Below are 112510 nucleotides of genomic sequence, written 5' to 3' on the forward strand. Positions count from 1 at the left end.
TCTGGCGAGGCGTGCGTCTCCGGCTGTCCGGTGGACGGTTGGTATAAGTTTATTATTCCGATGAGATTAGTATCCTTTATGGATGGAATCATATCACCCTGTGCTCCCGCCCGTCAATCCCTTCCTTAAGATTGGGCGCCCGCCTAGTTTTCCATTGGGAGTCCGCCTATTCTCTCCGCTCGCATTTTAGAAGAAACAACCTAAACGCGCGAAAAAGCACGAAATAAGAAGATCCACTTCGAATGGGATGGGAAATTTGCCCAAAATGGGCGAATACGATTACTATTTGAATTTTTAGAATATTTACAATTTTTTAATATCGGTCTATGATAGAGACATCAAAAGAAACACAACACAAGCCACACCAGCCAGCTACACCGAATCAAAGGCAACGCAAGCGATAGCAAACGCAACTTGGCATACCACCTTCTTCTTCAGTCCGTATATTTATCGGATCAGGAAAGAACCGGGTGACCACTGAACTCCCATGGAGCAGCTCACCGACAGTATTCTTTTTCCTCATCCGACTAAATATAAATATTCTGAAACGAGAAAGGGGATAGACCATTGGAGTAGCGTAAGCGAAGCATACCGGAATCAGGTTGCCCCAAGGAGGAAGATTGTGACAGCTTGCTCCGCAGCTTGTGGGTATGTGGGAACTCGCGGATAGGACATGCAAGGCATGTTCGCCGGTAATCAGTCACCGGTTGCAAGTTAAGAACTACCGAACATGCGATGCATGTGTAGGATGGCAGGAGGTTCCGTAAAACAAGTGAATAAAGGGATTCCAAGATAGACCCCGTTTATTTTGACACAAAATAGACGGGGTCTTGTTGTGCGCTCGGAATCCTCTGAAGCGTCGACTTCGCCTGGCGGCTGCGGCCCGCCCGCCTCTCCTTCCGCCTTTTTTCGGCGGTTCAGGCGGACGTCCGGTTCCCCTTGGATGGCTGCTGCATTGGATGCAGCATCGACATCTGGAGGTGATTCTGCATGCCCGCTCTTGTTCCTTCCCGCAAAGGAGGCGCGGTCCGCAAGATCAAGCTGACACCGAAGCTGAATTCCGTCGTCCGGAAGCGGTTCTCCCGTTTGACGGTCGTCTGGTGCAACACAGCCGGCGTTCCTTTCAACACTACCGGCTTCTTCGCTATCCTCTTCACGGCGAATGGCCGCCGCGTCTCGACCGCTGCGTTCGACAGCTTCGGCGTCGTCCGGTTCCCTAACATCGTGACACCGACCCGGCAACGGTTCGTCATCCGCACGTTTAACCGCAACGGTGTCCTGTTCCGGACCCGGACCATTCCCGCCGGGGTCGCCGCGTTCGTCATTATAGGCTAAAGTGCCCCGAGAAGTGAAGAAGCGCCTTCGAAGCAAACTCCTAGTACTTCTCGGGGACCCCGAAAGACACCCAAAAAAGTGACGATATCCGCTCTGAAGCTTAGTCCGATTACTTTTTCGGGGCCCGCACAGAATCCCCAGAAACGCCGAAGAGGTCCGGTTGTCTCCTAGAGACAACCGGACCTCCTATGTTGTACCGCCCGATCAAGACCCATTGGCCGTCCGCTCCCGGCGCGTCTTGCCGATGATCTTGCGGATGCTGTCCTCCGACAGGTGGAACATCTGGATCAGCTCCACCATCTTGCATCCATTGTTGTATTGGCGGTAAATTTCTCTATTTCTCCGTTCGATCAAGAGCCTGGTGCCGTTGTTTTCTCCCCAACCCGCGCGTTTCTTTTCCTTCTTGGGGATGTACACGATTTCACCTTGGATGTAATCCTGCAATTGCTTCAGCAAATTAGGGGGAAGAACATCCTTTCCGTTTTTGTAGCTCATTGATGAAAACCTCCTCTTGGTTTTTCCTTCCGCTGTTAAGGGCTGTCAAAATCAGGGATCCTGCTTTCATCGCTCACACCTCCTTGGTTTAGTTTGGTCTTCCTTATTCCGAAAAAAGAGAACAAAAAAAACACGATTAACCGCATCGTGCCTGTCGAGTCTGCTATCGCTTGTTGCTTCAGGTGACGGTTAGGATAGGTGAAGCTATTCAGTTCTAACTCCCGTAAGTGTATGGCTCTGAACAAAAATCATGCCTATCGACTCCTTTCACCTTTGTTATGTATTTCAAGGATAATTCCCATTATATCCCTAGTGAATGAATTCTGACAAGACCCAATTGGCCGCTGGCCAACAGGGAGGGCCGCGTCCGCCCTTCTGGGGAAGCCCGCTCTGCTTCCGTTCTGTAAAACAGGGGGTCCGGGAGGACCCCCTGCCGTTCCAAGCCTCCGATTAAACGGAGACCACCTCAACGATTGTAATCACACTGATCACGCTCCTTTCCTTGCGTTTTTGCCGGCACTGTTATTGTATACCAGTCATTCGGCGGGCAACAACCGAAAGAATGGTTATAAGGGTTCTTTCCGGAGCTCGGGAGCTTCCCTGCCGGCATCTCTCCGCTCGCGAATTTCCCGGACGCCCGCTTTTTTGCGACTTAGGACCGATAGACGATGCCCGTTTACCTGCTATAATGACGACAACTTGTTACAGGGGGCATGTCTACCTATGTGGAAAGAATTCAAAGCGTTCGCCTTCAAAGGCAACGTGCTGGACCTAGCTGTCGGCGTCATTATCGGAGCGGCGTTCGGCAAGATTGTCAGCTCGGTCGTGGGTGACCTCATCACGCCGCTCCTCGGCATCCTGATCGGCGGGATCGATTTCCCCGCGCTCGACATCACAGTCGGCAGCGCCTCGATCGCCTACGGCAAGTTCATCCAGACGGTCATTGATTTTCTACTTACGGCGTTCTCGATCTTTTTGTTCATCAAGCTGCTCAGCCAGTTGAAGCGCAAACGCCAAGAGCCCGAGAAGCCGGCCGAACCCCCGGTACCGAGCAGGGAAGAGCTGCTGCTGACCGAAATCCGCGATTTGCTGAAGGCCAAATCCTGAAGCGGCCGCCTCCCCCGGAGGCGGTTTTTTTTGTTCTTTAGGAGGGGATTTCGCCAAAAAATCTTTTTGGTAGCACCTCCGGTTTGCTGCAACTTCCTCTTCGTCCGCTCCGTCAGAGGAATGGAATACATATCCAGTTTTATAATGAGGAGGAAATGCTTCATGAAGTTTGGCAAACAGGCAGCCGTTCTCGGTCTCACGACCGCCATGCTGCTGTCGGCCGTACCGCCGGTTCTGGCCGACAAGGCGGCCCCGGCAAGCGACAGCGTCTCGTCCGCCCCCGCAGCCAGCAATCCGGGAACTCCCGCGGCGGAAGCCCCGTCCGACGTCAAGATCAGCAAAGAGCGGGCCATTGAGCTGGCTCCCACTTTTGTCACGATCCCGTCCGACTACAAGCTCCAGGGAATCAGCTATAACTCGCGCCAATATCCGAATGGAAGCGGCGCCTGGAGCATCAACTACGAGAAGCGCCAGCAAGACCGGTATTTCGGCAACATCTCGATCACCATCGATGCGGAGACGGGCAGCCTCCTGTCGTATTACAGCTACGAGAACGACCCGTCGTCTCCCGAGGCTTTTCCGCCCAAGCTCGACTGGAGCGCCGCCAAAGCATCCGCCGAGCAGGTGCTCGGAAGACTCGCTCCCGATTTGAAGGGGCAGGTCGTCTACAGCGACGATTACGAAAAAACCAGCAAGCCGCCGCTGAACGGACAAATCCGCTATACGGTCAAATACGACCGTGAGGTCAACGACGTCCGGTACGCGCAGAATTTCATCCAGATCACGCTGGACGGCAACGGCAAGCTGGTCGGCTTTGAGCGCCGCTGGGATACGGCTCTGCTTTCCTTCGACGACCTGAGCGGCCTGTTGACTCAGGAGCAGGCGGAAGCAGCCATGAAGCAGAAGCTGTCCTCTGAGCTCTCCTATCTGTACCTCAATCCGATGGGCGGGGGATCCGCCAAGCCGATGCTCGGCTACCTGCTCAAGACGCCGATGCTTGATGCCAAAACCGGCAAGCTGATCAATGAGGCCGGGAAGGAAGTCACCTCGCCGACTACGTATGAGACGTTGACCGACAAACCGCTCGCGGCTATGCCGGCCGGCGGACGCAACCTCACCAAGGAGCAGGCCGTTGCGGCGGCCGCCGCCATCATCCAACTGCCCAAGGGCGCGGAGCTGACGGACGCTTCCTATTATGAGGACCATTCGGACATGGGGATCTCTTCCTGGAACCTGTCCTGGAAGCTGCCGGGAAGCACCGAGCGTGACTCCGATTATTACCGGGCCAGTATTCACAGCCAAACCGGGGAGCTGCTGAACTTCAGCCATGACGGCACCATGATGCTGGCGAAGCTGGCCATGGCTTCGGGTGAAGCGGGCAAGTCCCCCGCATCCATCGATCCCAAGGATGCGACAGCCAAGGCGGTGGACTACGTCAAGACCATCCTGCCGCATTACAGTGATCAGCTGGCGATCGATCCGGAGTGGCTCGCCTCGCAAGCTTCCGCAGATCCCGGAGGGATGTTGTCCATCCCGTTCAAGCGTCTCGTGAACGGCATTCCGTCGGACAGCGAATCGATTCAGGTCACGGTTGCCGCTTCCGGTGAAATCGCCGGCTATTGGGGCAATCTGCGAAGAATCGACGTACCGAAGCCAGGCAAGACCATCGATGCGAAACAAGCGACCGAGCTGCTGCTCGCACAGTATACGCTTGAGCTGCGCTATTACGTGCCGGTGGACTATCGCTTCTATTATGAAGACAATTCGAAGAAGGCGCGGCAGGCGAAGCCGTACTATGTGCTGGTGCCGAAACAGCCGGACCAGTTCGTGTTCGTCGACGCCGCGACCGGCGAATTCCGCAAGCGCGACACCGGTGCGATCACGGTTCCCGGCCGGCCGGCGGCTACGGATCTGGCCGGCCACTGGGCGCAGCAGGAGCTGCAGCTCATGATCGACTACGGCGCCATTGACGTCAAAGACGGCAAGGTCTCGCCGGATCAGGCGATTACCCGCGGCGAGATGATCAAGATGCTCGTCATTGCCCGCAACGGCGGCGATTACATGCCGTTCCTGGGAGACCGGATGGCGAGCTTTAAGGACGTAGCGGCTTCCTCTCCTTACTTCAGCTATGTCGAGCAGGCGGTGGACGCCAACCTGATCGACAAATCGGAGAACACCTTCCGCCCCGAAGATCATATGACCCGGGACGACCTCGCCGTCCTGCTCGTCCGGGCCCTCGGCTACAACAAGCTGGCAGAGCATGACAGCCTCTTCAACCTGAAGGCTGCGGACGCCGCAGCCATCAAGAACAAAGGCCAGGCCGCCATTCTGCTCGAGCTCGGGATCATGACCACCTCCGACGGGCGCTTCCAGCCCGCCCAGGAAGTGAGCCGGGCCCAAGCGGCCACGACCTTCTACCGCTATCTGGAGCAGCGGGCCATGCTGCGCGACGTTCCGATCGGCATGTAAACCTGCCTAGCGATCGGCTGTTCCTACGCGGGAGACGCCCGTCGAACACCGCGCTGGGTGGGAGCTTCGCACCATGCCCAAGCGGCCGGCTTCCGTGCCGCCCCGGCAGCGTCCTCCTCATCGGCGGCACGCCGCCGATGAAGCTCGATCCGGTTTAGCTGCAAGACAAACAGCCCGTACCCGGGAATTCCCGGGTACGGGCTGTTTGGCCTGGCTCCTAAGAAGCGGCTCTCCCGGCACGGCGGCCGCGCCTCAAGAGCGGGCGGCCGTCAATTGAAGCATCCGTCGCGCCGCTGCCAGGTCGTACGCCAGCCGCTCGCGTGGATCGAACGGCGCATGCGTCTCAAGCGTGATCCATCCGGCGTAGCCGGTCTCGGCCAGTGCGTCGAACAGCGGCTGGTGATCCGCCTCTCCCTCGCCGAGACGGCAGCCGAGGAAATATTCCTCGCCCCGGTGCGTCCGGTTCGCGAAGGAGCCGGGAGCACCCAGCTCCATCAGACGGCGTTCGTCCTTGACATGTACGTGGAGCAAACTGCCGCCCAATCTGAGTACGGAGGACCGGCCGTAATCCGTATCGGTTATGTACATATTGCCTGCATCGTGAATGAAGCCCAGGTTGGCGGCGGGAATCATGCCGCGCAGCCGCATGCAGCTGTCCACCGTCTCCACAAGCGAGTTGTTGTGGATCTCGAGCACGATGCGGATCCCGTGCGCCTCTGCCTCCTCTGCGCAGCGGTTGAGCCAGAAGGCCGCCTTGGCAAAATGGTAGTCCTCTGCGAGAAAAGCGTTGGGGCCTCCAGGCTGGACGCGGACCATCGTCGCGCCGAGCTCTCCTGCATGGTCGAACAAGCGCCGGATGTCCTCCAGCGCACGCTCGCAATCCGCGTCGGAGGCCGCTGAGAAACCTCCCGCGTACCCCGCCAGCACAGGCAGCGCGAGTCCTGCATCGTCGGCCAGCCGGCGAATCTCGCGGACGCGCGGCAGGCTGGTGCCGGGGGACAGATGAGGCTCCCGGCAGGCGATCTCGAGCCCGTCGAAGCCGAGCTCCCGCGTGATCCGAATCGCCTCATGGATGCTGTAATCGATCAAAACTCCGCTGAATGCGGCAAGTTGGACGGTACGTGGTTCCTTGGTTGGCAGCATGAGCGTTTCCTCCTCTAGGTCAGCACGCTTCCTGCTGTTCCCATCTGGCTGCCGTGCCGATAGTTGGTCTGGTTGGAGCGGACTAAGCTTGACTGGCACCGGATATCGGCGGACGGAGCCTCCCTCAACCGAGTCGCAGTCATAGAACTACACGCTTCTAATCACGAGCTATTCCGGATTGCCCGGCGGCAGCGAATCCGGCTTCTCTCCCGGACGCCCGCACGCTGGGCACGTATCGATTCCCACAGGCCGCTGGGCGCCGCATGCCGGGCACGCCTCGGCCGGCGTCTCTTCTGGTTCAACGACCACTTCCTCCGGCTTGACGCCGCCCTCGAACCGGTGGCCGCAGTCCGGACAAAATTTCTTGTCCGCCGGCACCTCCCGCCCGCAGACGCAGGGCTTCGTCTGCCGGACCTCCTGGATCCGGTTCTCCACATCGACGATCTCCTGCCGGAGCCGGAGAATCTGCGCGCTTGCCTCGCCGATGAACGGCTCCGACTCTGCGAGATTGCCGTCCATGTAAGCCTGGAAGACACGCTCGCCGATCGCTCCAAAATACCGGTCGATCTCTTTTTCCTTGCTCGATATCTGCGCCCTCAGCCGGGTCACCTCAACGGTCTGCTGGGCATATTTGGCCGCCTCTGCGGCCCCTTCTTTCATGCGGTCGAAGAACCCTTTCAAACCGGCATGCCTCCTCCTTGTTCTTTTGTTTTCAGTATACCACGCTTCCTCCGCCCCGGCTTCTTTCAATTGAAGAAGGGAATTGACAAACCTGCCGGCGGATAGGACAATTTGGGTGATTCGCTTTACCAAAGCACACCGATAGAGTGTGCAAACCCAAGGAGGATTCCCCGTTATGAGCGAGCAACCGACATTCATGGCCCGTACAGGCCAGGAATCGGAAGGCATCCTGAAAGAGACCGACACCGAGGCGCTAATGTGGCTGTCTCCGTTCGACCCGCCGATCCAGATTGCCGGCTTCGGCTGGCTGAAGCAGGAGGGCCGTTACCGCCGGCTTCCGGCTGCCCCGACCCATCCACTGCCGCCCGCCGTGGATGCGCTGGCCGATAATACGGCCGGCGGACAGCTGCGCTTCCGCACGGACGCGCTCCAGCTGTCGGTGCGCGTCAAGCTGGCTGCGCCGGGCGACATGTACCATATGCCCTCGACCGGCCAATGCGGCTTCGACCTGTATATCGGCGAGCCCGGAGAACAGCGCTACTATGGAACGACCCGTCTGGGCTTCGGCGTCAAGGAGTACGAGTCGCTGCTGTTCAGCCAGCCGACGCCGCAAATGCGCAGCGTGACGATCAACTTCCCGCTCTATCAAGGCGTGGAGGAAGTACTGGTCGGCTTTAGCCCGGACGCCGTGGTGGAAGCCCCGCCCGCATATGAGAGCGACAAGCGCGTCATCGTGTATGGCACGTCCATCACCCAAGGAGGGTGCGCCACCCGTCCCGGCATGGCTTGGTCCAATATCATCAGCCGCCGCATTCCGTACGAGTTCCTCAACCTCGGCTTCTCCGGCAACGGAAAAGGCGAGCCGGAGCTCGCCCATATCATTAGCCAGATCGAACGCCCCGGCCTGTTCGTGCTCGATTACGAGTCGAACGCCGGCTTGACGTTCAAGGATACGCTGCCTGGCTTTGTCCGCATTCTGCGCGACGCTCACCCGGAGGTGCCGATTCTGGTCGTCTCCAAGATCCGCTATGCCAAGGAATCCTTCGACGATACGTTCATTCGCAACCGTCTCGCCAACAGCACCTTCGCCCGGCAATTCATCGATGAGCATCGCCGGCAGGGCGACCGTCACCTCCATTTCCTGGACGGCTCCACCTTCCTCGGAGACGACTTCGACGAATGCACGGTAGACGGCGTCCACCCGACGGACCTCGGCTTCCTGCGGATGGCCGACGCTCTGACACCGGTTATCCGACAGCTGCTGCAACAGGCAGACTGACCGCTACGGTGGTGCCATAACCCGGGGCACTGGAGATCGTCAGGCGGCCGCCGTGCTGCTCAACGATCTCCTGGCAGATCGACAGCCCCAGGCCGCTGCCCGGATGCCGGGAGGACGCCTTGTAGAACCGGCTGGTCACATGCCGCAGCTCGTCGACTGGAATGCCCTCTCCGTTATCGGACACGACGAGCAGCGCTTCGTCCTCCTCTACCGTCAGCTGCAGACGGATCTGCCCGCCTTCGCCCGTGAATTTCATCGCATTGTCCAGCAAATTAATCAGCACCTGCTTCAGACGGTCCCGGTCTCCGATCAGCGAGACGGGGCCGTCTTGCCATTCCACCGCCAGCTCCAGATGCTTCCGTGCCGCACTGGGAGCGAACTGCTGACCGACTTCCTCCACCAGCCCGCTCAGCTCGAGCGGTTCCTTCCGCATATGAATCCCGCCGGATTGCAGCTTGGAAAAATCGAGCAGGTCTTCCACCAGACCGACCAGCCGGTCCGTCTCGCTGGAGATGACCTTAAGCCCGAGCTCCGTCTCTTCCCGCTCCTCCAGCCCTCCCGATAGCAGCGTCTCGCTCCACCCTTTGATGGAGGTGAGCGGCGTCCGCAGCTCATGCGAGACTGACGAGATGAACTCGTTCTTCAGCTTCTCGTTCTTCACGAGCTCGTCGGAGAGGAAATTCAGCGTGTCGGCCAGCTGCCCGACCTCATCGTCGTACTGCTTGACTGCCTTCAGCGAGAAGTCGTCACGCGCCATCCGGTTGGCTGTGATCTTGAGCTCCTCGATCGGGCGGACGATGCGATGCGCGAGGAGCCGGATGACGAGCAGCGAAATGCCGAGAACGGTCAGCGCGATGGCGATGGTAAACCAGAGAATCGTCCGCACGACGCCGTCAACTTTCTCAAGCGAGGTTGTATACCGGATCAGCCCGCTTTGCGGCTCCCCCTCCAGCAGGGGACGCGTGATCGCCAGAATGTGCTCTCCCGTCTCCGGACTCGTGCCCGACCAGGAGCCCTTCTGCCCCTTGAGCGCGTCCCGGACATCCGGCGCGGACCGGTGCGAGGCCGATTCCACGCCGTAAAGCGTCGAAACCGGCTCCCCATTGCCGTCCAGCACCTCGATCTTCGCAAAGTCCTCGGTCTTGGCGTTGTCGTAGATATACTTCGCCTTCTCCGATAAGGCCATATCGCCCAGATATTCGCCGTAGAACCGAGCGGACACCTGAACCCGCTCGCTGAGCGCCTGGTAGGCCGATTCGTAGTAATACTGCCGAACCGCAAACAGGAACAGGCCGCCCAGCAAAAGGACGACCAGAAGAATAACCGATCCGTAAGAGACGAGCATCCGGCTCCTAATGGACTTCACGGTCAGGTTCCTCTTTCCATAGATAACCGTAGCCCCAGACAGTCTCGATATAGACAGGCTGGGAAGGGCGTTCCTCGAGCTTTTGCCGGATCCGGCGGATGTTGACGTCCACGATCTTCAGATCGCCGAAGTAATGCTTGCCCCACACTTGATCGAGAATCTCGTCGCGGCTCACGCTCTTGTTCCCGTTCTCCATCAGCAGCTTGATGATGGAGAACTCCGTCGGGGTCAGCTCGATCTCCTGCCCGTGCTTGTACATCCGGCGCTCGGTCAAGGATAAGCAGAACGGGCCGGACTCCAGACGGTCGGCCGGCTGGTCTGCATGCAGCCGCATGCGCCGGGACAGCGCCTTGATCCTCGCCATCAGCTCCGACGGGCTGAACGGCTTGACGACGTAATCGTCCGCGCCGAGCTCCAGTCCCATCACCTTGTCCGCGTCCTGGGACTTGGCGGTGAGCATGATGATGCCCGTACCCGGATACCGGCTGCGGATTTCCCGGCATACGTCGTAGCCGCTGATCGTCGGCAGCATGACGTCCAGGATGGCGATATCGGGCGCCGCTCCCGAATCCATAACCGCCAATGCTTCCTCACCGGTCGTCGCCTCGATGACCTCTAGACCTTCCCGCTTCAGGTTGATGCGGACAAAGCCGCGGATAGCATCCTCATCTTCGAGCACTAATACCTTCATTTGTCCGTCTCCTTTCCCGGGGTTTGCTTCGCGGGAAGGAACTGGAACCAGCTGGCCGGATTTTTCGTCTCTTCCCTCATTTCCTTGTACCCGGCCTTGATCGTCTCCGGCAGGTCCGGGGTGGGCGGCAGCAGCGCCGCGAACTTCTTGTCGGCCCGTTCGCCGAGTGCCACCACCTGGCGCTTCTGCTTGGACCAGGCCATCTGACGGTCTTCCCACTTGTCCTTCGGCACCCAGGCAATGGTCATCAGCTCGGGCGTCAGGCGGGTCGCGTCTGTCCAGTAGGCGAGCTCAAGGGAGCCCTCTTTCTCGTCTCCAAGCTTGCGCAGCGTATACTTGCCCTTCCACGTGGCTGGCAGCTGGATGCCAAAGCCGCTGCCGTAGTCGTAGTAGTTCTCCTGCACGGGAGTTAATCCCTTGCCAGGATTCCACTTGCTCCATTCGTGAATCCAAGGGATCGCCGCCAAGGACAGATGATCCGTACCCGGAGCAGGCTTCAACAGATCGATCTCGATAATCCCGTCTCCGTCCACGTCCCGCGATGTCGCCGTGTAGGCGTTCAGAAGGATCGGGCTCGACTGGTCGCCGGTCAGCGAAGCCAGCCTCAGCCGGCCGTTGTCGAGCAGCAGCAGCATCGTGCTGCCCGAATGGGCCCCTACCTGAGCGTCGACGAAGACTCCTCTGACCGTGTCGCTTGCTTTGCCAGCCTGCACCTGGACCAGGATGTTCGCCAGCCCGTCCAGCGGCATGCTGTCGACCGCGATGAGCCGGTTGTCCTGGAGGCGGTACAAGCTGACGGTCGGCAGGTCCTTCGTCCGGTCCGCCCGGAAGAGGACGATGTCCGGAATGGCATCCGCATCCAGTTGGTCGACCGCAAGCTCGGTATACGCCTGGCTATCCAGCAGCTTAAGCTGGCCTTGCTGAAGCCGATAGACGGACAGGCTCTTGGTGATCTGCTTGCCTCCGCTCCAGCCGACCAGAATATCCCGGGTTCCCGTCCCGGTCAGATCCAGAATGTCCATATAATCGAATTCGCTTCCCAGCTCCACCTGCTCGGCCATCCGCGTCCAGCGGCCGTCCGGCTGCTTCTTGAGAATGAGAAGGCCGAGCTGGAACTGATTCGTTTCCTGCTTATATAACGCTATTGCTTCCTTCACGCCGTCTCCGTCCAGATCCGCCTGTGAGATTGCCCCGATCTTCTCTCCGTGCTTCAGCGGCACCGTCAGCTTGGCGCCATTCGGGAGCAGCTCGGATACCGCCCGCAGGATCGCCTCCTGCTCGGAGCCTGCGGCTGGCGCCTTGAGCAGCTCGACGGGGGACGAGAGGATGCTGCAGCCGGACAATCCTGCGGCAAAAACGACGGCGGACAGGGCGGCGGCGATGACTCTTCTCATGCGAACATTTCTCCTCGGTCAGACAATGAACGGTCCGGGCTCCCCGTTAAGGCAGCATCTCCGGAACCGTGACGAATGTATAGCCGTTCTTCTTCAGATAGGCGATGATCTGGGGCAGCGCCTCCACCGTGTTGCTCAGGTCGCCCTTCTTGCCTCCGAAACTGTGCTGCAGAACGATGGCGCCCGGCTTCACCTGGTGGTTCACGATGGCCATCATATCGGCCACCGGCGTGCCCGCCCAGTCCTTCGTATCGACGGACCAGTTGACCACATGCGTGTTCATACTGGCCAGGGTAGACAGCACTTCGTCCGACACCGCACCGTACGGAGGACGGAAGATCGCGCTGTGTTTTCCGGTTACGGAAGCGATCAGCTCGTCGGTTTTGGTCACCTGCTCCCGCATCTCCTCGGGCTTCAGCGAGGTCATATTGGAATGGTTCCAGGAATGATTGCCGATCGCATGGCCTTCCTCCGCGATTCTCTTAAGCACGTCTGGATGAGCGGCTGCCTGCTGGCCGACGACGAAAAAGGTCGCCTTCACGCCGGCTTTATTCAGCAAATCCAAGATTAGGGGAGTCCATTTGGGATCGGGTCCATCATCGAAGGTCAGTGCTACGAGCTTGCGCTCGTCCGCCGGCCCGCTGCGAATCACTTTCCCCGAAGCCTTGCCGCTGCCGTTTGCCGGTTTGGCCGTCGGCTGGGGACTTGGAGTGGGGGATGTCTCACCCCGCCCCGCCTGCGGTGCTGTTGTCCCGGCCGGCTTGGCCGGCTGGCCGGAGGGCGACGCCGAAGGAGACGGTGATACCGAAGGACGAGGCGTCGGCGAAGGCGTCGGGGAGGCGAGCCCCGGACTGCCTGACGGCTTGGCGCTCTCCTGCGTTTCCGCCGGACTTGGCTCTTGTCTCTCTTCATTCAGAACGGTCGGCGCCGGCTGGCCGGCAACCGACCCGCCGCCTGTCAAAAACGCCTCTACTTTATTATATCCTGCGAATGCTACTCCCACGATTAACGTGGCGACCATGATGCCGCGGCGAGCCTTCCTGCTCCCCGCACTGTTCTTCCTTCTCCCCATTGGTACTCCTGCTCCCCGATCCTAGATTTCTGTCTGCTAGACTAGTCTCCAAACAATAGACAAGAGACTCCCAGACCGCCCGGCCCGGAGCCTCTTCTGTCTCTATATAATAAACGACAAAGAAGGCAAAGAAGTTACGGCAAGATTACAAAAGCTATCAAATTTCTTCCCCTACTCGTCCTATCTTTCTTTCCATTCCGACAGTCCTTCCCGCTCCCCCTTCTCTTCGTTCGTCCTGAGCGGCAAACGAAGTCTCCCGCGCTGCAGGGCCGGCCGCTTCCGTCAATCGCTTTCCCGCATAAATAAAGGGAGCCACACGGTGATGACCGTCCCCTCGTCCTTCCGGCTCTCGATCTCCAGCCGGCCCCCATGGTCGGCGATGATGCGGCGGCTTGTCATCAGACCGAGTCCGGTACCGGTCTCCTTGGTCGTGAAGAAAGGCTCGCCGAGCTTGGGCAGCAGCGTCTCCGGGATGCCTGTCCCCTGGTCGGCGAAGCTCACGATAATGCCGTCCTCCTCATCCCGCTCCGCCGAGATGTGGATGTCTCCCCCGTCAGGCATTGCCTCTATGGCGTTCTTGAGCAGATTGAGAATGACCTGCTTCAGCTGGTTCTCGTCCCCCCGGACCGGAGGCAGCTGATTCTCGTAATGGCGGATCAGCTCGATCCGGCTGGACACCGCCTGCACATGGAGTAGCGAGATAATTCCCTCGATCGCTTCGTCTATGTACACCATGCCGTAGCTGACCGTCTGCGGCTTGGCCAGCATCATGAATTCGCTCACGATAAAGTGAATCCGCTGCAACTCAGATTGCATAATATCCAGGTACCGGGAATGCTCGGTTCCCTTCATCTTCAGCAGCTGGGTGAAGCCCATCAGCGAAGCCAGCGGATTGCGGATCTCGTGGGCCACGCCGGCGGCCAGCTGTCCGGCGACGGACAGCTTCTCGGATTGCAGGAACAACTCTTCCTTTCGCTTGCGGTGCGACAAGTCGCGGCATACGCTCTGGATGACGTCTCCCTCCATGAAGTCGGGGATACGGGCAGAGGCAGATTCCACCTCCAGTTCGGTCCCGTCCAGCGCCAAGATGCGATGCTCATGGAATTCAAGCGGATCGCGATGGTCGATCATCTTCAGATGCTGCTCTACCGCCGCAGCGGATTCCGGATGAATGAACGCCATGAGCGGCCGCCCGATCAAGTCCTCCGGGCAGGAGCCGCCGAGCATGCGAACCGCAGCGGTGTTGACATACACGAATATGCCGTCCCGGTGAACAAAGACCGCCTCCGGCAGATTCTGGATCAGTTTCTGGTAGCGCAGGTCGGCCTCGCGGCGGGCATCCAGCTTCTCCGTATCCAGGCCCTTCTCGCGTCTCGCGATCGTCGTGCCGAACAAGATCAGAACGAACAAAACAAGGCTATCCACCATATATCGGTAGAGCTCGCCTGTTCCGGTAGAGCGGGCGTCTCCAAAATAGAAAAAAGTATAGAGGCTGAGCACGCAGATGGACATCGAGACCGTTCCCCATACACGCCAATAGATCGCCGCGTGAATCACCAGCATAAAGGTGAAGGGAAGAAACGGGCTGTCCAGCCCGCCCGTGCTGCCGATGAGCCAAAAGCAGTTGCCGTAGCTGACCCAGACCGCCAGGCGAATGATCGTCTGATACGTAACACTTCCGGGAGAAAAAGCGTGAACCCCCAGAAAAAGAAGAAGGGACGACCCTGTGCCGAAGATCGCAAGTCCCTTCAGATCTTCCCATGAGAATCCAAGTCTCTCGAGAAGCGGAGTAGATTGAAATAGGAGAGAGAAGAACAGCCATAGCAGCACCCGTACTCCGCTGCTAAACCGTTCGTAGCTGTGGACATTGCCCTCCCCGAATAGGTTCCTCATCTTCATCCCATCCAGACTCTAGTAGTCAAAGAAATAACGACAAACGACCCAGGATACCGTCTCAAAAAGTAAAAATATGTAAGTTACAATCTATTATATAGTACTTTTGTCAGAGAACAAGAGATCGGGGGGAGGAAAGTAAAAAAATTACATGAAATTCGAGAAGAAAGCAAACAAAACGACAGCATTCGCCGGGATCCGGCAAACGTGGATCGGCCTCGCGTCGGGGTTCTCTATCGTTCTCGCTAACTGCCGCAAATAAGCAAGCAGGTTCTTTCCAGCACTTGCTTTTTGTTCATTCTCATGGTATTATACAATGATTGCCGGAAAATGCCGGCATGTTCCACAGAAGTTAACCCTCGAATGATTCCCTTTGCAGGCAGGAAATTTACCTCACGACGAATTTTCCGAGCAACAACTCCTTTCAATTGATTTCCCGGGCACCCCAACGTTCTTGTATCGCTGATTCACACTGGCGCGGTCATCGGAGCCGCAAGGATGGAAGAGAGGCAGGGCTTTCATTGTTTTAGGATGCAAAGGTAAGACAAGCAAGAGATCACTAGGCAATCAAAAGCTAAGGAATAGAGTAGGGAACTGGATGCGTCGCTCCGCCGCCGTACGAACGTGTACCGTTCGGCTGCGCAGGACCGCAGAAGGGTTAACCAGGTCGTCCCCGAGATCGGCGCCCATGCGCAGCCGGGCCGGACGAGCAAGACCGGACCGGTTCTTCTTGAGCGGGACAAATGAACGCCCGGGCAAGCATAGCTTGCCCGGGCGTTGCTGTATTCGGAGGCGGCAAAAGAGAACGAGCGCTCCGCTTCTTCCCTACTCCGACTCCCGCTTGCAAAGACTGGCGAAAATGCCCCTTTGCCTGACCAGCTCGGCAACAACCTTCCGAGAATCCGGTCAACGATCGAAAAACATACGTTCGCGCGAATACTCTTTCTCCCCCCGGCCTGTCCTACGGGCTCTCCCACCCTTTTCAGAAAACCGATTCGCGTATTCTCTCCGCCTTCCTCACTTTTTGCCCGCTTGCCAGCTCGTCGGTCTCATGCATGTCCGGCAAAACCCAGGCATATCAAGGGACTTCGCCTAATACCTATGTAACGACAGCAACAGCCTACACGGGGAAAAACGGGGGATTGCCTATGGGACAGAAGCTTGCGGTAGCGGTGATCCACGGCATCGGCAGGCAGCAGCCGAATTTTGCCGAGGATATCGAAGCCATTCTTGTCAAACAGTATAAAAAAAAATGATCGCCTTGACGGGCGAGCCATGCGAAGACGAGCTGGTCGTCCAGCCCGTCTATTGGGCGCCGATTCTCGACCATCTGGAGGATGAGCTCGAGGAGCGCCTTGCCCCCTACCGGCTCGCTTGGCAGAACACCCGCTCCTTCATCATCAGCTATCTGGGCGACGCCATCGCCTACCAGCCTATCCCCGGAGAGCGCGGCCCCGAGGAGACGCTCATCTACAAGCAGATTCACGAGCAATTCGAGCACTGCCTCACCCGCCTTGCCCGCATGGCCGGCGACAAGGCCCCCTTATGCGTCATCTCGCACAGTCTCGGCTCGGTTATCGCCAGCAACTTTTTTCACGATAAGCAGATCTTCCGCACCTCCTCGTTCCGCAGCCCGATGGAGAGAGGAGAAACCCTCGCCTTCTTCTACACGCTCGGCAGTCCGATCGCCATCTGGGGACTCCGCTACAAAAACTTCGGCGATCCGCTGGCCGTCCCCGCCCCTCAGCTGAAGAAGCACCACCCGTTCATTCAGGGCGAGTGGCTGAACTTCTTCAACAAATTCGATGTGCTCAGCTATCCCATTCAATCCATCAACGACCGGTACTGCCGCGCGGTGACCGGCGATGTGCAGGTGAACGTCGGCCACGGCCTGTTCGGCCTCACTCCCGCCGCCCATCTGTACTATTGGACGAATCGCCGCGTGCTAGGACGGATTGCGGAAGCTCTGGCACGAGCGACCATTGCGCTCCGGGAGGAGGAGGGACTCCCGCCGGTCAAGAAAAAAAAGACCTGGTACAGTTTCTATAAACGCTGGTTCTGACATTCACGAGCAGGCCATGACCCATTTTGCCCGGATCTAGACGAATGCCAAGTCCGCCCTCTCTAGACACTCATACTATACATTGTGTTAAACACCCACTAGGGAAAAAACCAAATGAGGGAGTGCATATCATGTCAAGTATGGGCAGCCTGGGAAGCAATATGGGATTGGGACCTAACACGGATCTCCATCTGAACATCAATGCCGCGGCCAATGCGGGCGTTAACTTCCCGCCGCCCGTCCCCTATCCGATGCCGACGTATGTCGCTCCGGTGCAGATGGCACCGATGTATCATCATCACGGGCATTATCACCATCACCACCACGGCTGCGGCTGCGGCTGCGGCGGCGGCGGATACGGCTACGCCAGAGGCTACGATGCCGGCGCGATTCTCGTCCTGTTCATCCTCCTCGTCATCATCTCCCGGACTGTTGTCGTGTAGCCGAATTCCTTCCGGAAGAACCGAACGGACATTGGGATTGTCCCAAGCGCACCAAAAACGCCGCCGGCATATACCGGCGGCGTTTGGCGTTTGCAGCTTCGCTTTCGTTCAAGCGTGAGGCGAGGCAGGAAAAGACGGCTGCGCCAGGCAGTTGAGACCGCCCTCTCTTCCTCCCGACCCGCTCACGCTCGCTCTCTCATAGGCTTACTTCAGCTTGAGAGCTTTCTTGTAGAGTGGATACAGCCACTTGACTCCGCTCGGCGTCACCGTGTCGGCAAGAAGATGGGAGACATAGCCGGCTGTAGCGACGAGGGCCAAGCCTTCGACATACAGCTCGCTCTCCATCCCTCTGCCGATGAAGCCCCATAGCAGCAAAGCCCAGAGCGTATGCGTCATCCCTCTGTGCTTGAGCCAGGGGGCCACCGCCACGAACGCTCCGAGCCCGAGCAGCCAGGACATGCCCGTCTGCACGCCGGCGTAGAGCGTGCCGGCCCCGACCGCGCTCACCAGCGCGTTGCGCAGCACGCCTTCCTTGGTCACGAAGCCGAGGAGCAGGAGAAGCAGAGCGGCGGCAGCCAGCCTCGGGTCAAACGGACGTCCGTCGGCATAAAGAAAGACAAGCCAGCAGCCGAGCAGGACGCCTCCCCACAGCATGCCCTCTCTCAGCAGCTTGGCGAGGCTGCCCAGCTTGCCGCTCAGCATGCTGGGGCCGTCCAGGTCGGCGCTGAGTGCCGAGAAGGCCGCCACCGCCATATACAGGGCCGCGTTTTTGAGCGAGAACGGATAATAGCTCACGGCTGCCGCACCAATGGCGACACCGATCGCAAGATGTGTCGTACCTTTCATGGTCCCTCCGATGTCTGGATCGTCATGCGATTCACGCACAAACATACGTTTGCTTCCTAATTATACCGGCAGCCTGACGCTTAGGCAATGGAGCTTCCGGCATAGAGGACCCGCCATGAGCGAAGGAAATATCGTGCCGCCTCTTTACAGGAAAACCCATTTCCAGTTAAAATCGTTTTGTCGCTAAAAAATATTTTAACGATAAAGAATATTTTAGAAATGAGGCTTCCTATGTTCTCTCTCCTGACGATTCCCGACTTCCGCCGCTTCTGGATAGCGCAGGTCATTTCCCAGCTCGGCGACGGCATGGCGCGAACGACCATTACTTACCTGGTTTCGGTTCTATCCGGAGACCCACTCGCCATCGGTCTCGTGATTGTCCTCCAGCTGCTTCCCGGCGCCCTGTTCAGCATCTGGACCGGCCCGCTCGCGGACCGGTATTCGCGCAGGAGGCTCATGGCCGGAGCGGAGCTGTACAGCATGCTCTGCGTGCTCGCCATGCTTCCCTTCCTCCACTCGCTTCCTCTGCTGCTCGTGCTGATCGGGCTGCAGGGCATCGGCTCCGCCGTGTTCGACCCCTCGCGCACCGCATCCGTCCCGGATTTGGTGGGCAGCGAGCGGGTGACGCAGGCGGTCTCGTTCTCCCAGAGCACGTCCACCGTGCTCTCGATCGCCGGACCGTCGGCCGGCGCCCTGCTGCTGGCGCTTGATCATCTGCCGCTCGTCTTCTGGATCAACGGAGCGACCTTTCTGCTCTCGGCGCTGCTGCTTCTGACCCTGCCTCCGCTCCACCCGGCCAAGGGCGGCGGGTCCGGAACCGCTCCCGGCGAATCCTACCTCGCCTCGCTGCGAAGCGGTATCCGCTCCGTGCTGGCTCTGCCCGTCCTCCGCTTCCTGCTGCTGCTCGTGCTGCCCGTCTGCCTCACCGTCGGCGTCATCAACACGCTGCTCGTCGCCGTGATGACCCAAAGCTTCTCCGTCACGGCTTCCCTGTTCGGCTTGCTGCAGGCGTCCGTCGGCGCCGGAGCGGTCGCGGGGGCGGCCTTCCTCGGTCCGTGGCTGCTAAGGCGCTCGCGGGCGAATTGGCTGCTCGTGCTCGGCGCTGCGGGCATCGGCTTCTGGATGATTCTGGTCCTTCCGCTCGCCGCCATTCGGCCGCTCTGGGGAATGGCTCCGGTGTTCGTTTGGTGTATAATGGGAGGAGTTCTGAATGCGCTGATCAACGTCCCGCTGAACAGTCTGTTCCTCTGCGCGACGCCGGCTTCCTATAGGGGAAGAAGCGCTTCCCTGTTCAAAGCTTTGACCAATACGTCTATTCTTGCGGGCGTGCTGGGAGGCGGCCTGGCCGCTTCGTACGCCGGCCCTCTGTCCACCATGGCGGCCGCCGGCTGCCTGCTCGTCCTGTCAATATGCGTCTTCCCCGCGCTGGCCGGCTGGCGGGCGCTTGGAGCCGCCGGCGGGCGCGGGAGAGCGGCCTATCCGGAGACGGAGCCTGCCAGCGCCCCATCCTGAGAGAAGGGATGCTTCGTGAAAAAAATCAATTCGCTCGCCCTGACCAAGCTTCTGCTCGACCCAAGGAGACGCACCATCCTGGACCTGGCGAAGGAACGGCCCGTCACCGTGGCGGAGCTGGCCGCGGCCATGGAAGAAAAGCCATCCCGCCTCTATTACCATGTCAAGCTGCTGGAGGAGGCAGAGCTGCTCGAGCTCGTGGAAACCCGGCAGCAGGGCAATCTGGTTGAGAAGCTGTACCGGGCCAAGAAACGGCAATCTTCTTTCCGCCTGGATCCCGAGCTGCTATCCCAGCATTCCGACGAGATTCTCGGGGAGGTTCGGAACGTGCTGGAGCCGGGCCTGCGGCTGCTTGCCAATGAGATGAAGGAAGGCAAGTCCCGGCCGGACAAGCATGTCGACCTGTCCATCTCCATTCGGCAGCTCACCGGCGCCGAATGGCGCGAGGCGCACCGCCACGCCTTCTCGTCCATTGGCAGCCAGCCCTCCGGCGAGAAGGACGAGGAGGAGGTCCTAACTCCTGAGGAGGCGGACAGGAAGAGCAAGTACGCTTTCGTGCTGCTCAGCTACCGGATCGAGGACGCGGAGCCCCCGGACGAATAAGCCGGCCTGCTCTGGCCGGCCGGAGCGAGTGCAAAAGGGGAAGCCAAGAACTTTTGTTCCTGGCCTCCCCTTTTGCTTGTACCGTTATAATTCTTTTATTTTTGTCAGATCCCCGCTGCATAGCGTTTCCAGATGATCGAAAATTTTGCCAGCAGGCCAATCCCACCATTTTAGGGCCAGAAGATACTCGATAAGGTCGTCATCGAATCGTTTCTTAATCACTTTACAGGGATTCCCCCCGGCAATATGGTAAGCGGGAACATCTTTTACAACGACAGAATTGGCTGCAATGATGGCTCCATCCCCAATATGTACACCGGGCATTACCGTGACATTTTGACCGATCCATACATCGTTTCCAATGACTGTATCCCCTTTAAGGGGCAAATCCGACAGTGCCGGAGTCGATTTCTCCCACCCATGGCCCATAATGTTAAATGGGTAGGTCGTGACACTGCACATTCTATGGTTTGCGCCATTCATGACAAACTCAATGCCCTTCGCTATTGCGCAAAACTTCCCGATAATCAGTTTATCTCCGATAAATTCATAATGATGGGTGACATGTTCTTCAAACTTCTCAGCACCGTTGCTGTCGTCATAATAGGTATAGTCACCGATCATGATGTTGGGGCGTGTGACGACGTTTTTAATGTAACAAATGCTTTTAATGGCCTCATTCGGGTAGATGGCATTCGGATCCGGTCCATATGGCATTTCAAATTCCCTCCCTCGTGTTCTATTCCTAACGGGTTCGGCTTAATAGGAGCTTCTATTGACTACCACAAGTTTAGCATTTTTTGGTACATCTGCAGGAATTGCTTTCTACGAATATGCCTATCTTGCATAAAAACGACTTTGCCCGCCGCCTGCAGGCAAAGTCGTTTTTGGTTGCATCCCACGCCCGTGTCGGCGCCTTACAGGCAGCCGGGCAGCTCCGTCAAGCTGCCGATGGCGTAGGCCGGCACGTAGGCCGCCGGCAGCGGAGACGCCGCGAGCGGCGGGCATTCCGCCTTAAGCTTGGCTTCGCACAACGCGAGGAAGCGCGGGTCCCTGGGCCGCTCCGCCGGCGCCAGCGCCAGCACGTCGTCCGGCAGGCTGCGGTGGATGAACACCGCCGGGACGCCCGCCCGGTTCGCGAGGCCGACGTCATGATCGAGCCGGTCCCCGACGTGGGCGACGATCTCGCCGGACTGCCGCAGCCCATCCAGGATCGCTTCGTCCGGCTTGCCGCAGCCCGCTCTCTCGGGGGTGACGATTTCCTCAAAGCAGTCGTACAGCCCGAGCGCTTCCATCACCGGAGACTGGTACTTGAAAAAGCCGTTCGTCACCGTAGCAAGCGAGTAGCCCTGCTCGCGGAGCCGCCGCAGCACCGGCAGCACGGCTTCCTCAAGCAAGAAGATCTTCGGCGACACGCAGTGCTTGCGGACAAGCTCCTCCACATCGACCGTTCCCGCGATTCCGAGCTCCCGAAGCTGGCACTGCACCATATCGTCCCAGTCGTAAGCTGCGACGGTCTGGTTCTCCTGCATCCGCTTCTCGTGCTCCGCATAGAGCAGCCGGGACACTCCCCGGTCTTCCTGGAGCTGCTCGGTGAAGAACGCATCCAGATCGGGGAAGACCCATTTCCCGAACGGGTTCTGCATCAGCGTCCCGTCGAGATCGAACGTAATCCACTTCTTCATTACTTAACCGCTCCTGTCGTCATGCCTTCGATAAACTGCCGCGAGGCGAAGAGGAAGGCAAGGATCATCGGGAGAGAAGACAGCGTGAGACCGCAGAACAGCAGGTTCCAGTCTGTATCATGTTCCCCAAATAAGGTTAACATTCCCAGCGGGATTGTGCCAAGCTCTGTGCTCTTAATGAAGATAAGCGGATAGAAAAAGTCGTTCCAGATGCCGATCAAATCGACGATACTGACTGTCGCAAGCGCCGGACGCATGAGCGGCAGGACGATTTTGTAATACACCTGAAACCCGTTGCAGCCGTCCATCCGGGCGCTCTGGTCGAGCTCCTTGGGGAGTGTCCGGAAGAAGCCATAGAACACGAACACCGCAAACGAGATGTGCCCGGCCACATAGACGATGATGAGAGACGTCAGCGTATCGAGCAGGTTCAGCTTCAGCATCATCATGTACAGCGGTGAGATCGCCAGCTTCATCGGGAGCATGAGCCCCAGCATGAAGAAGAACAGCAGCATGCCGTTCCACTTGAACGTATACCGCGACAGATAGAATGCCGCCATCGACGAGACAAGCAGGATCAGGAAAACCGACACGCTGCTCACCAGCAGACTGTTCAAAAAGTAATCGGAGAAGTGCACCTGCTTCCACACCTCGATATAGTTGTCGAGGGTGAAGCTCTTGGGCAGGCCGAGCGGCGAGGTCATAATCTCCATATTCGTCTTGAACGACGACATGATCATTAGAAAGATTGGATAAATCGACAAAAAGGTAAACAGGGCCAGGATCAGGTATTTGAGGCCCTGCTGCATGCGAAGCGCCAACTCGCTCCCCTCCTGTTCCTCTAATCTGTAGACGCTGCCGTCAGCTGTCGACTTCCTTGCCCCGGAAGAAATACATGGACACGAATGTCGCACCGGCGATCAGGATGAGCAGAATGACCGCAAGCGCGGAGCCGAGCCCGATCGAATCGCCGCCGCTGACCGAGCCGAAGGCGAGCCGGTAGAAGTAAAGCGCCAGCACGTCCGTCGAATAATAGGGACCGCCCGACGACCCCTGCATCGCAAAGATCAGCTCGAACGCCTCGAACGCGCCGATGAACGTCAGAATGGTCATGATCATGATCGACGACATCGCGAGCGGGATGGTGATCTTGAACACCATCCGGAGGCCTGAGGCCCCGTCGATCCGGGCCGCCTCGTAGATCTCCGGCGAGATCGCCTGCAGGCCGACAAGGAAGATGAGCATCGCGAAGCCGAAGCCGTACCAGCTGTTGATGAGCACGATCGTATACAGCGCCGTATCGGGGCTGCCGAGCCAAGGCCGGGCGAGCGACTCAAGGCCGATCTTGCCGAGGAAGGTGTTCAGAGCGCCATACGTCGGATTGAGAATCAGGCTGAACAGGAACCCGACGACAATGACCGACAGCAGCTTGGGCAGGAAAAACACGGTCTTGAAAAATTCCTTGCCCTTGATCTTGCTGTTAATGAAGAGCGCCAGGATGAAGGCGACGATCATCTTCGCCAGCATGGTGCCGACGAAGTAGATGACGTTGTGCCCAAGCGCCCGGGTGAACGTCTCCTTGAAGGGAGATTCGGTGAACAGCCGCACAAAATTGTTCAGGCCGATGAATTCGCCCCGCGTCAGCCCCTTCCACGAGAAGAAGCTGTTGAGAAGCGCCTGGAGAATTGGATAGATCATGAAGCCGACGTAAAAGATAAGCGCCGGGAGCAGGAACAGGTGCACCAGGTGGCGCGACAGCGGCTTCTTCTTGACAGCCGCACGCACGACCGGGGCTTCGTTCAAGTCGTTGATGGCCCGCATGGGACGCTCCTTTCCCCTTCCGCAATCTGCCGGACCGCCCCTCGGAAGGAACGGCGGCGGCCCGGAGAGCGCCGGCTTACTTCGCCGGCTTGAACCATTTGTCAGCCGACGCTTGGGTGTCCTCGGCTACCTTCTCCGGCGTCAGCTTGCCGATGTACATACCTTGCAGCGAATCCTCGAACGTCGTCTTAGTCGTCGGCGTGCCCTGGCTGAAGTTGGTCAGCATCAGATAAGGGGTGCTGCTCTTCTCGCTCTGCTCCGCCATCCGCTTGAGCAGCTCGTTCTTGGGCGCCACTCCCTTGATCGGGCTGACTCGCGTCAGCTGGTCGCTGAACGCCTGCCCGAACTTGTTCGAGGCGATGAACTCGATGAACTTCATAGCCTGGTCCTTATGCTTCGTGCTCTTAGCTACGCCGTAGGAGCCGTCAACCCAGGTCGCGATCTGCGCAGGCTGGCCCTTCTGGGCGGACAATCCCGGGAAGTAGTCGACCTCGAACGCGAGCTTATTGGCTTCGAACGTCTCGAGCCGGTGGCTGCCGTTGATGTACATCGCCGCCTTGCCGGTATAGAACAGCGCCTGCGCGTCCTTGTCCTCGAGCGCGACGAAGTCTTTGGGGAAGAACGTCTCCATCTGCTTCATCCGCTTGATCGAGTCGACGAATTTGGCGTCCTTGAAATTGGTCGCGCCCTTGAGCACCGACGAGACGAATTCGTTGCCCCCGTATGCGCTCGGGCCGAGCACGGCGTGCGTCATCGACAGCAGATAAGCGGCCTTGCCGGATTGAGCGACCGGAATGATGTTTTTGGATTTGAGCGTCTCACAGACCTTGACGAATTCCTCCCAAGTCTCGGGCACTTGGATGTTGTTGTCCTGGAACAGCTTCTTGTTATAAAACACGACGGCGTTGTTCAGCATGAACGGAATGCCGTATACCTTGTTGTCGGTTCCGCGCGCCGCGTCCTGATAGGCGGCCGGAATATTCTCGATTCCTTTGACGCCGTCAACGGGCAGCAGGTAGCCCGCGTCCGCGATCGCCTTGGCTCCGTCATACGGGCGCAGCTGGAAAATATCGACGCCGGTTCCGGACTGCAGCGTATTGCCGAGAATCGTGTTGTATTCGGTTGATTTGAACGGCTTGAATTCCACATCAATGTCGGGATTCTCTTTCTTGAATTCGGCAATGATCTTCTCGTAGCCTTCCTTGTCCTCGGGCCGCCAGCTGTACATCGTCAGCTTGACCTTTTCTCCCTTGGCCCCTGTTACGGCCGGGCTCGTTCCCGGACTGGCGGTCGAAGCGTCGCCAGTTTTGGTACCGCTTTCACCGCAGCCCGCGAGAATACCGCCTGCAAGAATTGCGACAGAACCAAGCACTGCTACTTGCTTTTTCATTCCTAATCCTCCCCCACACCAGGTTAATAATGGAATAATATTTTATTATAGTGTACGTGTTATGTAATAATATGACAACATCTTTTTTGTTTCTACACCATTTTCCTTTCTCGGGATGCGAAGCTCGAAAAAAGGGGACAGCTCCCGATGACGGGAGCCGTTCCCGCTACGGAGAGGCGCCTAGACGCCGAGCTCCGTTCTGAGCTTCTCGCGCGCCGGGGTCCCGGAAGCCGCGAGCGCTGCCGCTTCCTTCATTTGCTCCGGATAGCCGTAGCTGCCGTGCTCGCTCAAGTCGAGCCCGATGACCTCCTCCTCTTCCGTGACGCGAATGCCGATCGTCGCCTTCATGATGGACAGAATCGCGTAGGAGACCAGGAATGCGAAGGCGCCGCAGGCGACGATGCCGAGCGCTTGAACGCCGAGCTGGCTGAAGCCGCCGCCGTAGAATAGACCCGCCTGGCCGACGCCCACCTTCTCCGCAAGCTCCGGCGTGGCGAACAGACCGTTCGAGAGCGTGCCCCAGACGCCGGCTGTCCCGTGAGCCGAGAGCGCGTAGATCGGGTCGTCGATCCGCAGCTTTTCGAAGAACGCCATGCTGGCTACGACGACCACGCCGGCGATGAGGCCGACGACCATCGCCGCCCACGGTGCGACGAAGGCGCAGGAGGCGGTAATGGCGACAAGTCCCGCAAGCGCTCCGTTCAGCATTGACGAAACATCCGCCTTGCCCATCGCCATCCAGGAGACGATCAGCGCCGCCACGGCGCCGCCCGCCGCGCCGAGCTGGGTATTGACCGCGACATAGCCGAAAAAGCCGCCGTCCCCCGCCGTAATGGTGCTCCCGGCGTTGAATCCGAACCAGCCGACCCACAAAATCATGACGCCGAGCGTCGTGAACACCTGGTTATGTCCCGGAATCTGGTTCGGCTTGCCGTCCTTCGTATATTTGCCGATCCGCGGCTTCAGGAGCAGCGTCGCCGCCAAAGCGGCCATAGCCCCCGTCAGATGGACAACGGTGGAGCCTGCGAAATCCTGCTTGCCGTGCTCGGCCAGCCAGCCGCCTCCCCAGATCCAGTGGGCGATGACCGGATAGACGATTGCCGAGAACGCGACCGCAAAGATCAGATAGGCCGACAGCTTGGCGCGCTCCGCGAATCCTCCCCATGCGACCGACATCGAGATGGCTGCGAACGCCAGCTGGAAGAGAAACATAACCGTCGGCGCCACGATGCTGCCCTCCGGAACCCCCATCGTGTTGAAGCCGAAGTAGTCGCCCCAGCCGAGCAGCACTCCTCCCTGGGAGCCGAATATAAAGGCGTATCCGACCGCCCAAAACACTAGCGTCACGATCCCGACCGTAAAAACGGTCTTGCCCGCAATATGCCCCGCGTTCTTCATTCTCGTGGAACCGGACTCCAGCAGAATGAAGCCGCATTGCATGAACAGCACCAGAATTGCTCCCAGCATCGTCCATATCCCGTTTACGCCTACTTCCATCTCCCCAACCTCACTTCGTGTAAGATTTCATTCCACACTTCCTGCCACCTTGGGCAAAACCGCCCCATTTACCGCCTCTACCCCTCCTTTTTCGGAAGAAACATCCCCTTTTTCATCCTCCGGAAAAGAGATGATGCGAGTATTTTACTGAAGAATTAACATTTGTGTCAATATACTTTACACAAAATCGATTGATTTTTTTCATATATAACTTGTAATGTTAGGTATTGGCGGTAAAGAGGCTCTCTCTATGAAAACCTAACATGAATTGACAAGAAGCACTTTATAATTTATACTTAATCTAAATACAAGGTGAGGGTGAAGGCGATGAATAAGCTGAATCTGACCAAACAGCGCAAGGTGATCCTGGACCTTCTCCAGCACAGCGACGATCATCCGACTGCGTCGGAGATCATCGAACGGCTGCGGGACCAGGGGCATCATTTTGCTTACGGGACCGTATACAATTCGCTCAAATATTTGACTGAGATGGAGCTGATCCGGGAGCTGAAGCTCGGTGAGACGGCAAGCCGCTACGACGCGCGGACCGACGATCACCACCATATCGTGTGCAAGCGGTGCGGGAAGGTGGACGAAGTGCTGACCGAGGTGCCCGCGGAATGGCTCAAGGCTGTGGAGCAAGAGACGGCATACCGGGTGGACCATGCCCATGTCGTCCTGGAAGGAGTGTGTCCGGCATGCCGTATCCCGCAAGCGTAAGCGAAGGAACCGTGGTCTCGGCGGGCGTGCGGGGCGCCTATACGGCGGAGCGGTCTCTCCCGCTCCCGCTCGCTGGCCCTACATGCGCCGAAACAAAGCGGGTATCGGTCATCAGCCCATACCCCGACCGGGTTCACGAGCTGGTGCGCCGCTTGTCCGTGCTATGCTACGACGTGCTCCTGTTCCACCGCTACGAGCCGGCCGTCGCGGGCGGCCTTCCGCTCGATCTGATCTTGCTCGACGCGGCCGCGCTCGCGGCGGACGGAGGAGCGGAGACGCTGCCCCCGTCCCCCGGCGAAGAGGCGGGCGGCCCCCAGTTCGTATGGCTGCTGGAGGAAGCGAACGAGGGGCTGCTCCCTGCCGTCCGGCCCTCCCAGGCGGAGACGATCCTATGCCGGGGCGGTCTGGAGGAGGCGGTGCCCGCCATCCTCGAGCTGCTGCTGGAGACGCCGGCATCGTCCTCGCTTCCCGGCTCGGCCCCCGCGGGCCAGCTCGTCTTTAAGGAAGTCGTGGTCCTGCCGCACAAGCGGGCGGTCACCGTCAAGGGTCGCCCGGTCAATCTAACGAAGACGGAGTACGAGCTGCTCGTTCTACTGATGGAGGCCAAAGGCGCGGTGCTGACCCGCGAGGAGCTGCTCGAGAAAATTTGGGGCAGTCAGCTGTACGGGAGCAGCAACGTGGTGGACGTCCATGTGAGGAGCCTGCGCAAGAAGCTGGGCGATTCGGCATCCGCGCCGGGCATTATCGGCACGGTGCGCGGAGTCGGGTACCGGCTGGCGGACGATTGACGTCCGCCTTTTTTTTGTTGGGGCGGTTGACGGGGGCTGCCTTGTCACGGGGTCCAAGCGGCACGGGAGCCTTCACGCAATCTTAATCAAACCATCATGAGACCCTCATGTACGGGGAACTCTCGGGTGATACACTCTAATTAGAAATTGGATTAAGTCTAAAACTAATTAGGAGGCCATCACCTATGAACGACTATACACGCTTAACGACTAACCAAGGAGCTCCGGTGGGGGATAACCAGAATTCCAGGACCGCCGGCCGGAGAGGGCCGGCGCTGCTGGAGGACTATCATCTGCTGGAGAAGCTCGGTCACTTCGACCGGGAGCGGATCCCCGAGCGCGTTGTGCATGCCAGAGGCGCCGGAGCGCACGGTGAATTCGTGCTCGAGAACAGCATGAGGGCCTACACCAAAGCGTGTCTGTTCCAGGAGCCGGGTCAGTCGGTGCCCGTCTTCGTCCGCTTCTCGACGGTCATCCACGGCACCGGCTCTCCCGAAACCGCCCGCGATCCGAGGGGCTTCGCCGTCAAATTCTATACGGAAGAGGGCAACTACGATATCATCGGCAACCATCTGCCCGTCTTCTTCATCCGCGACGCGATCAAGTTCCCGGACATGGTGCATTCGCTTAAGCCCGCTCCGGATACGAACATCCAGGACCCTGCCCGCTATTGGGATTTCATGACGCTGTCGACGGAGTCGACACATATGATGACCTGGCTGTTCTCGGACCACGGCACGCCGGCGAACTACCGGCAGATGGACGGCTTCGGCGTCCACGCGTTCAAATGGATCAACGCCTCCGGCCAGATCACCTACGTGAAGTATCACTGGAAATCGAAGCAGGGCATCGCCAACCTGACGGCCGATACGATCAAGGAGGTACAGGGAGCGGACTTCAACCATGCCACGCGGGATCTGCATGAGAGCATCGCACGCGGGGAGCATCCGGAATGGGAGCTCCACGTCCAGCTGATGCCGACGGCCGACCTGGACCTGCATGCGTTCGATCCCCTCGATCCGACCAAGGTATGGCCTGAGGACCGCTATCCGCTGATCAAGGTAGGCACGATGACGCTGAACCGGAACCCCCGCAACTTTTTCGCTGAAGTGGAGCAGTCCGCCTTCTCGCCGAGCGCGCTCATCCCCGGGATCGAGCCGTCCGAGGATCGTCTGCTGCAGGGTCGCCTGTTCTCGTATCCCGACACCCAGCGGTACCGGCTCGGCGCCAACTATATGCAGCTGCCGATCAACTGCCCTTACGCGCCGGTGCAGAATCATCAAAGAGACGGAGCGATGACGTTCCATCAGGATCCGTCGCCGGTCAATTACGAGCCGAACAGCCTGGTGGACAGCCCGCGGGAGGACGCTTCCTATCTCGACTCTTCGATTCCGCTGGAAGGAAGCGCCGCCCGGCAGCCAATCGAGAAGACGGATGACTTCACCCAGGCGGGCGAGCGTTACCGCAGCTATACGGACGAAGAGCGCGATCATCTCATCCGCAATCTCGTGAATGATCTGGGCAGCGTCCCTAGCATGATCCAGCTGCGGGCGATCTGCAATTTCTTCCGGGCCGACGCCGAGTATGGCATGCTCCTCGCCGAAGGACTCGGCGTGGATCTTGCCCGGCACATGCCCGCCATCCGCGGGTAAGACGCCGCAGCCATTCACTAGAGCTTCCTCGGGAGACGGGAGGCCGGCTCTAAACACGGCCGGTTCCCCCAAACCGTCAGCGGTCTCCCCAAAGCTGGCAGTCTCGCGGCCCGGCGGAGAACATCCCCCTGCTCATCCGCGCGCCTGAGCTTGGTTTTCCACCGCCTGCAATAACAACGGGACGCATGGGGCACGCTATCCGTGACAAGCCTGCCGCGCCCGTCCCCAGCGTCCCGCAAACGGAGTTTCGCAAGCTCGAGGCGATAGAGCCATTCCCTCGCCAGCGGGCAGAATTCCGATTCTATTCTTACAAACAGAGAGGAGACTATACGATGAGCATCCGAAAACAACAAGACAACCAATCGCAACTGTTCGAGCAGCTGAACAAGCAGCTCGCCAACTGGACTTTGCTGTACACCAAGCTGCATCACCATCACTGGTATATCAAAGGCCCCCATTTCTTCACGCTTCACGCCAAATTCGAGGAGCTGTACAACGAAGCAGCCTCCCATATCGACACGATCGCCGAGCGTCTTCTTGCGATCGGCGGCAAGCCGGCAGCGACCATGGCAGAGGCTCTCCGGCTCACCTCGTTGAAGGAGGCGTCCGGCCAAGAGAACGCCAAACTGATGGTGATGGCGGTGCTGAACGATTTCCGTCTGCTGACGGACGAATCGAACACACTGATCGAGCTGGCCGACGCAGCCGGCGACGAAGGCACAAGCGATCTCTTCACCGGCATCGTCACTTCGCTGGAGAAGCACGCCTGGATGCTGAATGCTTATTTGCACGAATAATCTAGTCCCTACGGTCACTTGCCCCGAACCCCGCCAGCCGGGTTCGGGGCTTTTTGAGCTTCACCCGTGCCGCCACGGCACCGAATGAGCGGGCGCGGGACACTGCCCTTTTCTTTTGGGTCCCCGTTCTGGTACGATTTTTGGGGAAAGGAGGGCCGATTATGAGAACGGAACAACAGATCAAGCGCAAGCTCAACGAGCTTCTCGTGCAAAAGCAGGCGGTGGAAGCCCGGCTGGCCGGCGGCTCGTCCGAGCGGGACGAGCGGGAACTTGCCCGGCTCGAGGAGAGCATTCAGCTGCTGGGCTGGGTACTGAACGAGCCGACGGGAAGCTATCATATGTAGCCCATTCCCGGCCTATCGGATAACGGATCCGTCCGCGACGGGCCCGTTGTCCGGAATTTGCTTGCTTTTCGGACAATTCACACCCGGCTGCGACATTTTATGATAAAATGTGGTTAAATCGACTAGAAAAAGGTTGGCTGTACCTTGCGCAAAACGATATCCTTTCGGTTCGATGCCGCCGATCCCTCTCTTTTTGACGAGTCGCACAACCGGCGCATCCTGTCCCGTATCCGTCTCATTTCCATCCTTCTGCTGCTCGTCTTTCCCTTCTATCTCTACGCCGACTTCTTCATGCTGGGCTCCGTCGGCGACCCGACCTACCGCCACGCCTCCTGGGCAATCCATGCCGCAGGCCCTTTCCTGTCGCTTCTGTTCCTCTTGTTCTACAGGCGGATGAATCGGACTGGCCTGTCCGCCCGTTCCGCTGCGGTCTCCTTCGTCATCGGCCTCTACGTCACGCTGTATCTCCTACTGGGCATGACCGGCTCCTTAAACAGCCAGCTGCTGACCGGCAACGTGGACGCTTACATTATCATCCTGCTGGCCGTTGCCGTTAGTCTGCCTATCTCTCCACTGCGCTTTCTGTTCATTCTGCTCGGCACCCACACCCTATTCCTGATCGGGCTGTCGGCCGTGAGCGGCGACCCGTTCACGCTCGCCACCAAGCAGATCAACACAACGGCCACTGTCCTGATCGCGTTCTTCATCTCCTGGACGTTCTATACGTTATTAAAAAGGGACTTCTTCCATACCCGGCGGCTCAAGCAGCAGGAGAGCGACTTCCGCAAGCTGTTCGCCGTCAATCCGTATCCGCTCGTGCTTTCCCGGCTGGCGGACGACCGGATCGTGCTCACCAACGAGAAGGCTTCCCGGTTCTTCGGGCAGCCCGACGACGAGAACCGCGCTTTCTTCCTCTACCCGAGCGAGGAGGAAAAGGAACGGATCGTCGGGGAGCTGCTTGAGCGGGGCCGGGTCCCGAACCGGATTTGCGAGCTCGCCGTCTCCCCCTCTCTCAGCCGCTGGGTCATGATTCAGTATGAGCGGATCGACTACCGAGGAGAGCCGTGCGTGCTCGCCGGCTTCACCGATATTACGGAGCTCAAGGAGGCGGAAGCGGAGCTTGCCCTGCATGCGTCCACCGATGCGATGACCGGCGTCATGAACCGGGGACACGGAATGGCTCTCCTGCAGAAGGATCTGGAAGAGGCGCGTGAAGCGGCCCGCGAGCTGATCGTCTGCTTCGTGGACATTAACGACCTGAAGGAAGTGAACGACCGGTACGGTCACGCCGAGGGCGACGCACTTATCCATATGGCCAGCCAGGTGCTCCAGCGGAATTTGGACGAGGGAGATTATCTGTTCCGCTACGGCGGCGACGAATTCATCCTCGTCTTCCACAAAGGGATGCCCGAGGCGGCACGGCTGTGGGAGAGCATCCGGGACGATCTCCAGAGACTCAACCAGTCGCGGAGCAAGCCGTTCGCCGTCACGGTGAGCCATGGCCTGTTCCGCTTCCAGTCCGGCATGAAGGCATCCGCCGAGGAGCTGGTTGCCTACGCCGATCAGGAAATGTATAAGAACAAGACCCGTTACAAGCGCAAGGCTTCCACCGGCGAGGACAGCCGGAGGGCGGCCGGCTCGTAAGCCGGGTTCTCTCACTCAAGCTTCCGGCGGCAGCCCGCACGGAAGTTTTTTTGTGCCGTTCGGCATGGCGGCTGTCCCTTTTTTGAGGGGCGGAGCGTCTATTAGAAGAGAACCACCCGCCATAGAACGGCGGGCATTCAAGAGGGGAGTTTCAAGCCATGTCTGCTGCCTATTTGAAAGGAACGAACATCTATCTGCGGCCTCCTGCCGCGAGCGACGCCGAGGCGTATCACCGGCTGATCAACGATCCCGAGGCGCGACGGCTGACCGGCAGTCACAAGCTCTATTCCACCAGCCAGCTGGCCGATTATCTGAGCGCCAAGGCCGGCGACGCCTCGAGCGTGCTGCTCTTGATCGCCTCGCGCGAAACCGGCGCCGTGGTCGGAGACGTCGCGCTGCAGCAGATCGACCGCTTCAACCGGAGCGCGAGCATCCGCGTCGCCGTCCACGCCGAAGAGCGCGGCAAAGGCTACGGCACCGAAGCGATGAAACTTATGCTGGAATACGGCTTCGGGATCGCAAATTTGCACCGGATCGAGCTGAATGTGTACACCTTCAACGAGCAGGCGATCCGCCTCTACGAGAAGCTCGGCTTCCACCGGGAGGGCGTCCAGAGAGACTATCTGTACTACGACCACGCCTATCACGATTCCATTCTGATGAGTCTGCTGGAGGACGAGTACCGGGCTCTTCACCGGAGCCGGCTGTAGACAATGGCTGCGCTTTCTTAATCTTGTCCACAGACCCGCTTGCTGTGTATAACCAATCTTGTGGATATGTTGATGAATAGGGCAGAACTGTACACAGTATAAGCATTTTGGCTGTTCATAATGTGGACAAGACTGTGGATGGGCATCGCGTCCGATCCACAAAAAGCAAAAGGACCGTTCGCCGGCGTTCGAGCCGTGCGAATGGTCCTTTTTTTGCCGATGAGGGAGGCCGGCCTACTCTCGTCCCGCCAGCTCCAGCTCCTCTAGAAGTCCGGCCGGGATGAACGTCCGCTCGTCCACCAGCTCCGCCGCCTCCTCAAGCTCTACCGTTTGCCCGTTCAGCCGAACGGCCGTCTGTCCGATCGTGACGACCAGCGTCCTGCCGCCGAGCGTAACTGTGGCGCTCTGCTCCTCCTGGTTCCACTCAACCCGGGCGCCGAGCGCTTCCGCAGCATCTCTCAGGGGGATGTTGCGTTTGCCTGGCGCGTTCTCTCCTCCCGCTCCCGCCTCGCCCTTAATCCGGGAGACGGACGGCAGTCCGCTGATGTAGCCGACCGAGCCGGCCTTCTTGTTGTCCCAAATCTGATCGATATAGCCTTCCACCTGCTGCTTCAGTCCGTCGGGCAGAATCATCTCGTCGCCCGGGTGCTGCAGGTTGCTCATGATGTAGCTGAATCCGTTCAGATCGTCGACCATCTGCAGGCCGGTCGCCTCGGCTCCTGCCGGCACGGACAGAATGCGGGACAGTTTGCCCGTATCTACCTGGTACGCCCACAGGAAGTTGTTCGCGTGCATGCCGCTGTCTTCCCCGATGAACAGCGTGCGGAGGCTCTCCGAGTAAGCCAGGTTGTCCGGATTGGCGACCTTGTCCACCGCAGCCGTATTGCCCTTGTCGTCCGGCTGCGCCAAGTCCTCCCCGACGACCAGCGCCTTCATCGCGCCCGGGACGTATTCGCTGGCGATGGCTTTGCCTTCGACATCCTCCTGACCGCCGTGCATAGCCAGCTCGTAGGTCGCTCCCGCCTTGAGCTTGTCCAGTCGGATATCGTCCGCGGGATCCTCTCCTTTGGCGTCCTTCTCCATGCCCTTCTCCAGATAGGAAATCGCCACGTAGGCTTTCTTGTCCTTCTGGTTGACCGCCAGGCCCTCCATCTTGTTGAACTCAGAGGTGGCGCCGAGAATAGCTCCGTAACGGCGGGCTTCCAGGAAGGCGGCCGCCTGCTCCATGCCCGGCTTCACCTTGAGCCATTCGGACTTGCCGGACGGATAGGTTTTGATCCGCGTGAAGCCCGGCGTATCCTTATCCGCCGTTTCGAACAGATCGCTGAAGGTCAGACCTTGGTCGATGTACGTCTTAATCTCGCTGTCCGATGCATGGCCGAGCCGGATCCACTGCAGGTCGGCGGCGCCTCCGTTCTTGGCTTCGGTCTGGATCCACTTGGCGGCGTACAACGTCCCCTCGGACAGATCCTCGGCCCGGTCGGCGACATAGAGGAACATCATCGTATTGCCTCCGTCGTCTCCGAACAGCACCGTCCGGCGGTCGGGCGCCACCACGCCGAGCTCATGCGAGAAGCGGCCCATGCTGTAATGCTTCACGACCGAGGTCGTATTGTCCGCGTGAACCGTGACCTCGGGAATGTAGCCGTACGCATACGGATTGCCTGTCTTCTTGTCGTCCTGATCGTAGGCTTTGGCAAACGCGCCGACATATGTCTGGCTCGGGTCCTTCTCGAACGCTCGGGCGTCCGGGTCGTACTCTTCGCTGCCGAGATGCGTATTCCACGGGGTCAGCGAGCCGTTGCACGGGATCCATAGGCCGTCGACCTCCGAGAAGTCGATCTTGTTCACGTCCGTCACGCTCAGCTCTCCGGTCTTCTTGTTCTGGTCGATCGTGCTCAAGCTCATGGAGGCCGGGACGAGGCCGTAGGCCGATTTGCCTGCGTTGTCGCTCGTAATATATTCGTAATGCGTCACGAGCGACAAAGGATTGCCGCCATGACCGGTCGGTGCCGCTCCTTTTATGCTCATCAGGCTGTTCGCGTCCGGGCCGTCCGACACGAACGGGACCGGATGGTCCGGCACGCTGTAGTCCATGATCGGCTGCCCGCTGCGGTCGACGGCAAGTCCGGCCGGGGTTCCGTTGATGACGTCCGTCGACTTGAACAGCGTCTTGTAAGTGAGCGGGAAGGTCTGCACGGCGCCGTTTCGGTACGTCACCTTCAGTGAGGCCTCTGTATAGGCTCGCGCCATATCCTCCGGGGTAGCGGGTGCAGGCATGCCGATGAACTCCGCGGAAGCGATCGCCCGGTTATCCTCCTTGGCCAGCGCCTTCGCTGGCAGTACGCCGGAGGCCGCCAGAACAGCCGTCCCCAGCAGCGGGGCAAGCCACTTCAATCGTTTGCTCGTCTTCATTTCTTCGCATCCTTTCTCCGTTTGCTCTGTTCCTTCTTCAGGATAGCGGGCAACTGTTAACAGACGATGCACATTTTGTTGATTTTTTGCAAAGGGGTTTCCCGCGCGGACAAAGAAAAAGACCGGAAGAACAGCTTCCGGTCTTTCTGGCTTCCTATGACGAAAAAGAGGATGTGCGTCGGGGCAAAAGTCGGGTGTGCTGCGGATTCCCATGCGCCGTGGGACGGCGGCAGAAGGAATCCGCCAGCTCCAATCGGATTTCGGACGAGCGTTCTGTTCCGTCCTGCGGGAACCGTGCGTCTATCAAGCGCTTCGGCTCGGGCGCCGGTCGATCCGGCCCTCGCAGCCGCTAGCTCCGCTTGCGGTCGATGACCCGAAACGAAGCGGTTGCCAGCGACAGGAGCGTGGAGCGCTCGTCCGTGAGCCTCCCCTGGGCGGTGATCATTTTGCCGGACCGGTGGAGCAGCTCGGCCGTTGCAAGCACCTTGCCTTTGCCGACCGGTGCCGTGAAGTGCATGTTCAGATTGGAGGTGACGACGTCGGCATCCGGCCGGGCCTCCATGGCGAGCAGCCCCATGGCAGAGTCCAGCAGGCTCGTATGCACGCCTCCGTGAAGAATGCCGATCAGGTTAAGATGATGCTCCTGGATGTCCAGTGCGACGACCGCCCGGTGTTCGTCCAGGCTGACGAGCTCGCATCCGAGATAGCCCCAGAAGGTAGGCCGCGCCTGTTCCTCCATGCGCCGGAGCGCTTCCTGTCGGTTGTCTGGTTCCATATGCGCGTTCTCCTTTCGTCGGCCGCCGGCTTATTTGGTTACCTTCTCCGGCTCGGAGTCTCCGATATCGGACTCTTCCTCCAGCAGCTTGCGGCGGAGCACCTTGCCGGCAAGCGTCTTGGGCAGCGTCTCCCGGAACTGGTAGAGGTGCGGCACCTTGTAGGCGGCGAGCCGCTCCCGGCACCACACCTCCAGCTCCTTGGCGTCGAGCTGGTGCCCTTCCTTCCGCACAACGTAGACCTTCACCGTCTCGCCCCGGTATTTGTCCGGCACGCCGACGACGACGGCCTCCTCAATCGCGGGGTGGCTGAAGAGCACTTCTTCGATCTCCCGCGGGTAAATATTGAACCCTCCCGCAATAATGATGTCCTTCATCCGGTCCATGATGTAGAAGAAGCCGTCCTCGTCCATGCGCGCCATGTCGCCGGTGCGCAGCCAGCCGCCGCGCAGCACCCGGGCGGTCTCCTCGGGCGCATTCCAGTAGCCCTGCATCACCTGGGGGCCGAAGACCGCCAGCTCCCCCATCTCGCCGGGAGGCAGGTCCTCGCCCGTCTCCGGATGGACGATCTTGGCGGCCGTGTCGGGAAACGGAATGCCGATGGAGCCGCTCCTGCGCGTCTCCCAGATGTTGTTGGCATGAGTGACCGGAGACGCCTCGGTCAGCCCGTAGCCCTCAATCAGGCGGCCGCCCGTTATCTCCTCGAACCGTACCTGCACCTCATGGGGGAGCGGAGCCGCCCCGCTGATGCACATATTGATCGAGGACAGGTCGTACTTGCCGATCTCCGGGTGGTTCGTCAGCGCGATGTACATCGTCGGCGCACCCGGGAAGATCGTCGGCTTCAGCCGCTGGATGATCGACAGAATCTGGCCGGCCTCGAACTTGGGCACGAGAATCAGGCAGCCCCCGAGCAGAATCGCCTGGTTCATCAGCACCGTCAGGCCGAAGACGTGGAAGAACGGGAGCGCGGCGAGATACCGCTCCTTGCCCGGCACGCTCTTGTAAGCCCACAGGCGAGTCTGCACCGTGTTGGCGATTACGTTCGAGTGGGTCAGCATAACCCCTTTGGATAGACCGGTCGTGCCGCCGGTATACTGCAGCATCGCGAGGTCCCGGTCGGCGTCGACGTCGGTGCGGCACGGGGTCCCGGAGGCGGCGTGCATCAGCTTGAGGAAGGCGTGCACGCCTTCCTCATAGGCGACCTCGGGCAGCGGCGTGCCGTCCTTCTTCGCCTTGAGCGGATACAGCAGGTTTTTGGGAAAAGGCAGGTAGTCCTTGACGGACGTCACGACGATATGCCGCACCGCCGTCCGGGAGACAACCTCCCGCACCCGCTTGACCAGCAGGTCGAGCGTCAGAATGACGGCGGCGCCCGAGTCCGCCAGCTGGTGCTCCAGCTCGCGCGGCATGTAGAGCGGATTAGTCATGACGACAATCCCGCCGGCGAGCAGCGTCCCGTAGTAAGCGATGACGAGCTGGGGACAGTTGGGCAGCATGATCGCCACCCGGTCCCCCTGCTGGACGCCCAGCCCCCGGACGGCGTGTGCGAAGCGGTAGGCGCCCTCCAGAAGCTCGGCGTATTTCATCTCCTTGCCCATGAAGTGCAAGGCGGTATGGGTCGGATAATTGGCCGCCGCTTGAATGAGAAAATCGGCGAGATTCGTCTTCGGATAGGGGTACGTCGGCGGTACTTCCTTCGGATAATGAAGCAACCATGGCTTTGGTGTCATGCCCCTTCACCTCAATTTGAATGGAACTAGGGTTAACACACGTACGTTTCCGACTGAATGACGCGGGCGGCGATCTGTCGTCTAAGCTCAACGGTATTGACCGGTGTCCGGCGGGTCAGCTTCTTCAGTACGGACAGCTGCGTCCGGAGCATGTCGCCGGTATCGACGGCCGCCAGCGTCTCCCGGGCGAGCGATTCGATCTTCTCGAACGCCTCCTGGGCGAACACGCGCGTCATCGCGACCGCCAGCCCCGCCTTCTCCTCTCCCAGCTTGTCGATCCGCTTCTTGGTGCGCAGCAGCGCGCTTTCCAGAGCGTAGATCTGGATCATCATATCGGCCAGATGGCTGAGCACCTCCTGCTCCTGCTCGAGCTTCAACTGGAACTTCTGGACGGCGGCTCCGCCGGCCATGAGGAAAATCTTTTTGGCCATCGCGAGCAGATGGGTCTCCTCCTCGAGCGTCCCCTCGAACGTCTGGCCGGGCACGAGCTGCAGCAGCTCGGCCTGCAGCGCCTGGGCCTTCTGCATAAGCGGAAGCTCGCCCTTCATGGCCCGCTTGATGAGCGTGCCCGGAATGAGCAGCCGGTTGATTTCGTTGGTGCCCTCGAAGATCCGGTTGATCCGCGAATCCCGGTAGATCCGCTCGATTTTATACTCCTGGATGAAGCCATAGCCGCCGTGGATCTGCACGCCCTCGTCCGCCACGAAGTCGAGCGTCTCGGAGCCGAACACCTTGTTGATCGAGCATTCCAGCGCGTATTCGGCGATCGCCTTGGCGGACTGCTTGCCGGCCTCGGGGCTGTCATGGTCGATGCCGCCGAGACCGGTGTCCATCAGCCCGGCCGTCCGGTAGACCATGCTCTCGAGCACATAGGTGCGCACATTCATCTCGGCCAGCTTGGCGCCGATCAGCGGGAACGAGGCGATCGGCTTGCCGAACTGGGTCCGCTCGTTTGCGTAGCGGCTGCTCAGCTGGATCGCTTCCTTGGCGCCGCCGAGACAGCCGACGGCGAGCTTGAAACGGCCGATGTTCAGAATGTTGAAGGCGATAAGGTGGCCTTTGCCGACTTCCCACAGCAGGTTCTCGACCGGCACCTTGACGTCCTCGAGAATAAGCGGCCGCGTGGACGAGCCCTTGATGCCCATCTTCTTTTCCTCCGGTCCGACGCTGACCCCTTCCATTGTCCGTTCGACGATGAATGTGCTGAACTCCTTCCCGTCAACCTTGGCATAGACGATGAACACATCGGCGAAGCCCGCGTTCGTGATGAACTGCTTCGTCCCGTTCAGCACGTAGTGCTTGCCGTCCTCGCTCAGCCGGGCGGTCGCCTTGGCGCCGAGCGCATCGGAGCCGGACGAAGGCTCCGTCAGGCAGTAGGCCGCGATCTTGGCCCCTGTCGCGAGGCTCGGCAGGTACTTCTTCTTTTGCTCCGCCGAGCCGAAGTAGACGATCGGCAGCGTGCCGATGCCGACATGGGCGCCGATGGACAGCGCGAACGACGACGCCTTGGCGAGCCGCTCGCTGATCAGCGTGGAGCTGACCTTGTCGAGGCCGAGCCCGTCGTACGCCTCCGGCACGTCGGCGCCGAGGAGGCCGAGCTCTCCGGCCTGCTTCATCAGCTTCACGGTCAGCTCGTAGTCGAGCTTCTCGAGCTCCTCGTCGACCGGGAGGACGTCGCCTTCCACGAAGTCCGCGGTCGTCTCGGCGATCATCCGCTGCTCCTCGGTCAGCTCGTCGGGCGTCACGATCGTCCGGTAATCGGGGTCCGCGATGACAAAGCTGCCGCCGAGCACTTTCTCCGTCATTTGTTCCGCCATTCTCATCTCTCCTTTAATGGGATTTAAGATTAGCCGGGATAAACTTCGAACACGCTGGCCGCCCCCATGCCGCCCCCGATGCACATGGAGACGACGCCGTAGCCGCCGCCGCGGCGGCGCAGCTCGTGAATAAGGCTGGCCGACAGCTTCGCGCCCGTGCACCCGAGCGGGTGGCCGAGGGCAATGGCGCCGCCGTTCACGTTCACCTTGTCCTCGTCCAGCTGCAGCGCCCGGATGATGTGCAGGCATTGAGACGCGAACGCCTCGTTGATCTCGAACAGGCCGATGTCGGCCAGCTGCAGGCCCGCCCGCTCAACCGCCTTCGGGATCGCCTCCACCGGCCCGACGCCCATGATGTCCGGGTCGACGCCGGCCAGTGCGAACGAGCGGAACGCCGCCAGCGGCTTGAGGCCGAGCGCCTCGGCCCGCTCCCGGCTCATGACGAGCGCGGCGGCCGCCCCGTCGCTCATCTGCGACGCGTTGCCCGCCGTCACGGTGCCGCCCGCCTGGAAGGCCGGCTTCAGCTTGGCGAGCGCCTCCACCGTCGTGTCCGGCCGGATGCCCTCGTCGGTGTCGACGACGAGCTTCTTCTCCCACGGCCGGCCGTCGTCGCCGAAGCCCCGCAGGGAGGTCGCCACCGGGACGATCTCCTCGCGGAAGACTCCTCCGGCGATCGCCTGCGCGGCCTTGCGGTGGCTTCCCGCGGCGAACCGGTCCTGATCCTCGCGGGAGACGCCGAACCGCTTCGCGACGTTCTCGGCCGTATGGCCCATCGCGATGTAGATGTCCGGCCGTTCATCGACGATGGCCGGATGAGGCGACGGCTTGAAGCCGGTCATCGGAACATGGCTCATGCTCTCGACTCCTCCGGCGACGATCATGTCGGCGCCGCCCGTCATGATCCGCTCCGCGGCAAAGGCGATCGCCTGAAGGCCCGAGGAGCAGAACCGGTTGATCGTGAGCGCCGGCACCGTCGACGGATAGCCTGCGTAAAGCGACATGATCCGGGCGAAGTTCAGCCCCTGCTCTCCCTCCGGCATGGCGCAGCCGATGATGATGTCCTCGACGTCTTCCTTCTTCACGCCCGGCGCGCGGTCCAGGACCGTTTCGAGCACCGCTTTGCCCAGATCCTCCGCCCGGGTATGGACGAAGCTGCCCTTCTTCGCCCGGCCGACCGGTGTCCGGACGGCGGAGACGATCACTGCTTCTCTCATGCTCCTTCCCCTCTTTCGGATGGAATTAGTTGCGAAGCGGCTTGCCCTTGGTCAGCATGTGCTGCATCCGCTGCTGGGTCTTCGGCTCACCGCACAGGCTCAGGAACGCTTCCCGCTCCAGATCCAGCATGTACTGCTCCGTCACGAGCGTGCCGGCCGGGACGTCTCCGCCGGCCAGTACATGGGCCAGCTTCCCGGCGATCAGGAGGTCGTGGTCGCTGATGTAGCCGCTCTGATGCATGCCGAGCGCGCCGAGCTTCAGCACCGCCTTGCCGTCTCGGCCGGCCACCCGGATGCGGCCCGGCCGCGGCGGTGCGATGCCTTCGCGGGCAAGCCGCAGCGCCGTCTGCTTCGCTTCGTAGATCCGGTAGTCGGAGTTCGCGATGACCCGGTCGGCGCTTCTCATGTAGCCAAGAGCTTTGGCGTCTTCCCCGCTCGTCGATACCTTGGCCGTCCCGATGCCCAGAAAGAGCTTATTCAGATGCGGCTGCAGGTCGATCTCCGGGTCGGGATTCGCTTCGCTGAGGCGAAGCGTCATCTCCTTGCACCCTCCCCCCGCCGGGATAAGCCCGACGCCGACCTCGACGAGTCCCATATACGTCTCCGCATCCGCGCAGATGGCGTCCGCCGGCAGGCACACCTCCACGCCTCCTCCGAGCGCCATCCGGTGGGGAGCGGCAACGACCGGCTTTTCAAGCCCCTTCAGCTTCATCATCGTGTTCTGGAACAGCCGGATGATGCTGTCGACTTCGTCCCATTCCTCGTCCTGGGCTTCCATGAGGAGCAGCATCAGATTCGCGCCGACACAAAAGTGGCGGCCCTGGTTCGCGATCACCAAGCCTTCGTAACGGGCCCGCACCTCGTCCACGCTCTGCTGGATCATCGTCAGAATGTCGGCGCCGATCGCATTGTTCGGGGAGTGGAATTCCAGACAGGCGATGCCGTCTCCGAGATCGATCAGGCTGGCGCCGCTGTTCGAGCGGATGACCTTGTTCGCCTCCTTCAGCGCGCGCAGCGAGAGGATCTCCGCCGGCTCCTCCAGCTCCTTGTAAGCGCCGCTGTGCACATAGACGGTCCGGCCGGCTTCCTTGCGGTAGAAAGAAGCGTTGCCTGCGGCGATCCATTCCTTCACCCAGGCCGGTACCTCGGTGCCCTCCGCTTCCATCCGCTGCACGGACGGGACGAGCCCGATCGCGTCCCACAGCTCGAACGGGCCGAGCTCCCAGTTGAAGCCCCACTTCATCGCCTTGTCGATATCCGGGATCGTGTCCGCGATCTCGCCGACCTTGGCCGCCGTATAAACAAGCGTCTTCTTCACGATCTCCCAGGCGAGCTCCGCATACCGGTCCTTGCCGCTCAGCAGCGCCCGGGTCTTCTCCTTGGCGCCTTTGGCCGCCTTGGCCGCCTCGAGCGAAGCGGAGGACGGCTTGCGGCTCTTGGCGTAATCCATCGCCGCCAGATCGAGCGTCAGAATCTCGCTTCCCTGCTCGCCCTTGATCTTCTTGTAGAAGCCCTGGCCCGCCTTCTCGCCGATCCATCCGCGGGCAACCAGCTCCCGGAGCGCCTGCGGCGGCTCAAAGACGGCTTTCTCGGCCGGATCGTCCACATGGGCGGCAACATTGTTCGCCACGTGAAGGAACGTATCGAGGCCTACCAGGTCAAGCGTTCGGAACGTGGCGCTCTTCGGGCGTCCCATCGCAGGTCCGGTCACCGCGTCGACCTCGTCGACGGTGAACCCCTTCTCCGCCATCGTCTGCAGCGTGACAAGCAGCCCGTACGTGCCGATCCGGTTGGCGATGAAGTTCGGCGTGTCCTTGGCGACGACGACGCCCTTGCCAAGCGTCCGCTCGCTGAACGCCGCCATCCGCCGCACGATCTCCGGGTCGGTCGTCTCGCCCGGGATAATCTCCATCAGCTTCATATACCGCGGCGGGTTGAAGAAGTGCGTGCCGAGAAAATGCTTCCGGAACGCCTCCCCGCAGTCCCGGACCATCTCGTTAATCGAGATGCCGGACGTGTTGGAGCTGACGATCGTGCCGGGCCTCCATTGGCTCTCGATCCGGCGGAGCAGCCCCTGCTTCACCTCCAGGTTCTCGACGACGACCTCAATCACCCAATCGACGTCCCGGATCCGCACCAGATGGTCCTCCAGATTGCCCGGCGTGATCCGGGCCGCGAACGACGGATCGTAGAGAGGCGACGGGTTGATCTTGGGTAGCCGCGCGATGGCCGCCGCTGCCAGACGATTGCGCACGGCGGGATGCTCCAGTGTCAAGCCCTTGGCCTCCTCCTCCGGCGTCAGCTTATCGGGCACAATGTCCAGCAGCAGGCTGGGAATCCCGACATTCGCGAGATGAGCGGCGATGCTGGCGCCCATCACGCCGGAGCCGATCACGGCTGCTTGTTTGATAAATGCTGCCATGCCTATCCCTCCTATACGGTAACTGGTTCCTTCGAGGCGGCCGCGCCGAACACCGCTTGCTCGAGAAGCTCCGCGACGTCCCGCGCCTTCACCCGATCGTCCACTTCCTTCAGCTTGGTCCCGTCCTCCATCATCGTGAGGCAGTAAGGGCAAGCGCTGCTGATGACCGTCGGCTCTACGGCGAGCGCCTGCTCGGTGCGCGCGACGTTGACCCGTTTGCCTGCCGTCTCCTCCATCCACATCATCCCGCCGCCGGCGCCGCAGCACATGCCGTTCTCGCGGGACCGCTCCATCTCAATGAGCTGGACCCCGCCGATCGCCCGGAGAATGGCCCGGGGCTGGTCATAGACGTTGTTATAGCGGCCGAGATAACACGAATCGTGATAGACGATCCGCTCATGGACCGGATGGCTCGGCCGCAGCCGGCCCTCCCGGAGCAGCTCCTCCAGCAGCTGGGTATGATGAAGCACTTCCACCCCCTCCATCCCGAATTCGGGATATTCATTTTTGAGCGTATTGAATGTATGCGGACAAGCGGTCACGATCCGGCGGACGCCGTATTTGCGGAACGTCTCGATGTTCTCGGCGCACAGCTGCTGGAACACCAGCTCGTTGCCCATCCGCCGCGGCGTGTCGCCGGAATTCCTCTCCTCGTTGCCGAGGATGGCAAAGTTCACGCCCGCCTCGTTCATTAGCCGGACAAACGCGCGCGAGACTTTGCGGGACCGGTTGTCGTAGGAGCCCATCGAGCCGACGAAAAACAGGATAGCGAAGTCCGGATTCTCCTTGACCGTCGGCACGGGGATGCCACCGATCTCCTCGGTCCACTTGCTGCGGTCGCTGCGGCTGATGCCCCACGGGTTGCCTTGGCGCTCGATGTTCGTCATCGCACGCTGTCCCTCGGCCGGCACACTGCCCTCCATCAGCACTAGGTGGCGCCGGAGGTCGATGATCTTGTCGACGTGCTCGTTGCCGACCGGACATTGATCCTCGCAGTTGCGGCACGTCGTGCACGCCCAGATCTCCTCCTCGGTCATGACGTCGCCGATGAGAGCCAGCTCCTCCGGCGGCTTCTCCGCAGGCACCCAGGCAGCCTTCTGCCAGGCGAGCGTCGGGCCGATATCGGTGACGCCGTCCGGCAGCCCCTCCACCGAGCCCGCCTGCTCCGTCACGCTGTGCGCCCCGGGCGCGGAAAAGGCGAAGGCAGGCATCCAAGGCGATTTGGAGGTGACGGCGGCTCCCTTCTCCGTCAGGTGGTCGCGCAGCTTGACGATCAGATGCATCGGCGAGAGCGCCTTGCCCGTGCCGGAAGCGGGGCAGACATTGGTGCAGCGTCCGCATTCGACGCAGGCATAGAAGTCGAGCATCTGCTTGCGGGTGAAGTCTTCAATTTTGCCGGCGCCGAACGATTCAGCCTCCTCGTCCTCAAGGTCGAGCTTCTTGAGCCGGCCGACGGGCTCTCGGCGGCCCAGAAAGATGTTGACCGGCGCGGTCAACAGATGGAAGTGCTTGGATTGTGGAATGTAGACAAGGAAGGACAGCAGAATGACGAGATGCGCCCACCAGGCGGCGTAGAAGAGGATCTTGGCCGCTCCGGGAGACAGCCCGCCGAACAGGGCGGCGACGAGAGAGGAGACAGGCGCGTAGGTCGACGCTTCGTGCCCGCTCCACGCCCGGTGGAAGCCGAGCGACAGCAGGACGGACAGCATGAGGGTGAAGATGAAGAAGAGGACGATGCTCGGCTTCCAGCCTTTCTTGAGCCGCTTGAGCTTCTCGCCGTAGCGGCGGTAAGCGGCGTAGCCAGTTGCCAGCAGAACGAGCAGGACGGTGATCTCCTGCGTCAAGCCGAATACCGGGTAGCCCGGAATCGGCAGCGGACGGCCGCCGGACAGGCCGGTGTAGATGAGGTCGAGCGCGCCGAGCTGCAGAATGAGGAAGCCGTAAAAAATGACCAGATGCATGATGCCGCTCTTACGGTCCTTGAGCAGCTTCTTATGGCCGAACGCCTGGGCGGCCAGCTCCCCGGCACGGGCCTTCCAGTCGAACGGACGGTCCGCCGGCTGCCCGAGCTTGATGTACAGATACCGGTGCCAGACCGCCCGGTAGAACAGGGACAGGGCGTATCCCACCGTCAGGAGGAAGACGAGATAGAGAATCCACGACCAGAGCATGAGCATCCTTCCTTTCGCAGATTTCGCGTGCGATCGTCCGGGAAGGCTCGGGGCTTCCTTTTTGAAAGCCCTTACACCGGTTCTGTTTAAAAAATCTTATGACCCGGAACGTTGACAACGTTTAGTGGATTACATAAGATGGAATCAGAAAACTGAATGACCATTCATTCACTTTCACTTAGGATTCTAACACCGGGGTGACATGATGGCAAGTAAAAAAATGGAGAAATTTGAGCGCATTCTCGATGCCGCCGTGAAGGTTTTTGCCGAAACGGGGTATCACGGCTCGCAGGTGTCGAAGATCGCCCGGGAGGCGGGGGTAGCCGACGGAACAATCTATTTATATTTCAAGAGCAAGGAAGATATCCTCATCTCCTTGTTCCGCGAGCGGCTGGGGGAGCTGGTCGGCAAGTTCAAGGAGAGCGCGGAGGATTCCAAGACGGCGCCCGAAGCGCTGCGCCGGATCTGCACGATCCATTACACGGAGCTGGAGAGCAATCCCGAGCTCGCCTACGTGACCCAGATCGAGCTGCGCCAGAGCTCTCTCGAGCTGCGCAAGGCGATCGGGCAGACGGTCAAGCCGTATATCCAGCTGATCGAGGCTGTCCTCCTGCAGGGCATGGAGGAAGGCGCCTTCCGCGCCGATCTCGATCCGAAGCTGACCCGGCTCCTGATCTTCGGAGGCATGGACGAGACGGTCACCTCGTGGCTCATTTCGGGCCGCAAGTATTCGCTGACCTCCCAGGTCGATAAGACGGTCGAGTTTTTCCTCAGGGCCCTCCGGCCCTGAAACCATAATGCCATAATTACGATGGGGAAGGGAGCATGCCGTATGAATGTGTATGTGGTGTTGAAGCAGACGTTCGATACCGAGGAGAAGGTGGTGCTGCAGGATGGCCGCGTATCCGAGGAAGGCGTCAAGTTCGTCATCAATCCGTACGACGAGTATGCAGTCGAGGAGGCGATCCGGATCAAGGAAGCGGCGGGCGGCACCGTCACCGTCGTGTCCGTCGGCCCAGAGCGCACAGCGGAAGCGCTGCGGACCGCGCTCGCGATGGGCGCTGACGAGGCCGTGTTGATTGCCGACGACCGAATTCCCGCCGACGAATACGCGCTCTCCCGCGTACTGGCGGCATTCTTCGCCGATCAGGCGTACGATGTGGTGCTCGGCGGCAATTTCTCCGTCGACAACGGAGCCGGCCAGGTGGCGGTCCGGCTTGCGGAGCTGCTGGGCATTCCGCACGTCTCCTCCGTCACGAAGCTGGAGCTGAGCGGCGGCGAGGCCGCCGTCCAGCGCGACGCAGAGGGCGATCTCGAGACGCTGGCGGTCCGGCTGCCCGCTCTCTTCACGGCGCAGCAGGGGCTGAACGAGCCCCGCTATCCTTCCCTGCCGGGCATTATGAAGGCGAAGAAGAAGCCGTTCCGCCAGCTGACGCTGGACGACTTGTCCGTGACGCCCGAGCAGATTGCGGCGAGGACAGCGCGCGCCGAGCTGTTCCTGCCGGCTCCGCGCCAGGCGGGCCGCGTGCTCGAGGGCGAGCTGCCGGCCCAGGCCGCTCAATTGGTCCAGCTGCTGCGGACGCAGTCGAACGTACTCTAACCGAGACGAGTGAAGGAGGATACGGATATGAGCAAACTCTATCTTATCGTAGCGGAGCACCGGGACGGCAAGCTGCGTCAGGTCACGCCGGAGGCGATGCAGGCCGCCTCTCTCGCCTCCTCCGGCGGAGCCCGGCTCGAGGCGGTGCTGTTGGGCAGCGGGCTGGACGCCCTGATCGAGGAGCTGAAGGCTTACCCGGTGGAGAAGATTCACGTTCTCGAGGACGACAGTCTGGAGGCATACAATCCGGAAGCGTATGCGGCTGCGCTCGTCCCGCTTCTCTCCACCGTCAACCCGGATGCCGTCTTCCTCGGCCACACCGCGATGGGCCGCGATCTCGCGCCCGTGCTCGCCGCCCGGCTCGAGGCGGGCCAGCTGTCCGACGTCATAGCGGTCGAAGCATCGGGCGACCAAGCCGTCTTCACCCGCCCTCTCTACGCCGGCAAGGCGTTCGAGAAGAAAACATTCGCCGGCACGGATACGCCCTGGGTGGTCACCGTGCGGCCGAATAACTTTCCGGCGGCCGTGCCGGCGGGCGGCGGAGACGCCCAGGTGGAGCGCGCGACTTACACGCCGCCGGCCAATCTGCGGACAGTCGTCCGCGACGTCGTCCGCAAGACGTCCGGCAAGGTCGACCTGACGGAGGCGAAGATCATCGTCTCCGGCGGCCGGGGCGTGAAGAGTGCCGACGGCTTCCGGCCGCTGGAGGAGCTGGCGGGCGTGCTGAACGGCGCGGTCGGCGCCTCGCGGGGCGCCTGCGACGCGGGCTACTGCGACTATGCGCTGCAGATCGGGCAGACCGGCAAGGTCGTCACGCCCGAGATCTATATCGCCTGCGGCATCAGCGGGGCGATCCAGCATCTGGCGGGCATGAGCCAGTCCCGAATCATCATCGCGATCAACAAGGACCCGGAGGCCCCGATCTTCAAGGTGGCCGATTATGGGATCGTCGGGGACCTGTTCGAGGTCGTGCCTCTGCTCACGCAGGAGTTCCGCAAGGCTCTGGCTTAAGAGGCCGATGGCCGCTTATAAAATCGAAGCAGCCGCTCCACATGTTGATCATGTTGGAGCGGCTGCTTTTGTGGCTGAGGCTGTCCCCGCAAGAAGGGCCGCGCAGCGTTCTCCCCGTCCTTCCCCGCTTGTCGGCTTCCGGGAGTCCGACCGGCCTTCCCCCTGCGGCTAGCCCCGCACCAGCTTCTCCAGCAGGAAGTGGGTCGGCAGCGTCTGCTCCGCCCGGATCTGGCACGCCTCCGGCCGCTCCAGGCAGGCGAGGAAATGCTCCACCGCTCCCGCGAAGCCTCTGCGCTCGAGCACCGTCTCCCAGCTGCCGAACCGGCGGTTCGTCTCCCCGCCCGTCCGGTCGCGGAACACGCCGCTCTCGAGATTGACGACCTCCGCCGAACGGCCGCCGCCGTGCAGCTCGAGCCGCTCCAGGTCGCCTCCCGCCTGCCGGTTCATGCTGAAGTAGCCGGTAGATCCCCCCCACGACAGGCTCCCCGACGCCTGCAGCAGGCGTCCCAGCTCGTCGTCCTTTTGGAAGTACCCGCTCAGCCCGTGGCTGCCGCAGCCGAGCCAGAGCAGCAGATCGAGCATATGGATGAGGTCGTCGTACAGCGTCTCCCGCGCGGGGGAATGCTGTGTGCGTGTCCGGTGCTTCTGCGCGATGCACTGATCGAAGCCCCCCGCTTCCTCCAGCCAAGCTTTGGCCTCGACATAAAGGGGAGCGAACCGCCGGTTGAAGCCGACCGCGAGCAGCTTGCCCCGCTTGTCCGCCATCTCGGTCATCTGCAGCGACTCCTTGATCTCCAGAGAAAGCGGCTTGTCGACGTAGACATGCACGCCGTGCCGCAGACATTCCTTCACAATCTCCCCGTGCGTCTCGGTCGGGGTATGGACGAAGACGGCGTCAAGGCCTCTGCGCAGCAGACTGGACAGCTGGGTGTAGCGGTGCCCGATCCGGTACTGGCGGCCGATCCGCTCCACTGTTTCCTTCCGCCGGCTCATGATGCCGGCAATTTCGACACCCGGATGGGCGGCAAGCAGCGGCAGGTAGGCTTTCTCGGCAATGCTGCCGAGCCCGATTATCCCGATTCGTATGGTCATAATAGGATCGTTTCTCCTTTTCGTTGCGCGTTTCCGGATAAAAATTTTGCCTGCCGTTCCTCGGTTGATGCTGTACAAAGCTGCAAACGGATATGGTATATTGTTACTAATGGCCTATTTTCTGTAGCTATACGCTCCGTCTATCAACTTATCAACTATGGGGGAACCGATCCGGTGAGAAAAGCAAAACCTTGGTTATTCGCGGCTGGCATTCTATTCTTTATGGCTCTGATTGCCGCCGCCATTGTAGAGCAAGACGCCTACCTGCTGTATGCGGCGAGCGTGGTCCCTCTCCTCTTGGTCCCCGTCTTTCCCGATATTCGCTCCAATCAGTGGCTGAAGCCCGCCAGGCTGGGGGACAGGCTGCACGTCTTCCAGATCGAGAACGAGAGCGGATTTCCCGATAAGAAGCTGGTCATCATTCAGTTCAAACCGGGCACGATCCGGTGGGACAGCCGCGTGCTGTATGTGCCGATCGACAAGCTGCCGACGGAGAACGCTGAGCTTGCCAAGACCGAAGGCAAAGCCGTCCCCGTCATGAATTACGATCTCGTCCCGCATAAGCGGAAACGCCAATGGATCGGAATCCGGGCGTCCCAGCTGACCGAGCGCGCAGCGGGACTCGCTTACTCGCTCGAGGAGGTCGATCGTCTGATCCTCCAGTGGGAGGATCTGCAAGCTTACTTGACTGACATCCCGAGGAAGGAAGCTCCGCCAGCTTCGGATCCTAACGTCCCGGCCTAGCCGGGGCTAGACCCCGCGCCTGGAGCAAGCAAAGCGGACCGGCTCGTGCCGGTCCGCTTCTTGCTGTGCCGATTTTCTCAGCGATCCTTCGTCCCGGCGTCTCTGCCAGGCCCTGCCCGCCCGCTGTGCCGCTACCGCTCGCCGATGCGAACAGCGGCGGTCCGGCCCAGCGGGTTTGGCACGGCTCCGCCAGCGACAGCGGCATGACGTCCTCCTCCGTACGCCGGGGAAGAGAACGCTGTGCGGGAGAACCGCTAATCGTCCTCCCGCCCTTTCCCGGATTTGTCCTGACCGGGTTTGGCTTTGTCCTTCTCCTGGTACTTGGCCTCGTTCTGCTTGTCCCCGGAACCCGTGGACGGCTTGCCCGACTGCGGATTGCCGGCTGGCGGCTTGATCGCAGACGATCCGTTCCCCTTGGAGTCCTTATCGGCCTTTTTCTCCGCCTTCTCCCGTTCTTCCTTCTCTTTCTGTTCCTTTTTCTGTCGTTCCTCATCTGCCTTTCTTGCTGCTTCCCGCTTTTTTTCGGCTTCCCTCCAGTTCTCGGCCTGCTGAATAGCCATGCCGACCCCAGGGGGCCTTGTCAGAAAGTACGAAGCGGACGAGATGCCGAACCGGTCGCCGTACGCCTGCCGTCCCTCGTCCTCGTCCTGGTCATCGTCGTCCTCTTTGTGTCCCCCGCCCTTGGAGGCATTGCCGGCATTCTCGTCTTTAGCTTTGCTGTCCTTCTTGTCGTCCTTCTTGTCGTTCTTCTTTTCTTCCTTCTTGTTCTTCTTATCCTTCTCGTCGTCATCCTCATCCCGGTCCTTCTGCCCGTAACCGGTCTGCTGGTTATCCTTGGCCGGACTGAGAGCCGGACGAGACGAGGATTCCCCGTTCCCCTTGCCTCCGGAGCCCGCCGACTGCCCCGATGCAGGCTTGCCGGCGGACGGCTTGCCGAGCTGGCCGTTCTTCTCCGCCTTCAACAGGTCCTTGATCGCTTCCTTCGTCTGCTTGTCGGGCGCAATCAGGCTGCCGGCGCCTCCGCTCTTCTCGAGCAGCGAATGAATGGACTGCTCCTTCATCTGCTGAAGGTCGATGGGCATTCCGCTTCCTTTGGCGCTTAAATAGACGGAATATTTGCCGGTCGACAGACCTTCCGCCTGCGCAGCCTGGCGCACTTCCTCCGGAACCGCGAATGCCGTTACATGATAGGTTTCGGACTGGGCTGGAGCCGTCTTCTGGATATGGCTCGTGATAACGTCCTTCACATTCGTACTCAGCAGCCAGTCGTCAAGATCGGTCGTGCTGTTGACCAGCGTGATGGCGACGACGATATCCGCCTCGCCTTCCCGGTATCCTCCGGATTCCGCTCTCATCAATAGTTCCTCGGTCACCTCGGACAGCGGCCTGCCCACAAAGGACAAGCCCTCTATCAGATGGCTGCCTTCCTGGTTCAGACCCTTCAGCTCGCGTACCCTTTCCTTGGCATCGATGCCCAGCTCGACGCTCGGGTTCATGTCGATGGACACGTACGCCTCGACGCTGCTGCCGCCGAATAGTCCCGACAGACCTATCATAAGCACCAGCAGGATGGCGACTGAAGCCGCCGTCGAGGAGAGGAGCGGGATCGAGGCGAACCGGAGACGGCGGGAAGACCGGGGCATGTAGCCGATCTCTTCTCCGATTCCGCAGCTGCGTCCCCTTCTAGGGATCCGCTCGAATCTGCCGTCCGGCGTTAACACGACGAGCGTTCGGGTCTTGACCTCCACAACCAATCCTCTACTCATTCTTCTTCACACCTTTCCAACTTACGGGTTGCCGGAAGCAGATACTCTTTCAGGTGAGGGTAAGGCCCGCTGTGGATAAGGGCGATCGCAATTAAATATTTGCGGTTCCTTTCTAACGTCTTGCGGGATATTTCAACCTGGAGAAGCAATTCCTTAATCGGCAGCATCTTCTTGGTTATGAGCAGCCGCATCAGCTCCTGATCCTCCGACAGCTGCCGGCCGATAGCCAGAAGCATCTGCCGGGAATCGGCATGCTTGGGAGAAGCGTCGACCAGATCCGAAAACTGGATATCGAACTGTCTTAACGACTCGTTGAGCTCCATAATTTCTGCGCTTCGCTCCTGAACGCCCTGTTCCTTCTCATATTCCTCGATCGCCTGGTGGATCTCCACCGGATTGATCATATTGTCCTCGTCGTCCTCCACATCGAAGGAGCTGTACGGGATATGGCGAGTGAACTTCATCTCCTTTCGGACATGATCGATCAACCGGCGGCGGATAACCGTCTCGGCGAAGCCGAGGAACGATTTGCCCGCCGTCGGGGAGAACTGGGTGATTGCCTCATTGAAGGCGGCCAGCCCTACGCTGAACTCGTCGTCCCGCGACGGATCGATATATTTTTTGCAAAAGCGGCTCGTTACCTTGGCCACGAACGGCTGGTAATCGGCGATGAATTCGTTGCGAAGCCGCGTGTCGCCTGCCTGGATTCGAGCTACCGCCTCTTCGGGCGGAAGAGAAACATCTTTGGAGCGGTGCGACGTATTGCGGCCAAGAAATCTTTTGAGCAATACCAAAAGCAAATAATCCACCCCACACTCATAAATTTCGTTCTCCCCCACCGGCTTGGGGGGGTTATGCAGACGATGGCACAGGCAAATTTGCAGGGCCTGTCCCTATTAGGGACCAACCTCTGTCTCTATGTAAGCTGCAACGCCACGAGCGTGCGGAATCATGATAGAATTTGTAGAATTACGTAGAATAAAAAAGGCAATTCGCTATGATTATACCATAACTTGCCGGATGGCGCGGTAGTGCAGCCAGCACAGCCCCTGCCGCTCCGGTTCGTTAGCCGGCCTTCGAAAGCGAAGTGCTGGCCTAATTCCGGCAGGACGGCTTCGTCTCCTTCCTCCTTGCCGGGTCTTCGGGCCATAGTCGCTCCTTCGAAAGGCCCGCCGAGCAGCAAAAAAAGCGCCGCCTCTAGGGGCGACGCTTTTTTGCTACTTCCTTATCGAAAGCCGACGGACGGTTACCCCGCCCTCCGGACTTTATTCTTTTGCAGCAGGCGCGTCTGGCGCTGGCTCAACATCTGCAGTCGCTTCTTGAGCTGCGCCGTCCAATCCTCATCCTCCAGCTTACTTGCGACCATCAGAAGGTCAAGTGCCATATCGATCTGACTGCGCACTACGTCGAGCGGATCCTCGCTCTCGTCGTTGACGCAGTTCTCGAACAGCTCGTTCTCCGCCAGGCCGTCGACATAATCCTGGAAATCGACGTCCGACGCTCCGTCCGCATGCGCATACTCGGCCAGAATCTCATACTCGTTCTCGACCAGATGATGAACCTCCACGCGATGGCAGACCGGACAAAACAAGATGGGCACGTTGTGGATATGGGTCCGGATATGCTTCAACGTTCCTTTGGTTCCGATCATGCTGGCTCCGCAGCAAAAACTCATCGCCACCCCTCCTATCCCCTATGCAGGTGCTTCTTCTACTCCTATTCGTGCGGGTCGGCCGGCAGACCAATCCTGCCTTGCGGCCGACTGGATCCTAACCTATAGTGTACATGAGGTCAACGGATTCCGCTATGGACAAAAAGCGGGGAATACTTGGGCGCCTGCCCATAAGAGAGGAAACGATACTTATGTACAATAAGCTGCCGCTGGAAGAAAAGCGACTCATGCTGGAGGAGATCCACCGCTTCTTCGAGGAGGAACGCGGGGAGACGATCGGCGAGCTGGCCGCCGAGACGGTGCTCCTGTTTATGCTGCGCACGGTAGGCCCGTTCGCCTACAACCAAGCGCTCGCGGACGCGCGGGCTGCGGTGATGGAGAAGACGGCATCGCTCGAGGACGAGCTGTACGCGCTGGAGAAGCGTCCTTCCCTGCAAAAGCGTTCGTAGCGGCGGCCGGCCTTCGGGGCGGGCTGAGCCCGGGAGCCGGGGTGGAGCGTGCCAGTGCGCAGCGGGCTGAGGTCCGGCAGAAGCACCCCCATGCGCGGGGGGCGCCGGGAGCCAGGAAGAAGCCAGCGCCGAGGCTGATGCGGCGGGGACACGCCGGGAGGGGCCACGGCCGTTTGCCCGCTGCGAGCGGCGCGAGCCGGCGTGCCGCCCTGCGCACAAACAAAAGGAGCGCCGCGATAAGCGGCGCTCCTTTTGTTTGGCTGCTGCGGCAGACGGCCAGCCCCTACTCCTCCGGCTGCTCTTCCGCGTCTCCGAAAGCAGCGGCATACCGGTCCGCGTCCCAGAGCGCGTCCAGCTCGGACGGATCGGTTATCTCGATGACCGCCAGCCACTCGCCGTACGGCTCGAGGTTCAGCTTGCCCGGCATGTCCTTCAGGCCCGGGTTCGTGCGCGTCACGCGTCCGGAGACGGGAGCGTAGAGCTCCGTCACCGACTTGATGGACTCGACGCTGCCGAACGGCTCGCCCTTCTTCAGCGCTTCCCCTTGCGGGGGCAGCTCGACGAAGACAATGTCGCCCAGCTCCTCCTGGGCAAAATCCGTCATGCCGATCACGGCCTGCTTGCCCTCCAAGCGAACCCAGATGTGTTCTTCGCTGTATTTCAATTGTGCCGGTGCTTCCATCGGTTCTCCTCCTGTCGCTTCTACTCGGCCCCTACCCGGGGCCTCCCGCTGTAGGGCGGGTGCGGACGGGCACGGGCAGCCCGTCCACTTCGAGCGCCTGGCCCTTCTTCTTTCCCGATTCTACAGAAAAACCCTCCCGGCCGCAAGAGCGGCCCGGAGGGCTTGTCGGTCGGCAGGAGAGCGGTGAAGCTCCCCAGCCTGGCCGGGTGGAGCTGCCTGACAACGGCTGTTTAGCCTGCTACCAGGTGCTTGTCCCCAGGCTTCCAGTTCATCGGGCACAGGCCGCCGGACTGAAGCGCCTGCAGCACGCGCAGTGTCTCTTCCACGCTGCGGCCTACGTCGTTGTGGTTAACCACTTGGTACTTCACAACGCCTTCCGGATCGATGATGAACAGGCCGCGCAGAGCGACGCCTTCCTCTTCGATCAGGACGCCGTAGTCGCTAGCGACTTTCTTGGTGATGTCGGAAGCGAGCGGGAAGTTCAGCTGGCCAAGGCCGTTTTGCTCCTTGGACGTGTTGATCCAAGCGCGGTGCGAGTGGATGCTGTCCACGCTGACGCCGAGTACTTCGGTGTCGAGGTTTTGGAATTCCGAGTATGCGTCGCTCAATGCGGTAATTTCAGTCGGGCATACGAAGGTGAAGTCGAGCGGGTAGAAGAAGAACACCAGCCACTTTCCTTTGTAATCGGACAGCGAGACGGAACCGAATTCCTTGCCGTCGCCGCTTACAGTTTCCATCGAGAAGAACGGTGCTTCTTTACCAACCAAGCGTTCTGCCATTGCAAAATTCCTCCTTAATGATAGTGACAGGAATGATTCGGGCGTACAGCCGCTTCCGAGAATCATTCTCAATAACAGTACAATTAAAAATTTATCATTCGCCCAACTTATTGTCAAGTGATAACCGTTATTTATTTATAATTATTCTAAATAAGCGGATATCTCCTTATCATCCCTAGTATTGCCCACTTCGGCGGATGCAAAAAGCGGCCTTCGGTTATTCCCGAAAAGCCGCTTTGTCTCGTTCTTTCCTCTGGCGGGCCGGTCCGCCAGGTCCCGTGCCGCTCCCCAGCGGCGCGGCGACCTGTTCCCCCGAACCGGCGGCGCTTCCCCCTGCGCCGTCCCGCCTGCTTCCCTTCCCCGGCCGGCACTGGCCGGCCAAGACGAATTGCCCGGATTGGCTACTTGCGAATGGCGGCGATGATGAGATCGCCCATCTCTGTTGTTCCGATCGCCTTCGATTTGTCGACGGCGATGTCGCCCGTCCGGTGTCCCGCATCCAGCACTTCCTTGACCGCACGCTCGATCGCCTCGGCAGCGTCATGGTAGCCGAAGGTCAGGCGGAACATAAGCGCCACGGACAGAATCGTGGCGATTGGGTTCGCGATGCCTTGGCCGGCGATGTCCGGCGCGGAGCCGTGGACCGGCTCATAAAGGCCGAAGCTTCCTTCGCCGAGCGAAGCCGACGACAGCATGCCGATCGAGCCGGTGAGCATCGCCGCTTCGTCGCTCAGAATGTCGCCGAACATGTTCTCGGTGACGATGACGTCGAAGCTCGACGGACGGCGCAGCAGCTGCATCGCGCAGTTGTCGACCAGCACGTGCTCGAGCTCCACGTCCGGATAATCGGCGGCGACCCGGATGACCGTCTCGCGCCACAGCCGGGACGTCTCGAGGACGTTCGCCTTGTCGACCGACGCCAGCTTCTTGCGGCGCGTTCTGGCGATCTCGAACGCCTGGCGGGCTATCCGCTCAACCTCGCTTACATTATAGACGCACGTATCGACTGCCTCTTCACCATGCTCGCCCTGCCGGCGAAGCTTCTCGCCGAAGTAGATGCCCCCGGTCAATTCGCGAACGACGATCAGGTCGGTGCCATCGAGCACCTCCGGCTTGAGCGTCGAAGCGTCCTTCAGGCAGTCGAAGATAACAGCCGGACGAATGTTCGAGAACAGACCGAGCGCCTTGCGGATGCCGAGCAGACCGGTCTCCGGACGCAGCTCCTTGGGATTGCTGTCCCACTTCGGGCCGCCCACCGCTCCGAGAAGCACGGCGTCCGCTTTCTGGCACATCTCCAGCGTTTCCTGCGGAAGCGGCGTCCCCTTCTCGTCGATCGCGATGCCCCCGAACAGGCCGTGCTCGGTCGTGAACGAATAGCCGAACACTTCCTCCGTTTTCTTGAGCACCTTCTCCGCCTCGGCTACCACCTCCGGTCCGATGCCGTCGCCGGCGATGACCGCAATATGCTTCACTTCTGCCATGGGTTTCTCTCCTTTTTTGGGCAATGCTATACAGCATCCAGACTCGTAATCTTATTCCCTAGTTGTAACATACCCCCTGTCGGTTTGGGAAAGATATAAAATCTATCATCGCAATAGGACATACCTATAACGCTATCGGCATCAACTCTTGGACAGCACCCCGTGCCGAGGCGTACAATGAGAAGAAAATGAATGCAAAGGTGGCCGTAACATGGAATATCGTTTTTCCGAATCGATGAAGCTGTTTCAGTCCAGCGCCGTTCGCGACATTCTCAAGCTGACCCAGGGACGTTCGATCATTTCGTTCGCAGGCGGCCTGCCCGCGGAGGAGCTGTTCCCGATTGAAGCCGTCAAGAATGCCGCCGCCGCGGCCTTCGACCAAGGCAAAGGCGCCCTGCAATACGGCCTGACCGAAGGTTATACGCCTCTGCGCGAAGCGCTGGCCGAACGCATGGCCGCCAAAGGGATGAACGTAACGGCCAATGAGATGATCCTGACGACCGGCTCCCAGCAGGTAATCGACCTGTTGACCCGCGTCTATATCGATCCGGGCGACGTCATCCTTGTTCAGCAGCCTACCTATCTAGCGGCTCTTCAGGTATTCCAAGCGCGCGGCGCCAAGGTCGTCTCGGTGGCCGGGGACGAGAACGGCCCCGATCTCGAGGATACGGCACGCAAGATCGCGGAGTACAAGCCGAAGATGCTATACGCCGTGCCGACGTTCTCCAATCCGACCGGCTTCGTCTGGAGTCTGGATCGGCGCGAAGGCATCCTAAACCTCTGCACGGAGAACGACATTCTCCTGCTCGAGGACGACCCGTACGGCGAGCTCCAGTACGGCTCGGAGGAAACTTACCCGTCCATCTTCTCGCTTCGCGGTTCCGCACAAGGCTCTCCCGTTGTCTACACAAGCACGTTCTCGAAGACGGTCGCTCCTGCTCTCCGGACCGGCTGGGCCATCGGCGACCCGGCCGTCATCCGCATGATGGCGCAGGCCAAGCAGGCGGCCGACCTGCACTCCAGCACGCTCGACCAGCAGACGCTCTACCAATTGCTGGTCTCATTCGATCTCGACGCGCATATCCGGCTCATCCGCCGTCATTACGAGGACCGGATGCGCCTGATGACCAAGCTGCTCGGCGAGCTCGACGTGCCAGGCCTCAAGTGGAACGAGCCCAAGGGCGGCATGTTCCTGTGGCTGCAGCTGCCCGAGGGGCTGAAGGCCGAGACGCTGATGGTCAAAGCAGTCGAGGAAGGAGTCGCTTTCGTTCCCGGCTCTACGTTCTTCGCGGATAACCCGCAGTATAACACGATCCGGATGAACTTCACGCACAGCAATCCGGAAGAGATGAAGCTCGGCATGGAGCGGCTCGAGCGGGCGATGAAGGCCTGCCTGGCAAGCGCCGTCTAGCTTTGGAGGCGCGAAGGGATGCCAGCCTTTCGCCTCTTCCCTGCCTGGACGAAATCCGCCGTGAAGGTCTGCTGCTCGCCACGCCCAGCCCGTCGCGGCTTTGCCAGGGAGCGGCGTTCTTAAGCCGATGCCCACTCTAGTCGAAGCCTTGATCGGCGGGGATCCAACCTGCCCGACTTATTTCACTCTCACAAGAGAAACAGCTCCCCGTTCTGCCAGTCCGGCAGAACGGGGAGCTGTTTAACGTTTTGGGGGCATTCCCCGCTTCGGCTGCTCCCTCAGCGTCATGGGACGCGGCCGCTTCTTCCGCCCGCCCTATTGCCGCTCAACCCCCAACTTCCTTTCCGCTGTCCACCTGAAGCCGGTAGAGCTGCGCATAGCGGCCGCCCAGACGCAGCAGCTCGTCGTGCGTGCCTTCCTCGGCGATTCCCTGCTCGGTCAACACCACAATCCGGTCCGCGCGGCGGACGGTAGACAGCCGATGGGCGATGACGATCGTTGTGCGGTTCCGCGCCAGCCGCTCGAGGCTCCCCTGCACCGCTCGCTCGCTCTCATTGTCCAGCGCCGAGGTCGCCTCATCGAAGAGTAGAACCGCCGGATCCTTCAAAAACGCCCGGGCGATCCCGATCCGCTGCTTCTGTCCCCCCGACAGCCGGCTTCCCCTCTGCCCGACAGAGGCGCCGTAGCCTCCCGGCAGGCTCATGATAAAGTCATGCGCATCGGCCTGCTTGGCCGCGGCCGTAATTTCCTCGTCTGTGGCGTCCGGCTTGCCGTAAGCGATATTGTCGCGGATCGAGCCGGCGAACAAGTAAACCTCCTGCTGCACCAGCCCGATCTGGCGGCGCAGCGAGGCCAGCGTCGCGCACCGGATGTTCGTTCCGTCCAGCCGGATCTCTCCTTCCACCGGCTCATAAAAGCGGGGTAGCAGATGAACGAGCGTCGATTTGCCGACGCCGGACGCGCCGACGAGCGCGACATATTCACCAGGCTGAACGGTCAGATTCAGATTCCGGAATACCTCCTGGCGGTCGCCGGAATAGCGGAACCCGACGTTCCGGAATTCCACCTTGCCTCGGACCCGGTTCAACGGGGCCGCATCCTTCTCATCGGCTATATCCGGCTTTGTATCCAGAATGTCCAGAAACCGTTCGAATCCGGCGGCTCCGTTTTGCAGGTTTTGGGTGAAGTTAACCAGCCGTTTGACCGGGTCGGTGATCGCGCTCATGTACAGCAAGAACGGAATCAGCTCTGCGAGGAGCAGACGGTCGTAACTGATAAGGACGGCTCCTGTCCCGACCACCGCAAGAGTCAGGAAGGACAGGAACGACGTCAGGCCGTTGAAAAACAGCGCTTCCGCCCGGTAGCCCCTCTTCCTGCTCTCCAGAAAGAATCGGTTGCTGACGTCAAACTTGGCCGTTTCCAGTTCCTCGTTGGCGTATGCTTGGACCGAGCGGATGCCGGCCAGACTATCCTCGAGCTGCGCATTGAGGTCTCCGATCCGCTCGTTGTTCACCTTCAGCACTTCCTTCACCCGCACGCTGTAGCGGTAGGCGAATCCAAACAGAAACGGCAGAACAAGCACAATGACGAGCGCCAGCCACCCGTTGATGCTCCATAGGATCAAGACGGAACCGACAATCCGGATCGCGGAGATGACGAGATCCTCCGGCCCGTGGTGGGCGAGCTCCGAAATGTTGAACAAATCATGGGTGGCGCGGGACATCAGCTGTCCGGTCCTCGTCCGGTCGTGATAGGAGAACGAAAGCCGCTGCACATGCCGGAACAGGTCGCGGCGCATGTCCGCCTCCATCCGGGCGCCAAGCGCATGGCCGTAATAGTCTGTATAATAACCGCTGGCATACTCTACAAGCATGAGCAGCAAGAATAGGCCGGTCAACTGAAGCAGCCAGCCCGCAGCGATCCCTTCCTCGCCGATCGCGCTCGCGGTCATCTCCCGAACCAGCAGCGGATAGGCTAGAACAACCGCCGAGGCGAGCGTCGCAAAGAACAGATCGGCCAATAATCCTTTTTTATAGGGGCGGTAATACGCAAGAAATCGTCGTACCGTCGTCATCCGGGTCCCTCCACAAGGAATCGTATTGTTTGAACTTGACAGGGGTTCTAACCGATCCAGTGGTGATTGCTTTCATGGGTATCCCTCCCGGCGACTTTTCTTCATGGTAGCACGGGCTGCCGGCGCCTCCAACGGAATGCTTTCTTTGCAGTCGTTTTCTCCTGTCCTGGCCGGCGGGCAGCGCACAAAAAAGCACCCCTTTCCCGGATGGGAAAGAGGTGCTTCGTGCCGGCAGGCTGGTGCCGCCGGCACCGCCTCGCGGCAAACAATCAGATGAGCGAGACGTTGTCCCGGCGGCCGGCGCCCGACTTGCGCTTGTCGATCAGCCGGTTGACGGCATCGACGTAAGCGCGCGCGCTGGCCTCCAGAATGTCCGTGCTGACGCCACGGCCTGACACCGAGATGCCATCCTGCAGCAGGACGACGTGCACTTCGCCGAGCGCGTCCTTGCCGTGGGTGACCGACTTGATCGAGTAATCGTCGAGCTCGACCTTCTCGCCGGTCGCCTTGTCGATTGCGTTATAAATCGCGTCGACGGATCCGTTGCCGAGAGCGGCCTCCTCATGGAGCGTTCCCTCAAGCGACTGGAGACGGACGGTGGCGGTCGGTACGGACTGGTTGCCGTACGATACCTGGATCGTCTCGAGTGTGAACGCCTCGGGAATCGCGACGAGCTTCTCCTCGATCAGCGCGCGGATGTCCTCGTCCGAGACGTCCTTCTTCTTGTCCGCCAGCTCCTTGAACTTGGCGAACGCGAGGTTGACCTGCTCCTCGCTCAGCTCGTAACCGAGATCGATCAGCTTCTCGCGGAATGCGTGGCGGCCGGAGTGCTTGCCGAGCACCAGCTTGCTCTCCTTGAGACCGATCGTCTCCGGGGAGATGATCTCGTAGGTCGACTTTTCCTTCAGCATGCCGTCCTGGTGAATGCCCGATTCGTGTGCAAAAGCATTCGCCCCGACGATCGCCTTGTTGCCAGGTACGACCATGCCGGTCAGCCTGCTGACCAGCCGGCTCGTGCGCGCGATCTCGGTCAACACAAGTCCGGTCTTCGCCTGGAACAGGTGTTGCCGCGTCTCAAGCGCGAGCGCCACCTCTTCGAGCGACGTGTTGCCGGCCCGTTCGCCGATTCCGTTGATCGTTCCTTCGATCTGGTCCGCGCCGTTCATAATGGCGGCCAGCGCGTTGGCGGTCGCGAGTCCAAGATCGTCGTGGCAGTGGGCGCTCAGCTGAATCTTCTCGATGCCCGGAACGTTCTCCCGAAGCGTCTTGAAGATGTTGCCGAACTCCAGCGGCGTCATGTAGCCGACAGTATCGGGAATATTGACGACGGTCGCACCCGCCCGAATCGCCATCTCCGTTACCTCGCACAAGAAATCGAGCTCGGTCCGGCCGGCGTCCTCCGGCGAGAATTCAACTTTCGGGAAGTACTTCCGCGCATATTTGATCGCCGCTTCCGCGGTTTCGAGCACTTGCTGTTTGTCCATGCGCAGTTTGTGCTGGCGGTGGATAGGGGAAGTGGCGAGAAATAGATGAAGACACGGGTCCTGCGCATCCTTCAGCGCCTCCCGGGCCGCGTCAATATCCTGATGACGCGAACGCGCGAGACCGATGACGGTGGCATTCCGTACAGCCTTGGCTACTGCGTTGACAGCGGCCAGGTCGCCGGGCGATGCCGCCGGGAACCCGGCCTCAATCCGGTCTACCGCCAGCTTCTCGAGCTGTTGGGCGATCTCCACCTTTTCCTGGGTATTCAGATTGACGCCCGGCGATTGCTCGCCATCCCTGAGTGTCGTATCGAAGATATAGATCTTTCTCATTTCCCCATCACCTCCTGTAAACTTGATTCGGCGCTGCCGCCGAAGGACAGGGGAATCTGCCCGTAGGCGGGCCTTAGAGTCCGCCGGGGCACATTCCCCTGTCTGAGGCACGCTGCTGCTGCCTCCATGTATATGCGGCTGTCCGGTTGTCTTACTTCTTGATCCAGGCCATCATTTCGCGCAGCTGGGAGCCGACCTTCTCGATCTGATGCTCGTTCTCCTTGCGGCGGGTAGCGGTGAAGAACGCGCGGTTCGATTGGTTCTCGACGATGAAGTTGCGGGCGAAGACGCCAGTTTGGATCTCCTCGAGCACTTTCTTCATTTCTTTCTTCGTCTCTTCGGTTACGATGCGGGGGCCGGTTACATAGTCGCCGTACTCAGCCGTGTCGCTGATCGAGTAGCGCATGCGGGCCAGGCCGCCTTCGTACATCAGGTCAACGATCAGCTTCAGCTCGTGGAGACACTCGAAGTAAGCGACTTCCGGCTGGTAGCCGGCTTCGGTTAGCGTCTCGAAGCCTGCCTTGACGAGGGCGCTTACGCCGCCGCACAGAACGGCTTGCTCGCCAAACAGGTCGGTTTCGGTCTCTTCGCGGAACGTTGTTTCGATTACGCCTGCACGGGTGCAGCCGATGCCCTTGGCGTACGCAAGGCCGATTTCGTGCGCTTGGCCTGTTGCGTCCTGCTCAACAGCGATCAGAGCCGGAACGCCGAAGCCTTCCACATACGTGCGGCGCACGAGGTGGCCAGGGGATTTCGGAGCGATCATGAGGACGTCGGTATCCTTGTCCGGCACGATCTGGCCGAAGTTGATGTTGAAGCCGTGGGAGAACATGAGGGCTGCGCCCTTTTTCAGGTTCGGCTGAATTTGCTCTTTGTAAACCTTCGCCTGCAGCTCGTCGTTGATCAGCAGCTGCACGAGGTCGGCGCGGCGGGTTGCTTCGTCTACTTCGTATACTTCAAAGCCGTCGTTCTTGGCGGTTTCCCAGGACTTGCCGGGGCGAAGGCCGATGATGACGTTCAAGCCGCTGTCGCGCAGGTTTTGCGCTTGGGAATGGCCTTGGCTGCCGTAGCCGATTACCGCAATGGTCTTGCCTTGAAGAACGCCGAGGTTTGCATCTTGGTCATAGTACATTTTCACTGCCATAAGTATAATTGCCTCCTTTGATATGCCCCTATAAGCGGGTGTTTTAACGGGTCGTTCTTTATGACATTGCCTCTGCGGCCCGCTAAAACCCCCGCTTATAGAGGGGCTTGCCCAGCTTGGGCGCTTGCCTTGTATGTTGGTATGGGAAAGGGGCGCCGCCCCTTCCTCGGTGTCTGCCGGCCAGAGGAAGGCCGTCTTACTTCTGCGAGCCGCGGATCATGGCGGTGACGCCGGTCCGCGTCAGCTCACGGATGCCGTAAGGCTTGAGCAGCTCGGTGATGGCGTCGATTTTATCGGACGACCCCACCGCCTGCACGATCAGGCTGTGCGGCCCGATGTCAACGACAGCGGCGCGGAACGTATCGACGACGCCCAGAATCTCCGGCCGCATGGCGGGCTCGGCATTGACCTTGATCAACGCCAGCTCGCGGGCGACCATCGGGTTGGAGCTCAGGTCCACAACCTTGATGACGTCAATGATCTTGTATAGCTGCTTCTGCACCTGCTCGAGCGTATTCTCGTCGCCTGTCGTGACGATGACCATCCGGGAGAGTCCCTGCTCCTCCGACTCTCCGACCGTGATGCTGTCGATGTTGAAGCCGCGGCGGCCGAACAAGCCGGCCACCCGCTGCAGCACACCCGGTTGATTGTTTACCAGAACGGAGATGGTATGCTTCGTCATGTTCATTCCGAATCCCCCATTATCATCTCGTCGATCGTGTTCCCCTGTGTAACCATCGGGTACACATTCTCATACTTCTCGACTACGAACTCCACCAGCACCGGCCCCGGCGTATTCAGCGCTTCCTGCCATGCAGCCTGCGCCTCGGCCTTGTTCGCCGCGCGAAGCCCTTTGACGCCGTACGCCTCGGCCAGCTTGACGAAGTCCGGGCTGCCCGCCAGGTCGATGTGGCTGTACCGGTTGTCGTAGATGATCTCCTGCCATTGCCGGACCATGCCGAGCACCTGGTTGTTGATGACTACGATCTTGACCGGGATGTTGTTGATAGCGCAGATCGCGAGCTCCTGGGAGCACATCTGCATGCCCCCGTCGCCGTTGATCGAGACGACCAGCTTATCCGGGTTGCCCATCTGGGCGCCGATGGCGGACGGGAAGCCGAAGCCCATCGTGCCGAGGCCGCCGGAGGTAACCCACGAGCGGGGATTCTTGAACTTGTAATACTGAGCCACCCACATCTGATGCTGCCCGACGTCGGTCGTGACGATCGCCTCGCCCTTGGTCGTGTCGTTGATCAGCTCCACCACGTACTGCGGCTTGAGGGCGGTCTCGCTGTCCTTGTACCGGAGCGGGTGGGCCTCCTTCATCTGCTGGATGTGCTCGACCCATTCGTCCGATTGGGCCCGCTTGGCTTTCGGATTGGCTTGCTTTAGCACTTCCTTGACGCTGCCGACGACCGGAATGTCCGTCTTGACGTTCTTGCCGATCTCGGCCGGATCGATGTCAATGTGCACGATCTTGGCCTTGGGCGCGAAGCCGTCCAGCTTCATCGTCACCCGATCGTCGAAGCGGGCGCCGATGGAGATAAGCAGGTCCGCATTCTGGATCGCCTTGTTCGCCGTGTACGTGCCGTGCATCCCCGGCATCCCCATCCAGAGGGGATGTCCGCTAGGGAAGCCCCCGAGACCGAGGAGGGTCGTGGTGATCGGGATGTTCGTCTTGTTCACGAACTCGATCAGTTCCTCCGATGCGTCGGAGTAGACGACGCCGCCGCCGGCTAGAATGACCGGCCGCTCCGATTCTTCAATCGCCCGCAGCATCTTGTCGACCTGCAGTTTGTTCGGCTCGACCGTCGGATTGTAGCCCCGGATTGCAACCGGTCCCGGTGCCTGGAAGACGGCCATCTGCGCCGAAACGTCCTTCGGAATATCGATCAGAACCGGCCCCTTGCGGCCCGTGTTCGCGATATGGAACGCTTCGTGAATGATGCGAGGCAGATCCTCCGCCTTGCGCACCAGATAGCTCTGCTTGGTGATCGGCATCGTGATGCCGACGATATCTGCCTCCTGGAACGCGTCCGTGCCGATCGCCGCCGTCGCGACGTTGCCGGTAATGACTACCAGCGGCACCGAATCCATATAGGCGGTCGCGATGCCGGTGACGAGGTTCGTCGCTCCCGGCCCGGAGGTCGCGATGCAGACGCCGACCTTGCCGGTCGACCTCGCATAGCCGTCCGCCGCGTGGATTGCGCCCTGCTCGTGGCGGGTCAGCAGATGATGGAAATCCGGATTGCCGTGCATCGCGTCATAGATGTACAGCACCGCTCCGCCCGGGTACCCGAACACGCACTCCACTCCTTCGAGAAGCAGGCAGCGAAGCAGGCTCTCCGAACCGGAGATAACGTCCGGTCTCAGCAGTTTTTCTCTCAGCTCTTCTTTCAACACTTTGGTCGGATTTTGAATACTCATCCTTGGACCCTCCTTCCGGATCTACACATCAGTTGGCGGCGGCGATTGAAATAAAAAACCCCTTCCCTCCCGCATGCCTATTGCTAGACATTTGCGGGACGAAAGGGGATTGCTCTTCCGTGGTACCACCCAAGTTTGCCATGCGCTTCACAGCCCACAGCCTCAACGGGTATCAGACCAAAATTCTGGCCGGAAACCATCGGCACGGTAACGTGTGCCTCTCCGTTTCTCCCTACTGACCGCCGCGGCTTGCTGCGACGCTGTTCAGGAAAACAGCTCCGAGGTGAGCTCGTTGATAAGGGATTAAGGCGTAGGTTTCAGCTAATCCTAACGCTCTCTGGCGCTTAAGGGCCCTTATTACTTCGTCCTCTTCCTTGCTGTTCTTGGGATTCATCTGTCTCATTGTCTATGTTGCTCCGACTGATTAAAGCTTATTATAGGGATTGCCCGTTCATTCGTCAATACATTAAAAGCGTTCTCCGCTATAGAATTAACCTATAGGCTTATACGCTCCCCCAATAATCCTTTTTCGCCCGCCTGCCTCCTGGCTCGTCGATTGCGGAAGGCAGCCGGGCCCCCTCTTGAACATAAAAAAACCGGCCGGGGATATTCCCGGCCGGCAGGCGGTTGTTAGGCGTTGATTTTTTGCTTAGCGGCATTCGCCAGATCGGAGAATGCTTTGGAGTCGGAAACAGCCAGATCTGCGAGGATCTTGCGGTTTACGTCCACGCCGGCCAGCTTGAGGCCGTGCATCAGCTTGCTGTAAGACAGTCCGTTCAGGCGGGCAGCCGCGTTGATACGGGTTACCCACAGGCGACGGAAGTCCCGCTTCTTGCGGCGACGGTCGCGGTATGCGTACAGCAGGGATTTCATAACCTGCTGGTTAGCAGTTTTGAACAGTCTGTGTTTGGAACCGAAGTAACCTCTTGCGAGCTTAAGTACTTTTTTATGACGACGACGGGTTACGAAACCGCCTTTAACTCTTGCCATAGTTTCTACCTCCTAAAAATGTGGGCGCAAAGCCAATTATTTTACGTATACCAGCAGGCTCTTGATGCGTTTCACGTCTCCGGAAGCTACCAGAGCAGCTTTGCGCAGACCACGCTTACGTCCCGGGGACTTGCTTTCCAGGATGTGACGCTTGTACGCATGGTTTCTTTTGATCTTACCGGTTCCGGTTTTGGAAAAGCGCTTGGCTGCGCCGCGGTGCGTTTTCATTTTTGGCATGGGAAAAGATCCTCCTCAAAAAGTCTTAAGATTTCGGCGTCAGAATCATGATCATGCTGCGGCCTTCGAGCTTGGGCCGGCGCTCCACGTTGCAAATCGCTTCGCATTCGGTGGCGACGCGCTCCAGCACTTTCTGCCCGATCGACGCGTGCGTAATCTCCCGTCCTCTGAACCGAACGGAGCACTTCACCTTGTCTCCCTCGTTCAGGAACTTGACGACGTTACGCAGCTTCGTCTGAAAATCGTGCTCGTCGATAGTGGCGCTGAACCGCACTTCCTTCAAGTCGACGACCTTCTGATTCTTACGCGCTTCTTTTTCTTTCTTCTGCATCTCGTAGCGGTACTTGCCGTAGTCCATGATGCGGCAGACAGGCGGTTTGGCGGTGGGAGCGACATTGACCAGGTCAAGATTCGCGTCGACGGCAATCTGCATCGCTTCGCGGAATGGCGTAATCCCCAGCTGTTCCCCGTCCGCTCCGATCAAACGAACTTCTCTTGCGCGAATCTCGTCGTTGACTAAATGGTCTTTAGTAATAATGTTCACCTCCGTAAGAAATTAAGCAAAAAACTAAAAGATGCGGGCGCTCGGGCGCCCGCATCTCGAAAGAACGAAATCATCATTAGATCTCAGCCGTATCGATAACCCGCCAACAACCGGTCGGCTAGGTGAGAAGCAGGCGCTTCTACTTGTTTCCTATGACGTACTCACATACTATATCATCCAGCCTGAGTTCATGTCAAGCAAGGAATCACGTTCAGCTTGCCTGCTTGCTCTGCACTTCCTCGAGACGGATAACCCGGGTATGCTCGGTGTGGCTCCATGTCTTGTTGTTCTGGGTAAAGAACGCATAGACGGTGATCGGCCACCAGGAGACGAGATAGACGGGGAACGTGATGAGCGAAGCCCATACGCGAGCCGGTGCTTTCTCGATCAGAAGGGCGAGCGGGAACAACAGGAACGTCAGGAGCGCGACGGCGCCGAACAATGCAGGTGCCATATTGAACAGCGAACGGAAATGCGGCTCGCCCGGCATCAGGTTGTCGACCCAGACGATGCAGGTGACGATGGAGCTGATCAGCACGTTGTACACGTTGAAGGCGTACACGGCGGTATCGATCTTCGCCCATTTGGCTTCCTTGATGCCCTGCCACAGCAGCGGGAAGAAATACCGGCGGGCCACGTCGAAGTGCCCCTGCATCCATCTCAGACGCTGCTTGGCGGACGCTTTGAACGTCAGCGGCTTCTCGTCGTATACCTTGGCTTCGTAGTTAAACGTCGGATAGACGCCGCGCTGCACGCAGCGCATCGTGAATTCCAGGTCCTCGACAAGGCTCGTAGCGCCCCATCCCATTTCCTTCAGGAGCTGGTTGTCGAAGCACATGCCCGTCCCGCCGAGGTAGTTGGCGAGCTTCAGGTTATACCGCGGCAGCTGCCACAGCCGGTTGCAGTACCAATACGTAACCGCGTAAGCGGAAGTAATCCACGAATCGTTCGGGTTTTTCGTATCCAGGTAAGCCTGGATGACCTTGGACCCGTTGCATAAATCGTTGTTCATATGCGTCAGGTAATCCGGATTGACGAGGTTGTCGGCATCCAGCATGACGACGCCGTCGTAATGCTTTGGCAGCTTCCAAAGCTCCTTGAGCATCCATTCGATCGCGTAGCCCTTGCCCCGCAGGGACGGGTTATGGCGCTCGAACGCATACACCCCGTGCGAACGGACGATGTCAGCGGTACCGTCGGTACAGTTGTCGCAGATGACCATAACGTCGTACAGTTCTTTTGGATAATCAAGCTTTTTCAAATTCTCCAGCAAGGCCCCGATGACCTGCTCTTCGTTATGAGCGGCTACCAGGACGGCAAACGACTTTTGCGGTGCATGCTGCTTCTTGTTCTTGCGCCTGAACCAGCCGAAAAATGCCATCACAAGCTGATACGCTCCAATCGAGAACAGAACGATCTGAGCGGTAAAGAAGATCGTGTCCAGCATGATTGTGAATCCCCCTTTTGGTTTCCCCGTTCTCTCTTTGTCTATGACCGGGAAATGTTGATTCTACCTTTGGCCGTGTTTCTCTAGTCTCCGGCCTTCCTCCGCAAAGCGCCTTTTCGGCTGTCTCTAGTTTGCATCGGAAACCGGAATCCGACTCTGTCAAGGCATGCAACGATTATCATTATAATCAAGCGGGATACGCGAAACAACGTCCCAAACCTTAACAAATCCTTAAGAGTCCCGGGACGTTCGGGCTCGGTTCTCCCGCAGTGCGACCATAGTCCGGCGCCTGACCAGTTCTTTCTTCCTGTTCTCCCTTGGGAAATCCCTTCCTTTCCCGGAAAAGGCAGTGTTTTCTTACCAGTATGCCCAATTCGTGCGGGAAACCTTTCACCCGAAAAATAGGTCTGGCGGTCCGGTGTGGTTCCTGCAGTTTATCTTTACACCCAATGTCTGGAAGTGAATCAAGCAGGCGACGTCGGCCCGGGAAGGCGAGCTGTCTTTCTTTTTGATACTCCGATAACAGTTCTAGGGTAAGGTATTCTTAAGCAGCAGAAAGGAGGGGTTCCATGGCGAATTGGACCAATTGGCTGCTGGAGCGGGACCGGCGGGGCTTCCGCTGGGTGAACACGCGCCTGCGCGTCCCCGCTCTGCATCTGCTCTTGACCCTGGTAACCCATCTCGGCGGCGCCGTCTTCACGATCGTGCTCACGCTCGGGCTTGCCCTGCTGGCGCCGGAGCCGTGGCGCGGCATCGGACTGAAGAGCCTCACGGCGCTGGCTGCCAGTCATGTGCCCGTCGCCGTGCTAAAAAAACGATACCCCCGGCTGCGTCCTCATCAGGCGCTTCCGGAGGTTGTGACCGGGCGCAGGCCGCTTATCGACCCGTCCTTCCCGTCCGGCCACTCGACGGCCGTTTTTGCGATTGCGGTTACCTTCAGCCTGCATCTGCCCGGCTATGCGCCGCTGTTCCTGCTTGCCGCCGCAGCAGTCGCGCTATCCCGCATCTATCTAGGCTTACACTATCCGTCCGATACGCTCGCCGGCGCTTCCCTCGGGACGCTGGCCGCCTTAGCGGTCAGCCTGCTTTGGCCGGCTTGAGGAGGCTCCGCCACCGGCGAGGGCCTCTTCGTGCTCCTTCAGCGCGTCCTTGCCGATTACGACCTCGCACCGGTAGATCGGCATCCCCTGCTCATGGAATTTGAGCTCGTACTCCGTCGGCACAAGATCGTCCCGCAGGCCGTCCGCGTGCAGATCCAGCGAGATATTGCGCATGCGAAGCCCCATATCCGCGAACGAATTGAGCGAGAACTCGAACAGGATGCGGGAATCGGTCTTGAAGTGAACCTGCCCCCGGTCGTTCAGCACCTTCAAATACCGGCGGACAAAATCGGGATGCGTCAGCCGGCGGCGGTGATGCTTGGTCTTCGGCCACGGATCGCTGAAATTGAGGTAGATCCGCTCCAGCTCGTTCTCCGCGAACGCTTCCTCCAGCCGCTCGATGTTCATGAGCGCGAGCACGATATTGCGTTTGCCCGGGCTTCCTTCCGAAGCCGCCCCCTCCTGTTCGGAGCCTGCCGCACCATGCGCCTGGGCTACCTTGCCGCTTGCCTTGCGCAGCAGCTCATCGTACATATCAACGCCAATATAATTTATATGCGGGTTGGCCGCGCTGAGTTCGCTAATGAATTTGCCCTTGCCCATTCCGAGCTCGACATGAATCGGACGATCGTTGCCGAAAAACTCTGCCCATCTCCCCTTCCAGTCGGAAGGCTGCAGCACGACCAGATCGGGCTGCTGCTCCAATGTTTCACGAATTCCTTTTTTTCCTCTCAGGCGCATATGTATTCGTTCCCTCCAGCAAAGGTTTGCTTAGGCGAGCCCTGCTCCGCCTGCACCTACCAAAGAATAGACCAGAACCGGCGAAAAATCAAAAGGAAATCCCGAGCCGGGCAGCACCAAAAAAAAAGAGCACCTGCGCCCTCCGGGGCGGTGTGCTCCATTTCGTCTTTAATAGTTCCAGCCGCTCGGCTCCCGGTCGTCTCTCCGTTCCATCAGCTCGCGGTCGAGCCGATCCCGCAATTTGCGGCGCACTTCCGGGACCAGCCGTTTGTCGTTCGTGAATTTGGCGCCGCTAAGCGCCAGCAGCTCCTTCACGGTCAGCTCCACGGTGACCGTCTCTTCCCCTTTCGGTACAAACACCTGATTGCTCATCCTGCTCACCTCTTTGACTTAATGGTTGGTACAGCTTCCCTGCGGGCTGCCGGGCCGAATCCAGTCGTATGGGAGTAGCAAAAAGCGTTGCGGCTGCTCTCTTTTAATTTAACATATGATGTAAGGTTAGTGCAATAGAACAGAGGACGGCAGACGCTGGGTCCCTCTCTTTTTTTACCCGCGGGGGGGCTGACGCCAAACGGCAGGATAGACGACAAAACTCCCCGCTTGTGCGGGGAGTCTGTTTGGTGCGCTCCCGCTTAGCGGGTCGGATCCTCGGTCCGGTTCTGGTTCCGCATGCCGAACAGGCCGAGCAGACCGAGCAGACCGAGCCAGCCCCAATCCATCCGGTTGCCGTCCCGCGTAGCTGCGTTCGTCCGGTACGTGTTCATGTTGTAATTACCGTCGGTTCTGTTGCGGGTGTTGCCGTAAATGCCCGTCGTGTTGGTAGTCCCTCTAGGCGATACGGTAGCCCCGGGCACGGTAGTAGTGCCGGGCACGGTAGTAGTGCCAGGCGTCATGGTAGCGCCTGGAGCGGTAGTGGCCCCCGGCACCGTTGTGCCGAGCGGGGCGACGTGGCCGCCTACATTGTTGGGTACCGTGGTCCGGTCCTGCATCATGCCGGTGCCCGTGCCGGTTGCTGTCGTTCCGGTCGTCCCGACCAGATACGACTGGCTTGGAACCGCGGCTTGCGCGGACGGAACCGCGGCGCCGCCGACCGTAACGGCAAGAGCCACGGCAGCGGCCGCATAACGAACGGTTTTCATCAACTACTCCCCTACTTTCTTGGATTAAGGTTTGGTAAGCATCGTTAGTTTCCGCCGAGGGCCGCGGCCTTATGCTGGGGGTTGCTGGCTGCACACGGTCGATTGGATGCTTCCGAGCCCTTCCAGGAGGCGTCCGACACTGGCCCGCCGGTCGCAATTTTCGGGGGAATGGGCTACAATGAAGGGACGAATCCTTACCAGGATTCATTTTCGATTCCATTGAAGGAGACATGAAGAATGACTAACGTTACGCTGTCCGCCGACGAGCCCCGGCTCTGGGGAGACAAGCGGTTTCATACATGGAATACCGAGATGCGCCGGCAGTTCGGCACCAAAGTCTTCAAGGTAATGCTCGACGCCGGCTTTACCTGCCCGAACCGGGACGGGTCGATCGCCAAGGGCGGCTGCACGTTCTGCAGCGCGAGAGGATCGGGTGACTTCGCCGGCAGCCGGCGGGACGACCTCGTCACCCAGTTCAACAAGATTAGGGACCTGCAGCACCAGAAGTGGCCGGAGGCTAGCTACATCGGCTACTTCCAGGCGTATACGAACACGTACGCGCCGGTCTCCGTGCTAAAGGAGTATTACGAGGCGATCCTGCAGCAGCCCGGTGTCGTGGGCCTGTCCATCGCGACCCGGCCCGACTGCCTCCCGGACGACGTCATCGAGTATCTCGCGGAGCTGAACGAGAGAACGTATCTCTGGGTCGAGATGGGCCTGCAGACCGTTCACGAGGAGACGTCCCGGCTCATCAACCGGGCGCATGATACCCAGTGTTACCTCGATGCGGTAGCCAAACTGCGGAAGCACAACATCCGCACCTGCGCCCATATCATCTACGGCCTGCCGGGCGAGACGCACGAGATGATGCTCGAGACAGGCCGGCAGACGGCGCTGATGGACGTGCAGGGAATCAAAATCCATCTGCTGCATCTCATGCGCAAGACGCCGATGGTCAAGCAGTATGAGGCGGGGCTGCTCCGGTTCCTCGAGCAGGACGAGTACACCAAGCTGGTCGTCGATACGCTCGAGATGCTGCCGCCCGAGATGATCGTCCACCGGCTCACCGGGGACGCTCCCCGCGACCTCTTGATCGGCCCGATGTGGAGCCTCAAGAAGTGGGAAGTGCTGAACGGCATCGACGCGGAGCTCAAGGCCCGCCATACGTGGCAGGGCAAATACAATGTCCGCGAAGAGGTCGGCGGCGTGCGGGAATCCGTGTGCGAGAGGACGCTGACCTAGCCTCGATAGACGCGTGCCGGGAGCCGGCTTGCAAAGAAGCGACGCCCAGCTTGGACTGGCATATGCCGGGCTGCTAACAGGCCGGAAGCCTTGTCCGTTTATCGGGGAGCGCGTCCGATGGCCGGCATCGATCCGGCGAAGCGTCCCATCCGCTCCGGTCTTCTGTGGCGGGTGGGGCGCTTTTTCTTATGCTGCGGCCGCGCCCCTAGGGCGGAGCAGCTGCAGCGAACCTGAACGAAGCGGAGGAAGCGGGAATGGGATTTTTATCGGTATTAAGCTTTGCCCAGAAGCTGGTGGCGGAGAGGGCGCGGCCAGGGGAGCCGGTCATTGACGCCACTGTCGGCGGAGGCGTCGATACGCTGTTCCTCGCCGGACAGGCGGGAGCGGGCGGCGTGGTCTACTGCTTCGACATCCAGCGGGAAGCGCTGGAGCGGGCGCAGCAACGATTGGCCGGCGCCGACGCCGCCTCCCTCGCGGAGGTCCGGTGGACGGAAGGCTCTCATGCCGGGATGGAGGCGGCCGTCGATCCGCAGCATCGGGGCAGGATCGCCGCCGTCATGTTCAATCTCGGCTATCTGCCAGGCTCAGACCATGCCACCGTCACCGTGCCGGAGTCGACGCTGCCGGCGCTGGACGCCGCGCTTCGCCTGCTGAGGCCGGGCGGCCTGATCACCGCGGTCCTCTATACGGGCCATGCCGGTGGGCAGCGGGAGGCCGACGCCGTCGAAGCCTGGGCGCAGGCGCTTCCCCAGCGGGACTGCCAGGTGCTGCGCTACCAGTTCGCTAACCAGCGCAGCCACCCGCCCTATCTGCTTGCGATAGAGAAGCGGTAAGCGGGCAGCGGAGTGCTGGGCGGCTAACGTCCTTAATCATGGAGGCGGCGAATCGTAAGCCCCCTCCATGATTAAGAACCTTGACCTTCATGAAAGCGATTTCGTGTTTCTTCCTATTTAAATAGCTTAAATAGCGAGTGAGCCGCCGGCCGGCAGAACGGCCCTTCTCTCGGAGGCGCGTCCATCCCGTATATCCGGCTGGCGGCGGTGGGCAGGACACGACAAAAAAGCCGCTCTCGCAGGAGAGCGGCTTTCTGCTTGCCCCGTGGACCTCTCAGCGGGGCACGGGTGCGGATTCGGGGGCTAGCGGGCCCGAAAAGAACCGGACCGCGCCGGAGCCGTCAGGCGGATAATAAACGACGAGCAGCGTCTCGCCGGACAGGTTGAGCTCTCCGTCCGCCTCATACCGGCCGTACCGGAACGGGAGCACCTCGAGCAGCGTGTGCTTGTGGAGTTCCTTCTCGCCGAGGCCGAGCGCCGCGAAGGAAGCGGAGACGCTCTCCGGCTCCGCCGCGAGCTTCGCCATCCGGGCGGCCAGGGCGGACTTGTCCAGTGCGACGTCCCACCAGATTTTACGCGGCTTGTAGTTGTGGTTGCCGAAGTAGTCGAGCTTCATCAGCCCCTCGATCGCCTTCAGCCGCTTCGTTCCGCGCGCCTCCAAAAATTGTCGCAGCCGGAGAAACAGATCCTCAAGCTGATGACCGATCTTCTGCCAGCCCCGCTCCTCCCAGTAATCGCCGAATTCCTGAAAGAAGTCGAACGGGGAGGCAAATTCGCGGGTCACGAGATATTCGACGGTCCGGTCGAGCCGATGGGCGTTCCAATACTTCTCCAGCACGTCCTCCACCCGCTTGATCCGGACCAGATCGGAGAACGGCAGAATATCGTTGCCGAGAATTTCGTAAGGAGCACGGTCCATGAACTTGTAGCCGTACTTCTCGGCGTCGAGCCGCATGCCGGTTCCTCTCAGCATCTTGAGAAAGCCGAGCTGCAGCTCCTCCGGACGCATCGCGAAGACGTCGTTGAACGTTTTGCGGAACGAGGCGTAATCCTCCTCCGGCAGACCCGCGATCAGGTCCAGATGCTGGTCGATCTTGCCGCTCGCCTTCACCTTCGTGACGGTCCGCGTCAGCTTGGCGAAGTTCTGGCGCCGCTGGACGAGCTCGTTCGTCCGGTCGTTCGTCGACTGCACCCCGATCTCGAAGCGGAAAATCCCCGGCGGGGCATGCTCCGCCAAATAATCCAGCACCTCCGGGCGCATGATGTCCGCGGTGATCTCGAACTGGAAGACGCAGCCGTCATGATGCTCTATCAGGAACCGGAACATCTCAAGCGCATAATCTCGCTTGATGTTGAACGTCCGGTCGACGAACTTGATCAGCTTGGCCCCGCTGCGAATCAAATAGAGCAGGTCGGCCTTGGTCCGCTCGATATCGAAGTACCGGACGCCGACCTCGATGCTCGACAGACAGAACTGGCAGCTGAACGGGCAGCCCCGGCTTGTCTCAAAATAAACGATCCGTTTGGCGAGATCGGGAACGTCCTCGGCAAACCGGTGAGGAGAAGGCAGATCGGCCAGATTCAGCTTGGGACGGCCGGGGTTCAGGATCACTTCCCCGTTCTTGCGGTAGGCGATGCCGTAGACGAAGTGGAATTTCCGGTCCCCCTCCAGCACCTGAAGAAGATGATGGAACGTCTCCTCGCCTTCGCCCATGACGATGAAATCCGCCTCCGGCAGCCGCTTCATCCATTCCTCGGTGTCATAAGAAACCTCCGGCCCGCCCAGCACGACGGTCACCTCGGGCATAATCTTCTTGAGCATCTGGATGATGGTGATCGTCTCTTCGATATTCCAGATGTAGCAGGAGAACCCGACGACGTCCGGCTTGCGGCGGAACAGATCGGCCACGACGTTCATCGCCGGGTCCTTAATCGTGTATTCGGCAATTTCTACCTCGAACTCGTCGCGGCAGTACGCCTTCAGACATCGCAGCGCAAGCGAGGTGTGAATGAATTTTGCATTGAGTGTGGACAGCACAGCTTTCATGGCAAACCCTCTTTGTCGGCCGCAGGCGCTTCGCGAGCCGCTCCCGCGGAGCCGGCGCCTCCGTCCGTTAATCTATTCGCCCTATTGTACACCCCGCCCGGCGGCGAACGCAAAGGAAAAGCCGCGGCGGCGCCGCGGCTCGGAATTCTCTGTCCATCCTGTATGCCCTTCTTCCTGCCAATCCTGAAGCCGAACCTGCCGGGCCAAACCCGCCGGCCCGCAGCCTGGCCACGTAGAGGCCCGTCAACACGGCAACATCCCTTATCGCCGCTGCCGCGGGCGGACGGGATACAGCATCGCAAACGAAAAGGTGCCGACCTGTTCATAAGGAACGGTGAACGGATTGAGAGGCGAGAGCCGGTTTTCCTCTCTGCCCAGCGTGCCGGGCGAGATGTCCAACTCGTATTCCGGCGACTCGTCCAGCCAGCGGAACATCGCCGCGTAAGCTTCGTTCATCTGCGCCTCGTCGCCGTGGACGTCCACCTTCGCGCATAGCCCGGCAGGCAGCTCGAGCGCCTCCACCCCTTCCGGCACCTCGCCGAAGCCGGTGACGGCCCGCCCGACCCACAGTTCCTTGACCGTGCCTGACCAGCCTGCCTGGGGAATGAACACATAAGCGGTCCCCGTCTCCACCCAGCGAGGGTCGTTCGCAGGAATCTGCTCCATCAGCATTCTCCAGGCTGTACGGGTGCCGGACTTGTCCGGAGTAGTCGGCGTCCGCACGGCAAGAGCACGCAGCGCCGGCACCTGCACCAGCTCAACTTGCTTCTCCTTCTGCTGCATCTTTTCCACCTTCCTTTCTTTTCCAAAACCCCATTCGACGAGGCAACCGTATTTTCCTTCCGATTCGGATCAGTGCAATGGGTGTTTGTGCATACACCCCGGCAGGTGCAATCCGGCGGGGTCTCGGGTATAGTAGTAACCAAACGGCGGGACAGACCAGTCCCGCCCTAACTTGCCAGCCCGCTGGCCCGGCCCGGAGACCGGAGCCCGCGGAGCTGCCGGCTTATCAGTCCAGGAGGCTTCCTTATGCAGAAGAAACCCAAACCGTCCCGCCCTTCGCCCCCAGGCCCCCGCGCCTATCCCGTACGGGAGGCGGACGAGCTGCTCCGCTATTTGCTGAAGACGCTCGCCGGACAAGGACGCAACAGCATCAAAGCCATGCTCGCGCGCGGCCAGATTCACGTAGACGGGCAGGCCGTGACCGCCTACAACTACTCGCTCCAGCCGGGGCAGACCGTTACCGTTCACAAGGAAAAGCCGCCGGAAGCGCCGCCGCTCGTCGGCCTGTCGATCCTGTACGAGGATGAGCATCTGCTCGTCGTCGACAAGGACGCCGGCCTGCTCTCCATCGCCACCGAGCAGGAGAAGGAGTGGACGGCTTACCGCCAGCTCATGGAGCATGTCCGGGCGCAGAAGCCCGAAGCCCGCGTCTTCATCGTGCACCGGCTCGACAGAGATACCTCCGGCGTCATGATGTTCGCCAAGAGCGAGGAGGTGCAGCAGCGGCTCCAGACGCACTGGCGGGACCTCGTCAAGGAGCGCACTTATGTCGCTCTGGTCGAGGGGGCGGTGCGGAAGCCCGAAGGAACGATCGCTTCTTGGCTGAAGGAGAGCAAGACGCTCAAAATGTATTCAAGCCCTTACCCGAACGACGGCCAGCATGCCGTCACGCATTACCGCACGCTTCGGACCGGGAACGGCTACTCTCTGTTGGAAGTCAACCTGGAGACCGGGCGCAAAAACCAGATTCGCGTTCATATGCAGGACATCGGGCATCCGATTGCAGGCGACAAAAAATACGGAGCCCGGCTCCGCGACCTGCACCGGCTCGGCTTGCATGCCAAGGTGCTGGCGTTCGAGCATCCCATGGACGGGCGCATGATGCGATTCGAGGCGGAGGTCCCCAAGGCGCTGTTGCGTCCCTTCGCGGGTAAGGGCAAGGCGTAACCGCGCCTGAACGAATCCCGGAGAGCAGAGCAAGGCCGAGCGGATTCCACTCTCGCTGGCGGCCCGGCTATCCGATGCAAAAAAAGAAAGCAAGGAAAGCCCGCACTGCGGCAGGCATTCCTTGCTTTTTTTGTTTTTTTCGATCCGATCGAGCGTGGGCCTCCGACGGGCTCCGCTAGTCGAACAGGTCGCCGAGCCGGTCCAGCACGCTTTTCTTTTTCTTGTGCTTGTATGACGGGTTCCGGTACCGGTCGTCATACGAGCCTCCGTACGGAGGCGCCGGCGGACGCGAGTCCCCGCTTTCCCGATAAAACTCCTCGTAGGTCTGCCGTTCCTCGCGCACTTCCCGCATCAGCTTGTCCAGCTCTCCCCGGTCCAGCCAGACGCCCTTGCATGACGGGCAGATGTCAATGAGCACGCCATCCTTCTCGACTTCCTTCATCCGGACTTCGTGACAGATCGGACATTGCATTTCACCATCTCCTCCTTGGATCGAGTCGTCTTGCCCAACGCTAGTCCCGCCAACGACAAAAAACCTCCGCCAGGCTCTGGCAGAGGTTGGATCAGCTAAGAACGCAAGGAAGCCCCTTTACCAGTACCCGGTAAAAGTCTCGCTGCAGCGATCCCATACGATCGCTGCCAATAAAGCCGGGGCCATACGCCCGGATTGACGGCTTTATTGCGACAGCTACTCCCTTTTAACGAAACAAAGCTACTCGTTTATGCGGTTATGACCAGTATAGAGAACCACAGTCTCCGCTGTCAAGGAGACCCGCGGCGCGGAAGACAAGATCGGACCGGGCCGGAAGCGAGACACGCATCCCATTCCGGCCGCGGACACGATCCCGTTCCAAACCCGCCCGCAATAGAGGACCGATTCTGGAGGGGCGGCACTCGCCGTTCTTACCAGCCGAGGTCGAGCGCCTTGCCGGTCTCCGCCACCGTCTTGATATTGCTCAGAATCATCCACCAATGATTCTTGGCGTTCGCGAACGACGGATGGTCCGGCGTCCATTCGTCGTTGACGAGGGTCAGCTTGGTGCTGCCGCCGACCGGCTGCAGCGTGAAGGTTACCCTGGATTCAAGGGATGCGTGGCCCTGCGAATAAGACGGACCGGGATGCTCGACATAGCTCAGTACCCGGTTCGGCTCGTACTCGCGGATCGTTCCGTACACATGGACCGTCTCGTCCCCGTCGTTTCCCGGACCGACATACTCGAACGGCGCCCCCGTCTCGAACGTCGAGCGAAGAACGCAGCCGAAGAACGTCTGCCGCGTCCCCTCGGGCGACACGAGCACCTCCCATACCCGCTCCGGCGCCGCACCGATGTAGAATTCATACACAAGTTCCATGTTCTCCCTCCTTCGTGATACTATCAATAAGAATAGCCTGTCCTGCGTTCCTCGTCTTGGACAAACGCGACATTCGACAACAAGGAGGTCCCCATGCAGCCTGAAGCCCGGATGCCGGCTCTCGGCATCCTGAACATGGCCGGACTGGAGCAAACCTACCGTTTGACGCGGCACATCCCGTCGGCCGAAGCCGGTTTCTTCATCCGGCATTATTGGATCGTCAGCTGGGATCTCGAAGACCGGGAGCCCTACCCGCAGCATCTCATTCCGAATCCGTGCGTCAATTTGGTGCTGGAGCCCGGCCGTTCCGGCATCTTCGGTCCCGCTACCGACAAGTTCACCTATTTGGTTAAGGGGAAGGGACGCGTCTTCGGTGTGAAGTTTCGTCCCGGCGGCTTTTATCCCTTCCTCCAGCAGCCCGTCTCCGGCCTAAGCGGTTGTCCGCTTCGGATTGCAGACGTCCTGGGCGGGGACGACCGGGAATGGGAACGGGCCATCCTGTCCGAGCCCGAGGAAGCCGACATGGTCCGACTGGCCGAGGAGAGGCTGCTGCCCCTCCTGCCCGCACGGGATGAGACGGTCCTCCTCATCAACCGGATGATGGACCGCATCCAAGAGGACCGGACGCTGACCAGGGTAGAGGAGCTGAGCCGCCAGTTCGGTCTCCATATCCGCAAGCTGCAGCGCCTGTTCCACCAATACGTAGGCGTCAGCCCGAAGTGGGTCATTAAGCTGTACCGGCTGCAGAACGCCGCCGAACGGCTGGACGGGAGCGAGACGCAGCTGCTCCGGCTCGCTGGCGAGCTCGGCTATTACGACCAGTCGCATTTTATCCGAGAATTCAAGGCGATCATCGGCCAGACGCCCGAAGAGTATGTTCGGAGCAGTGCGGGACAGTATGGGCCTCGGGCCAACTAGCAGCCGCACTGGCGATCCGCCGAAACCGCTTCAAGCTTCTCTGCCGGGAAGGAGGCCGCTTCCCGAGCTCCTGTCAGGAGGTATCCGTTTATGAAAGCCTACGCCGTCTTCATCGGCTCCTTCCTTGCCGCCTACCTGCTGCTTCAAATCGGGTCCGGCATGGTTCTCACCCTGCTCTATGTCCCCGACCTCTCCTCCACGGCTGAGGCGTCCGCCGGCACGGTCCGGATCGGAGCGGAAAGCGGCCGCAGCGCGCTCGCCTGGCTCCTCCCGCTGATTGCCGCCGTCACCGCCTTCGCCGTCTCGAACCGGCTGATCGTTCGTTCCGGCCGCCGTTCGTAATCGCCCTGCTGAGACTGCCGCGCGATTGTTTCTTCCCCTGAGGGATGGGTAAATAGGGAGATAGGAAAAACTACCCGAAAACCCTATCCTAGAGGGAGGGAAGCCGCCGTGACTTTGACACCCGAAGAACGCATTCAGCTGCACGGCTTCAACAACCTGACGAAGTCGCTCAGCTTCAATATGTACGACATCTGTTATACGAAGACCAAGGAGGAGCGGGAAGCCTACATCGAATATATCGACGAGCAGTACAATTCCGACCGGCTGACCCATATCCTGCGAACCGTCTCCGACATTATCGGAGCTCACGTCCTGAACGTCGCCCAGCAGGATTATGTGCCCCAAGGGGCAAGCGTCACGCTGCTCGTCTCCGAAGGCCCCGTCGTTGAGGTACCGACCGAAACGTTCGAGGAATCGCCCGGCCCGCTGCCCGAATCAGTCGTGATGCAGCTGGACAAAAGCCACATCACAGTCCATACCTATCCGGAATACCACCCGGACGAGGGCATCAGCACGTTCCGCGCCGACATCGACGTCTCGACCTGTGGAGAGATCTCTCCCTTGAAGGCGCTGAATTACCTTATCCATTCGTTCGATACCGATATCATGACCCTGGATTACCGGGTGCGCGGGTTTACGCGCGACATCAACGGCCGCAAGCTGTTCATCGACCATGATATCAGCTCGATCCAGAATTACATCCCGGACAAGATCAAGAGCCAGTTTCAGATGATCGACGTCAACGTCTATCAGGAGAACATCTTTCATACCAAATGCAAGCTGAAGGAGTTCGATCTGAACAACTATCTGTTCGGCTATACGAAGGACAAGCTAAGTCCCCGAGAGCAGCAGGATATTACGAAGCGGCTGAAAACCGAGATGGACGAGATCTTCTACGGCAAAACGCTGCCGGTCCGGTAGGATTGCCCCGCGCCGAAGAGCCGGCCGGGAGGCTCCGCCAAGTCGCCTGCGGCGAGTGATGCGAATTGACTACTCTCGAAGAGGCCTGCCGACCCGGTACGACTCGCGGCAACCCTCCCAAGACGGGCGGTGGAGTCCGAAAGCCGAAAGCGACAAGAGCTCGGAAGGAACATCCTGACCCTCTTTTACGGGCTGGAGGAGAACGGAGCGTCTCCTCCTTTTTGGCATGCCTCCGGGAGGCATGCCAAACGGCCTTCCGGAAGAAGGCTGTTTGGCGGTGCCAGCCTTCACAAAGGTGGGCTCTCCCTGTTGGTAAGGGAGCATGGACGGTGTATGACGGCCGGCCGACGGCTAGCCCCATCCCTCCGAGCCCTTCCTCCTCGCGGAGAGATAAGAAAATTGTCTAACTTTTTCCACGGCTTTCGGCCAAAATCTGCGTTGTCAGCGCCTCCCCTTTGCTTTATAATAAACTTCATTGATAATGATTCTCATTATTACTTGAGGTGGACCATGAATTTATTGAATGTAGATAAAGGCGGCACCGTCCGCGTAGCCGATCTGTCGGGCGTTCATGCCCAGGCGAGACGGCGGCTCACCGATCTGGGCATTATGGAGAGCGCTATCGTCTCGCTGAAGAAGCTGCTGCCGTTCGGCGGCCCCGTTCTCGTCGAGACCAACGGACAATGGGTGGCGCTGAGGCGCAAGGAAGCGGCCTCGATTCTGGTTGATTCCCTATGATCCGGATCGCCATCGCCGGGAATCCGAATACAGGCAAAACCTCGCTCTTTAACGAGCTCACAAGCTCCTATGAATATGTAGGCAACTGGACCGGGGTGACGGTGGAGAAGAAGGTCGGCCAGCTCCGCGGCGGCCAGGCGCAGCTAATCGACCTGCCAGGAGTCTATTCGCTCTATCCCGTCTCCCGGGACGAAGGAGTCGCCACCCAATTCCTGCTGAGCGAGCCGTTCGACTCTCTGGTGAACGTCGTGGACGCCTCCCAGCTGGAGAGGAATCTTCATCTGACCGTCCAACTGCTCGAATACGGCAAGCCGCTGGTGATGGCGCTCAACATGGTGGACGTAGCCCGGCAACGCGGCATTGCCGTGCATGCGGAGACGCTTGCCGAGCAGCTCCGCGTGCCGGTCGTTCCGATCGTTGCACGGACGGGCAAGGGAACGAAGGAACTGACGGACACCATGCTGGCCCATTCCGCGGAAGAGACGCGTGCAGAGCCGCTCCGTCTGGACTACGGTCCCGAGCTGGAGAGTGCAATCGCGCAGCTCGAGGATTGGCTGCCAGCGGGGACAATGCCTCCCCGCTGGCTGGCTATTCAGTATCTCGAGGGCAACCCCCTCGTGCGGGAAGCCGTCGAGAATGAGATAGACCGGGAGAGGCTGGACCGCCTCGTCGCCCAGACGGAAGCCGCTCTGCGGGAGGCCGGGAGCGCCAAGCCGCTCAGCTCCCACCTTCGCCTGAAGCGGGCCGACTATATCGGGCGCCTGCTCTCCTCGTGCGTGGAGAAGAAATCAGATTCCCGGATTCCGTTCTCGGAGAAGCTTGACCGGCTCGTGACTCACCCGGTTCTCGGCATCCCCGTCTTCCTTCTCGTTATGTACTTGATGTTCAAGCTCACCTTCGACTGGGTGGGCAGTCCGTTCTCGGATCTGCTCGACGCGTTCCTGAACGGGCCTGTCCGAACCGGTCTGGAGACCGCCATGCGAGCTGTCGGTGTCTCCGCCGTTCTCCAGGCCGTCGTGCTGGAGGGCATCGTCGCCGGCGTAGGCGGCGTGCTCGTCTTCGTCCCGCAAATCTTCATGCTGTTCCTGCTCATCTCCTTCATTGAGGATTCCGGCTACATGGCGCGGATCGCCGCCGTCATGGACCGGCTGATGGAGAAGATGGGCCTGAACGGCAAAGCGTTCATTCCGATGATCATCGGATTCGGCTGCAATGTGCCGGGCGTCATGGCGGCGCGGACGATCGAGCAGCCCAAGGAGCGGCTGCTGACGATTCTGCTCACCCCGCTCATGTCCTGCTCGGCCCGGCTGTCGGTTTACAGCTTGTTCGTCGGCGCCTTCTTCACCTCTCACCGGGCCGTCATCGTACTCTCGCTGTATGTGCTCGGCATCGTCATTGCCCTCGCGCTTGCCAAGCTGTTCTCCTCCACCCTGCTCAAGCAGGAGGGCTCGGTGTTCGTCGTGGAGCTGCCGCCCTACCGCGTCCCGCAGTGGCGGACGCTGGCGAGAAGCACCTGGGAGAAGGGCAAAGGGTTCGTCCGCAAGGCCGGCACGTTCATCTTCGGAGGCTCGGTCTTCATCTGGCTGCTCGGCTATACCGGGCCGGGGGGCTGGAACGTGAAGATGGACGACAGCTTCCTGGCCATGGCCGGAGGCCTGCTCGCCCCTCTTCTTGCTCCGCTTGGCTTCGGCAACTGGCAGGCGGGAGCGGCGCTGCTCACCGGCTTCCTCGCCAAGGAAGTCGTCGTCGCCACGATGAACATCATCTACGCGGCGCCCGACACCGATACGCTGCAGGGCATTCTGGCGAACTTCTTCACACCGCTGCAGGCGTATAGCTTTATGGCCTTTATTCTCCTGTACGTCCCGTGCCTGGCCACGGTCGGCGTCATTCGCAAGGAAACCGGCTCAGCCCGATGGACCTGGTTCTCGATCGTCTACGCGCTGGTCGTCGCTTATCTCGTCTCCCTCGTCATCATGCTCGTAGGCAGAAGCCTCGGCTATCGTTAATCCAGCGAAGGAAGTGAATGCCATGAGTCTCGCCGTCAATCTCTTGCTGGGCCTGCTCATCTTCGGCTATGCCGCCTGGACCCTGACCCGGTTCGTGAAACGAAGCAAAAAAGGAAAGTGCGCGGGCTGCGAGCTGGAAAAAACCTGCTCGTCCGGCTGCAGCACGGTCGATAAGCCCGACCGGCTGCGCTCCTAACCTATCGTCCTCCATAGCTCCCCCTGCCCCGTCGGCAGGGATAGAACCCGACTAAAAAAGCCGGCCCCGAACAAATTGGGGCCGGCTTTTTCTTCCTATTTTTCCCAATAGGGGCGAAGCCTCAGGTATCAATGAAGCGAAAACCGTCACCACGCATCAAGGGAGGTTGCTATGAAAAAAAGCTTGCTTGTCCTGCTTGTGATGGGAAACCTTCTGGCCGGTTGTTCCCTGCTTCCGACCGTTTACAGCGCCGAGAACGACAACTGGTCGGTTGAGGTTCAACTGTATGACAGCGGAAAGCACCGGGACGTGCGCCATACCATTCGCTTCAAAAACCCCAAGGCTCTCCCGATCGAACGCGTCGATTATCAATTCACCGGGGACCTTCTCTCCGGCGGCGGCTCCCACACCCCCCCTGGACAAGCCCGTAATCCGGGGAAGATCGAGCGCGAGCTCCCATATATCCCCCAAGGGTGCCGAGATGAGCGTAACTATCACTTGGGGAGACCGTCAGGACGTGCTGCACCTGAAATAGCTGCCTCAGCAAGGGCAGGGCCTGCCGGTGGAAAAGCCGCTCCTCAGCGCAGCAGAGCCGGGTCGATGCGCGGCACGAGGCCTTCGTCGGCTGCCCGTCCGAGCAGCGCTTCGACGGCCGCGTAGCCATCCTCGCCCAGATTCGCCGTGAATTCGTTCACGTAGAGGGCGATATGCGCCTTGGCGACCTCCGGATCCATCTCCTGAGCGTGCTGCAGCACATACTCCCGCGAAGCGTCCGGATGCGCCCAGGCATACTCGACCGAAGCGCGCACCCAGCCGGCGATCGCCTGGACGTCGAGCGTTCGTCTGGCGACGATAGCGCCGAGCGGAATCGGCAGGCCGGTATCCTTCTCCCACCAGCTGCCGAGGTCGGCCACGAGCGACAGCCCGTAATCCGGGTATGTGAAGCGCGCCTCGTGAATGACAAGCCCGGCGTCGATGGCGCCGTCGCGAACGGCCGGCATGATCTCGTGAAACGGCATGACGATGATCTCGCCCACGCCGCCCGGCACGGTCTGCGCCGCCCAGAGGCGGAACAGCAGATAAGCGGTCGACCGTTCGCTCGGCACCGCTACGCGCTTGCCCGCCAGCGTCTCCGGGGTCCGGCCGCCGCGCGCGAGCACGAGCGGGCCGCAGCCGCGTCCCAGCGCGCCGCCGCACGGCAGCAGCGCATACTTGTCCAGCACCCACGGCAGTGCCGCGTAGGAAAGCTTGAGTACCTCAGGGCCCTCGCCGGCGGCGGCAAGCCCATTCGTAATATCAATGTCCGCGTACATCACGTCGAGCTCCGGTGCGCCCGGCACCAGCCCATGCGCCCAGGCATGGAACACGAACGTGTCGTTCGGACAGGGGGAATACGCTATCTTCATCTCTGCACCTCGCTTACTAGAATCGCGCTGGCAGCTGCCAACGCGTCGAGCGCGTCCCGGATGCGCCAGGCTTCCCGGTCGCGCGGGCCGACTGCGTTGGAGATCGCGCGGAGCTCGAGCACCGGCAGGCCGAATTCTCGCGCGGCTGCGGCGACGCCGTAGCCTTCCATCGCTTCCGCGGCCGCGCCGGGAACCCGGGCGGCGAGCGCCTCGGCCGTGCCGGCTGTCCCCGTCGCCGTGGAGACGGTGACAATGGGACCCGCTTGCGCGGGCAGCCCGGCCCCCTGCAGCGCCTCCGCCACCCGCCCGGCCAGCTCTTCCTCTACCGGCACGCGGGCGGAGCCGAAACCGAGCTCGTCCACGCTCAGGAACCTTTCCGGCGACTCCGCGCCGAAGTCTCCCGCCACGATCTCGGTCGCTACCACCAGCGACCCGACCGCCGCGCGGCCCGGGAAGCCCCCGCCGATGCCGGCGCTGACGACCAGCCGGAAGCGGTCCCCCGCCTCCGCGAGCAGCCGGGCCGTCCGGGCTGCGGCCGCCGCTTGTCCCACTCCGCCGATCCTGACTTCGGCCCCATCCCGGCCGCCGCCGAGCCCGCGAAGAACCGCCTCCCGCTCGGCCTCGACCGAGACGACGATGAGCACGCCGCCGTGCCCGGGATCCGGATCCTTTTGCTCTCCGCGCGGCATGCCGTCCGGTATCTGTCTCATCCTGCTCTCCTCCTTTTGCCATGCGGCCGCCTTGTCCGGCGAACCGCCCATCCCTATAAGGCTACTCCTCCCGCGGCTCGTTTGTAAAGCGGCAGCACGGCATGTCTGTCAAACGGGAGCGGCCTCTCGCCGTCCGTTCGCCGAATTCCGGCACTTTCCGCCAGGCGGCAGGAAGGCACGGCCAATCTGTCGAAATCAGCGGGTGGAAACGATTGGCAGTCCGTCTGCCATCCATCCCTTCATCCCAATCTCATGAAGGAGGAGTGCTCTTGGAAAAGGACAAGCAAACCAGCTGCCGTTCCCTCGATGGGAAAGGCCGGGTAACGTTCAAGCTGCCCCCCGAAGGAGCAAGGGAAAGGAGCGGAGGCAAGTGAAGCCGGATGCGGTTTTCTTTGACCTGTTCGAGACATTGATCACCGAATTTATCGACGGCAAGCGAATCTCTCGCCGCAACTACGACTACCCCGGCCTCCTCGGCCTCTCGGCCGCCGACTTCAAGACCGAATGGGGCAGCCGCAGCACCCGCAGAATGAACGGCGAGCTGCCGGATTTCCCCTCTGTCATCCGCGACATTCTCGCGGGACGGGGACTGGCCCCGGACGAAGAGGCCATCGCCTACCTGTACCGGGAGCGGCTGGCGGAGAAGGAGCTGCCGCTGCGCGCCATCCGCCCGGACATCCTCGGGATGCTGACCGCCCTTCGCTCTTCTGGCATCCGCATTGGGCTGATCAGCAACTGTACGGAAGAGGAGGTCCGGCATTGGCCGCTTAGCCAGCTCGCGGCCTCATTCGACGACGTCGTCTTCTCCTACGAGGCGGGCTGCGCCAAGCCTGATGAGCGTATCTACCGCATTGCCTGCGAACGGCTCGGCGTCCGGCCCGATCGGAGCGTCTTTGTTGGGGACGGGGGCTCCCGGGAGCTGGAGGGAGCGCACGCCGCCGGCATGGCGGTCTACCACGCCTTCTGGTTCAACACGTATATCGAGAGTCCGTTCCCCAAACTGACGGCGCCGGAGGAGCTGCTGCAGACGCTTGGGATTGCCGCCCCGCCTCCGCAGGGCGAGGCTGCGGCCGGGCAGGACAACGGCACTGCCGGCAGCTCGCCCGCACCGCTATCATCCGAAGAGTCCGGCAGCGGGCCGGCCGGGGGCTTCTAAAGGTCCCCCCTTTTGGGGGCGAGTTGTCTACCTTTCCTTTTTTGGGGTAGGATACGAATAAGGTACCTGCTTAGAGAGGATGACGGGAATGGGACTTATCAAAAAACTGCTGCTGAAACCGGGATACCGCGCTGCGGTGCTCAACCCGCCGGACGGCTTCGGGCTGCCCGAGGAGGAGCTGCCGGAAGGAGTTGTCCTGACGAACGGGCTGGAGGAGGCGGGCGAGCTAGACTTCGCTCTCCTGTTCGCCCGGAACCAGGAAGAGCTGGGGAAGACGGCGCCGCTCCTACTGCCCAGACTGAAGCCCGACGCGGTCTTTTGGACGGCCTATCCGAAGAAAAGCTCCAAGCTCAAGTCCGACATTACCCGAGACAGCGGCTGGGACGTGCTGAAGGAAGCGGGATTCGAGGGCGTTTCGCTCGTCTCCATCGACGAGACGTGGTCCGCTTTCCGGCTGCGGCCGGCCTCAGCCGTTAACCGGGCGAACCGTTAACAGGGCTGACCATTCATGAGGAGAATCGCATGATGACCGGTACAGCCATCGCCCTGACCATCGGAATCGCCGCCATCGCCCTCCTGCTGCTCGCAGCCGGCAACTATTTCTACAACTTCGCCATTCTCCGGAGAAAAAAAGACTTCCTCGCGGAGAATGCCGATCTCGTCTCCGGCGACCCCGAGGGGCCGGGCGATCCTTGGGGCGAAGCGGCCGCCTGGCTGGCTTCGCAAACGTGCGAGACGCTTGCCCTCCGTTCGGAGGACGGGCTCAAGCTGACAGCCTGCTTCCTAGAAGCGCGCAAGCCGGCGAAGGACGTCGCCATCCTGGTGCACGGCTACACCGGACAAGGGCGCGACATGGCCGCCTTCGGCCGCATGTACCGGGAGGAGCTCGGCTTCCATGTGCTCATGCCGGACTGCCGCGGCCACGGCCGCAGCGAAGGCCGTTACATCGGCTTCGGCTGGCACGACCGCCGCGACCTCCTGCTGTGGGTCCGCGAGATGGTGGAGCGCCTCGGTCCCGATGCCCGCATTGTGCTGCACGGCCTCTCGATGGGCGGCGGCACCGTGCTGATGACGAGCGGCGAGCCTCTGCCCGAGCAGGTCAAGGCGATCGTCTCCGACTGCGCGTACAGCTCGGCCAAGGACATCTTCAGCTACCAGATCCGCCGGATGTTCAAGCTGCCGCCGTTTCCGCTCATCCCGATCACCAGCCTGGTGTGCAGATGGAGGGCCGGCTATTTCTTCGGCGAAGCATCGGCGCTGAAACAGGTCGGCAAGACGAGCAAGCCGATCCTGTTCATCCACGGCGGCGGCGATACGTTCGTGCCGACCGCGATGGTTTATCCGCTGTATGAGGCGGCGGCGGGGGAGAAGCGGCTGTTCGTCGTCCCGGAGGCGGCGCATGGCTGGTCCTATTGGACGGATCGGGAGGGCTACACCCGGCAGGTGGCCAGCTTCGTGGAGACCTACGTCCGCTAGCCGTCCGCCGAGAGCCACAAGCGCCAAAAGCCGGCTTCCGCGAGAGAGCGGGAGCCGGCTTTTATGTGTGTCTCCCCCATGCCGATCAGAATTCGATATCGATGTAGGGCGTGTTCGTTTCAAGATTAGTTATATAGAACTTCAACGCTTCCTTATCCCACTGCGGCCAGCTGTCATAGTTAGAAAAATCATAGCTTCGGAATATGGTGGAGACGACTACCGCTTGTCGAAGATCAATAAACAAGGGAATCTTCTTTAGCCAAGCGGGATCCAGGTAATTCGTTTTATAATACCCCTCCATAAAGTTGTTAAAGAACCGCAGCGCAATCTGTCGGCGTCTCTCCCCATCGACAACCCAAGGGATAGGGGTTTCGTAAAATAAAGGCATGGCAATATCGCTTACAAACCAGCTGGTTTCACATCGATCGAAATCAATCAATCTCACTTGTCCGTTTTCATTCAGATAGTTCCCCGGATAGATATCTCCATGAATGAGGCCATACGAATCATTCGACTTCCTTAACTCCTCAATGGACACAAGAAGACGATCCAATCGTTCATGCACTTTGGATAAGCTGTCGGGAACAACCTGCTTAAACTGCCTCAGGGCATGGTTTTCCTTCCACTCATCTCTTTTGTTATGCAGCGGCTTATATTTTTGTGAGAGAGCGTGAACTCTTCCCACCACTTCCCCAAGGCATTGATAAAACTCACTTTTCTCTTCCGCAATCTTCGCTCTAAGACCGTGGCTGTATTCAAATAAGGAAACGGTAAAAGAAGAGTCGTCTACCTCAATGAGCTCCGTATAGCTTCCGTTTGGGAATTGGAGGGCATTGGCCACCGGAACACCAGACTCGGCAAGATAGCGAACAAACTCCAGTTCCGATTCAATGAGTGCCTTCTCCCGATGGGAACTATGGGTAACCTTTATTATCGTTTCTTTGTTTTTGTATGGTCCGCGAAGCACGCAGCTTTCATATCCACTCTTCAAGAGCGTCAGGCTTTCTGGATCCATCCCAATCCTCTTTGCGACAGATTCCGTCAGTTTCTTCTTATCAACCCTATCTTTCTTGTATGTTTCCATATTGTCTCCTTAAGGGAATGGAATCCAGCTCGATCCATACGAAGCCGGGAGCAGCGAATTCTTACACGGACTTGTTCGCTATTCGATTCATTTATGGATAAACCCGTGCTGCTGGGCCGATGGGGACGCAGGCCCGTCTATAACAAGTCGTTTCGTTAGTTAACTGCCGCTCATATATGGATAATAATTCCATTATAATAAGGGCAGCACGTCTAAGACATACCGGAAACCATTAAGAGTTATTCTTTCCTGCAATCTTTTTCCGTCCCCTCGTTTCCCGCAACTTTTGTCCCCTCCCGCTCGTCAAATAAACAGCAGGGCTTCCCCCAAACGGGCCGTCCCTGGGCTTTCCCGCATGAGGCGCTTGAAGCGCTGCTGATGTTGCCTTTTTCCTAAAGAGCAGGTTTATGGAATATTACTTTTTGATTACAAGCAGGCCAGCCGGCAGGAAATGTGCCGAACCTGTCGAAATTTCTTCAGAACAAAACTAGGACAAAAGGCAGGGAACCCATGAACGCCATCGAACAACGCATCCAAACACTATCCTCGTACTACCCTCCGGCCTATGCGCCGGACGACCTGCATGACTTCTGGAGCCGGATGGCCGCCAAGCATCTGAATGGAGCTCCGTCCGGCGAGAGGACAAGCCACTCGATCCCCGGCATGCCGCAGATTGAAGCCTGGAAGGTCGTCTACCGAGGATTCGACGATACGCCGCTTCACGGCTGGTTCGTGCTCCCGCCGAGCCGCGGAGACAAGCCGGTGCCTTGCCTCGTGCTGTACCACGGCTACCACGGCAGCAAGAGCGATCCCGAGGATTTCGCCGCCTGGCTGCTGTCGGGCTACGCGGTCTTCGCAGTCGACGTCCGCGGCCAGGGCGGCGAGACCGGCAACGGACTTGCCAGCAGCCACGGCATGATCTCCGGCTGGATCAGCCAGAACGTGCTCGACAAAGAGAACAGCTACTATCTCGCGACCGCGGTCGACAGCATCCGCGCCGTCGATTGGGCGGCAACCCAGCCTGAGATTGACCCGAGCCGGGTCGCGGTCGTCGGAGCAAGCCAGGGCGGCGGCCTCGCGCTCCTCGTCTCCGCGCTCAGCTCCCGGGTCTCCGTATGCGTGGCCCAGATACCGAATCTGAGCCATATGGACTACGGCATCCTGCACTCCACCGGCTCGCTGACCGAGCTGGCCCGGTTCTGCAACCTGAATCCCGACCGGCTGCCGGATGTGCTGGAGACGCTCTCCTACTTCGACATCCTGAGCCACGCCGACCGGATCCGTCTTCCCGTGCTGATGAGCGTAGGCCTGAATGCCTGCCGGAGACGGTCTACGCCGCCTTCAACCACTTGGCCTCCTCCGACAAGAGACTCGACGTCTATCCGTTCTCCGGCCATGAGGTCAACCGGCACGGCCGTGCCGCGGCCCGCCAATTTCTGTTCGACCGCCTGCTCGCCCCCGAGACGGCGGCTCTCTGATCCCACGCAGCGCCGGCGGCTCCAGGGGCCGCCGCCCAGCATTCGTTTCCGTCCCCAAGTCGCATCCGGTTTGTTCCCCGCCACACACGTATCGGACGGCCGCCTACCAAAAAACAGGCGTCCGTCTCCCTATCCCACACCAAGAAAGTAGGGCTCTAACCTTTGAGAACGACCTCCTATGCCTTTACCCGCTGGATTGCTGCCGCTTCGCTCGTTCTGACGCTTGCGGCCTGCTCCCCCCGTACGGAAACGATGCAAGCTGTTACACTGCCGGCTCCTTCCCCGGCTTCCGGCGTCCAGACGGCGTCTCACGCCGTTGCGGTCGCCCCTTCGCCGGCTGGGGCTCCCGCTTCGACCAGCCAGCCCGCGGCTCCTGCCGGCCAGACGGTCTCCGGCCCGGCGTCTGCCTCGAGCCAGACGGGCACGGCGGCAGGCAAGCCCGCCGCGCCCGCCGCTTCCTCCCGCCCCGCGGCCGGAGAGGCCGGTGACAGCCCCGCGGGTGCCGTCCCGGCCGCGACGGCCACAGGGGCCAGCACGGTCGCGACGCCTCCGGGGACCGGCTCGGCCGGAGGCGCCGGCAAGCCGGAGCCGCAGCGCGAAACGCCGCCCCGTCAGGACAGACAGTCGGCCTACATCGCTCACCGCGGCTTTTCGGGCATCGCGCCGGAGAACACGCTTCCCGCGTTCAAGGAAGCGATGGATCAGGGCGCGGACGGCTTTGAGCTCGACATGCAGGTGACCGCGGACGGCCAGGTCGTCGTCCTGCACGATTACAACTTGGACCGGACGACCAACGGCAAGGGGAACCTCAAGGATCTGCCCTACAAAGAGGTCCGCCGCAAGGACGCCGGCGCCTGGTTCTCGCCCAAGTTCGCCGGCACCTACGTGCCGCTCTTGGACGAGGCACTAGCAACTATCCAGCCGTATCCCGATCGTACCGTCTACTGTGAAATCAAGGGATATCGCCAGCCGTCGGACGTTCTCCTCATGATGGACCGGATCAAAGAGAGCCACGTTCAGAGCCATACCGTCGTCTCCTCGTTCCGCTACGGCGATTTCACCTATGTGCGGGAACGGCTTGGACGCTCTGTCAAGCTCGGCTTCCTGTGCGACAACGCGGCGAGCTGCAAGGATGCGATCGGCCTCGCGGCCAAGGACGGCAACGCCATGATCCACGCCAGCTACCCACTGCTGCTTGAGAAGCCGGAGCTGGTGCGCCAGGCGGCTGCCGCGAACGTCGACGTTGCGGCCTGGACGGTGAACCGGCCGGACATCAAGCAGCAGCTTGAGAGCATTGGCGTCCGCTTCTTCATCACGGACCAGCCGGTCCTGCTGCGCACGGCGAGCTAAGCAGAGGAACGTCGACCCCGTCAGGTGAGCGCCTCTAGCGACGGCGTCGGGGGCGGTACCAAGCGTCCGTCCGCAGAACGGAACCATTCCGGCCATTCCGGGACACCACACAGCGTATGACAGACCAAAACCCCCGCTGCTTTCCGGCAGCGGGGGACAAGGAAGCGGGCAGCCGCTTCTTTTTTTATGATGTTCTGGCAAAAAACAGGAAAAACGAAGCCCGGAAGTTTCGCTTTTCTTCTCTCGGCGAAGTCTGCATACTACGAGATGGGACCGGTCCGGCCCGGCCGCCCGGCCGCTCGGCGGGACAGGACCTCAGCAGCCCGGCTCCGCCGGGACAAGGAGGAGATTCTGTATGGGCGTCCAAGCATTAAGCGTCGCAGCCCTCTCATTCGTCGTCGTCGTCCTGGCGTGTCCGGTCCTCATCTGGGGCCTCCGGACGTTCCGGCTCACGCAGCCGATTCGCGCGGAGCTTCCCGCCGATCAGCAGGCCAAGCGGGGCACCCCGCTCATGGCCGGCCTCATTCTGTTCGCCGGCATCGCCATTCTGCTGTCCGGCACGCCCACACCGCGCATGCTGCTCCTGGCCGTCGTCTTCCTCGCCTTCGGCGCCATCGGATTCGCCGATGATTGGAAAAAAGCCGCCTTCCAGGACCCCGGGGGCATCTCGGGCCGGATGAAGCTGGTGCTTCAGTTCACGGCGGCCGGCGGCCTGCTCGCCTGCATGCCCGGCTCCTTCCTGATGGATACCAGCATCCGGCTCGGGGGATCCTGGTCTTTGTCCATGGCCCCTGCCGTCTATTTTCTCGTCATGCTGCTGTTCATTGTCGGATCGGCCAATGCGATCAACTTCACCGACGGCATGGACGGCCTTCTGATCGTCGTCGCCCTGCCCACCTACCTGTTCTTCGCCGTGACGGCAAAGCATGAGGAAGTGCAGCTGTTCGCGCTCGTCATGGCCGCATCGCTGCTCGGCCTGCTCGTCTACAACATCCATCCCGCCCGCGCCTTTATGGGCGACACAGGCTCGCTCGCGATCGGCGGGTCGCTCGCCTTTTTGGCCGTCATCGAGCAGGTGGAGGTGTTAATCCCGCTGCTGTTTTTCGTCTGCCTGGCAGAGCAGCTGTCGGTCATGCTGCAGGTCTGGTACTTCAAGCGGACCCGGCTCCGGCTCTTCCGCATGGCACCGATCCATTACCACTTCCGGCTCAAATACGGCTGGAGCGAGAATCGGATCGTCCTGACGTTCGGCCTCGTCTCGTGGCTTTGCATGCTGCTTGCTCTCGGCTATTCCCGCTTCCTGCTCTAGCGGTCCGCCGTCTCGGATACATAGGTCGACGCATCCAGCGCCGCCACAAAGGGAGAGAGCTCCCCGGCGCAATAGAGCGCGAGCCGGTGCATGGCCCGCGTGCAGGCCGTATAGAACAGCTTGCGTTCGCTTTCGCGGTGCCAAGCGGCGGCGGAGGCGTCGTAGAGCAGCACCGCGTCGAACTCCACGCCTTTGGCCAGGTAGGCGGGCACGACGACGGTTCCCTTCTCGAACGACGGAGATTCCTTCGTCAGCAGCCGCACCTCGGCCCCCAGTGCCTCCAGCGTCCGGCACGCTTCCCGGCTCTCGGCCTCCGTCTTGCACAGGACGGCCACGGACGCGAAGCCCTCGGCCCCCAGTGCCTCCAGATCCGCCGCCATCCGCTTCGCCAGCTGTTCCCGGCTCGCCCCGCGCACGACGACCGGCTTGCCGCCGCTCCGGTCGAACGGCACGATCTCTTCGCCGCCCGGCAGCATGCCGCGCGTGAACTCGACGATCTCGCGGGTTGACCGGTAGCTGCGGGTCAGCAAGATCCGCTCCGTCTCCGCTTCCCCGTACAGCTTGGCGACCGGCGTCTCACCCTGCAGCGGGGTCGAATGGGCGAAGATCGCCTGCTGAAAATCCCCAAGCACCGTCATGCGGGCGCGCGGAAATAGCCGCTTCAGAAAGGCGAACTGGAACGCCGAGTAATCCTGCGCCTCGTCGACGAGCACATGACGAATGTCCATGTTGACGCGGAAGCCCTCCACCAGCTCACGCAGGAACAGATAAGGCGTCGCATCTTCGTACAGCAATACGCCCTCATCGAGGCTCGCCACCGTCTCGCGGCAGATGGCCTCCCACTCCTCGGGCAGAGGCGCGCCCGCAAGTCCCCGGAGCCGGTCGCTGTCCGCGAACAGCTGCCGGTACAGCAGAGGCTGGTCGACGAACTCCAGCTTCTTGACGCTCTGGCGCAGCGGCCGGAACTGCTCCTGCACGATCGTCCTGCGCAGCAGCTCCTCCTCGCGGGCGGCGTCGTCGAAGGACGGCTCCTTGCCCCGCTGCCGCTTCTTCATCTGGCGGTAGATGCGGTCGTACTGCTCGTTATCCAGATAATCGATCTCGTCGCGGACCCAGTCCTTGGCGCGCTCGGCCTTCTCGAGCGCGGCCAGCTCACCGAGCAGCCATTCCTTGAGCAGCTCCAGCCGGTTCGGCAGCCGGATCGAGGCGTCGTAGCCGTAGAACTGCTCCCGGATACGGGAAGCCGCGAGGAGCACTTCGTTCCGGAAGACGACGTCCCGGAACTGCATCCCGTCCCGGAGCAGCGAATCCCGGTAGGCGAGCAGCGCCTCGAGATACGTCTCCGAAGCCTTGAATCGAATACCCGCCATCCGAGGGGTGTCCTCCCTCTCCTGCGTCAGCAGCGCCTCCATCTGATCGAACGGATCCTCGACCCGGAACGTATCGCCCAGCCAAGCGTCGAGATATTCCTGGAAGGTCGTCTGCTGCATGTTCTCCTCTCCGAGCTCGGGCAGCACCGATCTTACGTAGCTGTTGAAGAGAGGGTTGGGCGAGAATAGAACCATCTGGTCCGCCCGGAGCGAATCCCGGTATTTGTACAGCAGATAGGCGACCCTCTGCAGGGCGGCCGACGTCTTGCCGCTGCCCGCCGCCCCTTGGACGATAAGCATCCGGCTCTTGTCGTTGCGGATGAGCTGGTTCTGTTCGCGCTGAATCGTCGCCACGATGCTCTTCATCTGAGAATTCGCTCCCCGGCTCAGCACCTGCTGCAGCAGGTCGTCGCCGATGGTGATGCCCGTATCGAACATGGAGAGGAGCCGCCCGTCCCGGATGGTGAACTGCCGCTTGAGCTCCAGCTCCCCTTCAATCGTCCCGCCCGGGGTTTCATACGAAGCGGGACCCGGCGGAAAGTCGTAATACAAACTCGCTACCGGCGTGCGCCAATCGTAGACGAGGAACGTCTCCCCGTCTTCATCCAGAAACGAAGCGAGTCCGATATAGATGCGCTCGGTGCCGAAGTCTTTCTCGTGGAAATCGATCCTCCCAAAATACGGCGACGGCAGGAGCCGGTGCAGCCGGCGCAGCAGCGCCTGCCGATGCCGATGGCTGCGCTCCCGCTCGGACAGCACCTCCGCCTGCTGGCGGAGACTGACCGCCGTCTCGATCACGTCGTCCCCCGAGCTCAGGTTGACCGTCACCTCGTCCCAAAAATGCTTCCGGATATCGACGACCTGGTCCTTCAGCTCGCCCAGTTCAGGCTCCAGCCTTTCGATCTCCCGCTTCAGCTTGGCCGTTACGGCTTCCACCCGCTGCTGCTCCTGCTCCCACTCGGCCGAAGAGTTGGCAGGCATCTTGTCTTCACGGTCCGTTTTCATGCTACACGCTCCTTGGGCTCGATAGTGGCCCGGGATGGCCCGGGCATTGCGCCGCACCCGCTGCTGGCACAGGCGAAGCTGCTGCAAAAAAGCCAGTTGACAAAGCGCCTCTTGCTATGATAAGATAATATCAGGATAAATATAATCTTATTTATTAACGTTTAGCGCGAAACGTGGTCTTATTTTAGCATTGCCCGTTCCGAAGCGCAAGGGCGTTTTTTTGATGCCTGCCCTTTCTCTTTACATGATCTTCTACCATAATAAAACTTAAAACAACCGGCGGACAGCTCCGCCGGTTGTTTTTGCGTATGCTTTTCGTTTGACGTTGCTTCTCGTTTTGCGGCTTGCGCCCGACCTTGCCTTTCCTACGTCCGAAAGGGACCGGCTCACCGTAAGCAGCCGGGGCAACGAAGAGGCGCTTGCCTACGCGCCCCCTAGAAACAGCGAACCCCCTGCTGTCCATTCCGGAAAGCAGGGGGTTTTTGCCGAAGCGGCTCTCGCTTCTCCACTCCCTGAAGGGATACGGGAAGCGATCGGAAGACGAATCAGCCGATCTTGCCGAAGCCCATCAGCGGCACGACCACTGCCAGCACGACAAGCAGCACCCAGAACACCGGCATCGGTCCGCCCTTGGCCTCCCCTCTCTTCATGCGGCCGAGGATCATCTCCATCAGCCCGATCAGAATGATGGCCAGAATGCCCTTGATGACGTACATCGCCGGGAAGCCGAGCCCGATCAGCATGCCGACGCCCGAGACGACCATGATGATGTAGAACAGACGCAGAATCATTCCGGTTACCTTCTGGCGGCGGAAGATGACGCTCAGAAGAAACAAGAGGAAGATGAACGCCCAGGATCCCGCATGGGACTGGTAAAAAATGTTAAACAGACTGTCAGACATTCCTTGTCCTCCCAATACCCGTTATCGCCCCCATTATACCGTTTACCGCGCTCACAAAGCAAGGAACGGCGCGGATTTGCGGCCACCCAGGGAGCATAGCGGAATGAACTTCGGGGGCGCCCGGATCTGGGTGTCATTTCCAAGAGCGGAAGCTCTGGAAGCAGTCAGAGGGACGCTGGGTCATCCTGCCCGGTCGTTCTCCGTTCCTTCAAGCTCCTCTTTCCAGTCGTTCTCCATACCTTCCCGTTCCTCTTTTCCGGTCGTTCTCCGTTCCTTCAAGCTCCTCTTTTCCGAATGGGAATGTGCAGCGAAAACGCGGCCATTCCCATATATAGGAAATCGGAAGCCTACTGCCATCTTGGCATGTCCGCGCTCCTTTCGCAACCATCTTTGTCCGAAAGAAGCTGACCTTGCTTCCTCTAACGGGTCTGAAGGAGAGGGCCTCAGCAAAGGAAGAAACTCCTCTCTCAATCTGCCCCCGCTTCCCGCCATGATGACAGCAAGGGACAGGCGCTGCCCGCGTCGTACGACGCCCGGCTGCTCCTGTCCCTTGCTGTTTCTCATCGTATATTCCGTGCCAGCCTGCGCTTAGCCTTTGCGCAGATGACCCAGCTCCATGACGATGGCATCCATTTCGCTGACGCTAAAATGGGATTTGGCCATCACCAGCTCATAAATATCGACAAGGTCCTCGTACTTCTCGTAATCAAAGTGGCTCGGCTTAATTGCCGCGCCCGTGGCTACCCTCAGCTTGGTCTTGATCGCTTCAATCATATGCTCGACGTTCTCCGGGGTTTTCACCGACAGATCCATGTACATCCTCCCCTCTGCTCGCTGCTTTCGTGTTCCCATTGTACCATGATTCGCCTGGTGATGGGTGAGCCGGCATTCCCCCGCTCAGCCGCCGCCGCGCGTGCCGCCTTCGTCCCCTGTTTCTCCTCTCCTTTCCCGAATCCGAGCCGGCCGCGTCCGTTTCCTATCAGGCATCGGGCCGGGCTCGTTTTCCCCCCGGCTCCCGAGTTGCTATAATGGACGCAAATACACTTGCCCAAGGAGGACCCGCCTATGCGAAGCTTCAACCTTGCCACGAACCGGCGCGACGAGATGATCGACATTACCCAGGAGGTGCGGCAGGCGGTGCAGGAGGCCGGCCTGGCCTCGGGACTCGCCGTCGTCTACTGCCCGCATACGACCGCCGGCATTACGATTCAGGAAAACGCGGATCCCGACGTGCGCCACGACCTGCTGATGCGGCTCGACGAGGTCTACCCATGGGACCACCCCCGCTACCGCCATGCGGAAGGGAATACCGCTTCCCATCTGAAAGCGCTCACGACCGGCTCCTCGCAAACCGTGCTTGTTGAGGACGGCCGCCTTGTGCTCGGCACTTGGCAGGGGATCTACTTCTGCGAATTCGACGGCCCCCGGCGGCGCACCTGGCACGTCAAGCTGCTGCAGGGCTGATCCGGCATGGAGGATAACACTATGGCTGCTCTCTCCTTCCATCTGACGAACGGCGACCACGCCGCCGCCCTGCTCCGGGCAAGCGGCCTTCCCGGCGAAGTCCGGGCGTGGCGCGACATGCTCGACGCCGGCCCGCTGAGGCCCGATCCGGACGAAGCGCTGCTGCACGAGCGCGCCCGCTATTTCGAGCGCACGATGGGCATTCCGTCGGAGCTCTTCCTCGCCGGCTGCCGGGAGCAGGAGCTCCTGCTTGAGAAGAGGGTCCAAACCGCCTCCGTGACGCTCTGGTTCGAGCACGATCTGTATGACCAGACGATGCTGCTCTATCTGCTGCATCGCCTGTCCCGGCTCGCCGGACCGGATACGGACATCGGCCTCATCGCCATCGACCGCTATCCCGGCGTCGAGCCGTTCCTCGGCCTGGGCCAGCTGACGCCCGCCCAGCTCGCCGGCCTGTGGCCGCGGCGCGTCCGGCTGGAACGCGCCGCGCTCGCCCTCGGCAGCCGGCTGTGGCAGGCCTATGCCTCGCCGCAGCCGGACGCGCTGCCGCCGCTCCTGCGCGGCTCTCTCGGCGAGCTCCGCCTGGCCGGGGCGGCGCTCGCGCGCCACCTCGAGCGGTTCCCGTCGGTCCGGGACGGCCTCTCCCGTCCCGAACGGACGGCGCTCGAGCTGCTCGCGGCCGGCGAGACCGACGCGGCCGCCTGGTTCCGGGCGTTCACCGACCGGGAACCAGGCTACGGCCTCGGCGATCTCGCCTTCTGGCGCCTCGCCGAAGGCCTGCTTGCGGCGCAGCCGGAGCCGCTTGCGGCAGGCGTGGACGGCCCCGTCCGCCTGCCGCGCTTCGCCGAGCCGCCGCCGGCCAGCCTCCGGCTGCGGCTCACCCCCTACGCCCGCCAAGTGCTGGACGGGCGGGCGCAGCGGCTGCCCGCCAGCGGAACGGACCGCTGGCTGGGCGGATGCCTCCTGCGGGGAGGCGAAGCCCCGCAGTGGCGCTGGGACGCCGCGCGCTGGAGGCTCGCGCGGCCGTAGCGGCGCCCGCTCCCCGGCCGGGATGACCGGACGGCCGGGGAGCGGGCGCGAGGGCGGCCGGCGGCGGCTCACGCCGCGGCGCCGCCGGGACCCGAGCTTGCGGGTGCGGCCGGCTTAGGCCGCACGGCGCGGGCGCGGGGAGCCCGAGTTGGTGCGCGACTCGGCGTAGACGAAGCCGAGGTACGTGCCAAGAGCGCCCACGAACAGATGCAGCAAATTCTCCGCCATTTCCAGCTCCATCATCCCGAACGCACCGGGCGAGAAGAAGCCGAGAGAGCCGAGGATCAGGTAGATGATGCCGACCAGCTTGGCGTAAAGGACAGCGGAAGGCTCCCGTGTGCCCGCCCACAGCCCCCATGCGCCGATCAACAGATGAATGACGTTGTGGACGGTATCAAAATGAAACAACCCGAACAAATGATGGACGAAAAACCCGATTGTGCCGAGCAGCAGGAACACCACCCCGCTCCAGCGTGCGAACGCCCGGACCATGCCATCTCCTCCTCTTCCCCGTTTACTTGGACTTCCCTACATCCTTATGACCATGTCTCGCTATTCATGCCAACCCGTCCCCAGCATAGGCTTGTCCGTTTCGCCGGACTTAGCAGGCGCGGGACCGTCAAGGCCCGCGCCTGCTTGGCAAGCCAGAGGACGAGGGCGACCCGGCATACCGGGAAGGGCCTCGGCCTCTTTCCTCAACTGCTTAGCTGACGGGCAGCTGAAGCGCCACCTGGGCATTGCGGAGGTCTCCCTCGATGATCTTATCCAGGTCGTAGCTCGGATACAGACCCTGGGCCAGCATGTATTCGAATATCTGGGCATGCTGGTCGATGTCCTGGTTCAGGTGCTTCCTCAGCACGTCCCGGACGGCTCCCGTGGACGTCTCCGTAATGGCGATCGCGCCATTGCGAACACCGCTCTTGGCGAAGCCGAGCAGATGGCCGGCCGCGAATTTGTCTTGTGCGGATAACATGGATGAACCTCCTTAGAATACCGGGACGGCTCTCTGCTGCAGGAGAGCCACCAGCTCTTGGATTTGCTGCTCCGTCGCCCGGATGCATTGCAGATAAAGCTGGCGCAGCTGCGGATCCTGGATGGTCGGGTACGTCCGTTTCAGGTTGACGAGCCCGTTTGTTTTGGAGGCCAGCATCTCGTGAATCTCCAGCGTTTCATGGGGAGCGAGCCGCCGGTGCTCGGTTTTCGTTTCGGCCATTTCCAACAGACCTCCTTCGGTTCTTGCTTCACTATATACCGATGGCCCGTCAGGCGTTCGCCTAGTGAACCCAAAAACCCCCCTTCTATCGCCCTGCACGCGAGGTCCAGTCATGGGCGATGAAAGGGGGGAAACAGAGTTCGCGGCGTTCTTCTATTCGATAAAATACATCTTTCCGTCTACTTCAAGGGCTATGGAGGATTGTCCAAGCTCCTTCTTCATCTTCTTGGCATAGGATACGACCTGGTCGATGGCGTTGCGGTCCAGTTTATCCGCATAAGCATAGACGATCGTCACCTTTTCCTTGATAAGCGTTTTCTTGTCATCGACCCATGCCCCCTTGCCTTCCACCGAGGTTGCCCCTCCGAACCAAGTCGACAGCTGGGCAAGCGCCTCGTCGACGAACTTCTGATGAGCTTCATCGGTGATCGGAATGTTCCCGTTGACCGTTGACGGAACATACAGCTTCACCGTATGCGAGAGGGCGTATTGCCCTTTCAGCGCGTTGGCCGCCGCATCGTCTTCGGCCGCGCTCGTTTGCAACTGCACGGGAACGACCAGCAGGGTCAATAGGACGGCCAGGCATACCCCGATCCACCAATTCTTCTTTTTCATCTACTTTCCTCTCCTTTTTAAAAATTCCGACTGGCATGTTTCCCGAATAAACCATAGTCTGTATGTATTTGATTTCCAATCAGTCGGTATGTTTGGGAAAATTATACATACCGGCTTATGCGGCGCTCAATGGGGAATTAGAAGGATTTAAGAGAGACTCTTGGAAAGCGTGGGAAGCCCGGCAATCGGAGATTCGATCCCGAAGGCCTATTGCTGCCCGCCCCTTACAATCCTGCCCACGAGCTTGCCTACTAGCTTTTCACTTCTCTCCCAACGGGTAAATATGAGACATGCACCTCAATACCCAAACCTAAGGAGTGATTCTGTAATGGCACGTAACAACGATAACAACAAGATGAGCCGCGAAGAAGCAGGTCGCATGGGTGGAGAAGCTACAGCAAAATCGCATGACAAGGAATTCTACCAGGAAATTGGCCGCAAGGGCGGCGAAGCGACGGCAGATTCCCATGACAAGGACTTTTACCAGGAGATCGGCCAAAAGGGCGGGGAAGCGACAGCGGACTCCCATGGCCGTGAATTCTATCAGGAGATCGGCCGCAAGGGCGGAGAGGCCCGCGGCAATAGTGACAACGGAGGTAGCGGCGATGGCAAGATGAGCCGTGAGGAGGCCGGCCGCAAAGGCGGAGAGGCCCGCGCTCGTCAACGCAATAACGACTAAGCCTCCCCTACCGGGTTAGGGAAGACAGTCCACCAAAATCCGCCCTCCGGGGCGGATTTTGCATGTTCCGCGCCTAGAGTAAACGGAAGATGAGGTAGAAGCAGGAAGGTTGGGCATGCTATCGGTATCCCGATGGTTCAAATCCAACGCTGGAGGAGGTGAAAGGCTATGGACAAGCTGCTTTGGAAGCTGCTCGGCAACGGGGCGATCGTGGTGTTGTTTCTGATGTGGTTCACCGAGGCTTCGTTCCTCGGCTCGCTGGCGGCGGCCGTCGTGCTGACGCTCATCGCCTATGTATTAGGGGACCGGATCATTCTGAAGAATACGAACAACATGGTGGCCACCGTGAGCGACGCCGTTCTCGCCGCCGTTTACCTGTATGCGGTCGCCGTCTATGCCGGCTGGTCGCTGTCCTTTGGGGAGCTGATCACCATCGTGGCGGTGCTCGGCTTATTCGAGTATTTCTTCCACTTCTATCTCATGAGGGATGCGGCGTTTACGCCGGATACGGAGAAGATTGAACCTATCGAATAAACGGAACCTCACGGAGCCGCACCGGGATCTTCCCGGTGCGGCTCCGTGAGTTGGGGGGATGGAGAGGAGAAGGAGCGGACGCGCATCGGCCAATAGTCCTTCCGCGAGAAGGTCACCTCTGGACGAATTGAACCTCATTCATTCCGAGGTCACTTTGCCGTTGGTCCTAGGCGCTTATACGTAAGCCTGCTGCCGGCCATTCGCCAACAGCCCTTGGCACAACTGCTCGACATACTGCTCGGCGAACCGCTCGACGTCTTCGTACGTCTGCCCGTAATGGATGGAATGGCTGATGAAGCCATGCATGGCATAGAACAGGCTCCAGGAAGCGGAGAACTGTCGGTTCGCCGCATCCGGCAGCCCCGCGATCGTATCCTGGACGACCCGGTTGAACAGCTCCATCGACCGCGCCTGCGTCGTCCCTGCATGGCTTTGCAGATCGGCGTCGCGCAGCAGGAACATGATTTCGTAATGGTGCGGGTGCTCAAGGCCGAAGCGGATGAAGTGCAGCATGAGCCGCTTCAGATCCTCTCGGTCCCCAGGTCCGTCCATCGGCAGCAGGTCCTTGAGGGTGGCCAGAAGGAGATGAAAGTCCTCTTGAATGAGGGCGTAGAACAGATCGGCCTTGTCCTCAAAATGATAGTAGAGCGCGCCATGGCTGTACCCCATCGCCCGTGCGATGCTCCGCATGGTCAAGTTTCGGTAGCCCTGATGGACGAACAGCTCACGCGCCTCGTCCAGAATGCGTTCACGGCTCAGCTCTTGTGCAACCACTTTTCTTGGTGACAACTTACCTCAACTCGCTTTCTCGATTACGGGGCTACGAAGCCTACTTACGCCCAGCTTCCCTGCTGGGGCAGCTCGTCATGGGCCCGGTAAAAAGCTTCGCCTGTCTGGATCTCGGCTTGACCTTGGGTCAAATCGGTCAGTCGACGGATAAGCGCATCCGTCTGCGGCTCCAGCGGCAGGCACGTAAGCGTTACCTTGTCCGTGAACTCGGTCTCCCCTCGCAAGATGCCCTTCAGATGCAGCTCGTTCTCGAGCTTGCCGAGCCAGTGGTAATCCACGGTCGCCTTCACCTCGCGGTGCAGCACCTGCCAGACAGGCTCTGCCGCTTCGATGCCCGCAACGGCTCCGTCCGTATAGGCCCGGATCAGTCCGCCCGCGCCGAGCATGATCCCGCCAAAATACCGGGTCACGACGATGGCGACGTTTTTGAGCTGCTGCGACTTGATGACTTCGAGGATCGGCTTGCCCGCCGTCCCGCTCGGCTCTCCGTCGTCCGACTGCTTCTGGTACTCGTCCCGCTCTCCCACGACATAGGCCCAGCAGTTGTGGGTCGCGGACCAATGCTCCTTTTGAAGCGATTCGACGAACCGGACCGCTTCCTCCTCCGACGCCACCGGCTGCGCATGGCCGATAAAGCGGGATTTCTTGATGACAATCTCTTTAGCGCCGTAATGCTTCAACGTTTTATAATACTGTATCACACAAGTCCCTCCTCCGAAAAGAGTCGTTTGCCAAAAGAGTGGATTTTTGACAGCCCTGCCTGCCGCGTCCCGCCTCCTCTTGATCATTAGCCCGGTACGAACGCTTACTCCCCCGCTCGCTCGGATTGCCCCCAGTCGTTCGCGAATAACGACCACCCGCCTGGGCATGGCCGGGAATGGCAAAAAGGAGCGGACCGGTTGTCCGGCTCCGCCCCCTGTCTTCTTCCCGTCTTTCTGTGGGTCCCGCTTCCGCGGGCGCTTCCCTCCCGGCTGCGCCGGCGGCCGGCGCCTGTACCATGACCGGATCGAGAGGCCCTTGGCTCGGGACCCGCTTCCCGAGCCTGTTGCTTAGTCGTTCAGGCGCGCTTCCAGCTCGGCCTTCTCCTTCTCGAAGCCCGGCTTGCCGAGGAGCGCGAACATGTTCTTCTTGTACGCCTCCACACCCGGCTGGTCGAACGGATTCACACCGAGCAGGTAGCCGCTGAGCGCGCACGCCTTCTCGAAGAAGTACACCATGTAGCCAAATGTGTACGGCGACAGGTCCGGCAACGTGACGATCAGGTTCGGCACCTGGCCGTCCGTATGCGCGAGCATCGTGCCTTGGAACGCCTTCTTGTTGACGAAATCCATCGTCTTGCCGGCGAGGAAGTTGAGGCCGTCCAGGTTGTCCGCGTCCGTACCGATCTCGATGCTCTCCGGCACCTCGGCTACCTGCAGCACGGTCTCGAACAGGTTGCGCGTTCCTTCCTGCACGAATTGGCCCATCGAGTGCAGATCCGTCGAGAAGTCGACGGACGCCGGGAAGATACCCTTGTAGTCCTTGCCCTCGCTCTCTCCGAACAGCTGCTTCCACCATTCCGAGACGAAGTGCAGCGACGGCTCGTAGTTCACGAGCAGCTCGATCGCCTTGCCCTTGCGGGCGAGCACGTTGCGGACCGCGGCGTACTGGTAGCTCTCGTTCTCGGCCAGATCCGGGCTGCTGTACGCCTCGCGCGCGTCCGCCGCTCCCTGCATCATCGCGTTGATGTCGATGCCCGCGGTCGCGATCGGCAGCAGGCCGACGGCGGTGAGAACGGAATACCGGCCTCCGACATCGTCCGGGATGACGAACGATTCGTATCCTTCTTCGTCGGCCAGCTTCTTGAGCGCTCCCTTGGCGCGGTCGGTCGTCGCGTAGATGCGCTTGCGTGCGCCATCCTTGCCGTATTTCTTCTCCAAGAGCTCGCGGAAGATGCGGAAGGCGATGGCCGGCTCCGTCGTCGTCCCCGACTTGGAGATAACGTTGACCGACAGCTCCTTGCCCTCCAGCAGCTGGAGCAGATGCGTCACATAGGTCGAGCTAATGTTGTTGCCGACGAAGTACACCTCGGGCGTCTTCCGCTTGTCCTTCGGCAGCAGATTATAGAACGAATGGGACAGCGACTCGATAGCAGCACGCGCTCCGAGGTAGGAGCCGCCGATGCCGATGACGACGAGCGCGTCGGAGTCGGATTGGATCTGCTTCGCGGCTTTTTGGATGCGCGCGTATTCTTCCTTGTCGTAATTGACCGGAAGATCGATCCATCCCAAGTAATCGGATCCGGCGCCGGTTCCGGCGTGCAGCTGCTCGTGAGCGGCACGGACCTGTGTGCTCAGCTGGTCGATCTCATGCTGGCCGAAGAAGGACAGCGCTTTGCTGTAGTCGAACTGAAGCTTGTTAGCCAAGATAAATCCCTCCCGTAGTATGTATGGACACTTGCCGCCGCTCGTGTCTGTATGACAAGCATACTCAGCGGGACGGTTATTTGCAAGTTATGGGAAATCGTGCAAACGGCACCGAGGGCTGTACAGATGTACCTGGCGGCGTGCTACAATGGGCATTGAGGTGATCATCCGTGAAAAAACTAGCATTCATCGGTCTGGGCACCATGGGAATGCCCATGGCCCGCAATTTGCTCAAGGCAGGCTATCCGCTTACGGTATTCAACCGGACGGAGGCAAAGGCGCAGGAGCTCGCGCAGGAAGGCGCACAGGTTGCCGCCACTCCGGCCGACGCAGCGCGAGGCGCCGACGTTCTGTTCACGAACGTCAGCAACGACCAGGCGCTGCTCGATGTCCTGCTCGGAGAGAATGGCGTGCTCGAGGGCGCGCATGAGGGGTTGACTGTCCTCGACTGCAGCACCGTCTCCCCCGAGACGAGCCGCCGCGCAGAGCGCGAGCTCGCGGCTCGCGGAGCTTCCTTCCTCGATACGCCGGTCACCGGCAGCAAGCCGGCCGCCATCGACGGCACGCTCGTGTTCATGGTCGGCGGCAGCGAGGACGTCTTCCGGCAGCACGCCGATCTGTTCGAGACGCTCGGCAGCCGGTCGATCTATCTGGGCCCAAGCGGCTCCGGCTCGTCGGCCAAGCTCGCCCATAACACGATCGTCGGCATCAATGCGCTAGCGCTGGCCGAGGGATTGTCGCTCGCAGCCAAATCCGGGCTCGACCCCGAGAAATTCCTCGGCATCGTCATGGCCGGCGCGGCGAACAGCCGGCAGGCTGAGCTCAAGGGCAGCAAGATCATTACCCGCAATTTCGAGACGCAGTTCTCCCTCCAGCTCATGCTGAAGGATCTGCTCCTCGCAGCCGATCAGACGGCCAAATTCCAGCTTCCGCTGCCTCTGCTCCACGCAGCCTCGACGCTGTACCAGATGGGGCTGAGCAAAGGCCTCGGCGAACAGGACCTCTGCTCGGTCATTCAATGCTACGAGGATTGGCTAGGGGCACAGGTAGCGAAGCCGGACGCCGAACAACGCTGAGAAGCGTGTATGCTAGAGCTTTCCGGGCTTTTCAATAGGAAAATAGTTGTGGTAAAATAGATGGAAGAAGTGGCAGGAACCGCCCTGCCTAGCCGCTAGGCGGCGAAAAAGACCGCAGAGTGCCATCTGCGGTCTGCGCGGACGGTTGCCCATCGGGGCGATCGGCTGAATAACGGACTATTAGAAGAGAGACCTCCCCGGGCCGCCAGCTCAAGGGAGGTCTACTTCTGTTTGAGGCAGGAAAGCAAGGTCACTACGAGCATGCTGAACGAGATCATGAGCGTCAGCGCATCCTTCACTTCCATGGCTTCACCTCCTTTCGGGAGATGAGCCAACCACCCTTGAGAGCCGAACCGTCGCTCTACCAGTATACTATATTTTTCTAAATTAGAACACACGTTCGTATAAAGTTTTTGATAGAGCAGAGAACGGGCCTTTCCGGGAAAACCGACACGGGTCCCGTCCTTCCGCCGCGAAGCTACTTGGCGGTCTCCTCCTCCCGCTCTGCAGCGAGATACCCTTGGTCCATTGCGTCCCGGATGAGACGCTCCGCGTACGCCCACAGCGGACGGGAGCCATCCTCAATGCGGCGGTTGACCGCAAGCACCCGATCTCCCGTAATGCCGTATTCCCGCCAGGAATGGCCTTGCGTGTGGTAGTTGTGGAGCAGCGGATGAAGACGGTCTAGCGCGCCGGCGAACTTGGCCTCTGCCGTCTCCTTGTCCTCGAACTCCTTCCACAGCCGATAGATCCAGTCCCCCTGCTCCAGGGGCAGCATGCCGAACAGCCGCTGCGCGGCCTTCTCCTCCCGCTCCGCCTTGTCAGAATGACCGGCGTCGTCATATACGAACGTATCGCCCGCGTCGATCTCGACCAGATCGTGTACGATGAGCATCTGGATGACCCGCAGCGTGTCCAGTTCCGGCTCGTTCGCATACGGGCCGAGCACCATCGCCATCAGTACGAGATGCCAGGAATGCTCGGCGTCGTTCTCTCTCCGCGACTTGTCCATCAGAATGGTTCGCCGAAGAATATGCTTCAGCTTGTCCACCTCGACGATAAAGGCGATTTGCTTCTCCAGCATCTCCATTCCGTTCGTCTCCCGCATGTTCTTGTCCATTCGTCTCTTCCTCCCTAGCGGTTCTTCCGCTTCTTGATCTTCGTTCTCTTGTTCATCCGTCTTGCCTGCGATCGGACTCCACTCCCCCTGCTCTTTCGCGCCGATTCCGGGGAGCTACGCCTCGCCCCCGCTCGCTCCCGCAAAAAAGCCGCCCTCCCTAAGGAAAGAGCGGCTTTTCTTGCGGATTACTCCGCCAGATAGGAGCAAATATAGTCGGTCACGGAGCGGACCTTGAGCTGGAACTTCGCGTGCGCCGGAACCGTGAATTGACCGGTGCCCCGGATCGTCGTCCATTCCGAGCTGCCTGGCAGCAGAACGTCGAGATCGCCGGCCTGAATCTCCATCACTTCCACCGTATCGGTGCCGAATTCGTACTCGCCGGGCATCATGATGCCAAGCGTCTTGTGCGTGCCGTCGGCAAACCGAACGGTGCGGCTCGTCACCTTGCCGTCAAAATAGACGTTCGCTTTCGTTTCTACCGTTACATTCTCGAATGCCGCCATTGTCGGTTCCTCTTCTCCCAGAAGATTCAGCTATTACAGAAGCGCCTTAGCTTTGGCCACAACGTTCTCAACGGTGAAGCCGTATTCCTTGATGACGGTCGGTCCCGGAGCCGATGCGCCAAACTGGTCGATGCACAGCGTGTCGCCCTGGTCGCCGACATACTTGTGCCAGCCGAGCGAGGAAGCCATCTCGATCCCGAGACGGGCCTTGACGTCCGGCAGGATGACGGAATCGCGGTATTCCTTCGGCTGCTTCTCGAACAGCTCCCAGCTCGGCATGCTGACGACGCGCGCCTCGATGCCTTCCTCAGCCAGCTTCTGCTGCGCTTCGACGGCGAGGCTGACCTCCGAGCCGGTAGCTAGCAGCTGGATCTGCGGCTTGCCGTTCTTGGCGTCGGCCACCACGTAAGCGCCCTTGGCCAGCGTTTCCTTCGCTTGAGCCGAACCTTCGAGCTGCGGCAGCCCCTGCCGCGTCAGCACGAGCGCTACCGGGCCTTCCTGGTTCGCGACCGCATAGCGCCAAGCCTGGCTGGTCTCGTTGCCGTCCGCCGGACGCAGGACCGTCATCCCCGGCATGCAGCGCAGCGCCGCCAGCTGCTCAATCGGCTCGTGCGTAGGTCCGTCTTCGCCGACCCCGATGCTGTCGTGGGTGAAGACGTAGATGACCGGCAGCTTCTGGATGGCCGCGAGACGAATCGCCGGGCGCAGGTAGTCGGAGAAGACGAAGAAGGTGCCGCCGTACGCCTTGACGCCGCCATGAAGCGCCATGCCGTTCAGCGCCGCGCCCATCCCGAACTCACGGACGCCGAAGTAGACGTTGCGCTCGCCCATCGAAGCGGCGGTCATGCTGCCGCTCGCCTTCATATGCGTCAGCGTGGACGACTCGAGATCCGCCGAGCCGCCGACCAGCGTCGGGAGCCGGTCCGCAATCGCGTTCAGAGCGTTTTCCGACGCTTTGCGCGTAGCGATCGCCTTGTCGGACGGCGTATAGACAGGCAGGCCCGCATCCCAGCCCTCAGGCAGCTCGCCCTTGATCGCCGCCTCGAGCTGTGCCGCAAGCTCCGGGTGAGCTTCCTTGTAATCGGCGAACAGCTTGTTCCACGCGGCTTCCTTCTGCGCACCCTGCTCCTTCAGCTCCGCGAAGTGCGAGCGTACTTCGTCCGGAATATAGAAGTCCTCCTTGCCCGGCCACTCGTAGAAATCCTTGGTCAGCTTGACCTCTTCGGTGCCGAGGAAGGTACCGTGCGCCGCCGACGTGCCGCCCTTGTTCGGGCTGCCGAAGCCGATGGTCGTCTTCACCTCGATCAGCGTCGGCCGGTAATCGGCACGCGCCATGGCGATCGCTTCGTGGATCTCGACCAGGTTGTTGCCATCCTCCACGTGCAGCACTTGCCAGTTGTAGCCCTCGAAGCGCTTCGTGACGTTCTCGGAGAAGGCCATATTCAAATCGCCGTCGAGCGAAATGTTGTTCGAATCGTACAGCACGATCAGCTTGCCGAGCTGCAGATGGCCCGCCAGCGATGCCGCTTCGCTGCTGATGCCCTCCATCAGGTCGCCGTCGCCGCAGATGACGTATGTATAGTGATCAATCACCGGGAAATTCTCGCGGTTATAGACAACCGACATATGCTCTTCGGCGAGCGCCATGCCGACCGACATCGCTAAGCCTTGCCCAAGCGGTCCGGTAGTCGCTTCTACTCCCGGCGTGTGGCCGTATTCCGGGTGGCCCGGCGTCAAGCTGCCCCACTGGCGGAAGTTCTTCAGCTCGTCCAGCGAGAGGTCGTAGCCGAACAGATGCAGCAGGCTGTACAGCAGCATGGAGCCATGGCCAGCCGACAGAACAAACCGGTCGCGGTTGAACCAGTGCGGATTGGCCGGATTGTGATGCATGAATTTGGCCCATACCTCATAAGCCATAGGGGCGGAACCCATCGGCATGCCGGGATGGCCGGATTGGGCCTTCTCGACGGCGTCGATGGACAAGGTACGAATGGTGTTGACGGCGAGCTGCTCAATCAGATTTTTCGCAATTGTCATGAAATCTCCTCCTAACAGTCGGCGCTCCCGCCTCGCAGGGCACGGGCTCACGCGCTGGTTCCTCATTCTTATAGTTTACCATTCCGGGCACGCCTTTGCTACTTTTTGGCGTTGCTTGGCGAAAGCTATTTGCGCCAAAAACCCGCCGGCAGAAAGACCAGGACGGTTTGTCCCTGCGTCCCCTTCGGATAGACTTCCCAATTCCCGTCATTAGCCTGTTCCGTTTAACAAAAAACCGGCCCGCAAGCCGGTTGGAAGGGCCGTCAGCTGAAGACGACCGTTTTGTTGTTGTGAACGAGGATCCGGTCCTCGACGTGCCACGAGACCGCCCGGGCGAGCACGATCCGTTCGATGTGGCGGCCGATCCGCTTGAGGCTGTCGACATCGTCCCGGTGGCTGACGCGCTGCACGTCCTGCTCGATGATCGGGCCGCCGTCCAGCTCCTCCGTGACGTAATGGGCCGTTGCCCCGATGATTTTGACGCCCCGGTTATACGCCTGTGCGTACGGCTTGCCTCCTACGAAGGCCGGCAAGAACGAGTGGTGGATGTTGATGACCTTGTTCGGGAACTGCTCGCAGAACTTGGGCGACAGAATCTGCATATAGCGCGCAAGCACGATGGCGTCGACGTCGTCGCCGATCAGCTCCTTCTGGCGACGCTCCGCCTCCTCCTTCGTAGCGGCCGTCACCGGCACGTGGTGGAACGGAATGCCGAACGGCTCGACGCGGTCCTTAAGATCCGGGTGGTTGCTGATGACCATCGCGATGTCCGCGTCCAGATCGCCCGCCTGCCACTGCCAAAGCAGCTCCAGCAGGCAGTGGTCCTCCTTGGATACGAAGACGGCCAGCCGCTTCTTGACGGAGGCGCGGTGGATTGTCCATTCCATCCGGAATTTCTGCGCCACCACTTCTTCGAAATC

The 112510-nt window shown here is 60.4% G+C and carries 105 protein-coding genes and 1 other annotated feature (1 of these 106 cut by a window edge); of the genes, 42 read left to right on the plus strand and 63 right to left on the minus strand.

All coding sequences use genetic code 11. The features are described from left to right. The first annotated feature begins 990 nt into the window (after positions 1-990). Complete coding sequence (locus tag KJS47_RS10210; protein WP_213524775.1) at positions 991-1335, plus strand: hypothetical protein; 345 nt, start codon at positions 991-993, stop codon at positions 1333-1335. Between the two features lie 204 nt (positions 1336-1539). Here KJS47_RS10210 and KJS47_RS10215 read toward each other — a convergent pair whose 3' ends face one another. Beyond that, complete coding sequence (locus tag KJS47_RS10215; protein WP_213524776.1) at positions 1540-1830, minus strand: CD3324 family protein; 291 nt, start codon at positions 1828-1830, stop codon at positions 1540-1542. A gap of 723 nt (positions 1831-2553) precedes the next feature. Here KJS47_RS10215 and mscL point away from each other — a divergent pair. Together mscL and KJS47_RS10225 are read left to right on the plus strand one after the other, a co-directional pair. Continuing rightward, positions 2554-2937: a large conductance mechanosensitive channel protein MscL gene (mscL, locus tag KJS47_RS10220; RefSeq protein WP_213524777.1), complete on the plus strand. Its 384-nt coding sequence runs from the start codon at positions 2554-2556 to the stop codon at positions 2935-2937. A 162-nt stretch (positions 2938-3099) separates the two neighbouring features. Continuing rightward, a complete protein-coding gene (locus KJS47_RS10225) occupies positions 3100-5406 on the plus strand; it encodes a YcdB/YcdC domain-containing protein (RefSeq protein ID WP_213524778.1) in 2307 nt (768 codons plus the stop codon). A gap of 252 nt (positions 5407-5658) precedes the next feature. Here the strand turns inward: KJS47_RS10225 and KJS47_RS10230 are convergent, their stop codons facing one another. Together KJS47_RS10230 and KJS47_RS10235 are read right to left on the minus strand one after the other, a co-directional pair. Beyond that, on the minus strand, positions 5659-6549 hold the full coding sequence (locus tag KJS47_RS10230; RefSeq protein WP_213524779.1) for a sugar phosphate isomerase/epimerase family protein: 891 nt from the start codon (positions 6547-6549) through the stop codon (positions 5659-5661). 168 nt (positions 6550-6717) lie between these two features. After that, entirely contained in the window at positions 6718-7230 is a 513-nt protein-coding gene (locus KJS47_RS10235; protein ID WP_213524780.1) for a double zinc ribbon domain-containing protein, read from the minus strand. Between the two features lie 175 nt (positions 7231-7405). Between KJS47_RS10235 and KJS47_RS10240 the strand changes: the two genes are divergently transcribed. Then, positions 7406-8509: an SGNH/GDSL hydrolase family protein gene (locus KJS47_RS10240; protein WP_213524781.1), complete on the plus strand. Its 1104-nt coding sequence runs from the start codon at positions 7406-7408 to the stop codon at positions 8507-8509. Here KJS47_RS10240 and KJS47_RS10245 read toward each other — a convergent pair. The 5 genes from KJS47_RS10245 to KJS47_RS10265 form a co-directional block, all read right to left on the minus strand. Then, on the minus strand, positions 8478-9875 hold the full coding sequence (locus KJS47_RS10245) for a sensor histidine kinase (protein WP_213524782.1): 1398 nt from the start codon (positions 9873-9875) through the stop codon (positions 8478-8480). The two genes, KJS47_RS10240 and KJS47_RS10245, sit on opposite strands and share 32 nt — an antisense overlap. Next, positions 9862-10566 (minus strand): response regulator transcription factor, encoded by a 705-nt coding sequence (locus KJS47_RS10250; RefSeq protein WP_213524783.1) that lies wholly within the window; start codon positions 10564-10566, stop codon positions 9862-9864. The genes KJS47_RS10245 and KJS47_RS10250 overlap by 14 nt, the downstream gene beginning before the upstream one ends. Further along, positions 10563-11960 (minus strand): hypothetical protein, encoded by a 1398-nt coding sequence (locus KJS47_RS10255; protein ID WP_213524784.1) that lies wholly within the window; start codon positions 11958-11960, stop codon positions 10563-10565. Before KJS47_RS10255 ends, KJS47_RS10250 begins: the two co-directional genes overlap by 4 nt. Positions 11961-12006: 46 nt before the next feature. Further along, the gene (locus tag KJS47_RS10260) at positions 12007-13032 is read right to left on the minus strand and encodes a polysaccharide deacetylase family protein (protein WP_249716233.1); all 1026 of its coding nucleotides are present in this window, start codon (positions 13030-13032) and stop codon (positions 12007-12009) included. Positions 13033-13314: 282 nt separating this feature from the next. Next, positions 13315-14925 carry an ATP-binding protein gene (locus KJS47_RS10265; RefSeq protein ID WP_213524785.1) on the minus strand — a complete coding sequence of 537 codons (1611 nt, stop codon included), beginning with the start codon at positions 14923-14925 and terminating at the stop codon, positions 13315-13317. A 1252-nt stretch (positions 14926-16177) separates the two neighbouring features. Here KJS47_RS10265 and KJS47_RS10270 point away from each other — a divergent pair. Together KJS47_RS10270 and KJS47_RS24065 are read left to right on the plus strand one after the other, a co-directional pair. Then, positions 16178-16987 (plus strand): chemotaxis protein, encoded by an 810-nt coding sequence (locus tag KJS47_RS10270; RefSeq protein WP_213524786.1) that lies wholly within the window; start codon positions 16178-16180, stop codon positions 16985-16987. A gap of 131 nt (positions 16988-17118) precedes the next feature. Beyond that, positions 17119-17430 carry a hypothetical protein gene (locus KJS47_RS24065; protein WP_249716235.1) on the plus strand — a complete coding sequence of 104 codons (312 nt, stop codon included), beginning with the start codon at positions 17119-17121 and terminating at the stop codon, positions 17428-17430. 204 nt (positions 17431-17634) lie between these two features. Here KJS47_RS24065 and KJS47_RS10280 read toward each other — a convergent pair whose 3' ends face one another. Continuing rightward, positions 17635-18276, minus strand: a complete 642-nt coding sequence (locus tag KJS47_RS10280) for a metal-dependent hydrolase (protein ID WP_213524787.1) — start codon at positions 18274-18276, stop codon at positions 17635-17637. 219 nt (positions 18277-18495) lie between these two features. On the opposite strand from KJS47_RS10280, the gene KJS47_RS10285 reads away from it, so the two are divergent. Together KJS47_RS10285 and KJS47_RS10290 are read left to right on the plus strand one after the other, a co-directional pair. Further along, the gene (locus KJS47_RS10285) at positions 18496-19788 is read left to right on the plus strand and encodes an MFS transporter (protein WP_213524788.1); all 1293 of its coding nucleotides are present in this window, start codon (positions 18496-18498) and stop codon (positions 19786-19788) included. A gap of 15 nt (positions 19789-19803) precedes the next feature. Beyond that, positions 19804-20391 carry a transcriptional regulator gene (locus KJS47_RS10290; RefSeq protein WP_213524789.1) on the plus strand — a complete coding sequence of 196 codons (588 nt, stop codon included), beginning with the start codon at positions 19804-19806 and terminating at the stop codon, positions 20389-20391. Positions 20392-20475: 84 nt separating this feature from the next. On the opposite strand, the gene KJS47_RS10295 is transcribed toward KJS47_RS10290, so the two are convergent. The 6 genes from KJS47_RS10295 to KJS47_RS10320 form a co-directional block, all read right to left on the minus strand. Next, entirely contained in the window at positions 20476-21108 is a 633-nt protein-coding gene (locus tag KJS47_RS10295) for a Vat family streptogramin A O-acetyltransferase (protein ID WP_213524790.1), read from the minus strand. A gap of 200 nt (positions 21109-21308) precedes the next feature. Beyond that, positions 21309-22076 carry an HAD family hydrolase gene (locus tag KJS47_RS10300; protein WP_213524791.1) on the minus strand — a complete coding sequence of 256 codons (768 nt, stop codon included), beginning with the start codon at positions 22074-22076 and terminating at the stop codon, positions 21309-21311. Next, positions 22076-22885 (minus strand): carbohydrate ABC transporter permease, encoded by an 810-nt coding sequence (locus KJS47_RS10305; RefSeq protein WP_213525065.1) that lies wholly within the window; start codon positions 22883-22885, stop codon positions 22076-22078. Before KJS47_RS10305 ends, KJS47_RS10300 begins: the two co-directional genes overlap by 1 nt. 52 nt (positions 22886-22937) lie before the next feature. Next, on the minus strand, positions 22938-23897 hold the full coding sequence (locus KJS47_RS10310; RefSeq protein WP_213524792.1) for a carbohydrate ABC transporter permease: 960 nt from the start codon (positions 23895-23897) through the stop codon (positions 22938-22940). Between the two features lie 76 nt (positions 23898-23973). After that, positions 23974-25287, minus strand: a complete 1314-nt coding sequence (locus tag KJS47_RS10315) for an ABC transporter substrate-binding protein (protein ID WP_213524793.1) — start codon at positions 25285-25287, stop codon at positions 23974-23976. A gap of 180 nt (positions 25288-25467) precedes the next feature. Beyond that, the gene (locus KJS47_RS10320) at positions 25468-26784 is read right to left on the minus strand and encodes an ammonium transporter (protein ID WP_213524794.1); all 1317 of its coding nucleotides are present in this window, start codon (positions 26782-26784) and stop codon (positions 25468-25470) included. A gap of 327 nt (positions 26785-27111) precedes the next feature. Between KJS47_RS10320 and KJS47_RS10325 the strand changes: the two genes are divergently transcribed. The 7 genes from KJS47_RS10325 (at position 27112) to KJS47_RS10355 (ending at position 33439) form a co-directional block, all read left to right on the plus strand. After that, positions 27112-27504 carry a Fur family transcriptional regulator gene (locus KJS47_RS10325; RefSeq protein ID WP_213524795.1) on the plus strand — a complete coding sequence of 131 codons (393 nt, stop codon included), beginning with the start codon at positions 27112-27114 and terminating at the stop codon, positions 27502-27504. After that, positions 27483-28292 (plus strand): winged helix-turn-helix domain-containing protein, encoded by an 810-nt coding sequence (locus KJS47_RS10330; protein WP_213524796.1) that lies wholly within the window; start codon positions 27483-27485, stop codon positions 28290-28292. The genes KJS47_RS10325 and KJS47_RS10330 overlap by 22 nt, the downstream gene beginning before the upstream one ends. Positions 28293-28477: 185 nt before the next feature. Beyond that, positions 28478-29944: a catalase gene (locus tag KJS47_RS10335; RefSeq protein ID WP_213524797.1), complete on the plus strand. Its 1467-nt coding sequence runs from the start codon at positions 28478-28480 to the stop codon at positions 29942-29944. Between the two features lie 332 nt (positions 29945-30276). Then, positions 30277-30741, plus strand: a complete 465-nt coding sequence (locus tag KJS47_RS10340; protein WP_213524798.1) for a Dps family protein — start codon at positions 30277-30279, stop codon at positions 30739-30741. 161 nt (positions 30742-30902) lie between these two features. Continuing rightward, the gene (locus tag KJS47_RS10345) at positions 30903-31085 is read left to right on the plus strand and encodes a hypothetical protein (RefSeq protein ID WP_213524799.1); all 183 of its coding nucleotides are present in this window, start codon (positions 30903-30905) and stop codon (positions 31083-31085) included. A gap of 144 nt (positions 31086-31229) precedes the next feature. Further along, positions 31230-32729 carry a sensor domain-containing diguanylate cyclase gene (locus tag KJS47_RS10350; RefSeq protein ID WP_249716237.1) on the plus strand — a complete coding sequence of 500 codons (1500 nt, stop codon included), beginning with the start codon at positions 31230-31232 and terminating at the stop codon, positions 32727-32729. Between the two features lie 158 nt (positions 32730-32887). After that, positions 32888-33439 carry a GNAT family N-acetyltransferase gene (locus tag KJS47_RS10355; RefSeq protein ID WP_213524800.1) on the plus strand — a complete coding sequence of 184 codons (552 nt, stop codon included), beginning with the start codon at positions 32888-32890 and terminating at the stop codon, positions 33437-33439. Positions 33440-33673: 234 nt separating this feature from the next. Here KJS47_RS10355 and KJS47_RS10360 read toward each other — a convergent pair whose 3' ends face one another. The 7 genes from KJS47_RS10360 to KJS47_RS10390 all read right to left on the minus strand — a co-directional run bounded on the left by KJS47_RS10360 (position 33674) and on the right by KJS47_RS10390 (position 45984). After that, positions 33674-35854 carry an alkaline phosphatase PhoX gene (locus KJS47_RS10360; RefSeq protein WP_213524801.1) on the minus strand — a complete coding sequence of 727 codons (2181 nt, stop codon included), beginning with the start codon at positions 35852-35854 and terminating at the stop codon, positions 33674-33676. Between the two features lie 349 nt (positions 35855-36203). Next, positions 36204-36629: a PaaI family thioesterase gene (locus KJS47_RS10365; RefSeq protein ID WP_213524802.1), complete on the minus strand. Its 426-nt coding sequence runs from the start codon at positions 36627-36629 to the stop codon at positions 36204-36206. A 30-nt stretch (positions 36630-36659) separates the two neighbouring features. Then, entirely contained in the window at positions 36660-38360 is a 1701-nt protein-coding gene (locus KJS47_RS10370; RefSeq protein WP_213524803.1) for an AMP-binding protein, read from the minus strand. A gap of 32 nt (positions 38361-38392) precedes the next feature. Then, on the minus strand, positions 38393-40177 hold the full coding sequence (locus tag KJS47_RS10375) for an acyl-CoA dehydrogenase family protein (RefSeq protein ID WP_213524804.1): 1785 nt from the start codon (positions 40175-40177) through the stop codon (positions 38393-38395). 29 nt (positions 40178-40206) lie between these two features. Then, entirely contained in the window at positions 40207-41391 is a 1185-nt protein-coding gene (locus KJS47_RS10380) for an acetyl-CoA C-acyltransferase (protein ID WP_213524805.1), read from the minus strand. A gap of 25 nt (positions 41392-41416) precedes the next feature. Then, positions 41417-43813, minus strand: coding sequence for a 3-hydroxyacyl-CoA dehydrogenase/enoyl-CoA hydratase family protein (locus tag KJS47_RS10385; protein ID WP_213524806.1), 2397 nt, complete (start codon positions 43811-43813; stop codon positions 41417-41419). An 11-nt stretch (positions 43814-43824) separates the two neighbouring features. Then, positions 43825-45984 carry a heterodisulfide reductase-related iron-sulfur binding cluster gene (locus KJS47_RS10390; RefSeq protein WP_374707012.1) on the minus strand — a complete coding sequence of 720 codons (2160 nt, stop codon included), beginning with the start codon at positions 45982-45984 and terminating at the stop codon, positions 43825-43827. Between the two features lie 205 nt (positions 45985-46189). On the opposite strand from KJS47_RS10390, the gene KJS47_RS10395 reads away from it, so the two are divergent. From KJS47_RS10395 to KJS47_RS10405, 3 genes are read left to right on the plus strand one after another with little or no spacing between them, the layout of a single operon-like run. Beyond that, complete coding sequence (locus KJS47_RS10395; RefSeq protein WP_213524808.1) at positions 46190-46774, plus strand: fatty acid metabolism transcriptional regulator FadR; 585 nt, start codon at positions 46190-46192, stop codon at positions 46772-46774. A 42-nt stretch (positions 46775-46816) separates the two neighbouring features. Beyond that, entirely contained in the window at positions 46817-47584 is a 768-nt protein-coding gene (locus tag KJS47_RS10400) for an electron transfer flavoprotein subunit beta/FixA family protein (RefSeq protein WP_213524809.1), read from the plus strand. Positions 47585-47611: 27 nt separating this feature from the next. Then, positions 47612-48595 (plus strand): electron transfer flavoprotein subunit alpha/FixB family protein, encoded by a 984-nt coding sequence (locus KJS47_RS10405; RefSeq protein ID WP_213524810.1) that lies wholly within the window; start codon positions 47612-47614, stop codon positions 48593-48595. Positions 48596-48763: 168 nt separating this feature from the next. Here the strand turns inward: KJS47_RS10405 and KJS47_RS10410 are convergent, their stop codons facing one another. After that, positions 48764-49687 carry a Gfo/Idh/MocA family protein gene (locus KJS47_RS10410; RefSeq protein WP_213524811.1) on the minus strand — a complete coding sequence of 308 codons (924 nt, stop codon included), beginning with the start codon at positions 49685-49687 and terminating at the stop codon, positions 48764-48766. Positions 49688-49861: 174 nt separating this feature from the next. Here KJS47_RS10410 and KJS47_RS10415 point away from each other — a divergent pair, with 174 nt between their 5' ends. Beyond that, a complete protein-coding gene (locus KJS47_RS10415; protein ID WP_213524812.1) occupies positions 49862-50431 on the plus strand; it encodes a hypothetical protein in 570 nt (189 codons plus the stop codon). Between the two features lie 254 nt (positions 50432-50685). On the opposite strand, the gene KJS47_RS10420 is transcribed toward KJS47_RS10415, so the two are convergent. From KJS47_RS10420 to KJS47_RS10430, 3 genes are all read right to left on the minus strand, one after another. Further along, the gene (locus KJS47_RS10420) at positions 50686-52197 is read right to left on the minus strand and encodes an anti-sigma factor domain-containing protein (protein ID WP_213524813.1); all 1512 of its coding nucleotides are present in this window, start codon (positions 52195-52197) and stop codon (positions 50686-50688) included. Then, positions 52194-52997: an RNA polymerase sigma factor SigI gene (sigI, locus tag KJS47_RS10425; RefSeq protein ID WP_213524814.1), complete on the minus strand. Its 804-nt coding sequence runs from the start codon at positions 52995-52997 to the stop codon at positions 52194-52196. Before sigI ends, KJS47_RS10420 begins: the two co-directional genes overlap by 4 nt. 446 nt (positions 52998-53443) lie before the next feature. Next, the gene (locus tag KJS47_RS10430; RefSeq protein WP_213524815.1) at positions 53444-53872 is read right to left on the minus strand and encodes a hypothetical protein; all 429 of its coding nucleotides are present in this window, start codon (positions 53870-53872) and stop codon (positions 53444-53446) included. A gap of 188 nt (positions 53873-54060) precedes the next feature. Here KJS47_RS10430 and KJS47_RS10435 point away from each other — a divergent pair, with 188 nt between their 5' ends. Continuing rightward, on the plus strand, positions 54061-54318 hold the full coding sequence (locus tag KJS47_RS10435; protein WP_213524816.1) for a DUF2164 domain-containing protein: 258 nt from the start codon (positions 54061-54063) through the stop codon (positions 54316-54318). A 283-nt stretch (positions 54319-54601) separates the two neighbouring features. On the opposite strand, the gene gcvH is transcribed toward KJS47_RS10435, so the two are convergent. The 3 genes from gcvH to leuB all read right to left on the minus strand — a co-directional run bounded on the left by gcvH (position 54602) and on the right by leuB (position 57260). Further along, entirely contained in the window at positions 54602-55000 is a 399-nt protein-coding gene (gcvH, locus tag KJS47_RS10440) for a glycine cleavage system protein GcvH (protein ID WP_213524817.1), read from the minus strand. 230 nt (positions 55001-55230) lie between these two features. Beyond that, on the minus strand, positions 55231-55779 hold the full coding sequence (locus tag KJS47_RS10445; RefSeq protein WP_213524818.1) for a peroxiredoxin: 549 nt from the start codon (positions 55777-55779) through the stop codon (positions 55231-55233). Positions 55780-56180: 401 nt separating this feature from the next. Beyond that, positions 56181-57260, minus strand: coding sequence for a 3-isopropylmalate dehydrogenase (gene leuB, locus KJS47_RS10450; protein WP_213524819.1), 1080 nt, complete (start codon positions 57258-57260; stop codon positions 56181-56183). Between the two features lie 211 nt (positions 57261-57471). Here leuB and KJS47_RS10455 point away from each other — a divergent pair, with 211 nt between their 5' ends. Continuing rightward, positions 57472-58671, plus strand: coding sequence for an aminotransferase-like domain-containing protein (locus tag KJS47_RS10455; RefSeq protein WP_213524820.1), 1200 nt, complete (start codon positions 57472-57474; stop codon positions 58669-58671). A gap of 325 nt (positions 58672-58996) precedes the next feature. On the opposite strand, the gene KJS47_RS10460 is transcribed toward KJS47_RS10455, so the two are convergent. The 9 genes from KJS47_RS10460 to KJS47_RS10500 form a co-directional block, all read right to left on the minus strand. After that, entirely contained in the window at positions 58997-60745 is a 1749-nt protein-coding gene (locus KJS47_RS10460) for an ABC transporter ATP-binding protein (RefSeq protein ID WP_213524821.1), read from the minus strand. Positions 60746-61014: 269 nt separating this feature from the next. Then, the gene (locus KJS47_RS10465; protein ID WP_213524822.1) at positions 61015-62562 is read right to left on the minus strand and encodes a 2-isopropylmalate synthase; all 1548 of its coding nucleotides are present in this window, start codon (positions 62560-62562) and stop codon (positions 61015-61017) included. A 151-nt stretch (positions 62563-62713) separates the two neighbouring features. Beyond that, on the minus strand, positions 62714-63706 hold the full coding sequence (ilvC, locus tag KJS47_RS10470; RefSeq protein WP_213524823.1) for a ketol-acid reductoisomerase: 993 nt from the start codon (positions 63704-63706) through the stop codon (positions 62714-62716). Positions 63707-63902: 196 nt separating this feature from the next. Then, positions 63903-64388: an acetolactate synthase small subunit gene (gene ilvN / locus KJS47_RS10475; protein ID WP_213525067.1), complete on the minus strand. Its 486-nt coding sequence runs from the start codon at positions 64386-64388 to the stop codon at positions 63903-63905. 2 nt (positions 64389-64390) lie between these two features. Then, complete coding sequence (gene ilvB / locus KJS47_RS10480) at positions 64391-66133, minus strand: biosynthetic-type acetolactate synthase large subunit (protein ID WP_213524824.1); 1743 nt, start codon at positions 66131-66133, stop codon at positions 64391-64393. Positions 66134-66763: 630 nt separating this feature from the next. Next, positions 66764-67123 carry a 50S ribosomal protein L20 gene (gene rplT / locus KJS47_RS10485; RefSeq protein ID WP_213524825.1) on the minus strand — a complete coding sequence of 120 codons (360 nt, stop codon included), beginning with the start codon at positions 67121-67123 and terminating at the stop codon, positions 66764-66766. Between the two features lie 36 nt (positions 67124-67159). Then, entirely contained in the window at positions 67160-67360 is a 201-nt protein-coding gene (gene rpmI, locus KJS47_RS10490) for a 50S ribosomal protein L35 (RefSeq protein WP_213524826.1), read from the minus strand. 25 nt (positions 67361-67385) lie between these two features. Continuing rightward, positions 67386-67895: a translation initiation factor IF-3 gene (infC, locus tag KJS47_RS10495; protein ID WP_249716285.1), complete on the minus strand. Its 510-nt coding sequence runs from the start codon at positions 67893-67895 to the stop codon at positions 67386-67388. Positions 67896-67923: 28 nt separating this feature from the next. Further along, positions 67924-68055, minus strand: a sequence feature (ribosomal protein L20 leader region). A gap of 60 nt (positions 68056-68115) precedes the next feature. Further along, entirely contained in the window at positions 68116-69351 is a 1236-nt protein-coding gene (locus KJS47_RS10500; RefSeq protein WP_213524827.1) for a glycosyltransferase family 2 protein, read from the minus strand. A 569-nt stretch (positions 69352-69920) separates the two neighbouring features. Here KJS47_RS10500 and KJS47_RS10505 point away from each other — a divergent pair. Then, a complete protein-coding gene (locus KJS47_RS10505; RefSeq protein ID WP_213524828.1) occupies positions 69921-70451 on the plus strand; it encodes a phosphatase PAP2 family protein in 531 nt (176 codons plus the stop codon). Here KJS47_RS10505 and trmB read toward each other — a convergent pair. The 3 genes from trmB to KJS47_RS24070 all read right to left on the minus strand — a co-directional run bounded on the left by trmB (position 70422) and on the right by KJS47_RS24070 (position 72331). Further along, positions 70422-71192 carry a tRNA (guanosine(46)-N7)-methyltransferase TrmB gene (gene trmB, locus KJS47_RS10510; RefSeq protein ID WP_213524829.1) on the minus strand — a complete coding sequence of 257 codons (771 nt, stop codon included), beginning with the start codon at positions 71190-71192 and terminating at the stop codon, positions 70422-70424. The two genes, KJS47_RS10505 and trmB, sit on opposite strands and share 30 nt — an antisense overlap. A gap of 168 nt (positions 71193-71360) precedes the next feature. After that, on the minus strand, positions 71361-71564 hold the full coding sequence (locus KJS47_RS10515) for a hypothetical protein (RefSeq protein WP_213524830.1): 204 nt from the start codon (positions 71562-71564) through the stop codon (positions 71361-71363). A 260-nt stretch (positions 71565-71824) separates the two neighbouring features. Next, entirely contained in the window at positions 71825-72331 is a 507-nt protein-coding gene (locus KJS47_RS24070) for a WGxxGxxG family protein (protein WP_249716239.1), read from the minus strand. A 237-nt stretch (positions 72332-72568) separates the two neighbouring features. Here KJS47_RS24070 and mnmL point away from each other — a divergent pair, with 237 nt between their 5' ends. Then, positions 72569-73573: a tRNA modification radical SAM protein MnmL/YtqA gene (gene mnmL, locus KJS47_RS10525; protein ID WP_213524831.1), complete on the plus strand. Its 1005-nt coding sequence runs from the start codon at positions 72569-72571 to the stop codon at positions 73571-73573. Between the two features lie 254 nt (positions 73574-73827). Beyond that, entirely contained in the window at positions 73828-74406 is a 579-nt protein-coding gene (mnmM, locus tag KJS47_RS10530; protein ID WP_213524832.1) for a tRNA 5-(aminomethyl)-2-thiouridylate-methyltransferase MnmM, read from the plus strand. Between the two features lie 274 nt (positions 74407-74680). On the opposite strand, the gene KJS47_RS10535 is transcribed toward mnmM, so the two are convergent. Both KJS47_RS10535 and KJS47_RS10540 read right to left on the minus strand, forming a co-directional pair. Next, complete coding sequence (locus KJS47_RS10535) at positions 74681-76453, minus strand: B12-binding domain-containing radical SAM protein (RefSeq protein ID WP_213524833.1); 1773 nt, start codon at positions 76451-76453, stop codon at positions 74681-74683. A 261-nt stretch (positions 76454-76714) separates the two neighbouring features. Beyond that, complete coding sequence (locus tag KJS47_RS10540; RefSeq protein WP_213524834.1) at positions 76715-77236, minus strand: GyrI-like domain-containing protein; 522 nt, start codon at positions 77234-77236, stop codon at positions 76715-76717. 246 nt (positions 77237-77482) lie between these two features. On the opposite strand from KJS47_RS10540, the gene KJS47_RS10545 reads away from it, so the two are divergent. Further along, on the plus strand, positions 77483-78403 hold the full coding sequence (locus KJS47_RS10545; RefSeq protein WP_213524835.1) for an RluA family pseudouridine synthase: 921 nt from the start codon (positions 77483-77485) through the stop codon (positions 78401-78403). Between the two features lie 175 nt (positions 78404-78578). On the opposite strand, the gene KJS47_RS10550 is transcribed toward KJS47_RS10545, so the two are convergent. After that, complete coding sequence (locus KJS47_RS10550) at positions 78579-78875, minus strand: TFIIB-type zinc ribbon-containing protein (protein ID WP_213524836.1); 297 nt, start codon at positions 78873-78875, stop codon at positions 78579-78581. Positions 78876-79306: 431 nt separating this feature from the next. Continuing rightward, on the minus strand, positions 79307-79756 hold the full coding sequence (locus tag KJS47_RS10555) for an SRPBCC family protein (protein ID WP_213524837.1): 450 nt from the start codon (positions 79754-79756) through the stop codon (positions 79307-79309). Between the two features lie 93 nt (positions 79757-79849). Here KJS47_RS10555 and KJS47_RS10560 point away from each other — a divergent pair, with 93 nt between their 5' ends. The 6 genes from KJS47_RS10560 (at position 79850) to KJS47_RS10585 (ending at position 84880) form a co-directional block, all read left to right on the plus strand. Continuing rightward, positions 79850-80674, plus strand: a complete 825-nt coding sequence (locus KJS47_RS10560; RefSeq protein ID WP_213524838.1) for a helix-turn-helix domain-containing protein — start codon at positions 79850-79852, stop codon at positions 80672-80674. Positions 80675-80764: 90 nt separating this feature from the next. After that, entirely contained in the window at positions 80765-81016 is a 252-nt protein-coding gene (locus KJS47_RS10565; RefSeq protein WP_213524839.1) for a hypothetical protein, read from the plus strand. Between the two features lie 108 nt (positions 81017-81124). After that, complete coding sequence (speD, locus tag KJS47_RS10570) at positions 81125-81937, plus strand: adenosylmethionine decarboxylase (protein WP_213524840.1); 813 nt, start codon at positions 81125-81127, stop codon at positions 81935-81937. Positions 81938-82456: 519 nt separating this feature from the next. Continuing rightward, positions 82457-82675: a FeoA family protein gene (locus tag KJS47_RS10575; protein ID WP_213524841.1), complete on the plus strand. Its 219-nt coding sequence runs from the start codon at positions 82457-82459 to the stop codon at positions 82673-82675. Beyond that, the gene (gene feoB / locus KJS47_RS10580) at positions 82672-84684 is read left to right on the plus strand and encodes a ferrous iron transport protein B (RefSeq protein WP_213524842.1); all 2013 of its coding nucleotides are present in this window, start codon (positions 82672-82674) and stop codon (positions 84682-84684) included. The genes KJS47_RS10575 and feoB overlap by 4 nt, the downstream gene beginning before the upstream one ends. A 22-nt stretch (positions 84685-84706) precedes the next feature. Then, on the plus strand, positions 84707-84880 hold the full coding sequence (locus tag KJS47_RS10585; RefSeq protein WP_213524843.1) for a FeoB-associated Cys-rich membrane protein: 174 nt from the start codon (positions 84707-84709) through the stop codon (positions 84878-84880). Between the two features lie 578 nt (positions 84881-85458). On the opposite strand, the gene KJS47_RS10590 is transcribed toward KJS47_RS10585, so the two are convergent. Both KJS47_RS10590 and KJS47_RS10595 read right to left on the minus strand, forming a co-directional pair. Continuing rightward, positions 85459-86286 (minus strand): 1,4-dihydroxy-6-naphtoate synthase, encoded by an 828-nt coding sequence (locus KJS47_RS10590; protein WP_213524844.1) that lies wholly within the window; start codon positions 86284-86286, stop codon positions 85459-85461. Beyond that, entirely contained in the window at positions 86283-86975 is a 693-nt protein-coding gene (locus tag KJS47_RS10595) for a futalosine hydrolase (protein ID WP_213525070.1), read from the minus strand. The genes KJS47_RS10590 and KJS47_RS10595 overlap by 4 nt, the downstream gene beginning before the upstream one ends. A 391-nt stretch (positions 86976-87366) precedes the next feature. Here KJS47_RS10595 and KJS47_RS10600 point away from each other — a divergent pair, with 391 nt between their 5' ends. The 3 genes from KJS47_RS10600 to KJS47_RS10610 all read left to right on the plus strand — a co-directional run bounded on the left by KJS47_RS10600 (position 87367) and on the right by KJS47_RS10610 (position 89628). After that, positions 87367-88152 (plus strand): HAD family hydrolase, encoded by a 786-nt coding sequence (locus tag KJS47_RS10600; RefSeq protein ID WP_213524846.1) that lies wholly within the window; start codon positions 87367-87369, stop codon positions 88150-88152. 88 nt (positions 88153-88240) lie between these two features. Next, positions 88241-88645, plus strand: coding sequence for a hypothetical protein (locus KJS47_RS10605; RefSeq protein WP_213524847.1), 405 nt, complete (start codon positions 88241-88243; stop codon positions 88643-88645). A gap of 29 nt (positions 88646-88674) precedes the next feature. Continuing rightward, on the plus strand, positions 88675-89628 hold the full coding sequence (locus tag KJS47_RS10610; protein WP_306433023.1) for an alpha/beta hydrolase: 954 nt from the start codon (positions 88675-88677) through the stop codon (positions 89626-89628). Positions 89629-89713: 85 nt separating this feature from the next. Here the strand turns inward: KJS47_RS10610 and KJS47_RS10615 are convergent, their stop codons facing one another. Then, on the minus strand, positions 89714-90712 hold the full coding sequence (locus tag KJS47_RS10615; RefSeq protein ID WP_213524848.1) for a phosphotransferase enzyme family protein: 999 nt from the start codon (positions 90710-90712) through the stop codon (positions 89714-89716). Positions 90713-91222: 510 nt separating this feature from the next. Between KJS47_RS10615 and KJS47_RS10620 the strand changes: the two genes are divergently transcribed. The 3 genes from KJS47_RS10620 to mraY all read left to right on the plus strand — a co-directional run bounded on the left by KJS47_RS10620 (position 91223) and on the right by mraY (position 94849). Next, a complete protein-coding gene (locus tag KJS47_RS10620; protein ID WP_249716241.1) occupies positions 91223-92341 on the plus strand; it encodes an acetylxylan esterase in 1119 nt (372 codons plus the stop codon). Between the two features lie 11 nt (positions 92342-92352). After that, a complete protein-coding gene (locus KJS47_RS10625) occupies positions 92353-93540 on the plus strand; it encodes a glycerophosphodiester phosphodiesterase (RefSeq protein WP_213524849.1) in 1188 nt (395 codons plus the stop codon). A gap of 355 nt (positions 93541-93895) precedes the next feature. Next, entirely contained in the window at positions 93896-94849 is a 954-nt protein-coding gene (mraY, locus tag KJS47_RS10630; RefSeq protein WP_213524850.1) for a phospho-N-acetylmuramoyl-pentapeptide-transferase, read from the plus strand. Here the strand turns inward: mraY and helD are convergent. The 3 genes from helD to KJS47_RS10645 form a co-directional block, all read right to left on the minus strand. Next, positions 94846-97224: an RNA polymerase recycling motor HelD gene (helD, locus tag KJS47_RS10635; RefSeq protein ID WP_249716243.1), complete on the minus strand. Its 2379-nt coding sequence runs from the start codon at positions 97222-97224 to the stop codon at positions 94846-94848. The genes mraY and helD overlap by 4 nt on opposite strands. Positions 97225-97769: 545 nt before the next feature. Then, positions 97770-98126 (minus strand): DUF1516 family protein, encoded by a 357-nt coding sequence (locus KJS47_RS10640; RefSeq protein WP_213524851.1) that lies wholly within the window; start codon positions 98124-98126, stop codon positions 97770-97772. Positions 98127-98714: 588 nt separating this feature from the next. Beyond that, positions 98715-98939, minus strand: a complete 225-nt coding sequence (locus KJS47_RS10645) for a DUF1128 domain-containing protein (RefSeq protein WP_213524852.1) — start codon at positions 98937-98939, stop codon at positions 98715-98717. A gap of 252 nt (positions 98940-99191) precedes the next feature. Here KJS47_RS10645 and KJS47_RS10650 point away from each other — a divergent pair, with 252 nt between their 5' ends. Both KJS47_RS10650 and KJS47_RS10655 read left to right on the plus strand, forming a co-directional pair. Then, entirely contained in the window at positions 99192-99590 is a 399-nt protein-coding gene (locus KJS47_RS10650; protein WP_213524853.1) for a secondary thiamine-phosphate synthase enzyme YjbQ, read from the plus strand. 6 nt (positions 99591-99596) lie between these two features. Then, complete coding sequence (locus KJS47_RS10655) at positions 99597-100619, plus strand: DUF1835 domain-containing protein (protein WP_213524854.1); 1023 nt, start codon at positions 99597-99599, stop codon at positions 100617-100619. Between the two features lie 114 nt (positions 100620-100733). Here the strand turns inward: KJS47_RS10655 and KJS47_RS10660 are convergent, their stop codons facing one another. The 4 genes from KJS47_RS10660 to KJS47_RS10675 all read right to left on the minus strand — a co-directional run bounded on the left by KJS47_RS10660 (position 100734) and on the right by KJS47_RS10675 (position 102447). Further along, positions 100734-101111, minus strand: a complete 378-nt coding sequence (locus KJS47_RS10660; RefSeq protein ID WP_213524855.1) for a DUF4383 domain-containing protein — start codon at positions 101109-101111, stop codon at positions 100734-100736. Positions 101112-101322: 211 nt separating this feature from the next. Further along, positions 101323-101592, minus strand: coding sequence for a spore coat protein (locus tag KJS47_RS10665; RefSeq protein ID WP_213524856.1), 270 nt, complete (start codon positions 101590-101592; stop codon positions 101323-101325). A 12-nt stretch (positions 101593-101604) separates the two neighbouring features. Further along, positions 101605-101832, minus strand: coding sequence for a coat protein F (locus tag KJS47_RS10670; RefSeq protein WP_213524857.1), 228 nt, complete (start codon positions 101830-101832; stop codon positions 101605-101607). Between the two features lie 153 nt (positions 101833-101985). Beyond that, positions 101986-102447, minus strand: a complete 462-nt coding sequence (locus KJS47_RS10675; protein WP_213524858.1) for a DUF3574 domain-containing protein — start codon at positions 102445-102447, stop codon at positions 101986-101988. Positions 102448-102775: 328 nt separating this feature from the next. Between KJS47_RS10675 and KJS47_RS10680 the strand changes: the two genes are divergently transcribed. Continuing rightward, entirely contained in the window at positions 102776-103126 is a 351-nt protein-coding gene (locus tag KJS47_RS10680; protein ID WP_213524859.1) for a KGG domain-containing protein, read from the plus strand. A 168-nt stretch (positions 103127-103294) separates the two neighbouring features. Further along, positions 103295-103660 carry a DUF2512 family protein gene (locus tag KJS47_RS10685; protein ID WP_213524860.1) on the plus strand — a complete coding sequence of 122 codons (366 nt, stop codon included), beginning with the start codon at positions 103295-103297 and terminating at the stop codon, positions 103658-103660. Positions 103661-103834: 174 nt separating this feature from the next. On the opposite strand, the gene KJS47_RS10690 is transcribed toward KJS47_RS10685, so the two are convergent. The 3 genes from KJS47_RS10690 to KJS47_RS10700 all read right to left on the minus strand — a co-directional run bounded on the left by KJS47_RS10690 (position 103835) and on the right by KJS47_RS10700 (position 106854). Further along, a complete protein-coding gene (locus KJS47_RS10690) occupies positions 103835-104449 on the minus strand; it encodes a TetR/AcrR family transcriptional regulator (protein WP_249716245.1) in 615 nt (204 codons plus the stop codon). Between the two features lie 44 nt (positions 104450-104493). Beyond that, positions 104494-105150, minus strand: a complete 657-nt coding sequence (locus KJS47_RS10695; RefSeq protein ID WP_213524861.1) for a YigZ family protein — start codon at positions 105148-105150, stop codon at positions 104494-104496. A gap of 348 nt (positions 105151-105498) precedes the next feature. Then, complete coding sequence (locus KJS47_RS10700) at positions 105499-106854, minus strand: glucose-6-phosphate isomerase (RefSeq protein ID WP_213524862.1); 1356 nt, start codon at positions 106852-106854, stop codon at positions 105499-105501. Positions 106855-107024: 170 nt separating this feature from the next. Between KJS47_RS10700 and KJS47_RS10705 the strand changes: the two genes are divergently transcribed. Then, positions 107025-107930, plus strand: coding sequence for an NAD(P)-dependent oxidoreductase (locus tag KJS47_RS10705; protein WP_213524863.1), 906 nt, complete (start codon positions 107025-107027; stop codon positions 107928-107930). Positions 107931-108151: 221 nt separating this feature from the next. Here the strand turns inward: KJS47_RS10705 and KJS47_RS24395 are convergent, their stop codons facing one another. The 5 genes from KJS47_RS24395 to purU all read right to left on the minus strand — a co-directional run. Continuing rightward, entirely contained in the window at positions 108152-108235 is an 84-nt protein-coding gene (locus KJS47_RS24395; RefSeq protein ID WP_374707022.1) for a putative holin-like toxin, read from the minus strand. Between the two features lie 173 nt (positions 108236-108408). Beyond that, entirely contained in the window at positions 108409-109050 is a 642-nt protein-coding gene (locus tag KJS47_RS10710; protein WP_249716246.1) for an HD domain-containing protein, read from the minus strand. Between the two features lie 185 nt (positions 109051-109235). Next, positions 109236-109553, minus strand: coding sequence for a pyrimidine/purine nucleoside phosphorylase (gene ppnP / locus KJS47_RS10715; protein ID WP_213524864.1), 318 nt, complete (start codon positions 109551-109553; stop codon positions 109236-109238). Between the two features lie 33 nt (positions 109554-109586). Then, a complete protein-coding gene (gene tkt, locus KJS47_RS10720; protein ID WP_213524865.1) occupies positions 109587-111590 on the minus strand; it encodes a transketolase in 2004 nt (667 codons plus the stop codon). Between the two features lie 263 nt (positions 111591-111853). Further along, positions 111854-112510 carry the 3' portion of a formyltetrahydrofolate deformylase gene (gene purU / locus KJS47_RS10725; protein WP_213525075.1) on the minus strand. Its footprint extends 240 nt past the window's final position, so the window shows 657 of its 897 coding nt (coding positions 241-897); its start codon lies beyond the right edge, outside the window — the gene reads right to left on this strand; the stop codon is at positions 111854-111856.

The sequence above is a fragment of the Paenibacillus sp. J31TS4 genome, from assembly GCF_018403265.1.
In the GTDB taxonomy this organism is placed as follows: domain Bacteria; phylum Bacillota; class Bacilli; order Paenibacillales; family NBRC-103111; genus J31TS4.

Excerpts from the sequence above, each read along its gene's own strand:
- KJS47_RS24070 (WP_249716239.1), bottom strand. The coding sequence starts at position 72,331 with ATGAAAACCGTTCGTTATGCGGCCGCTGCCGTGGCTCTTGCCGTTACG.
- KJS47_RS10265 (WP_213524785.1), bottom strand. The coding sequence starts at position 14,925 with ATGAGGAACCTATTCGGGGAGGGCAATGTCCACAGCTACGAACGGTTT.
- KJS47_RS10260 (WP_249716233.1), bottom strand. The coding sequence starts at position 13,032 with ATGGGGAGAAGGAAGAACAGTGCGGGGAGCAGGAAGGCTCGCCGCGGC.
- KJS47_RS10675 (WP_213524858.1), bottom strand. The coding sequence starts at position 102,447 with ATGAAAAAGAAGAATTGGTGGATCGGGGTATGCCTGGCCGTCCTATTG.
- KJS47_RS10560 (WP_213524838.1), top strand. The coding sequence starts at position 79,850 with ATGCAGCCTGAAGCCCGGATGCCGGCTCTCGGCATCCTGAACATGGCC.
- KJS47_RS10215 (WP_213524776.1), bottom strand. The coding sequence starts at position 1,830 with ATGAGCTACAAAAACGGAAAGGATGTTCTTCCCCCTAATTTGCTGAAG.
- KJS47_RS10565 (WP_213524839.1), top strand. The coding sequence starts at position 80,765 with ATGAAAGCCTACGCCGTCTTCATCGGCTCCTTCCTTGCCGCCTACCTG.
- KJS47_RS10505 (WP_213524828.1), top strand. The coding sequence starts at position 69,921 with ATGGCGAATTGGACCAATTGGCTGCTGGAGCGGGACCGGCGGGGCTTC.
- helD (WP_249716243.1), bottom strand. The coding sequence starts at position 97,224 with ATGAAAACGGACCGTGAAGACAAGATGCCTGCCAACTCTTCGGCCGAG.
- KJS47_RS10515 (WP_213524830.1), bottom strand. The coding sequence starts at position 71,564 with ATGAGCAATCAGGTGTTTGTACCGAAAGGGGAAGAGACGGTCACCGTG.
- KJS47_RS10500 (WP_213524827.1), bottom strand. The coding sequence starts at position 69,351 with ATGCTGGACACGATCTTCTTTACCGCTCAGATCGTTCTGTTCTCGATT.
- ppnP (WP_213524864.1), bottom strand. The coding sequence starts at position 109,553 with ATGGCGGCATTCGAGAATGTAACGGTAGAAACGAAAGCGAACGTCTAT.
- KJS47_RS10375 (WP_213524804.1), bottom strand. The coding sequence starts at position 40,177 with ATGGCGGAACAAATGACGGAGAAAGTGCTCGGCGGCAGCTTTGTCATC.
- KJS47_RS10300 (WP_213524791.1), bottom strand. The coding sequence starts at position 22,076 with ATGAAGAAGTGGATTACGTTCGATCTCGACGGGACGCTGATGCAGAAC.
- KJS47_RS10540 (WP_213524834.1), bottom strand. The coding sequence starts at position 77,236 with ATGCAGCAGAAGGAGAAGCAAGTTGAGCTGGTGCAGGTGCCGGCGCTG.
- KJS47_RS10315 (WP_213524793.1), bottom strand. The coding sequence starts at position 25,287 with ATGAAAAAGCAAGTAGCAGTGCTTGGTTCTGTCGCAATTCTTGCAGGC.
- KJS47_RS10355 (WP_213524800.1), top strand. The coding sequence starts at position 32,888 with ATGTCTGCTGCCTATTTGAAAGGAACGAACATCTATCTGCGGCCTCCT.
- KJS47_RS10665 (WP_213524856.1), bottom strand. The coding sequence starts at position 101,592 with ATGTTATCCGCACAAGACAAATTCGCGGCCGGCCATCTGCTCGGCTTC.
- mraY (WP_213524850.1), top strand. The coding sequence starts at position 93,896 with ATGGGCGTCCAAGCATTAAGCGTCGCAGCCCTCTCATTCGTCGTCGTC.
- KJS47_RS10650 (WP_213524853.1), top strand. The coding sequence starts at position 99,192 with ATGCGAAGCTTCAACCTTGCCACGAACCGGCGCGACGAGATGATCGAC.
- KJS47_RS10340 (WP_213524798.1), top strand. The coding sequence starts at position 30,277 with ATGAGCATCCGAAAACAACAAGACAACCAATCGCAACTGTTCGAGCAG.
- KJS47_RS10465 (WP_213524822.1), bottom strand. The coding sequence starts at position 62,562 with ATGAGAAAGATCTATATCTTCGATACGACACTCAGGGATGGCGAGCAA.
- KJS47_RS10310 (WP_213524792.1), bottom strand. The coding sequence starts at position 23,897 with ATGCGGGCCATCAACGACTTGAACGAAGCCCCGGTCGTGCGTGCGGCT.
- KJS47_RS10685 (WP_213524860.1), top strand. The coding sequence starts at position 103,295 with ATGGACAAGCTGCTTTGGAAGCTGCTCGGCAACGGGGCGATCGTGGTG.
- tkt (WP_213524865.1), bottom strand. The coding sequence starts at position 111,590 with ATGACAATTGCGAAAAATCTGATTGAGCAGCTCGCCGTCAACACCATT.
- KJS47_RS10405 (WP_213524810.1), top strand. The coding sequence starts at position 47,612 with ATGAGCAAACTCTATCTTATCGTAGCGGAGCACCGGGACGGCAAGCTG.
- KJS47_RS10285 (WP_213524788.1), top strand. The coding sequence starts at position 18,496 with ATGAGGCTTCCTATGTTCTCTCTCCTGACGATTCCCGACTTCCGCCGC.
- KJS47_RS10270 (WP_213524786.1), top strand. The coding sequence starts at position 16,178 with ATGATCGCCTTGACGGGCGAGCCATGCGAAGACGAGCTGGTCGTCCAG.
- KJS47_RS10710 (WP_249716246.1), bottom strand. The coding sequence starts at position 109,050 with ATGGACAAGAACATGCGGGAGACGAACGGAATGGAGATGCTGGAGAAG.
- KJS47_RS10335 (WP_213524797.1), top strand. The coding sequence starts at position 28,478 with ATGAACGACTATACACGCTTAACGACTAACCAAGGAGCTCCGGTGGGG.
- KJS47_RS24395 (WP_374707022.1), bottom strand. The coding sequence starts at position 108,235 with ATGGAAGTGAAGGATGCGCTGACGCTCATGATCTCGTTCAGCATGCTC.
- KJS47_RS10545 (WP_213524835.1), top strand. The coding sequence starts at position 77,483 with ATGCAGAAGAAACCCAAACCGTCCCGCCCTTCGCCCCCAGGCCCCCGC.
- KJS47_RS10325 (WP_213524795.1), top strand. The coding sequence starts at position 27,112 with ATGAATAAGCTGAATCTGACCAAACAGCGCAAGGTGATCCTGGACCTT.
- KJS47_RS10345 (WP_213524799.1), top strand. The coding sequence starts at position 30,903 with ATGAGAACGGAACAACAGATCAAGCGCAAGCTCAACGAGCTTCTCGTG.
- leuB (WP_213524819.1), bottom strand. The coding sequence starts at position 57,260 with ATGGCAGAAGTGAAGCATATTGCGGTCATCGCCGGCGACGGCATCGGA.
- KJS47_RS10660 (WP_213524855.1), bottom strand. The coding sequence starts at position 101,111 with ATGGTCCGGGCGTTCGCACGCTGGAGCGGGGTGGTGTTCCTGCTGCTC.
- KJS47_RS10370 (WP_213524803.1), bottom strand. The coding sequence starts at position 38,360 with ATGACACCAAAGCCATGGTTGCTTCATTATCCGAAGGAAGTACCGCCG.
- KJS47_RS10615 (WP_213524848.1), bottom strand. The coding sequence starts at position 90,712 with ATGGAAACATACAAGAAAGATAGGGTTGATAAGAAGAAACTGACGGAA.
- KJS47_RS10210 (WP_213524775.1), top strand. The coding sequence starts at position 991 with ATGCCCGCTCTTGTTCCTTCCCGCAAAGGAGGCGCGGTCCGCAAGATC.
- mscL (WP_213524777.1), top strand. The coding sequence starts at position 2,554 with ATGTGGAAAGAATTCAAAGCGTTCGCCTTCAAAGGCAACGTGCTGGAC.
- KJS47_RS10365 (WP_213524802.1), bottom strand. The coding sequence starts at position 36,629 with ATGGAACCAGACAACCGACAGGAAGCGCTCCGGCGCATGGAGGAACAG.
- KJS47_RS10595 (WP_213525070.1), bottom strand. The coding sequence starts at position 86,975 with ATGCCGCGCGGAGAGCAAAAGGATCCGGATCCCGGGCACGGCGGCGTG.
- rplT (WP_213524825.1), bottom strand. The coding sequence starts at position 67,123 with ATGGCAAGAGTTAAAGGCGGTTTCGTAACCCGTCGTCGTCATAAAAAA.
- KJS47_RS10460 (WP_213524821.1), bottom strand. The coding sequence starts at position 60,745 with ATGACGACGGTACGACGATTTCTTGCGTATTACCGCCCCTATAAAAAA.
- KJS47_RS10305 (WP_213525065.1), bottom strand. The coding sequence starts at position 22,885 with ATGCAGCAGGGCCTCAAATACCTGATCCTGGCCCTGTTTACCTTTTTG.
- trmB (WP_213524829.1), bottom strand. The coding sequence starts at position 71,192 with ATGCGCCTGAGAGGAAAAAAAGGAATTCGTGAAACATTGGAGCAGCAG.
- KJS47_RS10585 (WP_213524843.1), top strand. The coding sequence starts at position 84,707 with ATGAGTCTCGCCGTCAATCTCTTGCTGGGCCTGCTCATCTTCGGCTAT.
- KJS47_RS10640 (WP_213524851.1), bottom strand. The coding sequence starts at position 98,126 with ATGTCTGACAGTCTGTTTAACATTTTTTACCAGTCCCATGCGGGATCC.
- KJS47_RS10295 (WP_213524790.1), bottom strand. The coding sequence starts at position 21,108 with ATGCCATATGGACCGGATCCGAATGCCATCTACCCGAATGAGGCCATT.
- KJS47_RS10550 (WP_213524836.1), bottom strand. The coding sequence starts at position 78,875 with ATGCAATGTCCGATCTGTCACGAAGTCCGGATGAAGGAAGTCGAGAAG.
- KJS47_RS10430 (WP_213524815.1), bottom strand. The coding sequence starts at position 53,872 with ATGAGTTTTTGCTGCGGAGCCAGCATGATCGGAACCAAAGGAACGTTG.
- KJS47_RS10390 (WP_374707012.1), bottom strand. The coding sequence starts at position 45,984 with ATGCTCTGGTCGTGGATTCTCTATCTCGTCTTCCTCCTGACGGTGGGA.
- KJS47_RS10400 (WP_213524809.1), top strand. The coding sequence starts at position 46,817 with ATGAATGTGTATGTGGTGTTGAAGCAGACGTTCGATACCGAGGAGAAG.
- KJS47_RS10420 (WP_213524813.1), bottom strand. The coding sequence starts at position 52,197 with ATGAGTAGAGGATTGGTTGTGGAGGTCAAGACCCGAACGCTCGTCGTG.
- ilvC (WP_213524823.1), bottom strand. The coding sequence starts at position 63,706 with ATGGCAGTGAAAATGTACTATGACCAAGATGCAAACCTCGGCGTTCTT.
- mnmM (WP_213524832.1), top strand. The coding sequence starts at position 73,828 with ATGGGATTTTTATCGGTATTAAGCTTTGCCCAGAAGCTGGTGGCGGAG.
- rpmI (WP_213524826.1), bottom strand. The coding sequence starts at position 67,360 with ATGCCAAAAATGAAAACGCACCGCGGCGCAGCCAAGCGCTTTTCCAAA.
- KJS47_RS10670 (WP_213524857.1), bottom strand. The coding sequence starts at position 101,832 with ATGGCCGAAACGAAAACCGAGCACCGGCGGCTCGCTCCCCATGAAACG.
- KJS47_RS10225 (WP_213524778.1), top strand. The coding sequence starts at position 3,100 with ATGAAGTTTGGCAAACAGGCAGCCGTTCTCGGTCTCACGACCGCCATG.
- mnmL (WP_213524831.1), top strand. The coding sequence starts at position 72,569 with ATGACTAACGTTACGCTGTCCGCCGACGAGCCCCGGCTCTGGGGAGAC.
- feoB (WP_213524842.1), top strand. The coding sequence starts at position 82,672 with ATGATCCGGATCGCCATCGCCGGGAATCCGAATACAGGCAAAACCTCG.
- KJS47_RS10385 (WP_213524806.1), bottom strand. The coding sequence starts at position 43,813 with ATGGCAGCATTTATCAAACAAGCAGCCGTGATCGGCTCCGGCGTGATG.
- KJS47_RS10395 (WP_213524808.1), top strand. The coding sequence starts at position 46,190 with ATGGCAAGTAAAAAAATGGAGAAATTTGAGCGCATTCTCGATGCCGCC.
- KJS47_RS24065 (WP_249716235.1), top strand. The coding sequence starts at position 17,119 with ATGTCAAGTATGGGCAGCCTGGGAAGCAATATGGGATTGGGACCTAAC.
- KJS47_RS10360 (WP_213524801.1), bottom strand. The coding sequence starts at position 35,854 with ATGAAGACGAGCAAACGATTGAAGTGGCTTGCCCCGCTGCTGGGGACG.
- KJS47_RS10255 (WP_213524784.1), bottom strand. The coding sequence starts at position 11,960 with ATGAGAAGAGTCATCGCCGCCGCCCTGTCCGCCGTCGTTTTTGCCGCA.
- ilvN (WP_213525067.1), bottom strand. The coding sequence starts at position 64,388 with ATGACGAAGCATACCATCTCCGTTCTGGTAAACAATCAACCGGGTGTG.
- KJS47_RS10455 (WP_213524820.1), top strand. The coding sequence starts at position 57,472 with ATGGAATATCGTTTTTCCGAATCGATGAAGCTGTTTCAGTCCAGCGCC.
- KJS47_RS10435 (WP_213524816.1), top strand. The coding sequence starts at position 54,061 with ATGTACAATAAGCTGCCGCTGGAAGAAAAGCGACTCATGCTGGAGGAG.
- KJS47_RS10655 (WP_213524854.1), top strand. The coding sequence starts at position 99,597 with ATGGAGGATAACACTATGGCTGCTCTCTCCTTCCATCTGACGAACGGC.
- KJS47_RS10555 (WP_213524837.1), bottom strand. The coding sequence starts at position 79,756 with ATGGAACTTGTGTATGAATTCTACATCGGTGCGGCGCCGGAGCGGGTA.
- ilvB (WP_213524824.1), bottom strand. The coding sequence starts at position 66,133 with ATGAGTATTCAAAATCCGACCAAAGTGTTGAAAGAAGAGCTGAGAGAA.
- KJS47_RS10410 (WP_213524811.1), bottom strand. The coding sequence starts at position 49,687 with ATGACCATACGAATCGGGATAATCGGGCTCGGCAGCATTGCCGAGAAA.
- KJS47_RS10620 (WP_249716241.1), top strand. The coding sequence starts at position 91,223 with ATGAACGCCATCGAACAACGCATCCAAACACTATCCTCGTACTACCCT.
- KJS47_RS10240 (WP_213524781.1), top strand. The coding sequence starts at position 7,406 with ATGAGCGAGCAACCGACATTCATGGCCCGTACAGGCCAGGAATCGGAA.
- KJS47_RS10535 (WP_213524833.1), bottom strand. The coding sequence starts at position 76,453 with ATGAAAGCTGTGCTGTCCACACTCAATGCAAAATTCATTCACACCTCG.
- KJS47_RS10330 (WP_213524796.1), top strand. The coding sequence starts at position 27,483 with ATGCCGTATCCCGCAAGCGTAAGCGAAGGAACCGTGGTCTCGGCGGGC.
- KJS47_RS10445 (WP_213524818.1), bottom strand. The coding sequence starts at position 55,779 with ATGGCAGAACGCTTGGTTGGTAAAGAAGCACCGTTCTTCTCGATGGAA.
- KJS47_RS10680 (WP_213524859.1), top strand. The coding sequence starts at position 102,776 with ATGGCACGTAACAACGATAACAACAAGATGAGCCGCGAAGAAGCAGGT.
- KJS47_RS10605 (WP_213524847.1), top strand. The coding sequence starts at position 88,241 with ATGGGACTTATCAAAAAACTGCTGCTGAAACCGGGATACCGCGCTGCG.
- KJS47_RS10645 (WP_213524852.1), bottom strand. The coding sequence starts at position 98,939 with ATGGATCTGTCGGTGAAAACCCCGGAGAACGTCGAGCATATGATTGAA.
- gcvH (WP_213524817.1), bottom strand. The coding sequence starts at position 55,000 with ATGGAAGCACCGGCACAATTGAAATACAGCGAAGAACACATCTGGGTT.
- KJS47_RS10280 (WP_213524787.1), bottom strand. The coding sequence starts at position 18,276 with ATGAAAGGTACGACACATCTTGCGATCGGTGTCGCCATTGGTGCGGCA.
- KJS47_RS10250 (WP_213524783.1), bottom strand. The coding sequence starts at position 10,566 with ATGAAGGTATTAGTGCTCGAAGATGAGGATGCTATCCGCGGCTTTGTC.
- KJS47_RS10320 (WP_213524794.1), bottom strand. The coding sequence starts at position 26,784 with ATGGAAGTAGGCGTAAACGGGATATGGACGATGCTGGGAGCAATTCTG.
- KJS47_RS10590 (WP_213524844.1), bottom strand. The coding sequence starts at position 86,286 with ATGAAGATAGCGTATTCCCCCTGTCCGAACGACACGTTCGTGTTCCAT.
- KJS47_RS10610 (WP_306433023.1), top strand. The coding sequence starts at position 88,675 with ATGATGACCGGTACAGCCATCGCCCTGACCATCGGAATCGCCGCCATC.
- KJS47_RS10230 (WP_213524779.1), bottom strand. The coding sequence starts at position 6,549 with ATGCTGCCAACCAAGGAACCACGTACCGTCCAACTTGCCGCATTCAGC.
- KJS47_RS10380 (WP_213524805.1), bottom strand. The coding sequence starts at position 41,391 with ATGAGAGAAGCAGTGATCGTCTCCGCCGTCCGGACACCGGTCGGCCGG.